This is a genomic window from Microvirga lupini, assembly GCF_014191055.1.
GTDB classification, from domain to species: domain Bacteria; phylum Pseudomonadota; class Alphaproteobacteria; order Rhizobiales; family Beijerinckiaceae; genus Microvirga; species Microvirga lupini_A.
This window is the reverse complement of sequence record NZ_JACHWB010000002.1, coordinates 674,478-787,531: the sequence shown is the minus strand read 5'-3', so window position 1 is coordinate 787,531 and position 113,054 is coordinate 674,478. Positions and strand designations below refer to the sequence as shown.

Genomic DNA, 113,054 nt, shown 5'->3' with positions numbered 1-113,054 from the left:
ACAGTGCCATCTCGACCCAGGAATACCGCGGGCGTGCCCCCTGCATCAACCTCGGGCATTGTGGATCGGGATGCGCTCAAGGGGCGAAGGCGAGTACGGATGTGACCTATTGGCCTGAGGCCGTCCGGTCACGGGTCGAACTGCGCACGCGCTGCCGTGTCAGTCGGATCGCGACCAACGCAGATCGCATGGCAACAGGCGCCTACTACTTCGATGCCGATGGTCAGGAGAGGTTCCAGCCTGCCGAGATGGTTATCATGGCCTGCAACGGGATTGGCACGCCACGCATTCTGCTGAACTCTGCCTCCGAGTATTTTCCGGATGGACTCGCCAATTCGAGCGGCCTCGTAGGCAAGAACTTGATGCTCCATCCCTATGCCCAGATCCGTGGTCACTTCGACATGTCCCTCGATGGATATCGCGGACCTCCGATCTGCGTGTGGAGCATGGAGTTCTATGAGACGAATCCGTCGCGTGGCTTCGTGCGAGGGTATTGCTATCAGTTCTCGCGGGGGCTGGGTCCGGTACGAACGGCGATCACCGGCCTTGCCGACAGCCTGATCCCCTGGGGAGAGGGGCATCACACCGCATTTTGCCAACTGTTCAATCACAGCGCTGGGATGGTTTCGGTTTGCGAGGACCTTCCTGAAGAGATCAACAGGGTGACGCTCGATCCGTATCTGAAGGACAAGCACGGAATTCCGGCGCCGAAGATCACCTACAGGATCGGCGAGAATACGCAGAGAATGCTCGACCACTCCGTTGCAAGAGGCGTTGAGATTCTGAAGGCCGCAGGTGCACATGACATCACTGTCAAGTCACCCCTGGGCTATGCCGGATGGCATCTCATGGGCACCGCTCGTATGGGAACCGACCCCAAGCGCTCCGTCGTAAGTGACTGGGGACGCAGCCATGACGTCAAGAACCTTTTCATTGTCGATGGAAGCGTTTTCGTGACATCGGGCGGCGTCAATCCGACCTCAACGATTCAGGCAGTTGCGCTTTATGTCGCTGACCAGATCAAGTCACGCATCCATGAACTGTTCGACTGAGCCGCGATGAGAGCCTCTCCACCGATGACAGCAGATGATGCACTCTCGACCAGTGAGCAGGAGACCCTGCTCTGTGTCGTCAAACACATGATCCCGCCGAGTCCGGCATATGACGTTCCGGGTGCGGCCGATCCGGACATCTTTGCTGATATTCTCAGGTCTGTAGGCCGGGATGCTCCAGCCTTGCGCCAGTCCCTTGCGGAGATCACGAGGCGGGCAGGGGGCCAACTAGCGATGCTGCCATCCGAGGAGCAAGCGAGGCTGCTGATGGAGTTTCGTACTGACAGGTCAGACCTGGCCGGCATCGTCGAAGCTGTGACGGTACGCTGCTACTATCGGGACGATCGCGTGATGCACTCCATCGGAATGGAGACGCGTCCGCCGTTCCCGATCGGGTTCGCCGTGCGACAAGGTGATTGGTCATTGCTCGATCCTGTCCGAGAAAGAGGCAAGATCTACCGAGATGCAGACTAGGACATGAACATGCACGCCACTGTCTCAGCAGCCCGAGGACAAAGCAAAAAACGGCAGGTGCGATGGGAGAGCTTCTTCGATCTGCTCACCCGGTGGTCGTTCCTAATGCCCACGATCCTGGTGTTGACCGTCACGCTTGCCTATCCGATCTTCTACACGATCGAGATCAGCTTTGCAGAGTTCGATATGTCGAGCTTCGGGGCGGGTGAGTGGGTAGGGTGGTCAAACTACCGGGAGGTGATCGGCGATTATCGCTTCTGGGAGTCGTTGAAGGTGACTCTCGTCTATCTCGCTATTGCACTGCCGCTTCAGATTACGCTCGGCTTCGCCATCGCCTTCTTGATCAACGCGGAGTGGTGGGGCCGGGGTATCACGCGAGCCTTGTTCATCATCCCCATGGTCGTCGCTCCCGTCGTTGCCGGAGGCATGTGGAGAATGATTCTCGACCCTCTTTGGGGACTCATGAATTATGCCTTGCAGAGCATAGGGATCGGCCCACTGGACTGGTTCGGTGATCCTGATCTCGCCATGGCGGCGATCATCATCATAGACACGTGGCGGTGGACACCGTTCATCGTTCTGATTGCGACGGCGGCACTGCTGGCTTTGCCCAAGGACATCTTCGATGCCGCAAAGATTGACGGTGCCGGGTGCTGGTCAACGCTCTGGTCAGTGGCATTGCCACTATTGGTCCCGATCATTACCGCCACTTTCGTCATCCGATGGTTGGGAGCCGTCAAGATGTTCGACATCGTCCTGGCGGCCACTTACGGGGGGCCGGGCAAGGCAACGAATGTCGTAAACCTTTTCATCTACGAGGAAGCCTTCAGGTCCCTGCGCTTTGCAGAATCCTCCGCGATGGCCGTCATTGTTCTCGTATTGACGATGGTTCTGACGGGGATCTTTCTCCGTGGAAGCCGAAAGCTGGAGGAACGGTTTTGACCTCGATTGCAAGTCCGATACTGAAGCGAAGGTCAGGCCGCTTAGGGCATAAAGTTCGCATTGCCGCTGGCGTCATCGTAAGCCTCATCTTCCTATTCCCGATCTATTGGATGGTCCTGACTTCGTTAAAGCAACCCGTCGACATCTTCACGACGCCGCCAACATTCTTCTTCGAGCCGACCATCGCCACGTATGTGGAATATTTCCGACGTGCGGACATCTCGCGGCGCCTGATCAACACGATCATCGTGGCTGCCGGCTCAGGAGTGTTATCAATCATCGTAGGGTCCATGGCTGGCTACGCGCTAGCCCGAGTCCGGATCCGTGGTGCGACCACCATGGGACTGTTGATCTTGTTGTCACGTGGTGTGCCGCCGATCGCATTGGCTGTGCCGATGTTCCTCGTCGCTCGCAAGCTCGGACTGACCGATAAACACATCACATTGATTCTGGCGTACTGCACATTTCTTATCCCTTACGTCATGTGGCTGATGCGCAGCTTCTTCATCTCGCTGCCACGCGAGCTTGAGGAGTCGGCCATGATCGACGGATGCTCCCGGTATGGCGCTTTCCTGAAGATCATCGTCCCAATCTCGCTGCCTGGCTTGCTGTCGACATTGATCTTCAGCATGATCCTCGCCTGGGAGGAATTGCTCTTCGCTCTGGTCCTGACCAACCGGTATGCATCGACTATACCGGTCGCCATTGCCGGGATCGCTGGGGATACGATCAATGGTGCAAACTGGGGCGCATTGACAGCCGTGGGAACGATCACTGTCGTGCCTGTCGTGATCTTCGCGCTCTTGGTTCAGAAGTGGCTCATCCGAGGCTTGGCGGATGGGGCTACAAAGGGCTAAGTAGCCAGTAATAGAGTTACTGACTGAAATTGGAAAAACTCATGGAACAATCAACCACCTATGTCACCAAGTCCGAGATGGCGCGACGCCACATCCAGAGCATGGTTCTGTCGGGGGTTGTGCAGCCTGGCGACCGCATCACGACACGCGATGTGTCCACCGCTCTTGGCATCAGCGAAACGCCGATCCGGGAGGCAATCCGAAGCCTTGAATCCGAAGGATGGTTGGAGGTCCAGAGCCATGTTGGCGCCATCGTCAGAGGCCTGCGCGTCGATCAGATCAGGGAAATCAGTGCCCTTCGCGGGTTGATCAGCGCTCTCGCGATCGAACTCGGTGCCCCGAACTTCGACGAAGCCCGCCTCAAGAGAATCGACGAGAACATCAGTTCCTCGGCCAAGGCTCTCAAGGCCGGCGATTTCCGGCTCTTTGCGGAAAAGAACTATGAGTTTCATGAACTCCTGATCGACAATCCGGAGTCGCCTTGGTGCCACAGGTTGATGGGCAGCATGCTTGGCCTCATGTCGAGCCAAAGGCACGGCATCCCGCCGCAACGGGAGAGACTGGAGCAGGCACAGATGGAGCATGGCCAGATACGGGATCTGCTCCGGGCCGGCGACTTCAAGGGGGCTGCAGATATGGCAAAGCAGCACGAGAAGAACACGGCCGAGTTTCTTATCAGGGTCATTGGTGAGATGTCGGGTGCAGGCCGAGGCGCGAGCTGACCGACGCCCCGAGGATTCATGACATCGTATTAAATATAATAAGCCGGAGGGACGTCAGATGAGCACCTTAGACATTCACAATGTTTATAAGGCATATGGAAGTGTTGAGGTTCTGCATGGCGTCTCGCTCAATATCAAGGACGGCGAGTTCGTCGCGCTGGTAGGTCCATCGGGCTGCGGGAAATCGACCTTGCTGCGAATGATCGCCGGGTTGGAGGACATCACCGCCGGCGACATCGTGATCGGCGACAGGATAGTGAACGACGTCGCCCCGAAGAATCGTAATGTCGCCATGGTTTTTCAAAACTATGCCCTCTATCCGCACATGAACGTGCGCGACAACATGGGATTTCCCCTGCGCCAGCGGCGAATGCCTAAGGCGGAAATCGAAAGGCGCGTGAATGACGCCGCTCGCATTCTTGGTCTTGAGCCCCTGCTGGAGCGCAAGCCGCGAGCTTTGTCGGGAGGCCAGCGGCAACGGGTCGCCATGGGCAGAGCGATTGTGCGAGAGCCCAACGTTTTCCTCTTCGATGAGCCGCTGTCGAACCTCGATGCAAAGTTGAGGGTTCAGATGCGCTCCGAAATCAAGGAGCTTCACCAGCGCCTAGGCATCACAACCGTTTACGTTACCCATGATCAGATCGAGGCAATGACTTTGGCAGACCGGGTTGTGGTGATGAATGGGGGGATCATCGAGCAAGAGGGGCCACCACTCGAATTGTACGACAAACCAGCCAGCCGTTTCGTCGCTGCCTTTATCGGTTCGCCACCGATGAACTTTCTTGAGGGTGAGATCGCCGACGGGGCTGTTCTGGTTCTTGCGGATGGGACGAGGCTCCAATTGCCTGCGGGCCGCCAGTATAGGCGGGCGCATGTTACGGTGGGCGTCCGGCCCGAGCACTTCGAGCTTCACGAAACGGGATGGCCAGCAACAGTATCTGTAATCGAGCCTACTGGGTCGGAGACGCAGATCACGGCCCGAATGGCAGGGCAAATCGTAAGAATCCTCGTGCGTGGCCGCACGCTGGTCATGCCTGGAGAGGTGATCCATCTCCAGGTTCGCAGCGAGTTGCTTCATATTTTTGAGGACGAGGTGGCGCGAGGATCAAGGGTATTGCATCTGCAGGAGAAGCAGTATGCCTAAGATTGATCGCTTCTACATCGATGGTCGGTGGGTTCCGGCAGATTCTTCAGCCGAGCACGAGATGATCGATCCGTCGACGGAGCAGGTTACGGGCACCGTCGCTCTCGGTCGTGCGCAGGACATCAATGCTGCCGTCATGGCTGCGAAGAGGGCTCTGCCGCTGTGGGCGGAGACCAATCCTGCCGAACGGATCGCTCTCATCGAGAGGGTGCAAACGATCTATGCCGCGCGAAGCGAGGATATGGCGAAGGCTATCTCGGAGGAGATGGGCGCCCCTATCGATCTTGCGCGGACACGCCAGGCACCTGCTGCGCTGCGCCACATGACGAACTTTCTTGAGGCAATGAAAACCTTTGAGTTCGTGCGGCCGCTGGGGCCGCACGCGCCGAATGACCGCATTCTTGTGGAGCCGATCGGGGTTGTCGGTCTCATCACGCCTTGGAACTGGCCGATGAGCCAAGTGGCGCTAAAAGTCATTCCCGCGCTGCTGACGGGCTGCGCGATGATTCTCAAGCCTTCAGAATATGCGGCGCTGTCCTCTACGCTTCTGGCGGAGATTATCCATGAAGCAGGGGCACCTGAAGGAGTGTTCAATCTCGTTCACGGCACCGGCGAAGAGGCGGGAACTGCCTTAGTCACCCATCCCGATGTCAGCATGATCAGCTTCACAGGCTCCACCGGAGCGGGTCGTGCCGTTCTTAGAGGAGCGGCCGAAACGTTCAAGCGAGTGGCCTTAGAGCTCGGTGGTAAAGGCGCCAACCTGATCTTCGCGGATTCCGACGATCAGGCCGTCGAGCGAGGCGTCCGGCAGTGCTTCTCGAACAGCGGACAGAGCTGCAATGCACCGACAAGGATGCTCGTTGAGAGGTCACTCTATGAAGATGCTGTCGAGACGGCGCGACGTGTTGCCGAATCCATCGAGGTCGGAGCTTCCAATCTGCCTGGTTCGCATCTCGGGCCTGTCGTTTCGGCTCGTCAGTATGATCGAGTTCAAAGCCTGATTGAGGCCGGAATAAGTGAGGGAGCACGGTTGGTGGCCGGTGGTCTAGGCCGGCCGGCCGGGCTCAACAGGGGATGTTTCGTCAAGCCTACCGTGTTTGCGGACGTCGGGCCCCAAATGACCATTGCTCAACAGGAGATCTTTGGTCCGGTCCTGTCGATTACTCCATTCGACTCGGAGGAGGAGGCCATTGCGATTGCCAATGACACACCTTATGGGCTCACCCATTACGTGCAGAGCCAGGATACCGAGCGTCGTAAGCGGGTAGCTCGCCGGCTGCAATCTGGAATGGTCGAGATGAACGGCCAATTCCGAGGTGCAGGGGCGCCCTTCGGCGGCGTGAAGCATTCCGGCCTTGCGCGAGAAGGAGGGATCTGGGGATTGGAGGAGTTCACAACCGTAAAATCCGTATCAGGTTGGGGCTGAACTTCAGGCTCTGGCACCAAGCGGAAGTAGGCCGATTGTCCGCGTTCGTAGGGTAAGCCGACCTTCATAAGCCGACGCCCAACGGCTCAGTTTGACCAAGCTGGACCTACAGTGCCCTCGTGACCGCCACCAATCCCCGATAAGGTTTTGTTCCGCCGGCATTGTCCTGCGCCACACCTAAGCTTTGAGTGTGCCTACATATGTCGAACGCCCGGCATGCAGTCAGTCGCCGAGCAGGCTGCGTCACATCCGACAATCGTTTGCGTAGGCCTATCAAGAGGCACGCGGTGGAGCGCCTGCAGACTGGACTGAGAGCCCTCCCGCTTCGATCCCAGCCGTCAAGCTTTTTCCAAGGTCCGAAGTGTCGAGCCAGGAGTGCAGAAAGCCGGCATTGAAGGCATCTCCCGCTCCTGTCGTGTCGACCACATTCACACGAATGGCTTCGGCAGGAACACAGGTCGACTCGCAGTGGATCATGGCACCCTGCTCGCCCCGCTTCAGCACCGCCAAGGAAAACCGCTCACGCAGGCTTCGCAGAATGGCCTCGTCCGTGTTTTCTCCTGTCAGAGCCTTTCCCTCTTCGACGTTCGGAAGCAGCAGGTCGATACCTGCGCAGATCTCGAAGCAGTCCGAGTTGCGGCGGATCAGTTCATCGTCCCAACTCGGGTCAAGAGAGATCATCAGGCCGAAGCGGCCAGCCAAAGCGATCACCTCCGGAGTGTCCTTCAGGGTGGCAAATTCTGCGATGTGCAGATGGGCGACATCAGGGGCAGAGAGCCACTTATGCGGTGAGCCGCTCGAATTGTTCAGCAGGCGAGAGGTTTGAGTTGTGGACGTACTTCGTCTGTCCTTTTCGCATCATATGAACCATCTCAATGCCGTCCAGGATCACGCCAGCGCTCGCCGTGGCCCTGAAGCCCAGCATCGAGCGAACCCGACGCTTGATCGCGCGGTGATCCTGCTCAATGCGATTATTGAGATATTGACTCTGCCGGATGCGGATAGGCTTGAGCTTTTGACGTGTCCCGTTCTGAAGCCGGTCTGTCGTATCACAGGACAGGATTGCCTCACGGTTCATCTGGCTGCCGTCGATCACGATCCTCTCGGGCCGGCCGTGGCGTTTCAATGCCTTGCGCAGAAAGCGCTTTGCGGCCGCGAGATTGCGTCGTTCGCTGAACCAGAATTCGATGGTGTCGCCGTCGCTGTCGATGGCGCGATAGATATACCGCCATTGCCCTCGGACCTTGATGTACGTTTCGTCGATGTGCCACCGGCCGATGACCGGGCGCTTACGCCGATTGAACTGCTCTAGCAGGAGCGGAGCATAGTGGATGGTTCAGCGGTGAACGGCCGTGTGATCCACGGAGATGCCGCGCTCCGCCATCGTCTCCTAGAGATTTCTTAAGCTCAGGTTATAGGCCAAGTACCAGCGGACGCACAGGAGGATCACCGAGCGGTCGAAATGACGGCCTTTGAACATCTTGCATCTCCGAAGTCTGACGGAGGCGTAGACCGAACTTAGTTACCGAAGCGTTTGCAACAGATCCCACCCATAGGCACCTCCATGAACAGAGGCGGAACCTATTCCCCGAAAATTCCACGACTCCACGCGGCATGTTCGCGTCACGTTCTGTCGCGAGTTGCCGGACTCAGGTAGTGCAGATTTGAGGGGATTAGAACCTGTAACCCTTGTGGAATAAGGGTTTGTGGCTGGTGCTGCCAGAGAGGATCGAACTCTCGACCTCTCCCTTACCAAGGGAGTGCTCTACCACTGAGCTACGGCAGCGCGCCAACGGGGAGGGCCGCTTACTGCCACAGGGCTGCCCTCCATGCAAGCTTGAAAATGATCTTTATTCGGCGGCCTGGACTTTCGGCTCCAGAGGAAGCTTGAGTGCGGTCCAGACCTCGACCAGGGCGGCGGCCAGGGCATCGATATGGGCGTTAGAGTGGAACGGCCCTGGGGTGATGCGCAGGCGCTCGGTGCCACGGGGCACGGTGGGATAGTTGATCGGCTGGATATAGATGCCGTGTTTCGCCAGCAGCCGGTCGCAGGCCGCCTTGCAGGCTTCCGCATCGCCGACCATCACCGGCACGATATGCGTGGGCGTGTCGAGGACCGGCAGACCGGCGCTGCTCAGCACCGCCTTGGTGCGGGCGGCTTGGCGCTGCTGCTGCTGGCGCTCGGTGGAGGAAGCCTTGAGATGCCGGATCGAAGCCATGGCGGCGGCGGCGACGGCCGGGGGGAGGGCGGTGCTGAAGATGAAACCTGGAGCGAAGCTGCGGATGGCGTCCATCACCGCCTTGGTGCCGGTGAGATAACCGCCCATGACTCCGAAGGCCTTGGCCATGGTGCCCTCAATCACGTCGATCCGGTGCATGGCGCCTTCACGCTCGGCGATGCCGCCGCCGCGGGGGCCGTACATGCCCACCGCATGGACCTCGTCGATATAGGTCATGGCGCCATAACGCTCGGCCAGATCGCAGATGGCATGGATCGGAGAGATGTCGCCGTCCATGGAGTAGACGCTCTCGAACACGATCAGCTTGGGCCGGTCGCCGGCTGCCTGGAGCAGCTCTTCGAGGTGTTCGAGGTCGTTGTGGCGGAAGATCGCCTTGTCGCAGCCGGACTGGCGTACACCCTCGATCATGGAATTGTGGTTGAGCGCATCCGACAGGATGAGGCAGTTCGGGATCAGCCTAGCCAGCGTCGAGATGCCGGCCTGGTTCGACACATAGCCCGAGGTGAAGACGAGCGCCGCCTCCTTGCCGTGCAGGTCGGCCAGCTCGGCTTCCAGCTCGACGATCGGGTGGCTGTTGCCCGAGATGTTGCGCGTGCCGCCGGCCCCTGTTCCGAGGCGCCAAGCCGTCTCGACCATGGCGCGGGTCACGTCCCGGTTCTGGCCCATGCCGAGATAATCGTTGGAGCACCAGACCGTAATGGGCCGTGGACCCTCTGGAGAGTGCCAGATCGCCTGAGGATATCGGCCGGCCAGACGCTCGATGTCGGCGAAGACGCGGTAGCGCCGCTCAGCCTGGAGGCGGTCGAGGGCTGATGTGAAGAAGTTCTGATAATCCATCATCTCACCGGGTGGGCAATGCTATGCCCGGGGATACTGATCCCATTATGCCAGATCGCATTGATCCGGGTCAAAGTTCTGAACTGTGATATTGCGGTTGAGGGCCGCGTGCGAAGCCTCTATTGGGTAAAGGCGACGATGGGTCGCGTGAACCATGACTGACGTGAAATCGCAAGAGAAAGCCGACCGCCTCAAGGCGGCTCTGAAGGAAAACCTCAAGCGGCGCAAGGCACAGGCACGTGGGCGGCAGGCCGTCAAGGTGACCGGAAACGAAACCGGCAGCTTGAGCGTTTCGGCAGAGCGCGACAAGCCGTCCGACTAGCTTAGACAGTCCAAGGCGCGCATAGCGCATGGCTGATTGAACATTTTCGCAAGGGGATACTGATGGATCGCATTCGCATCCGGGGCGGCGCGCCCCTCCACGGCCTGATTCCGATCTCAGGCGCCAAGAATGCGGCCTTGCCCCTCATGATCGCGAGCCTGCTCACGGAGGATACGCTCGAGCTCGGCAATGTGCCGCGGCTGGCCGATATCTCCTCCCTGCTGCGGATCATGAGCAATTTCGGTGTGGATCATTCCATCGCCGGCCGCCGCCCCGGCCAGTCCACGGAAACAGGGCAGACCATCCGCCTGACGGCCAGGAACGTCATCGACACCACGGCGCCTTACGAGCTGGTCTCGACCATGCGGGCGAGCTTCTGGGTCATCGCCCCCCTGGTGGCCCGGTTCGGCCATGCCAAGGTCTCCATGCCCGGCGGCTGCGCCATCGGCACCCGGCCGGTGGACCTGCTCATCATGGCGCTGGCCAAGCTGGGCGCTGCCATCGAGATCGAGGCGGGCTATGTGGTGGCGACGGCCCCAAAGGGTCTGCGCGGCGCCGAGATCGATTTCCCGAAGGTGACCGTCGGCGGCACGCACGTGGCTCTGATGGCCGCGACCCTTGCCCAAGGCACCACCGTGATCCGCAACGCCGCCCGCGAGCCTGAGGTGGTGGATCTGGCCGAATGCCTCATCAAGATGGGGGCCAAGATCCAGGGTGCCGGCAGCTCCGAGATCGTGGTCGAAGGCGTGACCAGCCTGCACGGCGCCTCCCATGACGTGATGCCGGACCGGATCGAGACCGGCACTTACGCCATGGCCGTGGCCATGACCGGGGGCGATCTCGTGCTCGACAACACCCGGGCCGACTACCTCCAAGCTGCTCTCGACGTGCTGGGCCAGGCCGGGGCTGAGGTGACCTCGACCCATGGGGGCATCCGTATCCGCCGCAACGGCAACGGCCTAATGCCGGTCGACGTGACCACCGATCCGTTCCCGGGCTTTCCCACGGACCTTCAGGCCCAGTTCATGGCCCTGATGACCCGGGCGAACGGCACTTCCCGTATCCGGGAGACGATCTTCGAGAACCGCTTCATGCACGTGCAGGAGCTGGCCCGCCTTGGCGCCCAGATCCGCCTCGACGGCGACAGTGCCTATGTGGACGGCGTCCCGGGCCTGAAAGGCGCTCCGGTGATGGCCACCGACCTGCGCGCTTCCGTGTCCCTGGTGATCGCCGGCCTCGTGGCGGATGGCGAGACCACTATCAACCGGGTCTATCACCTGGATCGCGGCTTCGAGGCGCTGGAAGCCAAGCTCGCCCGATGCGGCGCTCTGATCGAGCGTGTCAGAGGCTAAAGACCAGAAGGCCGGCACCATCGCCGGCCTTTTTCTTTTCAGGGACCGGAAGGCGGGCTTGGGCGAAAGGTTGCGCCGGGGCAGGGGGCTCTCTACCTAAAGATCAAAGTTCAACAACAGGTTGGTGGGCCATGGACCTCCTGAGACTCGTCGCGTTCGACCCTGAAGACCTTTCCGTCATCTCCGCTCACCTGCAGGATTCTCTTCTGCAGGTCGGGGATATCGCCTATCTGCCCAAGGAGCGGCGGTTCGCCATCCAGGTGCGCCGCTACGACTGGGAGGCAGCAACGCCCCAGCGGCGGTTGACCTGCATGCATTTCGAGAACGTCACGGGCGTGCGCGTCCGCGGCATCGACAGGAGCAACAAGGACGCGGTTCTTAACCTTCTCGCGATTGCGTTTGAGGAAGGGGATGCCCCTTCGGGCACTGCCACCTTGATCTTTGCCGAGGGCGGAGCCATCCAGGTGGACCTGGAGTGCATCGAAATGCAGATGAAAGATACCGGCCCGGTCTGGGCTGCTGAAAGCCGCCCCTCCCACGAGGACCAACTGCAAACGGCGGAGCGCCCGTAAATGGCGCAGAGGCTCGATGCGCGGGACGCTTCCTTCCCGCAGGCCTTCGCCGCTCTGCTCTCCGCCAAGCGTGAGGTCTCGGAGGATGTGGATCAGGCGGTGCGCGCCATCATCGAAGATGTGGTGGTGCGTGGCGATGAGGCGCTGATCGACTTCACCTATCGTTTCGATGGGCTGGCGCTTCAGCCCGAGACCCTGCGCGTCTCCGATGCTGAGGTCGATGCGGCCGAGGCCCAGTGCTCCAAGGAGGCCTTGGAGGCTCTGGCGCTTGCCAAGGAGCGCATCGAAACCTATCACCTGGAGCAGCGTCCGAAGGACTTCAAGACCACGGATCCTGTCGGGGTGACCATGGGTTGGCGGTGGACGGCACTCGAGTCCGTGGGCCTCTATGTTCCCGGCGGTCTTGCCAGTTATCCGTCCTCCGTCCTGATGAACGCCGTGCCGGCGAAGGTGGCGGGAGTTCCCCGCATCGCCATGGTAGTGCCGACCCCACGCGGCGAGACGAACCCGCTCGTGCTGGCGGCGGCGCGGCTTGCCGGCGTCGACGAGGTATTCCGCATCGGCGGCGCCCAGGCCGTGGCAGCTCTGGCCTATGGCACCGAGAGCGTAAAGCCCGTCGCCAAGATCGTCGGTCCTGGCAACGCCTATGTGGCCGCCGCCAAGCGCCGCGTCTTCGGTCAGGTCGGCATCGACATGATCGCGGGGCCGTCCGAAGTGCTCATCCTGGCCGATGCCGACGGCAATCCGGACTGGATCGCCGCCGATCTCCTGGCTCAGGCCGAGCACGATACGGCTGCGCAATCGATTCTCATCACGGACAGCCCGGCGCTGGCCGATGGGGTGGAAAAAGCTGTCGAGCGCCAACTCCAGACCTTGCCGAAAGCGAATATTGCAGGCGCGAGCTGGCGGGATTACGGAGCGATCATCCTGATCGACCGGCTGGAGAATGCTATTCCTCTCGTGGATCGGCTGGCACCCGAGCATCTCGAAATCGAGACGGAGAATGCGGAGGAACTCGCGGCCAAAGTCCGCAATGCGGGCTCGATCTTCCTTGGCAGCCATACGCCGGAGGCGATCGGCGATTATGTGGGCGGCCCCAACCACGTTCTGCCCACAGCCCGTTCGGCCCGGTTCTCTTCGGGTCTCGGCGTGCTTGACTTCATGAAGCGAACCTCGATCCTGAAATGTGATGCGGACGCTCTGCGGACGCTCGGCCCGGCGGCCATTGCGCTTGGGCGGTCGGAGGGTCTGGAGGGGCATGCGCGGTCGGTCGCGATCCGCCTGAATCTCTAGCGCATCGTGCGAAAAAGTGGTTCCGGTTTTTCGTATTCAGCGATGCGCTCTTTTATAAAGTGGAGCACCGGATCAGCCGCAAAAGTGTAAATCCACTTTTGGGGCCGATGCTCTAAGGCAGTGGAGGCGGGATGGCGAGCGAAGCGAAGGAGCGGACCCGGCTGGTCGCCGTCACCCTCGACGAGACCTCGATCGGCCGCGGCAATCCCGATCAGGAGCATGAGCGGGCCATTGCCATCTACGACATCCTCGAAGAGAACACGTTTGCGCTGCCGAACTATGACGGCGGGCCTTATGCTTTGCGCATCTCTCTCATCGACAAGAAGCTCTGCTTCGAGGTGACCACGCAGGACGGGGGACATCTCATCTCGCATCACCTGTCACTGACGCCGTTCCGCAAGGCCATCCGCGATTACGAGATGATTTGCGACAGCTATTATCAGGCGATCCGTTCCGCCTCGCCGGCGCAGATCGAGGCCATCGACATGGGGCGGCGCGGCCTGCACAACGAGGCGGCCGAACTGCTGATGAAGCGGCTCGAGGGCAAGCTCACCCTCGATTTCGGCACGGCGCGGCGCATCTTCACGCTCATCTTCGCACTTCACTGGAAGGGCTGACGCTTGGAGGAGCGCCTGGACGAGCCTCTGGACGAGCCCCGCGCGAAACGGATCCATTCGGTGCTGTTCGTCTGCGCGATGAATGCAGTGCGTTCGCCCATGGCGGAGGCCATTGCGCGCCATTATTTCGGTAAGTCGATCTATGTGCAGTCCGCCGGCGTGCGCAAAGGCGAACCGGACGGCTTCGTGGCCTCGATCCTGTCCGAGATCGGCATCGACGCCTCCAAGCACAAGCCGCGCACCCTCGACGAGTTGGAGGAATGGGAGGGGCTCAACTTCGATCTCATCATTTCCCTGTCGCCGGAGGCGCATCACGCGGCGCTCGAACTCACGCGTACCCTCGCGGCGGAGGTGGAATACTGGCCGACACCTGATCCGACGATCACGCAGGGATCGCGCGATCAGGTGCTCGATGCCTATCGCAACATCCGCGACGGCTTGATGTACCGCATCCGCCTGCGACTCAAGCAGACCTCACCCAAGAGCCCGAATGACGGCGAGGGTGCCTAGACCGGCCACCAGACCAACGATGTCGACTCGCGTCACCGCCATGGCGATGATGGCGGCGGCAAGCGCGATCATGGCAGGCCAGCCGTTGTCGATGACCACAGGCAGGATCGTCGCCAGGATGATGGAGCCGGGCAGGGCGCGCAGGCCCCGCTCGATGCGCGGCGTGATGCGTACGCGACTCATGACCACGACGCCCGCGATTCGGCACAGGAACGTCACCAGCGTCATGGCCGCGATGGCGAGAACCGAGCCCCAAGGGCTCGCGATGAAGCTGCCGAAACCGCTCATTCGATCAGCATCCCGACGACGACACCTGCCAGCGCACCGGCGATGATGAAGAGATAGCCCGGCACCAGCGCGTGAACGATGAGCGAGACGAGGCCTGCCACGAGCCAGGGCAGGGCAGGCCTGGCGCCTTTCCACAGGGGCACGAGCATGACGCCGAAGAAGATCGGCATCACGAGATCAAGGCCGAAGCGCTGAGGCTCCGGCACAAGCGCGCCTGCAAAGAAGCCTGCGAAAGTCGCCACCAGCCAGACCAGCCAGAGAATGAGTCCACAGCCCAAAAGGACGCCCACATCCCGGCCGCCTTGCGTGTGATATCGCGTGCCGATGAGCCAGCCGGCTTCGGTGATGAGAAAGAGGTTGAGCGCGGTGCGGGCGAGAGGCTCGTCCTTGAGCCAGGGCTGGAGGGTTGCTCCGAGCAGGATCATGCGCGCGTTCACCACCGCGGTGACGGTCATGATCGTGAGGATCGTTGCGGGCGTCCAGACCTGCTGCCAGATCTCAAGCCCCACCATCTGCGAGGCGCCGGCATAGACGAAAGCGGAGAGGCCCAGGGTCTCGCCGAGGGATAACCCCTTCTGGGCCGCTGCCGTGCCGAAGGCCAGGGCAAACATGATGAAGCCCGGAAAGGCCGGGAGGGCGGCGCGGGCGCCGTGGCGCAGGCCTTGAGCAGAAAAATGAGGGCGGAGAGCGGGGGGCATGAGCGTCATGCTCTGTGCCCTCCCGCATCCCCGCCGTCAATTGGAGATTGGCAATCTCGGATCGATGTTCTGGATTAGCTGACGGCGCCGTTCACGAAGGGCGCCACCTCGAGCCAGCCTTCGTAGATCATCTTGAGCGCCACGTAGAGGATGATCGCCAAGCCCAGATAGGCGATCCAGCGGTAGCGCTGGAGCAGGCGGGCGATGTATGAGGCCGCAATGCCCATAAGGGCGATCGAGAGAAGGAGGCCGAAGGCCAGGATGTAGGGATGCTCGCGCGCCGCACCCGCCACCGCGAGCACGTTGTCGAGAGACATGGAGACGTCGGCGATGATGATCTGCCAGGCAGCCTGGGCGAAGGTCTTGCGCGGCACGCCTCCGGCAATGGTGCCATCCTGGTTGAGGTCCCGCCCCTCCAGAGCCTCCTCGGCCGCATGCTGCTCTGCCTCATGGCCCGTGCGCAGCTCGCGCCACATCTTCCAACACACCCACAGAAGCAGGATGCCACCGGCGAGGAGAAGGCCCACGATTGCGAGAAGCTGGGTCGTGACCAGGGCGAAAACGATACGCAGGACCGTGGCGGCGAGAACGCCGAGGAGGATAGCCTTGTTGCGCTGCTCCTTGGGGAGACCGGCTGCGGCCAGGCCGATGACGATGGCGTTGTCGCCGGCGAGCGCCAGATCGATGCCAACCACCATCAGGAAGGCGACGACCTCGGGTCCGAAAAACTGCGAGAGATCAAACATGCAGTGCCTCATATGTCGGTTTGCGGGCAGCGCATGCGAAACGTTCAAAGAGACGCATTTGGCATCGTCCTGCCACAGATTTTTCGCGGAAGGAGCCGAAATGCAGGCAAAACCGTCTGTTTGAACGAACCCAGGCCGCCCTGGTTTTCATCCAGTCCGACATCGCCGCTCTTATAGGGAGCGACCAGAGGGGCCCGGCCTGGCTAGAGGGTCCATCTAGACAACCTGGCTTCAGGGATCAAGTCACCTCTCATGGAAGGCCGCTTCGATCCTAAGGATGATAGGCACTCTCCCTGTGTCCTCTAGTTCCCAAGACGTATTGTTAAGAAGACCGGCTTCAGGGAAACAGAAGCTTGATCCGGGTTGGTGCCTCAGGCCATATCGGGCTGAAAGAACATTGGACGCTCAAGGCGTCTGGCGGGAGGTTGTTCATGTCCACTCTTCACGAAGGCTCGGGGCCGGCGGAGCCCGGCGGGCCGGTCCGCGCTCCCCAGAACGTGGCAGGGGGGGTGGTTTTGATGGCACTGGCGGCCTTGGCGCTTTGGCTCACCCGGGATCTCGACCAGGGCACCCTCAACTCCATGGGGCCGGCGATGCTGCCCCGGTGGCTGGCCATCGCGGTCGGTCTGTCGGGCTTGGCCCTGCTGGCCTTCGCCTTCATCAAGCATGGTGAGGCTTTGGAACGCTGGAATCTGCGCGGGCCGGTCTTCGTGATCGGCGGCATTCTGGCTTTTGCGCTGACCATTCGCCCCTTTTCGATGGGAGGCTTGACAACCCCCGGCCTGGGGATGCTCTTCGCCGGTCCGCTCGCCATCATCATCGGCGGCTATGCCACGCCCGAGGCGCGTTTGCGCGATCTGGTCATCCTCAGCTTGAGCCTGACGCCGTTCTGCATGATCCTGTTCGGCGACCTGCTCAACCTGCCGATTCCGGTCTTTCCGCAGGCGCTCACAGGCCTGTTTCCATCCAATTGGTCGCAGAAGGAAGTGCTGCGGGCGACAGCAGCCATTATGGCTGTAGCAGCCGTGATCGTCTTTCTCGCAACCCGTGGCCGCCGCGGTCCGGTTGACGTGACCGATCACAGCGGGAGGATCTGATGGGTGACTTCTTCTCCAATCTGAGCCTCGGCTTCGGGGTCGCCCTGACCCTGCAGAACCTTGGCTTGGCTTTCCTGGGCTGTTTGGTGGGTACGCTCATTGGCGTGCTGCCGGGCGTCGGACCGATTGCCACTATCGCCATGTTGCTGCCGATCACCTTCGGGCTCGACCCCACCGGTGCGCTCATCATGCTCGCCGGCATCTATTACGGCGCTCAATACGGCGGCTCGACCACCGCGATCCTCGTCAACATTCCCGGCGAGGCGACCTCCGTAGTGACGGCGCTCGACGGTCACCAGATGGCCCGCCAGGGCCGCGCTGGCGTGGCCCTCGGCATCGCGGCCATCGGCTCCTTCTTTGCTGGCACCGTGGCAACCCTGGTCATCGCTGCGCTGGGGGCTCCGCTCACCAAGCTGGCGCTGATCTTCGGGCCGACCGAGTACTTCTCCCTGATGGTCATGGGCCTCGTCTTCGCGGTCGTGCTGGCGCGCGGCTCGATCCTCAAGGCCATCGCCATGATCCTGGTGGGCGTGCTGCTCTCCACCGTCGGCACGGACCTCGAGACGGGTGAGGAGCGCATGACCTTCGGCCTGCCGTTCCTGGCCGACGGCATCGACTTCGCGGTGCTGGCCATGGGCATCTTCGGCATCGCCGAAATCATGCGCAATCTCGACCATACCGAGACCCGCGACGTGGTGCGCCAGGCCATCGGGCGCCTGCTGCCGAACAGGGACGACTTCAAGCAATCCTACAAGCCGGTCCTGCGCGGCACCTTCATCGGGGCGATCCTCGGCATCCTGCCCGGCAACGGCGCGGTGCTGGGGCCGTTCGCCTCCTATACGCTCGAGAAGAAGATCGCCAAGGATCCGCGCCGGTTCGGCCGGGGAGCCATCGAGGGCGTTGCCGGCCCTGAGAGCGCCAACAATGCCGGCGCGCAGACATCCTTCATTCCGCTGCTGACACTCGGAATTCCGCCGAATGCCGTGATGGCCCTCATGGTCGGCGCCATGACCATCCATGGCATCATCCCCGGCCCGCAGGTCATGACCAAGAACCCGACCCTGTTCTGGGGCATGATCGCCTCCATGTGGGTGGGCAACCTGATGCTGCTTGTCATCAACCTGCCGCTGGTGGGCATGTGGGTGCGGCTTCTCAAGGTGCCGTACCGGCTGCTGTTCCCGGCGATCCTGATGTTCTGCTGCATCGGCATCTACTCGATCAACTCGCTGCCCACCGACGTGATGTTCATCGCCTTCTTCGGGCTCGTCGGCTACATGCTGATCAAGTTCGGCTTCGAGCCCGCTCCGATGCTGCTCGGATTCGTGCTCGGCCGGCTGATGGAGGAAAACCTCAGGCGCGCGCTGATCATCTCGCGCGGCTCGCTGGAGACCTTCATCGAGCGTCCGGTGAGCGCCGGCTTGCTTGCGGTGGCCGCTATCCTCCTTGTGATCGCCCTCCTGCCCTCCATCCGGAAGGGAAGGGACGAGGTCTTCACCGAGTAGCTTGCCTTCAATCCCGTCTTGCCCACATGGTAGGTCATAACTTTTCCAAGGGAGGAAAATTGATGAAGAAGGTTGTACTGGCTCTGGCCGCAGTCGCCGGCTTGGCCGCAACGGGCGCCAAGGCCCAAGGCTATCCCACCCGTCCGATCACCATGATCGTTCCGTTCGCGGCCGGTGGCCCGACGGACGTGGTGGCCCGCATCGTGACCGACAACATGAGCCGCACGCTCGGCCAGCAGATCGTGATCGAGAACGTGGCTGGCGCCGGCGGCACCACCGGCATCACCCGTGCCGCCCAGTCCCAGCCCGACGGCTACACCATCATGATGGGCCATATGGGCACGCACGGCGCCGCGCCGGCCCTTTACCCGAACCTGAAATACGATCCGACCAAGGACTTCGCCCCCATTGGTCTCGCTGCCGGCACACCGATCGTGATCGTGGCCAAGAAGGACTTCCCGGCCAACGACCTGAAGGGCTTCCTCGATTATCTGTCGAAGAACGCCGACAAGGTGAACATGGCTCATGCGGGCGTGGGCTCCGTCTCCCACTCCACGGGCATCTTCTTCAATTCCGTGGTCAAGGCGAAGCCCACCATGGTGGCCTATCGCGGCACGGGCCCGGCTCTCAACGACCTGATGGCCAATACGGTCGACTTCATGACCGACCAGATCGTCAACGTGGCGCCGCAGATCCAGGGCGGCAACATCAAAGCCTTCGCCATCGCAACCCCCGAGCGCTCGCCCGTGCTGCCGAACGTTCCGACTACGAAGGAAGCAGGCCTCCAGGGCTACGAGGTCAGCGCCTGGAACGCCGTCTTCGCGCCCAAGGGCACCCCGGCGGATGTGGTCAAGAAGCTCAGCGACGCTCTCATGAAGTCCCTGGACGACGAGAACACCAAGAAGCGCCTGCTTGAACTGGGCGGCGTGATCCCGAGCAACGCGGAGCGGACCCCGGAAGCCCTGCAGAAGCTCGTCGAGAGCGAGGTTGCCCGCTGGACCCCGGTCCTCAAGGCTGCCGGCGCGACGGCGGAATAATTGTTTCCAAGCTTAAGCATGCAATGCGGCGGGCCTTGAGCCCGCCGCAGTCTTTTCCAGAGCATCCAGCCTCAATCAGGTCTTGAAATTGCTCGTCCGGGCGATTACACCCTGCCTCACGTGCAGCCGTAGCTCAGTTGGTTAGAGCACCAGATTGTGGATCTGGGGGTCCCCCGTTCGAGCCGGGGCGGCTGTACCACTTCAAGATCGAAGATTTAGACCTCGCAGGTTCGAGGCAGAGCTTTCCAAAAACTCGTGCATCATGAGCCTTCCAAGGACTTGGCGGGTCACTGTGCCTTGCTCTTACGCGGAGCTCGTCCTGCTCGCGGCTAGACCGGTTCCGGGGTTTCGAATACGACCCAAGTGGTATCGGCGCAGGCTCCTACGCTGACTTTGTCCAACAGGTTGATCTAAATGGCATTGGAATCTGAGGCCTCCGAGGCGCGTCGGTCGCGGGCTGGCGTTCTCTATGCGCTGGCAGCGTTCTTCATGTGGGGCTTGGCGGTGCCGCTGCACTTCAAGCTCCTGTCGTCTCTGCCTCCACTTCAGATCCTTGCTCACCGCATTGTATGGGCGAGTCTGTTTGCCCTTGGGTTGATCTTTGCCTTCCGTCAATGGGGAAAGCTCGTCGAGGCTGTCTTCTCCGGACGGCACCTGCTTCTGCTCGGCGTCTCAGCAGGTCTGATTGCAATCAATTGGCTGATCTACATCTGGGCCGTGAATTCCGGGCATCTGGTCCAGACAAGCCTCGGCTATTTCATCAATCCGCTCTTGAACGTGGTGCTGGGGGTGCTCTTCCTGCGGGAGCGGCTTCGTCCTGCCCAGGTGGCAGCCTGCCTCCTTGCCGCAACGGGTGTTCTTGTCCTTGCCGTCTCCTCCGGCGAGATGCCGTGGGTTGCGCTGGCTCTCGCATGCAGCTTCGGCTTCTATGGTCTCGTGCGAAAGCTTGTCCTGGTGCCCCCGCTCGTCGGCTTCTGCATCGAATCTCTTCTGCTCACCCCTCTGGCGCTGGGCTATCTGGCAGTGACTTTCGCCGATGGAAGCGCTGCAGCCTTCCGAGGAAATCTCGGTCTCGACCTGCTTCTCGTGCTCACAGGATTCAGCACGGCGGCGCCGCTGATCTGGTTTGCCGCCGCGGCACATCGGCTGAAGCTTTCCACGATCGGCCTCCTGCAGTACTTGGCGCCGTCTGGACAATTGGCACTCGGCGTCCTCGTCTATGGGGAAGCCTTCGGGTGGGTTGACGCCATTGCTTTCGGCCTGATCTGGACAGCCTTGGCAATCTATACCGCAAGTGCGTTGAGATCTGCGCCAGGCCAGTGACGGCCGCGGAAGGCTGCTCCCCTGATACCACGCTGTCCAATCACGCCGAAGTAGGATGTGGCACAGGGCGTAAAGAAAAGCGGCCCCGGTTGCCCAGAGCCGCTTTGTGACTGATGGAATGGGCGCCTTTTAGATGACGAGGAAGTCGGCTGCGGTAAGCTTGGCGTGGTTCTCGATCACGGCGAACTTGACCGCCGCGCCTGAGCCCGAGCCGTCCGCATCGTAGGACAGGGCGCCGGTGTTGCTGTCGTAGATGATGCGGTCGTTGGAATCCGAGGCCTTGGTGCCGACCACGAAGCTGCCGGCCGACAGCTTGCCATAGCTGAGCTTGGTGAACGCCGTGTCGTTGAGGCGGATTGTGTCGTCAGCCACGTTGAAGTCGACGATCACGTCCACGTTCTTGCTGCTCGGCGTGGTGTCGAAGGTGAAGGTATCCTTGCCCGCGCCACCGATCAGCACGTCGCTGCCGTTCTTCGCCCAGATCTTGTCGTCGCCACCCTTGCCGTCGATCAGATCGTTGCCGGACGTGCCTGTCAGGCTGTTCGAGCTGCTCGTGCCCGAAATCGTCTTTGTCGTGATCGGCCGCGACGCGGTCGGCGTCGTTGGGGTGCTCGTCTCCGCCACATCGGCGACGGCAAGAGTCACGGTACCGGTGTCGGTGTCGCCATCCACGTCCTTCGCGGTGTAGCTGAAGCTGTCCGTGCCGAAAAAATTGGCCTTCGGGGTGTAGACGAAGGATCCATCGGCGCTGATTTTCACGCTGCCGCCCTGGACGGTCGCGAATCTGCCGGCAACTGCCACCTTGCCGCCATCGGCGGCAGTGTCGTTGACCAGAACGCCCTGTGCCGCGCTGACCGTCAGAACCTTGTTCTCGACTGCCGCGTAGCGATCGTCGGCTGCCGTAACGGCATTGCCGGTCGATTCCGGGATCGGGGTAGGAGACGGGGCCGGCTGCGTCGGCGCCGGGGTCGTCACCGTACCGTTGTGATTGAAGCTCAGAGCGTAGAAGGAGGTCTGGCCGTAGCCCGTGCCGTTGGTCTCATTTGCGCCGAGATAGGCGCCGGCCTTGAAGTAGAAGGTATCCGATTGCCACTGGCTGTTGATCGTGCTGACCGACTTGTAGATCTGTCCATCGGCAAAGATCGTCACTTCAAGCGTGCTGCCCTTGGCATTGATCGTATAGGAGAAACGCTCGTCCAACGACACGTCCGGTTGCTGACCGGACGCATTCACGAAGTAGAACTTCGTCTCTGCGTTGCTGGAACCGGCGTGATCGTTAGCAAAGTAGAGCTTGCCGTTCTCCCAATAGAGGCGAACCAGCTCGTCGTCCTGACCATGGATCTGACCGACGATGATGCGGCCGCCCATGCCGTCGCGGATCGGAGCGGCGTCAACCTCAAGAGTCGCGCTCATGAAGCCGCCGGTGCTGAGATTCCAAGCCGCATTGGCGGTGCCGTTCATCTCGCGCAGCTCAGAGCGGGCATAGGAGGAACCGCTGGTGGTGGCACCATCGACTGGAGCCACAAATGTCATGGCGCCATCGGCAGCGGTGTAGAAGTACTTCGAGTGCTGATAGGTGGAGAGGCTCTTCACCTCCATGGCCGAGCCGCTGAAGCCGCCGCTTGAGTCCACAGGAAGCGTGATCTTCCAATTGGACAAGTCAAAGTTGCCGCCGGGGGCGACCGAAGGATTCAAAGTCATATTTATCTGCCCCAAAATTATGCGAGCCTCTTTTGAAGGCTTCTAAATAATAATTATGCAGTTCTATGTGGAACTTGCTGAGATTTCGCAGAAGAGAAAACGCCAGACAACTTTAGATACGAAAGGGAGCTTATGCTCTTGCTCAAAATACTCCGGATTTCAGAATCAATATTCTGTTGTCCGCTGCGAGTGTTCTGATGGCTGAATAAGGCAACATCGTGGCAAGGAATTTATTTTTGTTCTTTCCTGCCGAGGCGTAACAGTATGGGAATACTAAAAGACAGAAGCATATTTAAAGAATGCAGGTTCTCCAGCTGAAGAGGGCACTTCATGGATCGAACCATAGTTCCACAACCGGCGGATTCTCGCTCCTGACAAGTGGCCAAAGAAAGAGCGCCTTCTTGATGGCGCTCTAGGAGGGTCGCGCGAGCGACCAGGAGGGAGGACCGTGCCAGTCAGGCACCTCCGAAGGCTGCGCCTGAAAGGTAAATGGAAGGTTACGTAAGGGAATTATGGGCGCCCAATCCTTCGAATCGTCTGCCGGTCAGGACACACTTTCGTGCTCCGCGTCGATTGAGCACGGCTGACCTCCGCTGCTTCAGTGGAGAACAAGCAGCCAGCTCACCAGAACCAGAGGGGCGACTATGCCAAGGACGAATGAAACAGCACCGTGAGCCATAATGGCCTCCTGCCGATTTACCTAATGTAAGCCTGGGCTCATCAGGTGGCAGTGCGCTGCAGCACGTCGAGCAATTGCCCTATCGGCGCTCAGTTCTTCTTATCGACAGGTTGGGTCGTTGACTGCGGAGGGGCGCTTGCTTGCGACAGGGCGTCCGCTGCATCGCTTTGCGCTTTGCGCTTTCGTCCGAGCCATTTGTAGAGCATCCACCCCAGCCCCGAACTGACGGCGGCAATCACGACCAAACCGGAACTCGGGTAATCCCGGAAATTGACGCGGCTGGCGGTATCGAGATCTTCCAGTTCCTCGTCAGTCTGCTTGTCGGTCTCAGGCATGGATGCGTCTCGTCAGGAATGCTCCACATATAGGCCGCGCAGGCTGACTGTCCATCAATGGGCCTCGCCGACGCCGATTGGAACAGCTCTCTGATGCCTCCAAAAGCGGGCAGGAGCGGCACCGGCCCCATGGCCGGTGCCGCTCCTGCCCGAGTATTCACTTAACCAAAACCCAGAGGAGAAATCGTTCATGCTGAATGTCGGAGAGATGCCCCCGTTCTGGCGCTGCCGTACCATGTCGCCTTTTCTGCAAACCGCACAGTGAGGTCAGCCAGACGGAAGCTGTTGTGGAGGGTCAGCTCAAGATTGTCCTGCATGAGCGAGACCTGAGCCTGGGTGAGGTCCTGCAACGATCGGCATTGGACGAGCTTATTCCATCCATCGAGGTTCGTCTGAAGCCGCTTCTGGCTCATGCGCAGGCACTCCTGCGAGAGATCCTGCATGCTGGTGGCCACATTATGCGCGCTATCTGTTCCCATGCGAACGACATTGTCGACGCCATCCAGGCTGCTCCGGACCGCAGGGCTCATGCCTGCAGGAGCACGGACTTCGACCTGCTTCGCGTCGCTGAGATTGGCCAGTTCGTCCTCAACCTTTTCTGCGACCGCTTGAGCCTCCTCATCGCTAAGCACCTCGAGAACGGCCGGGAGAAGCTGTTTCCGATCATCCCGAATATGCCGCTGGAACGCCTTGCGCAGCTCGGCGACCTTGCCGAGAAACTCGCTGCTGCTCTTCTGCATGCGCTCGAGTTCGCCCAGCAATGAGGCTGTCTCCTCGTTATCGTTGATGGAGGCGCTGAGCAGGTCTTCCATCCCATGCCTTTGAAGGATGGGGAAAAGATGCTGTTCCTGCAGGCCGGCGAGAAGCTCCAGTTCGTCCTTCAGGTCTGCGAAGATGCGCTCACGTGTTTTGGTCGCGCTGTCGGAAGTGGCAAGGATTTTGTCGAAAAGCTCATTGGCCCTATCGGGCGGCGTTTGGCTGAAATGTTTTGCTGGCATCGTCTTTCCTCGTGATTGTGTAAAATGAACAAACTCGAACGCGCTCGGCTCATGCGCCACAGCCGGAATCATCAAGCCCACGCCAAGTTCCCGGACTCAATGGCGCACTATGCAATTCCTTCGCTACTCGATGCGACTTCACCAGCAAACCATGACCTGAATACGACAGGCTTCATGAGGAGGTCGCAATCTTTGGCGAACTGCAACTGGGGGAACCGCAGTTATGGAAGATTGGTGTGCCGATCTGCAATTCCGGCTGCACCCCATGTCCGCCGCACATCAGGACGAGGTCGGGCTGCTGACATGAACGTGCGGAGCATGTGAGTTTTATCTCAGGCGCAGCGCTCCTGAAGCAGTGGCGATAACAGTTCTGATCAGCGCGCGGCGGTCATTCCGGCTGCTTCCGGAACAGGGCTCTTGGTGAGGGTGATCTTGCTGGCGCTCCGATCGCACGAAACGGTGACGAAACCATCTGAGGCCTGGATGCGAGCTGTCACGACATCGTTCGTGTTAACGAGCTTGACAGGTTGTTCATCCATCTCTTGCGCAGCTTCGCTGATGATTGAGAGGCATTCACCGAAAGGCATGGAGGCGATGCGGGTGTCGGCAGACTGGGCCTGAGCGCCACCCATTGCTATCGCACTGAAGGTGCCAGCCAAGATCATCATCAGAAGGGAGCGCATCAGTCTATTCTCCAACGCACGGAAGATCATCACGCCCGAGGTTTGCCCGCTGTGCTCTATCGCACAGGGAAAGAACGTGTCGCAGCACGGGGCCGTTCCTCGCCTCAATGTCGCAGGGAAGTATCCGCCGGTTGTGATAGATCCTACCTTTCGTGCGTTAGCAGAAATTGAATCCTGGCGCTGAAAAGCTAAGTTGCTTCTTCTTCGGCCATATTTCAGCCGCTCGATTCCTTCTGATTGCCAAGAATCTGGCGCCCACGCCGTTCGGCCTGTTCCAAAGCCTCGGCCAGGAGACGCCGGCCCTGTAACAGGGCCTGCTCGTCAGGCGTGGTTAGGCTCAAAGCAGAGAGAATCTTGTCCGCTTCCGTTTCATGGCGAGTGTCTGGCATAGGCATTCCCTTTCCAAGCTCTGCCGGTGGAACTGCCGAACTTCACCTCAGGTTCCTGGCTGAAGTCGAATGCTCTGCTCGCTGTCAGAATCTTAGCCTCAAAAGCGCCTACCTTGGCCTTTAGATCCCCCAATGCACTGACTGGGACCTACCAGCCTCCAGAGTTTGTAAGATACTTACATTCATCAAGCAGAGATCTCATGATTGCCGATGCGCGAGCCTCATTCCGGGGCTGTGACAATTAGTGTTTTGCGTATGGCCCTGCCTGCCGGCTTGTTCGTGGTAGGGCTACCCAATCGGCGTTCATTCTATTGCGCGTTCAGAGATGATTCATCGCAACATTGACAGTCATGACCCCATGACAGGCGAACCAGATCCCTTGAAGGATGCTCTCGATCTTCAGAACCGGGTGAGGTCCTTGAGGGCATTGCTCGAATTGCAGCGCTGGCAGATCGAAGTGCTCAATGACAGGCTCTACCCAGCCGATCCGGGTGGGATCGCGGCGAGGCGGCTGCTTGCCCTTAAGCGCAGTGATGCTGAGAAGCTCCAGGCCCCTCAGGCCGTTAACGACCCCTGATGCACTTGCCCAGCCAAAGACACAATGAAAAGGCCCGGTGACATCGCCGGGCCTTTTTGTTTCGGAGAACGTCGGGCGATCAGTTGAACTTGTAGTTCACGCCTGCGCGCAGCACGCCGAACTCCGCATCGCGGTCGATATTGACGCGACCGCCGCGGTCGTAATTGTCCTTCGTGTCGATATCCACATAGAGGCCTTCAACCTTGGCGGTGAAGTTGTTGGTCACCGCGTATTCGACGCCGGCGCCGATGGTCCAGCCCCAATTGACTTCATCGCCGGAATGATGGCCGAGGACCGGGTCTGTGCCCCGGTTGCCGCCGACATCGCCGTAAGCAAAGCCCGCGGTGCCATAGACCAAGGCGCGGTCGAAGGCTACGCCGGCGCGAGCGCGGATGGTGCCGAAGAAACCGTCGGAATCACCCGGGTAGTAGGTCGTGCCGTAGGAGGCGCCCTTGTTGCCGACGGCGGCATACTGGAGATCCGTCTCCACGCCTGCGACGAACATGCCGAACTGATAATTGTAGCCGACCTGACCGCCGCCCACGAATCCGCCGTGCCGTCGGCCGGGAATGCTGCCGAAGGTCGGATCATAGAAGCGGCTGTCGCCCACGTTCCAGCCATAGCCGGCATTCAGGCCCGCATAGAAGCCTGTCCACGTGAAGACGGGGAGCGCATTGTAGGATGCAGCAGGGGAGTAGCGGGATGGAAGATCGGCCGCCTGGGCGTTCGAAGCCGCGAGGCCGAGAGCCGCTGTGGCAGCGAGCAGTCCAAGAGCAGATTTGCGCATGATCGTATTCCGTACCTATGAGCTAGAAATCGCTAGGCATTAATTGCCTGTCGCCGAGTTCATAGAAGAATATGAGAGATTGTTGCAATATGTTTGGGTGTAACCACTCAAAACATGATTGATGCTTTATGAATGTTTACTGTTCATCAACCATGATACGGGGGTACGGGTTGAGGTCGACCGGCGATTATGGGCAAATCGCAACGTGACGTTAGGCCTTCCAGCCTCAAGTTCAGAGACAACAACTTGGCCTCATCCTTGTGCGGATGAGGCCTTTTTCTCCAGGACAGAGGTTGTCGGTTCGACAGGTGGAGAACCCTTCAGGGCGCGTTCGACGCGAGGACCTGAGCACGTCGGGCAATCGCATCGACATCGGCGCTCATGGCAAGCCTGTCGTGGTCAAGGTCAATCACCGGAAACCAGTCGGCCTCGAGCGCGTCATCGCCTGCAACAGGCTCTCCCGAAATCCAGCGGCAGCGGACGGCGATCAGGATGTAATGCTGCTGAACTGCTCCGGAAGGATCAGGGACCAGGATGTCGAGCGTGGTGATGATGTCCTGAGCTTCCGCATGGACGCCCGTTTCCTCCAGGAGTTCCCGGATGGCTGCGGCCAGGACCGTCTCGCCGAACTCGATTTTCCCGCCGGGGAACCCCCATAGGCCGGCATCGGGCGGATTGGCCCGCCGGACCAGCAGAGCCCGATCCTCATGGATGACGACGGCAATGACGGCTGGAACGGGTGATGGAGACATGAAAAAGGCTCGGCCGATGTGGCCGAGCCTTAGCGCATGATTCGGCAACCGGATAGCGTGATTAGCGCCCCGGCCGCTGGATAGCCGAGTGCAGGGGCTCCAGGCTCTTGGTGAACCAGAGCGCCGTCGACTCCGCAATGTCCTTCCACTGGGCGGAAGCCACCTCGTAGGCCTGACGCGTCGCTTGGCTGTGCGCCTTGAGGGCCTCGGGGAGGGGGGCAGGGCTGATCGCCGACCGCCAGAGGTCGAGAGCTGCGCTGCTCTGGACGTTCAGGGCATCGATGATCTTGCCATTGACCTCCAGGGCGCCCTTGGCCGACGCAGTCACGGCCTCGCCGACGGCTTGGCGGAAGACGTCGCTCTGCTTCTTCGCCGAGGAGAAGAGAGCCTCCGTTGCAACGGGCTCTACCTCAAGTGCCTTAGGCTGCGTCGCGGGCTTTGCAGCCGTGACCGCCTCCAGGGCCATGGTGGCTGGAGCAGCCGCCAGCTCGATGAGATCGGCTTTCAGCTCAGGGCTGGCGGCCTTCGTTGCACTCTTGGCTCGTGGCTTCTTCGCTTCCGCCATCGTAAGGTCCTCGCGGGGCTGTTGGAGAGTGTCTTACTTCTTGGAGCTCGGCTGCTTCATGGCCGACTGCGCCATGGAGCCGAATTCCTTCATCTGGGCCTGCATCGCCTCGAACTGGCTGCGCACGAACTCAGCCTGGATCTGCATCGCCTCCTGCATGTCCTTGGCGCGAACCATCCTCTGGGCGAGGTCGAAGGCCGCGTTCAGGTTCTGCTCTGTATAGGTAAAGGTCTTGCGGGCGGCATCGCGGGCGCTGGTCTGAACCGTGGCGGCCGAACCTTCGAATGTGTCGGCCGTCTTCTGTGCCGCGCTCATGAAGCCGTCGATGGCCTTGCGGGCCTGCTCGACGCTCTTCTCTGCGAAGTCGCGCATCTCCGGGGGAATTTCGTAACCTTGGGGCTGGTTCGTGGCCATAACATGCTCCTTGTTTAAGGCATTTGTGCAGTGCAATATCACATTGTGCGCTGCAAAATCAACTCCTTTGTGCCTCGCGCTATTAAGGTTACCTCAAAGTAAACGGATTCAAGGGTTCTGCCTTGCATGCTTGACCGCAGATATTAGTCTAGAAGCCTAATCAGAAGAGTTTCTGCAGCAGTCGTGGCAAGGACCGTTGATGACGGGTGGCCCCAATCCCTTTGAAGCATTGATCGCGCGGCTTGCCGCCGAGCCGGACCTGGGTCTGCTCGCTGCGCCGGGCGCGGTCGTGTTCGTCTGGGATCGCACAGGGGAGAGGCTGCTCTGGGCGTCGCCTGGCGCCGAAGGATTGAGGAGCGCTGCCGCTGGCGGCTTCGAGCGGGTGACTCGCGATGCTCGCACCCGTGAACGCATCAAGGCCCTCGCCAGCGGCCTTGCCCGTCACGAGGGCGTTCGGGTAGAGCGCCTGAGGCTCGATCCCGCTCGTCCTTGGCTTCCGGTTGCCTGCGCCTGCCGTTTGGCGGCATTGGACACCGGGGAGGCCGTGCTGGTGACGGCGTTGACCGGATCAGCGAACAGGGCCGGGCGCCCTCGCGCTCTTCAAGCCGCGGACGAGAATACACCGGCTCAGAAACAGGTCTCTGACGTTTCTGACAATTCCGCTCCTCGAGCAGACCGGCCCCGCGGCACAATCCGCTTTGTCTGGCACGCGGACGCGCAGACCCACTTCACGGACGTCTCGCCGGAGCTTGCCCAGGCTGTCGGACCTGTTGCGGCCGATATTGTCGGGAAAACCTGGGACGAGGTGGGCCGCTCGGTTGTCGAAGATTCCGATGGTGCCGTTGCAGACCTGTTTGCCCGCCGGGATACCTGGAGCGGACAGACTGTCTTCTGGAATATCGACAACACATCTCTACAGGTGCCTGTCGATTGGGCCGGCATGCCTGTCTTCAACGCGGACCGGGAACTGACCGGCTTCCGGGGCTTCGGCCTGCTGCGCATGGACGCTGCGCGCGAGCGGAAAGCCATTGGGGGACCAATCGAGGGGGCGGGGAGCAGCCAGGACGATCTGATCGCCCAAAGCCTTGTTCCTGATGACACCTTCCCGTTCCGTCCACCGGAGGAAATGCCCTCGCGAGAGCCAGAGGCCGAGAGTGAGGCGCCCGATGAGGACAACTGGTTCACCAATCTTCGGGAGCAGGTCGCGGAAGCTCTTTCCAGCACCGCCCCCCCGGAACCTGCGCCGCAACGCAAGCTCGTTGACAGGCAGCCTCCAGGATCGACTCTTTCCGACGCCGAGCGAAACGCCTTTCGGGAAATTGCTCGCGCGCTCGGCGCCCGCCTGGAGGATGGGTCAACTCAGGACGAGGCATCGGATCAGCTTGGTGGTCGCAAGGAAGCCCCGCCGGCTGCTGAGAGAGATGTTCCCCCTGTGCCGGCAGCCCCTCCGGCCAGCGGCGACCCCATCCTCGACCGGCTACCGATCGGCATCCTGGTCCATCGCGGAGAGCGCATTCTCTTCGCCAACCGTTTTCTGCTCGACCTCACCGGCTATGGGAGCATCGAGCAGATCCGGGCTGATGGCGGCCTCGTGCATCTGTTTCGCGGCTCACCCGCGCTCGGAGGTTCGGGCGAGGAAGACTCGGCTCTCGCGCTGACCACCCGCAGCGGTGAGAACATCGCCGTCGCCTTGCGTGCCTCGTCGGCCGAATGGGACGGTAGAGAGGCGGACCTTCTGGTGATCCGCAAGGCTTCCAAGATCGATCTTCCTGCGCCTTCGTCCCAGGACAGCCGGATCCACGAGCTGGAGGCGATCCTCGATACGGCGACCGACGGCGTGATCGTGCTCAACGAGACCGGGCGCATTCTCTCCCTCAATCGATCCGCCGAGGCGCTCTTCGGCTATGATGAGCGGGCGGTTGCGGGCGATGCCATCACGGTGCTGCTGGCGCCGGAGAGCCACATCGTCGCCCTCGATTATCTGGAGCGCCTGCGCTCGCCGGGCGTCGGCAGTCTGCTCAACGATGGGCGCGAAGTGCTCGGCCGGGAGCGCCAGGGTGGATCCATTCCGCTCTTCATGACCATGGGACGCCTGGGCGATGGCCCGGAGCGCCGCTTCTGCGCGGTTCTGCGCGACATCACCGCTTTCAAGAAGACCGAAGGCGAGCTGATCGGCGCCAAGCATGCGGCCGAGGAGGCCAGCGCTCAGAAATCCGATCTTCTGGCCAAGATCAGCCATGAGATCCGCACACCCTTGAATGCCATCCTCGGCTTTGCGGAGGTCATGCTCGAGGAGCGTTTCGGCCCGGTCGGCAACGATCGTTACAAGGAATATCTCAAGGACGTTCACGCCTCCGGCTCCCATGTGATCAGCCTCGTGAACGACCTCCTGGATCTCGCCAAGATCGAGGCGGGGCGCCTGGAGCTCTCGTTCACAGGAGTCGGTCTGAACGACCTTGTTTCCAGCTGCGTTTCCCTGCTCCAGCCGCAGGCCGCCCGCGACCGCATCGTCATGCGCATGAGCTTTGCCCCAAAGCTGCCGCCGGTGGTGGCCGACGAGCGCTCCATGCGCCAGATCGTGCTCAACCTCGTGTCCAACGCCATCAAGTTTACCGATGCGGGCGGACAGGTGATCGTATCCACAGCCATGACGGATCGGGGCGAGGTGGCGTTTAGGGTGCGCGACACCGGCATCGGCATGACGTCGGAGGAAGTCGAGGCCGCTCTCGAGCCCTTCCGCCAGCTCGCGACCTCGCGCAAGCGCGGCGGCACAGGGCTCGGGCTTCCGCTCACCAAAGCGCTCGTCGAGGCAAACCGGGGGGCAATGCAGATTTCCAGCCAGCCGAGCGAGGGCACCCTGGTCGAGGTGATCTTCCCGCCGACGCGGGTTTGGGCACAATAGTGCCCGGTTTCGTTCTGCGAAACGCCATGCGTACAGATATGGAGGCGGTCGCCCGGTTGCACCGCCACGTGCGCAGAACCTGTCTGCCTTATCTGCCGGAGCTCCACACGCCGGAGGAGGATCTGGCTTTCTTCGAGCGGCATGTTTTTCCACCCTCCACGATCTGGCTTGCCGAGGACGAGGGTCGGTTGATCGGGTTTGCCGCCGTGAAGCAGGATTGGCTCGATCATCTCTACGTCGACCCGGTGTGGCATGGCCGCGGGGTTGGGCGCGCCCTTTTGATGGCCGCCCAGAAGGATGCGGAGGAGCTGAGCCTCTGGACCTTCCAGGCAAATGTGCAGGCGCGCCGTTTCTATGAACGCCACGGTTTCAGACTTGTCGAGCTGACCGATGGCTCCGGGAACGAGGAGTGCACCCCGGATGCGCACTATCGGTGGACGCGCCTTCCGGCCGGGGAGGGCGAAGATCATCGCGTTCATGAGACTGACACTCGCTCGTGATCGTGTGCGTGGGATCAAAGCAGCCGGGGTGACTTGCGCTTGTAGCCGGCCGCAATAGGTTGTGTTGGGCTCACCCTCCCCGGAATGTCCACGAGACGAAGGATTCTCATGTCTACCTATCGCCTCGACAAGCTCCTTGCTCCGCGCTCGATTGCGGTCGTCGGCGCGAGCCCGCGTCCCGGCTCCCTCGGCCTGACCTTCCTGCGCAATCTCATTGCCGGTGGTTTCGAGGGCGATATCGTGTCTGTCAATCCCCACCATGTGGAGATCGAGGGGAGGGCGTGCTTCCCGTCCTTGGCAGAGCTTCCGGAGGTTCCCGATCTCATCGTCGTCGCGGTGCCGCCGGAGAGGGTGCCCAGCGTCATCGAGGAGGCCGGGCGTGCAGGCGTGAGCGTTGCCATCGTGGCAACCGCCGGCATGGGTTATGGCGAGGGCTCCTTGAGCGAACAGGTCAGGCTCGCGGCGCGCGCCCACGGGCTGCGCGTGGTCGGGCCCAACTGCATCGGCGTGCTCGCCCCCCGGGCCAAGATGAATGCGAGCTTTGCGGCTCACAGCGCCAAGCCGGGCGATCTGGCGCTCGTTTCCCAATCGGGTGCCATCGCGGCAGGTCTTGTCGAATGGGCCGCGCAGCGGAATGTCGGCTTCTCGGCCATTGTCTCGCTTGGCGACAAGGTCGATGTCGATTTCAGCGACTGCCTCGACTTCTTCTCCGCCGACAGCGGCACGCGGGCGATCCTGCTTTACATCGAATCCATCGACAACGCGAAGAAGTTCATGTCTGCGGCCCGCGCTGCTGCCCGCGTGAAGCCCGTGGTGGTGATCAAGGCCGGTCGGCATGCGCAAGGCGCGAAGGCCGCCGCCACGCATACGGGGGCGCTGGCAGGCTCCGACGCAGTCTATGATGCGGCCTTCCGCCGGGCCGGCTTGTTGCGCGTGCTCGACCTCGACCAGCTCTTCGCCGCGGCGGAGACCCTGGGGCGGCAGAAGCCGTTCCCTGGCAGCCGATTGGCAGTTCTTACCAATGGCGGTGGTATCGGAGTTCTCGCCGTCGACCGGCTGGTAGATCTCGGCGGAACGTTGGCCACCATCTCGGAGACGACCCGCAATTCGCTCGACGCCATCCTGCCGCCGACCTGGTCGAAGGCGAACCCCATCGACATTATCGGCGATGCGAACCCTGAGCGTTATGCTGGTGCCTTGGAGGCACTGCTTGCCGATCCGGAGAACGATGCCGTTCTCATCCTCAATGTGCCCACGGCCGTGGCCGGAGCTTCCGAGGTGGCCTCCACCATCGTGAGTGTCGTGAAGAAGGACCGGGCGAGGGGCTATCGCCAGAAGCCCGTCTTCGCCGCCTGGATCGGTGAGGATCCGGAATCGGCCCGGGTGTTCGAGGAGGCGCGGATTCCGCACTTCGCCACGGAGGCCGATGCCGTGCGCGGGTTCATGCAGCTCGTGCGCTACCGTGAGGCCCAGAACCAGCTGATGGAAACCCCGGACGACCTTCCGGATGATTTCCAACCGGATACGGAAGCCGCTCGCGTCATCATCGATCACGTGGTTTCGCAGAACCGCCGCTGGCTCGATCCCCTCGAGGTCAATGCGCTGCTGAGGGCCTATGACATTCCCACCGCGCCGGTCCTGCTCGCGACGACGCCGGACGAGGCCGCGGAAGCCGCGCGGCCGATCCTTGCCGAGGGCGGAACGGTGGCGGTCAAAGTTCTCTCGCCGGACATCGTGCACAAATCCGATATCGGAGGGGTGAAGCTCGATCTCACCACCGAGGAGGCGGTGAGCAGGGCTGCCGCCGACATCTTCGAGCGGGCGGCGCGCCTGAAGCCGGGGGCGCATGTCACCGGCGTCACGGTGCAGCCGATGGTGCGCCGGACCAAGGCTCGCGAGCTGATCATGGGTATCGCCGACGATCCGTCCTTCGGCCCTGTGGTGCTCTTCGGGCGCGGCGGCACGGCCGTGGAGGTGATCAATGACAAGGCACTCGCCCTGCCGCCCCTCGACCTGAAGCTCGCCCACGATCTCATCGCACGGACCCGCGTGTCGCGCCGCCTCAAGGCCTATCGCGACGTTCCGGCGGCCGACGAGGGGGCGATTGCCCTGACGCTCGTGAAGCTTGCCCAGATGGCGGCCGACCTGCCCGAAATCCGCGAGCTCGACATCAACCCGCTGCTCGCCGACCAGACGGGCGTGATCGCGGTCGATGCCCGCGTGGCGGTGGCGCCCGAGACCCGCAAGGGCAGCGGACATCCGCGCTTTGCGGTGCGGCCCTACCCGAAGGAATGGGAGCGCAATATTGGGCTGCGCAACGGCAGGAACGCGTTCGTGCGGCCCGTGCGAGCGGAGGACGAGGACGAGTTCAGGCGCTTCTTCGAGAAGATCACCCCGGAGGACCTTCGCCTGCGCTTCTTCGCGCCGGTGCGGGACTTCAGCCATACCTTCCTGGCGCGCCTGACCCAGCTCGACTACGCCCGCGCCATCGCCTTCGTGGCCTTCGACGGGGAGACGGGCGAGATGATGGGGGCGGTCCGCCTCCACGCGGATGCGAACCACGAGACTGGGGAATACGGCATCCTGCTCCGTTCCGATCTCAAGGGCCTCGGCCTCGGCTGGGAGCTGATGCGCCTCATGATCGAATGGGCGAAGGTTGAAGGCCTGCGCGAGGTCGAGGGCCAGGTGCTGCGCGAGAACTCCACCATGCTCGACATGTGCCGCAGCCTCGGTTTTTCGATCCGGATCGATCCGGACGATCCGGAACTGCGCCTCGTGACCCTGCCGATCGCCTCGATCGAGGAGCCCGGCAAGCTGGCCAAGTCGACCTAAAATGAAAAAGCCCGCCGTGTGGCGGGCCTCAAATTTCTACAGGAGCCTCATCCTGAGGAGGATTGCGTGAGCAATCCGTCTCGAAGGGTGGGGCGCCTCCAGTGCTCTCTGAAACCTCCTTCGAGACGCCTGCCGCGCAGGCTCCTCAGGATGAGGTTGGTTCCATAGAGCGCAAAGGCTCAGTGCCCATCGTCGAGTCCGCCGATATGCTTCTGGGCATAGAGTTCGACGCCGATCTGCTCGACGAGGTTGATCTGGGTCTCGAGGAAGTCGATATGGCCTTCCTCGTCGGCCATCAGCTCCTCGAACAGGTTTTTGGACACCCGGTCGCCGATGCTGTCGCAATAGGCGGCTGCTTCGCCGTAGAGGTTGCGGGCTTCGTATTCCGCCGCCAGGTCGGATTCGAGGATTTCCTGGATGTTCTGGCCGATCCGCAAAGGATCGAGAACCTGCAGGTTGGCAAAGCCCTCAAGGAAGATGATGCGCTCGATGAAACGATCCGCGTGGTGCATCTCCTCGATGGATTCCTTGCGCCAGGTCTTTGCAAGCTCCTTGTAGCCCCAATCGTCCAGGAGCCGGTAGTGCAGCCAGTACTGGTTGACCGCCGTCAGCTCGCTGCGCAGGCCGCGATTGAGATACTCGATTACCTTGGGATCGCCCTTCATCCTACCCTCTCGTCCAAACGGCGCCGATGCGCCGGACCATTCCTTAGCGCATCGTGTGGAAAAGTGGAGACGGTTTTCCGCTAGAACGATGCGCAAGTTTAAAACATGAGCATCGGATCGATCCCAAAAGTACAAATCCACCTTTGGGTCCGATGCTCTGGAGGATTTGTGAACTAGGGTAAAAGCCCCTTTGTTCAAAGGGTGGGCTCGGCCGCCGCCTTTTCCAGGGTCGTCGGGCAACAGCCGCGGTTACAGGCCGCGATCGGCTCCACGCCCGCTGCGGTCAGGGCCTGGTCCATGATGGCGCGGATCGTCCGGGCGCAGCGCCCGCAATTGGGGCTGCAGCCGAGACAGCGATAGACCTGCGCCGGAGTGCGGGGGCATTCCGGACCCGGCTTGAGGCAGGCTTTGACATCGCCGTCGGAGAGGATGTTGCAGGAGCAGACGATCATTTGTTGTTCTAGTTTAGAATTACTAAAAAGTACCTTTGATTTCAAAGACTTATACGAAAAAGAAGCCGGGCGCCAGCGCCAACTCCTGTGCCCAGATGTCACGGTAGGGAAAGAGGGTTCAGCCCAGGCGCCTGAACAAGCCCGGGTAGTCGAGCACGAAGCCGTCTTGGTCCACGGGCAGATCGGCGGTGAATCCGTCCTCCAGGTTCTCGAAGCGGTAGAGCGAGCCTGCATCGAGCGCCGTATAGCGCTGGTTCGAGGGAAAGACAGTCAGATCGGGCAATGTGATGTAGCAGAGGCGGATCTCCGTACTCTCGCCGGATTCGAGATCAAGCCGCCGGATGGGCAGGGTGTTCGTGATCGGAGACGCCTGGATATCGACGTCGATGCAGCCTTGGAGGTCCGGTCGAACCTTGCCGTTCTCCTGCCAATGCCCTTGGCTGTCGCTGGCGAGATGCAGCACATGCCCGGCAGTCGTCCTGAGGACGGCCTCCCTGGTGCGCCACAGGGCATCGAGCCTGAGGCGATAGGAGAGGCCGAACTGGGCCTCACTCTCTCGGGCGATCACCACGCCGGAAATATCGAGCCCGCCATCGGCCGGCCGTATATCCACATGCTCCAACCCCGCCTCACAGCCGTCCCAGGCCGACCAGCGGATGGTGCGGAAGATGAGTGTCGGGATGGACATGCCGGGGCTCCAAGCTGTGCAGGACCATTATGTGCCAGCTTGAAGCCTTGTCGACTCAGGGCCTTGTCTACTCCCTCACCTCCACATGCAGCCGCCGGGGACCGTGGGCGCCCAGCAGCAAGGGCTGCTAATGCTGTCCGGCTCCTTGCCGGCTTGCCCATGACGAGCTTTGCAGCTGAAGGGCTGGGACGCTATCATGCGTCGGCGTCGCTGGAGGGACGCCTTCGGCGCGACAAGCATCCTATCCTTGTTGGATGGCGGAACCCGCGGGAGGACGTGTCGATGACCTCCGATATTGATTGCCTCGACGCCGCCGTCGTTGGTGGCGGATGGGCCGGACTCGGCGTGAGCTATTACCTGGCGCAAGCTGGACTGCGTCATTGCGTGCTGGAGCGCAGCCGGATCGGCGAGACCTGGCGCACGCAACGCTGGGATAGCTTTCGCCTGAACACCCCCAATTGGGCCTCGATGATGCCCGGTGACCGATACGACGGCCCCGATCCGGACGGCTTCATGACGCGCGACGCATTCGTTGCGCTCCTCGAGGACTTTGCCGCGCGAAACCACCTGCCGGTGGAAACGCGGACCCCTGTAGCGGCTCTCGCCTTCGATGGCGAGCAGGACAGGTTTCGTCTCGAAACCAGCCGAGGCGCGCGATGGGCGCGCAATGTGGTGATTGCGAGCGGCAGCTTGAACCGTCCGCGTCGCCCGAAGCTGGCCGCCGGCCTGTCCACCAGCCTCCTGCAGCTCGACGCGTCGGAGTATCGAAACCCCGCATCGCTTCCGGCAGGCGCCGTCTTGGTCGTCGGCAGCGCACAATGCGGCGGCCAGATCGCCGAGGACCTGGTGCAGGCCGGTCGCAGGGTCTTCCTCGCCACGGGTCGGGTCGGGCGTGGGGCGCGTCGCTACCGGGGCCATGACATCGTGTTCTGGTTTACGCGCGGCGGCCTCTTCGATGTCCCACGAAAGGACTTCGTCGATGCTTCGGGCTACATCATGGGACGGCCGCTGCTCGGCGCCGGCCGCACCCTCAGCCTGCAATCGCTCAGTGCACAAGGGGTGGTTCTTCTCGGTCGCCTGGTTGGGGTCGAGGATGGATGCCTGACCTTCGCGGGCGACCTTGAGGCGAATGTCCGCTTCGGGGACGAGGTGTCGACAAGGGTGAAACGTTCCATCGACGACTATATCGCAGCTAAGGGCATCGATGCACCCCCGGCGGACGACGATCCCGCCGAGACGATCACCCCACGCCTGCCCGATCCGCCCATCCTCTCGCTCGATCCGTCTGAGGATGGCATTGCGGCGCTGATCTGGTGCACCGGGTTCGAGGGGGACTTCGGATGGGTCCGGGTGCCGGGTGTGCTCAATGCCCTCGGCGAGCCGGTGCACGAGGAGGGCGTCACGGCACAGCCCGGTCTCTATTTTGCAGGTCTGGATTTCGGCTCCACCCGGAATTCCGGTACCCTCCTGTCGCTCGCCAAAGAGAGCCAACAATTGGTCAGCCATCTCCTGGCGCGCCATGCGCCGGCTCATTGAGGCGACTGTAACTCTTTGTGAGCCCTGGACACAGCGATAGCCCCCTCTCCCACCCGGGAGAGGGGGCTATCGCTCATTGTTCAAGCTTGCTTTCAATCCCGCACCACCACCACATGCAGCCGCCGGGGACCGTGGGCGCCGAGCAGCAGGGTCTGCTCGATATCGCCGGAGCGGGACGGGCCGGTGATCCAGTTCACCGTGCGCGGCATGCTGCCCTTGCCATAGGCGAAGCGCACCCGGTTCCAGACGGATTCATAGTCGCCAGCGATGTCCTTGGCCGAAACCACGATGATGTGGTTGTCGGGCAGGAAGTTGAGGGTGGAGGGGTTGTCCGCGCTCGAGACCATGGCGAGCGTGCCGGATTCGGCGATGCCCCCGAAGGCGTGGCTCACCGCGTTGAGATCGCGGCCCTCGCTCGGCCCGTGGGCGATCTCGAGCGCCGTGTCCGACCAGGGCATGGCGTTCAGGCGCGGATCGTCGCCCATGCGCAGGGTTGCCGGCAGATTGTGGTTGCGCAGGAAGAGCGCGATGGATTGCGGCACCTCCGCGGCGGAGGAAACCTCCGTCACTGTGGCCAGCGAGGTCTCGACCATAGTCTTGAAGAGCGCAATCCGCTCCTCGCCCGAAACCTGCCCGCGCTTGGGGATCACACCCTTGGGCGAGCGCTCCAGGCGGTCCGCCACGATCTGGTGACGGATCTTCTCAGTGCCGTTGACGCCGAGCGAGCGGCGGATATTGGCGAAGATGTCGTCACGGGCGCTCATGCCGCCCTCCCGCTGCGTTCGCGCTTCCAGCGCTGCTGGAACGTCTCGCCCTGCGGGGCCGGGAAGTCGCGGTATTTCGTCCAGCCTTTCGCCATCGGCAGCCAGGTGAAGCGGCCGCGCTGGCGGCCAGCGAAGCTCAAGGCACCCATCGCCGCGCGGGTCGCGAACCGGTAGAGGCCCGGACGCTTGGCGAAGAAGCCCCAGAGCTGGAGGCCGGAGCGCACTGTGGCGGGCGTCAGGTGCCGCTCGAATTCCCGCTCGCGCCAATGGCGCATGAGCTTGGGCAGCGGAATGCGCACCGGGCACACGCTCTCGCAGCGGCCGCAGAACGTGGAAGCATTGGGCAGGTGGCCTGCCTTGTCGACGCCGATCAGCGATGGCGTGAGCACCGCGCCCATGGGGCCGGGATAGACCCAGCCGTAAGCGTGCCCGCCGACCGCGTGATAGACCGGGCAATGGTTCATGCAGGCGCCGCAGCGGATGCAGCGCAGCATCTCCTCGAAGGCCGTGCCGAGCATGGAGGAGCGCCCGTTGTCGATGAGAACCACGTGGTAGTTCTCCGGCCCGTCCGCATCCGTGCTGCGGCGGGGGCCGGTGGAGAAGGTGGTGTAGACCGACATCTCCTGGCCGGTCGCCGAGCGGGCGAGCACGCGCAGGAGCTGGCTCACGTCTTCGAGCGTCGGCACGAGCTTCTCGATGGACGCCAGAACGATATGGGTCTTCGGCAGGATCTGGGTGAGATCGCCGTTGCCCTCATTGGTGACGATGATCGACGTGCCGGTCTCGGCCACGAGGAAGTTGGCGCCGGTGACCCCGACATCCGCCGCGAGAAAGCGCTCGCGCAGCACGGCGCGGGCTTCGGTGAGCAGCTGCACAGGCTCGGAGAGATCGCGCTTGGCGTCGAGATGGGTGTGAACGCGCCGGAAATCCTCCTCCACTTGAGTGGCGTTGAGGTGGACGGCGGGTGCGATGATGTGGCTCGGCAGCTCGTTGCGCAGCTGGATGATGTATTCGCCGAGATCGGTCTCGACAGGCGTGATGCCGTTCGCTTCCAGGTGGTGGTTGATCCCGATCTCCTCCGAGATCATGGACTTGCCCTTCGTGACCGTTTTGGCGTTGGTCTCGCGGCAAATTCCCAGGATGATCTCGCGCGCCTCCGCCGCGTCGCGGGCGAAATGCACATGCCCGCCGGACGCCTTCACCTTCTCCTCGTAAGACTCGAGGTAGAGGTCGAGGTGCTCAAGCGTGTGGTTCTTGATGTCGCGAGCCGCATCCCGCAGCGCCTCGAATTCCGGCAGCTTGTCGGCGGCCATCTGGCGCTTGTCGATGAAGCCCTGCTTCACGTTGCCGAGCGCCTTCTGCAGCTGATGGTCGTTCAGCGCCCGCGCGGCATTCTGCTTGAACTGAGGGGAGGTGGAATGAACGGTCATGAATGATGTCTACTTGATCGCTTTGGCTTTTGCAGCACCGATCGGCGGCTCGTCGGTCATGCCGGCCAGAACCTCGGCCACGTGGCGCACTTGGATCGACCTGCCGTCACGGCTGAGCTTGCCGGCCATGTTCATGAGGCAGCCGAGATCGCCCGCGAGCACGGTCGGGGCCTGAGTCTCCTCGATGTTCTTGGCCTTGGCTTCCACGATAGCGCCGGAGATGTCGCTGTACTTCACCGCGAAGGTGCCGCCGAAGCCGCAGCAGACATCGCTGTCCTTCATCTCGACCAGGGTAAGGCCTTCGACGCTGGCAAGCAGCTTGCGCGGCTGGCGCTTCACGCCGAGCTCCCGGAGCCCTGAGCAGGAATCGTGGTAGGTGACAGCACCGTCAAAGGCAGCGCCGACCTTCGTGACGCCTAGAACGTCGACCAGGAAGCTGATGAGCTCATAGGTCTTGCCTGCCAGGGCATCGGCCTTGGCGCGCCAGTTCGGGTCCTCCTCGAAGAGTTCCGGGTAATGTGCCTTGATCATGCCGGCGCAGGAGCCCGAGGGGGCGACCACGTAATCGTATCCCTGGAACGCCTCGATCAGCCGCATGGCGAGATCGCGCGTGGTGCCCCGGTCTCCCGAGTTGTAGGCGGGCTGGCCGCAGCAGGTCTGGACGGGCGCATCGACGACGCAGCCGGCATCCTCCAGGAGCTTCACGGCCGCGAAGCCCACGGACGGGCGCATCAGGTCGACCAGGCAGGTGACGAAGAGGCCCACCCGGGGGTGAGCCGGGCGGGCTGACGACGGCGTGGCGCTCATTGGGTGGCCTTCTGGCCCTGAGCGTTAAACTGCTTCAGATAGGCCACGAGGTCGTTGATGCGCTGCTCATCCTTGAGGCCGGCATAGACCATCTTGGTGCCGGGGATCTTGGCCCGCGGGTTCTGGATGTACTCCCGGAACGTGGGCTCATCCCAGGTAATGCCGGAATTCTTGTTGGCAGGGGAGTAGTTGTAGCCCTCGACCGATCCCGAGTGGCGGCCGAAGAGCCCGTTCAGCACGGGGCCCACCGCGTTCTTGGCGTTCTCGCCTACCTGATGGCAGGCGCGGCATTGGGCAAAGACCTTCTCGCCGGCGGCGGCATCCTGAGCCTGTGCGGAGCCGAGCCCGGCGAGAAGCAGGGCAGCGGAAAGAACGAAGGAACGCATCAATAACTCCTTTGCTGGACACCTGTCCCATCCTAGAGCATCAGACCCAAAAGTGGACCCCACTTTTGGGACCCATCCGATGCCAAATTCTTTAAAGAGTGCATCGTTTAGGCAGAAAACCGGATCCACTTTTCCGCACGATGCGCTAGAGAGATTCTACATTATTGGAAAAGGCTCACAGGGAAAGCCGCCTTATTGTTAAGGTAGCCATTCCTCGAGCGCAGGCGATGATCCTCAAAGGAGGGTTCCATGACCATTGCATTTCCCAAGCCGGACCAGGCAGTTCTGGCGCGTCGGCGGGAGATCATCGAGGGGCTGGGGCGCCTTGTCGCGTCGGAGGCCCTGATCGTCTCCGAGGATGAGCGCCGGGCCTTCGAGACCGATGGCCTGACCGCCTATCGGCAGATGCCGCTCGCGGTTGTGCTGCCCTCCACCACGGAAGAGGTCTCGGCCGTCATGCGCTTCTGCCACGAGAATGGCGTGAAGGTAGTGCCGCGCGGGGCAGGCACGTCCCTCTGCGGCGGGGCGATCCCGCAGGAAGACGCCATCGTGCTTGGCGTCGCCAAGATGAACCGGGTGATCGACGTCAGTTTCGAGGGACGCACCGCGCGGGTCCAGGCCGGCATCACCAATCTCGGCATCAGTCAGGCCGTGGCCAATGAGGGCTTTTTCTACGCCCCCGACCCGTCGAGCCAGCTCGCCTGCACCATTGCCGGCAATATCGCGATGAATTCCGGCGGCGCCCATTGCCTGAAATACGGCGTGACCACCAACAACCTCTTGGGCGTCACCCTGGTGATGCTCGACGGCACGGTGGTGGAGATCGGCGGCGAGCATCTGGATGCGGCCGGCTACGACATCCTCGGCCTCGTCTGCGGCTCGGAGGGGCAGCTCGGCGTCGTTACGGAAGCCGTGGTGCGCATCCTGCGCGCAGCGGAAGGCGCACGGCCTGCGCTCTTCGGCTTCGAGCGGGTGGAGGATGCGGGCGCCTGCGTGGCGGCGATCATCGGGGCCGGCATCATTCCGGTGGCGCTCGAATACATGGACAAGCCTGCGATCCAGATCTGCGAAGCCTTCGCCCATGCAGGTTATCCGCTCGATGTGGAGGCCATGCTGATCGTCGAAGTCGAGGGCTCGGACCAGGAAATCGACGACATGCTCCGCCGCATCGTCGCGATCGCCGAACCGTTCCGGCCGAAGACCATGAAGGTCTCGCAATCGGAGGCTGAGAGCGCGGCGATCTGGAAGGGCCGCAAGTCGGCCTTCGGCGCCACGGGGCGCGTCGCCGACTACATCTGCATGGACGGCACGATTCCGACCGGGCAGCTGCCGTACGTGCTCAACCGCATCGACGAGATCGTGAAATCCTACGGGCTCGGCGTCGCCAACGTGTTCCATGCGGGCGACGGCAACCTGCATCCGCTTGTCATGTTCAACACCAATGTGCCGGGCGAGATGGAGAAGGCCGAGAAGGCCGGCGAGGACATCCTGAGGCTCTGCGTCGAGGTCGGCGGCTGCCTCACGGGCGAGCACGGGGTCGGTATCGAGAAGCGCGATCTGATGACCCACCAGTTCAACCCTGTCGATCTTGAGCAGCAGATGCGCGTGCGCGGCGTGTTCGACCCGCGCTGGCTCCTCAATCCGGCCAAAGTGTTTCCGCTCGAAGGAAGGTTCGCCGCGTGACCACTCACACTCCCCGCGACGAGCAGGACGCCTCCATCATCATCCGCGACGCGGCCGACAAGGGTACGCTTTTGAACGTTGCCGGCAACGGCACCAAGGCCCCGATGGGGCGCCCGAACCAGACCGACGCCTCGATCTCGTCCGCCGCCCTGTCGGGCATCACCCTCTACGAGCCGGCCGAGCTTGTGATCTCGGCCCGCAGCGGCACGCCCGTGCCGGAGGTCATGCGCGTTCTCGCGGCAAAAGGCCAGGAGCTTCCCTTCGAGCTCATGGATTACCGCTGGCTCCTCGGCACAAAAGGCGAGCCCACCATCGGGGCCGTTGCTGCCATGAACATCTCCGGTCCGCGCCGGATCATGGCGGGGGCGGCGCGGGACAGCCTCATCGGCGTGCGTTTCGTCAACGGGCGCGGCGAGGTGGTGAAGTCCGGCGGGCGCGTGATGAAGAACGTCACCGGGCTCGACCTCGTGAAGCTCATGGCGGGGTCCTGGGGCACGCTCGGCTTTCTCACCGAGGTGACCTTCAAGGTGCTGCCCAAGCAGGAGCGCATGGCCACCCTGGTCATCCGGGACCTCGACGACAGGCAGGCCATCGAGGCCCTGTCGCAGGCTCTCGGCTCGCCCTTCGATGTGACCGGCGCGGCGCATATCCCGGCGCGCAACCGGAGCGGCGGCAGCACGCTGATCCGGCTCGAAGGGTTCCGGGTCTCCGTCGATTACCGCATGAACGAACTGAAGCGCCTCCTGAAGCGCTTCCGGTTCATGGACATTCTCGAAGGTGTCGGAGCCGAGGCGCTCTGGCAGTCGGTGCGCGATGCGACGCTACTGACGGATCAGGGCAATCGGGCCATCTGGCGGATCTCCACCGCGCCGACCAAGGGGACCGACCTGGTTGCCCAGGTGGCGCAATCTCTCGATGCGCAATGGTTCTACGATTGGGGCGGCGGCCTCGTCTGGATCTCGACGCCCGTCGAGGGCGATGCCGGTGCTTCGGTGCTGCGCGAAGCGACCAGATCCTATGGTGGACACGCGACTCTCGTCCGTGCGCCCGCTGAAGTGCGCTCTACCCTCGATGTGTTCGAACCGCAGACCGACGCGCTGATGACGCTGACCCGCGGCATCAAGGCTTCCTTCGACCCGGCTGGGATCCTCAATCCCGGGCGGATGTATGCAGGGGTGTAGTCAATGCGTGGAATGAGCGTAATCTGAAAGCGGCATTTGGCAGAAAGTAATTTTTGATCCGTCATGCAAACGAATTTCACGCCCGATCAGTTAAAAGATCCCGCCATGGCAGCGTCGGAGAAGATCCTCCGCACCTGCGTTCATTGCGGCTTCTGCACCGCCACCTGCCCGACCTACCTGCTGCTCGGGGACGAACTCGATTCCCCACGCGGGCGCATCTACCTGATGAAGGACATGCTGGAGAGCGGCAAGCCCGCGTCTCCCGAGGTGGTCAAGCACATCGACCGCTGCCTCTCCTGCCTCTCCTGCATGACCACCTGTCCGTCAGGCGTGCATTACATGCATCTGGTCGACCATGCCCGCGCCTATATCGAGGCGACGTATACGCGGCCGTGGCATGACCGGCTCCTGCGCTGGATTCTCGCCACCGTCCTGCCTTATCCGAACCGCTTCCGTTTCGCGCTTGGCGCCGCCATGCTGGCCAAGCCCCTCAAGGGATTTATCGGTGCGCTGCCGCTCCTGGGCAATCGCCTCCAGGCCATGATCGAACTGGCGCCCGTGCGGGTGCCGCCCCGCACGCCCTTCGATCAGCCCGGCACCTATCAGGCCCATGGGGAGCGCCGGGGCCGCGTCGCCATCCTGTCGGGCTGCGCCCAGCCGGTGCTCAAGCCGGGCTTCAACGAGGCTGCCATCCGCCTCCTCAACCGCCACGGGGTCGACGTGGTCCAGCCGAAGGGGGAGGGGTGCTGCGGGGCTCTCGTCCATCACATAGGCCGGGACGAGCAAAGCCACGCCTTCGCCAAGCGCAATATCGACGCCTGGATCGCCGAGATGGACGGGGAAGGGCTCGATGCCATCATCATCACGGCTTCCGGCTGCGGCACCACGATCAAGGATTACGGCTTCATGTTCCGGGAGGACCCCAACTATGCCGAGAAGGCAGCCCGGGTGTCCACTATTGCCAAGGACATTACCGAATACGTCACATCCCTGACGCTGATGGAGCCGGTGCGGGAGACGGATCTCGTGGTGGCCTATCATTCGGCTTGCTCCATGCAGCACGGGCAGGCCATCCGCACCGAGCCGAAGACCCTGCTGAAGAAGGCGGGCTTTACCGTGAAAGACGTTCCGGAAGGTCATATCTGCTGCGGCTCGGCCGGCACCTACAACCTGCTCCAGCCCGAGATCGCCGCCCAGCTCCGGGCCCGCAAGGTGGCCAATATCGAGCGCATCAAGCCCGACCTCATCGCCACCGGCAATATCGGCTGCATGACCCAGATCGGGAAGGGCACCGGGATCCCCATCGTCCATACGGTCGAGCTTCTCGACTGGGCCACCGGCGGTCCCATGCCGGAAACTCTTGAGGAGGCGGGCCTCGGGAAGCCATCCGGCCAGCCGTTAACCATGGCGGCAGAGTGAGGCTGCTACACTCTTACGCAACGAAATTTTATTTCCAAACGACGCCCGTCTGGGTTAAAAGTTAGGAAAGTATGAATTTCAGGGCGTAAGGGCCGGCACCATGTCTTCGGGATGGACGTCTTTCAGGAATCGGTTTGGCAAGAAGCAGGATGAGGCTGAGCCTGACCTGCTATCGCAACAGGGCGGCGAAGGGGCCACAGCCCCGGCGTTACCAGTCGTCGCTCCGGCGGAAAAGGCCGAGCCGATCATCGTGCGCCCCAACGGCATGCTCGATTCCGTCGGCCAGAAGAACGAGCTGATCCGCGTTCGTTTCGCCAACATGATAGACAGGCTGGAGGAGCTTCGGAGCCTGAAGGAGGACTTCGCCCTCCTGAACGAGCCAGTGACTGAGCTCATTCGCAGCTATCCGCAGCTCCAGTCGCGGCTGCTTGAGACCGAGGCGGTGCTCAAGCAGGAAACCGAAACCGCGCAGAGCCTGCGTCGGGAGCTGGGGGATCTCGGCAGCCTCCATGCCCGGACGGTGGACGATCTCAATGCTGCCGTTTCGCAGCTGCGCAAGGCCGAGGCCAGAATCCGCGAGCAGGACAGCTTCGTCGAGGACCTGCGCCTGAACGTGAAGGACAAGGAGGCGATCGTCGCCGACTTGGAGAACCAGCTCGCCATCGAGACTGAGCGCGCCCGCAACATCACGGAAGAGAACCAGGCCCTGCGCCTGGAAGCCCAGGAAGCCGACCAGACCGTGGCCCGGGCCGAGCGGGAGCTGATCGAAACCCGCGAGCGCAACGGGCTGCTCGATCATGAGGTCAAGCGGCTGCAGAAGGTGGCCGAGGAGCAGAACTACCGTCTCTCCAGCCTCGGCAACCGCTATGGGGAGCTGGAGACGCAGCTCGAATCCACCCGCCAGCGCGCCTCCGAGCTCGAGACCAAGCTCATGGCCGAGCAGGTGCTGCGCCAGCGCCTCGAAACGCAGATCGACTCCGAGCGTTCGGCCCACCAGACCGATCTTTCCTCGCTCGACATGAAGATCGAGGGCCTGACCTCGCGTCTGTCGGCCACCGACAAGATCCTGGCCCATACCCGCGACCAGCTGCGCGACAAGAACGAGGCGCTGCGCGGCGTCGAGCGCAATCTGAAAGAGACCACCATCGAGAAGAACACCCTCGACCGTCGCCTGGAGGCAACCCAGCAGGAGGTCGAGCGTCAGGTGGCCATGGTCAACGAGCTTCAGCGCTCGCGCATCGAGCTGCAGGAGCGCGTGGAGATGCTGGGCAAGGCCATCGCGGCCAAGGACTTCCAGATCGAAAGCTCCGACAACAAGGTGGCAAGCCTCACCGAGCGCATCGACCAGCTCACCAAGCGCTTCGAGCAGGAGCGCAGCACGCTGGAAGCCGCCAACCGCCGTCTCACGGAAGAGCTGCAGAATGAGAAGGCCGAGCGCTCCCTCGTGCAGGGTGCCCTGGAGATCGCCCGCGAGAGCCGCACCAAGATCCAGAAGAAATACGTGGCCCTGCGCAAGAAGACGCGCCTCGACACCCAGGAGGAGGATCCGACCCTCTTCGACGAGGACGAGACCAATGTCCGGCATCTGAAATCTCCAGACGCGGAGTAATCAAGTTACCTCCGAAGCCCCGCAGCGATGCGGGGCTTTCTTTTTTTCCAGCGCATGTCTGACCGCGACCGCATGCCATCCATGTGGAGAACGCCTTGGCGAATGACCTAGGGTGCGCCAGTTTGGGGCCATCATGAAATCTCATCGGCTCCGAAGCCGAAACGAAGGATCGCAATGATGGCCCGGCATCCAGCAATCACCCCCAACCGCGTTGCCGTCATCACCGGAGCTGCCAGCGGCATCGGCTTGGCCGCCGCTAAGCGCTTCGCGGAAATCGGCATGAAAGTGTGCTTGGCCGATCTCCCAGGCGAGGCTCTCCAGCGCAGCGCCGAGGAAGTGGCCGGTGTCTCCGGGTCAGCAGAGAACGTTCTGGCCATCGCAACCGACGTGAGCCGGCGCGAGGACGTCGAGCGCTTGAAGGATAAGGTCCTTGCAGCTTTCGGCGAAGTCGCCGTGCTGATGAACAACGCCGGCACGGAAGGCGGTGGGCAGATCTTCGGTGATCCGCAGCGCTGGCAAGCCATTCTGGACACGAATCTCTGGGGTGTGATCAATGGCGTGCAGGCCTTCGCCCCTGCAATGATCGAGCAGGGAAGCCCATGCGCCATCATCAACACCGGCTCGAAGCAGGGCATCACCACGCCGCCCGGCGACACGGCCTACAACATCTCGAAGGCCGGGGTGAAGGTGCTGACCGAGGCGCTGGCGCACGAGTTGCGCAACACGCCCGTTTGTCAGGTGACGGTGCATCTGCTCATCCCAGGCTTCGTCTATACGGGCTTCACCAAAGCCAGAGGCGTCAGCGAGAAGCCAGCTGGCGCCTGGGAGCCCGAGCAGGTCATCGACTTCCTGCTGCCGGCGCTGGAGCGTGGCGACTTCTACGTGCTCTGCCCTGACAACGAGACCACGCGGGAGATGGATGAGAAGCGCATCCGCTGGGCCGCCGAGGACATGATCGAGAACCGTCCGCCCCTGTCGCGCTGGCATCCCGAATACAAGGATGCCTTCGCGAAAGTGATGAAGTGCTAAACCACAGTGGATTTCTCATCCGTGACCTTCGAGCCTGCCAGCTTCCGAAGGAATGTTCTCTCGCTCCTCAATGACTACGCGATCGCATTCGACGTGACTGAGGAAAGGCATGCTCTCCTGCGCAGGCAGATTGCGAACGGGGATGACATTCATTCCCGCCGCACCTTTCCCGGCCATGTCACCACATCGGCCTTCATCCTTGATGGTGCTGGAGAAAGGATCCTGCTGATCCATCATCGCTCTCTCGATCGTTGGCTGCAGCCTGGCGGGCATTATGAGGCACCGGAGGATCTGGAGACTTCGGCCCTGCGCGAGGCAGTGGAAGAGACCGGCATGGAAGGGCTCATGATCGATCCCTGGCATCGCACGTCCGGTCTTCCCATCGACATCGACAGCCACCGCATTCCCGCTCGCCCAGACCGAGGCGAGCCCGAGCATTGGCATCATGACATCCGCTATGTAGTGAGGGCAGGGGAGCGGATCGCCATCCGCCCCGATCTGCGGGAGGTGCATGGGGCCGAGTGGCGTGGGCTTCAGGAGCTGGAGGACATCGCTCCGCAGGCTTTGAGGAATATGCGCAGGCTCGGCCTCGCTCACCCCTAACAAACCCGATGGCCATGCTTACATCTGTCTCCAACATCCCTTGAAGGAGGCTTGCCATGAACGATCAGGAACGCCAGGTCATCAGCGACATCTTCCAACGGCTCGAACAGGTGGCGAACCAGCCGCGCGACCCTGAGGCGGAGCGCTTCATTGCCGAGAGGCTGCGGCAGCAGCCCTATGCCCCCTACGCGATGGCACAAGCGGTCTATGTGCAGGAGCAGGCGCTCGCCAATCTTCAGGCCGAGAACGAGCATCTTCGCGCCGAACTCGATCAGGCCAGCCGGCGGCCGCAACAGGGCGGCTTCCTCTCCAGCATCTTCGGCGGCGGCTCCCGTCCGCCCGGACCGGCCTACAACACCCCGCCGGCCCGTCAGGCCTCCCCCTGGGGACAGTCTCAGCAACATCCGCAGCACCATTATGGTGCGCCTCAGGGCGGCATGATGGGCGGCGCGCCTGGCCCGTGGGGCGGTGGCATGATGCAGCGCGGCGGCGGAGGTTCCTTCCTGGGGACAGCGCTCTCGACTGCGGCCGGCGTTGCCGGCGGCATGATGATCGCCAATGCCCTGACCCATGCGTTCAGCGGCGACAACAATCCGCTCGGCGATGTGGCGTCTGCGGCGGGCCTCGGCGGCACCGAACAGGCACCTGACGCCGGCAATGCGGGCATCACGGATTCGCTCTACCAGGATGCGAGCAACCAGGATTCCGGCCAGGATTTCTCCGACTTCGGCGGCGATGGCGGAGACGAGGGCGACTGGGCCTGATCGGCTTCGAAACGACATGCGCGCACGCGCTTTCCGATGGCGTGCAAGCCTTATTAGCAAACGGCCGGGCAAGCCCGGCCGTTGTCATGAAGGGATGATGTCGCCTTCGTGCGATCAGATCACGATCACGCTCGTGCCGACCTTCACGCGGTTGTAGAGATCGACCACGTCATCGTTGAGCATGCGGATGCAGCCTGAGGAAACGGCCTGTCCGATGGTGTGCGGCTCGTTGGTGCCGTGGATGCGGTAGAGCGAGGAGCCGAGGTAAAGGGCGCGGGCGCCGAGCGGATTGTCCGGGCCGCCTTCCATGAAACGGGGAAGGTCGGGGCGGCGGCGCAGCATGTCGGCCGGCGGACGCCAGGACGGCCATTCGCGCTTCATGGAAACGGTCTGGCGCCCGCTCCACTCGAAGCCTTCTCGGCCGACGCCGATGCCGTAGCGGATGGCGCGGCCGCCGTCCTGCACGAGATAGAGGAACTTGTTGTTGGTATCGACCACGATCGTGCCGGGACGTTCCCGGCCGCCGTAGGACACGATCTGACGCTGGAATTCCGGCGAGATCGCATAATCGATGCTGTTGTCGTAGCCCGTACCGGTGCCGTAATCCTGCGGCAGGGAAGCGACGACGCTACCGGTCGAGCTCACGTCGTAAGAATACCCGGCCGTACGCTGGCCGCGATAGACCTGCGTCCGGGAGGATGGGCGCGTGACGAGCGGATAGCCCTCAGGGTACCCGTCCTGAGTCTGTGCGTACGGGTAATATCGGCCTTCCGTCGGGATGTAGGTGTTGCCGTAGAACTGAGCCGAGGCGGGGGCGGGCAGGAGGGAGGCCAGAAGCATTGCAGAGCAAGGGATCCAAGCGCGCATCGAAATGTCCTTGATGGTTGCGTTTTGCTGAAATAACGGCAAGCGCGGCTTTTGTTTCCGCCAAGCTCGCATGAATTTAAGCGGCGCGATGAGGAGAGCTTTCCTGTCGATGCTGCAAGAAGAGTGATGAAGCTTTAGGCAAAGTGCTGTAAGAGCCTCTTCCTTCAACGGCGCTCATCCTGACTGCCGGCTCTCACATCGTCGTGACATCATGAAATTCGGTCCCGCCCTGCGGGCGGCCTCAGGCATCGCGGTTCTCTCCATCATGGATGCGGTCATCAAGGGAATGGCCGCCTTTTACCCGATCTTCCAGGTGGCCTTCCTGCGCTTCGCCTGCGGCTCTCTCATCGTGGCGGCCGTCGTGTCCATCATGCGGCCCGGCTGGCCGAGCCGTGAGACGGTGATCGCCAATGCGTTCCGGTCCGTCATCGCCGTTGTGACCGCCGTCAGCTTCTTCTACGCGCTGGGCCAGCTGCCCCTGGCCGAAACGCTCGTCCTGTCGTTCCTGTCGCCCATGTTCATCGCCCTTTTCGGGCTCCTGATGCTGAAGGAGAAGGTCGATGTCCGGATTATCGGGGCCATCGCCATCGGCTTCGCCGGGACGCTCGTCGTCGTTCTGGGGCAGACCGAGGAGGCGAATGCCGTGCGGTCCTGGGCCGGTGTCGCTGCGGCGCTGACATCGGCCGTCACCTATGCGCTCAGCCTCGTGCTGCTGCGCCAGCGCGCCCAGCGCGACAAGTTCCTGCACATCGTGGTCTTTCAGAATGTCGGCCCGGCGGTTCTCGTGGCGCCTTTCGCGCTCTTCGTCTGGCAGCCGCTCGACCTGATGCATATGGGCTGGTTCATGCTCATGGGGCTCTTAGGCTTCATGGGCCACATGCTCATGGTCACGGCCTATGCCAAGGCCGAGGCGGCGCGGCTGGCTCCCCTCGAATACACCGCCCTGATCTGGGCGGTGCTGATCGGCTACGGAGTCTTCAGCGAAATCCCCACCTGGGCGACGCTGGGTGGCGGTCTTCTCATCGTTGGCGCGGCCATGATGACGTCGAAGCGTTAGGCAGCTTTGCTGGCCGCCGCGTTGAAGATCATGCAGGTTTCGGTGCCGTGGGCCAGAAGTCTCCCCTTAGCGTCGAAGAGCTTGCCCTCGGAGGTGGCGAGCGTTCCGCCCCGGTGGACGAGAGTGCCCTCGCAGGTAACCTTGCCCATGTTCGGCAGGATCGGGCGGACGAAGTTGAGCTTCATTTCGACGGTCGTATAGCCCTGGCCCGCGGCGAGCGTGGTGTGGACGGCGCAAGCCATGGCGCTGTCGAGGATGGCCGAGGTCCAACCGCCATGGATCGTCCCGAGCGGGTTGAAGAAGCCTTCCGTCGGCTCGCCCTCAAAGGTTACCCGGCCTTCCTCCACATGGGTCATGTACACGTTGGTGGATCGGGAGAAGGGGGGAGCCGGATAGCGGCCCTCCAGCATGCCACGCAGAAAGGCGAGGCCGGGCTCCGCCGTCAGCACATCCCGCGATACGATTCCATGAACCCGCTCAAGCATCGACTTCTCCCATCTGTGTAGATGCACACTATGGGAGGGAGCGAGATTCTGCAACGGTCCTTAAGGAGGATAGGAGGCTTTCCTGAGAGCCCGCATAGCCCTGCGCGCTTCGTCCCCTTCCACATCCATAAGCCGATTCTCCAGCTGGGATTGTGCCTGCTGCCAGAGGGGGATGGCAGCCTCAAGCAGGGCTTGGCCCGCGGGGGTCAGCCTGTGCCGGAGACCGCGTCCCTTGTCGGAGATCGGCTCGATCCAGCCGTTCTGGGTCAGGACCTTCAGGTTGCGCACAAGGGTGGTGCGCTCCAGCCCCAGGCGTTCGGCCAGGACGGTCTCTGACGCCGTCGTTCCATGCCCGATTGCGCCCAGGATGCCAAACTGGGGTAGCTTGAGGCCTAGGGGACGCAGAGCCGCCTCATAGGTCCGGCTCAGGAGCCGGGCCGTCATACGGGCGTGGAGAGCAAAACAGGTTTTGCCGATCGCTTCCAAGTCGGTCATGAAACGATCATGAGGCACCCTTATAGGGCGTCAAGACCTCTTTCTGGGCCTGACCTTGAGGGAGGTGCCTTGACTCCCTGCGCGCCTATGACTATCTCGCCGCCAGCGTTAGCACTCGTCAACGGACAGTGCTAACAGCCGCAAGACCAGGGCAGGGCCAGAGGGGCCGTGCCAACAGTCAAAGGGGAAGTTCCATGAAGTTCCGTCCGCTGCACGACCGCGTTGTCGTCCGCCGCATCGAAGCCGAAGAGAAGACGGCCGGCGGCATCATCATCCCGGACACTGCCAAGGAGAAGCCGCAAGAGGGCGAAGTCGTCGCCGTTGGCCCGGGCGCCCGCGATGAGAACGGCAAGGTTGCTGCTCTCGATGTGAAGGCCGGCGACCGCGTCCTGTTCGGCAAGTGGTCCGGCACCGAGGTGCGTATCGACGGTCAGGATCTCCTGATCATGAAGGAATCCGACATCATGGGCATCGTCGGCTAATCAAGCCGCGAACCCATCACAAATTTTCCAATTTAACTGGAGGCTAAGCCCATGGCTGCCAAAGACGTTAAGTTTTCTTCCGATGCTCGCGACAAGATGCTGCGCGGCGTCGATATTCTCGCCGACGCGGTGAAGGTCACGCTGGGTCCCAAGGGCCGCAACGTGGTGATCGAGAAGAGCTTCGGCGCGCCGCGCATCACCAAGGACGGCGTCACCGTCGCCAAGGAGATCGAACTCTCCGACAAATTCGAGAACATGGGCGCCCAGATGGTGCGCGAAGTAGCCTCGAAGACCAACGACATTGCCGGTGACGGCACCACCACCGCGACCGTTCTGGCCCAGGCCATCGTCCGCGAGGGCGCCAAGGCTGTGGCCGCCGGTATGAACCCCATGGACCTCAAGCGCGGCATCGATCTTGCCACCGCCGAGGCCGTGAAGGACATCCAGTCCCGCGCCAAGAAGGTAAAGTCCTCCGACGAGGTCGCCCAGGTCGGCACGATTTCGGCCAACGGCGACAAGGATATCGGCGAGATGATCGCCCATGCCATGCAGAAGGTCGGCAACGAGGGTGTCATCACCGTCGAGGAAGCCAAGACCGCTGAGACCGAGCTCGATGTGGTCGAAGGCATGCAGTTCGACCGCGGCTATCTCTCGCCGTACTTCATCACCAACGCCGAGAAGATGGTGGCCGAGCTCGAGGATCCCTACATCCTCATCCACGAGAAGAAGCTCTCCTCGCTGCAGCCCATGCTGCCGATCCTCGAGGCTGTCGTTCAGACCGGCAAGCCGCTCCTCATCATCGCTGAGGACGTGGAAGGCGAGGCTCTGGCCACCCTCGTGGTCAACAAGCTGCGTGGCGGCCTGAAGATCGCTGCTGTCAAGGCTCCGGGCTTCGGCGATCGCCGCAAGGCCATGCTCGAGGACATCGCCGTCCTGACCGCCGGCCAGACGATCTCGGAAGACCTCGGCATCAAGCTCGAAACCGTGCAGCTCCCGATGCTCGGCCGCGCCAAGCGCGTTCGCATCGAAAAGGAGAACACCACGATTATCGACGGCGCCGGCCAGAAGGCCGACATCGAGGCCCGCGTTTCGCAGATCAAGGCGCAGATCGAGGAGACCACCTCGGATTACGACCGTGAGAAGCTCCAGGAGCGTCTGGCCAAGCTCGCAGGCGGCGTCGCGGTGATCCGCGTCGGCGGCGCGACCGAGGTCGAGGTGAAGGAGAAGAAGGACCGCGTTGACGACGCTCTGAACGCCACCCGCGCTGCGGTGGAAGAAGGCATCGTTCCCGGCGGCGGCACGGCTCTGCTGCGCGCCAAGGCTGCGGTTGCGAAGCTCCAGAGCGACAATGCCGACGTGAATGCCGGCATCAAGATCGTGCTGCGCGCTCTCGAGGCTCCGATCCGCCAGATCGCCGAGAACGCCGGTGTCGAAGGCTCCATCGTTGTCGGCAAGATCGGCGACAATGCGAAGTCCGACACCTTCGGCTTCAACGCTCAGACGGAAGAGTTCGTGGACATGCTCCAGGCCGGTATCGTCGATCCGGCAAAGGTGGTCCGTACGGCTCTGCAGGACGCGGCTTCCGTGGCCGGCCTGCTCGTCACCACCGAGGCCATGGTTGCCGAGGCTCCCAAGCGTGAATCCGCTCCGGCGATGCCGGGCGGCGGCATGGGCGGCATGGGCGGCATGGACTTCTAAGAAGTCCAGGCACCATAGCCTGACAATGAAGAAGCCCCGGATTCCTCCGGGGCTTTTTTGTTGCTTGGATCCGCTCAGATCAGCCTTACGCAGCCTTCTTCACCAGACCTTCGGCTTCCAGAGCCTGCTGCACGCTCGGGCGGGAGGTAACCCGGGCCTGGAAGGCCTGCAGGTTCGGGAAGGACGAAATGTCGATGCCGTGGAAGTTCGTCCAGTTCACGACCGTGAAAAGGTAGGCGTCGGCGATCGTGAACGTGTCGCCCATCAGGAACGGCTGCTTGGCCAAGGCTTCGTCGAGATAGGCGAAGCGGCTGGCGAGGCGCCCCTTCGTGGCGGCCTTCACGGCATCCGGGGTTGCCGGGTTCCAGAGAGGTCCAAAGCCCTTGTGAATTTCGGTGCTGATGAAGCCGAGCCACTCCAGCAGGCGGTAGCGCTCCATGGTGCCGTGGGCGGGAACAAGGTCTGCGCTAGGCTGGCTGTCCGCCAAGTACTGAATGATGGCGCTGGCTTCCGTGAGCACGGAATTATCCTGGAGGCCGAGAGCCGGAACGTAGCCCTTCGGATTGACGGCAAGATAGTTTGCTCCAGCCTCAGTGGTGCGGTTGGCGAGATCCACCTTCTCAAGGGTGAGTGCAATGCCGGCTTCACGGGCCACGATGTGAGGCGCGAGCGAGCAGGCGCCCGGATAATAATAGAGCTTCATGATGATCCTCTGAGATTAAAGTTAAGCGGCGGCCTTGAGCTATGCCGGGGCAGGGGAGAGGGATAGCGAGCGGGAGGGCTTCAAAGCGTAAGCTCCATCACCCAGCAGGGCTTGGGCAACGGAGAGCACGATCAGGTAGACCGGGTATTCCCAGCCGCCGCCTTGGCCTGAAAAGACCCAGCCATTGCCGATGTGAACCCAGGCTGCACCGAAGAGAACCGGCAGCAGTCCGAGCGCGACCCAGCGGCTTTGAACGCCGAGCACGAGCAGGATGCCGCCGATGAGTTCGGCCCAGAAGGTTGCATAGGCGAGGAAGCCGGGAAGGCCGAGGGACTCGAAATACTGCGCCGTGCCGGCGAGGGTGAAGGTCATCCATTTCAGGATGAGGCTGTGGGCGATGAACATAATGCCCAGCGACACCCTGAGAAGCAGGGCGGCGTAGTCGGAGCTGGTCGGTTGAGCGTGTGACATTGCAAATCTCCATGCAAGTGCATATGATTTGATGCAGATGCATGGAACTGTCAATCTCAATGCAATTGCATTAAAAACAGAGAAGCTTTGCTGCGATGCAAGAACCACCTTCCGAGCCATCTGCCTCTGTCATCAGGGCCTGGGGTCGCCTGATCCGGGCAGAGCGCACCGTCGTGGGGCGGATCGAGGCGGAGTTGAAGAGCGCCGGCTTCCCGTCCCTACACTGGTACGACGTGCTGCTCGAACTGAAGCGGGGACCCGAAGGTCGGCTCACCCCGCGCGAGATCGAGGAGGCGGTGCTCTTCGAGCAGTACAATCTCTCCAGACTGCTCGACCGTATGGAAAAGGAAGGGCTGGTGCGCCGCATTCCCTTTCCGGGCGACAAGCGGCGCCAGCTGATCGAGATCACGGAGGAGGGCAAGGCCCTTCAATGGCGCATGTGGAGCGTCTATGCCGCGGCGATCAACCGCTTCATCAGCGCGAAGCTCACCGACAATGAAGCCGGACAATTGTCGGCTCTGATGCTCAAGCTCATCCAGGAGTGACCTGACTGCATAGCTAACCCGCCCCCAAACGATCTGCCGCGCTGCGCGTTCATGTGTATACGGCTAAGCGATAGCTGGCTAAAGCATCGGACCCAAAAGTGGAATTGCACCTTTTGGGGTCGGATCCGATGTTTCCTTATTGGATGAGAGCATCGTTGATGCGGAAAACCGGATCCACTTTTCCGCACGATGCTCTAAGCGAGGATCAAGACGTGAGCGCAGGACAATCCATTCTTTCGAGGAGCCGGCAGGTTCTCCTTGCGGCGCAGCTGATCATTGCCTGTCTGGGGCTGTCGGCCCTCACGCAAGCGGCAGCCGACACAGAGCCCCGTCCAAGCTCGGCGTCGATCCGCACGCCGGATTTCGACGAGAGCGTCCGCTGGTATCAGGACAAGCTGGGTTTCCGGCTGCTCGACAGCGAGAGCCTCGTCCAGGGGCGTAAGGCCGTGCTGGAGAAAAGCGGGTTCCTGCTGGAGGTTTCCGAGGCCGATCACATCCTGCCCCAGGAACCCGACTCGACGGCCTCCGTCCAGGTGACGCCCGTCCCCGTCATCAGTCTGCTCGTGCCCGATGTCGATCGTGAGGTGAGGCGCCTCGATACGGCTGGCGTCGACATCCTGCAGTCGCCGCAGGACGATCTGGACGGAACCTACCGGACGGCGCAGATCCGGGACAACGGCCGCCACCGGATCGAGCTGCGTGAGCCTCTCGGCGATCCATCGCGTTTGCACTTCACGGGCCGCTGAGACACCGAGAATATCGTCAAGCTTCCGGGAATAAGAGGCGCTGGCCCGTGTCTTAGAGGTTGTGGTCGCACCTGACCTCGGAGGACACCCATGAAACAGATTCTGCGCCCTGCCATCCTGGCCGGAGCCCTCATTGCCGCATCCGCCGCTCTTGCCCAGACTGCCACACCGGCGAAAGTCGCGGATACGAGCAAGGGCAAGGCCCTCGTCGATGCCAAGGGCATGACGCTCTACACCTTTGATCGCGACACGGCCGGCAAGTCGGCCTGCAACGGCCAATGCGCCCAGAACTGGCCCCCGCTCATGGCCGCCGCGAATGCATCCGCGTCCGGCGACTGGAGCGTGGTCACCCGTGACGACGGCTCCAAGCAATGGGCCTACAAGGGCAAGCCGCTCTATCTCTGGGTGAAGGACACGAAGCCCGGCGAGGTCACGGGCGATGGGGTCAACAATGTCTGGCACATTGCGATGCCATGAGACTTGCCGCGATCGGCGGTTCATCCTTGAATGACGCCGTACTTTAAGAGCTGACCTTGGACGAGATCGCCTCGCTTCTTGAACCGCAGATTCCGGCCCTGAGGCGTTACGCCTGGGCCCTGCTGCGCGATCGCGAGGCTGCGGACGATCTCGTTCAGGACACCCTGGAGCGGGCCATCAGCCGTTGGGGCCAGCGCCGCCATGAGGGAGACCTGAGAGCCTGGCTCTTCACCATCCAGCGCAACCTCTTCCTCAATGGCGTAAGGCAGCGCAGGACGCGTGGGCTTCAGGTGGGAGAGGAGGCTCTGAACGACGTTCAGGCGCCTGGTGCGAGCCCCGAAAGCCACGTTGGCCTGCGCGACGTTCTCGCAGGGCTTGATGCCCTGTCCGAGGAGCAGCGCTCGCTCCTGCTGCTGGTCGGTGTCGAGGACCTGTCCTACGAGCAGGCCGCAAAGGTGCTGGGGATCCCGCTCGGCACGGTCATGTCGCGCTTGAGTCGGGCACGGGCGCGATTGCGGGAATTCATGGAGAACGGGCGCAGCACCGCCTTGAGGAGAGTAAAGTGACGGGCGAGCGACCCATCGGAGAAGACGATCTGCAGGCCTTTGTGGATGGCAGGCTCGCATCGGCGCGGGGCGAGTCGGTGAGGGCCTATCTGGAGGACCATCCCGCTCTGGCCGATCAGGTGAGCCAGGAAATCGCCCTGCGAGAAGCCCTGCGCACGCGACTGGCCTTTAAGGCCGCCGAGCCCATTCCGTCGCGTCTCCGGGTCGCCAATCTCATGGCCGCGCAACGCCGTCCGTCAAAAAGCGGTCGTGCTGCCGTCGCCGCCGCTCTGGCGTGGCTCCTCATCGGCGGTGTCCTGGGAGCCGCCGGCGGAGCCTGGTGGGTTCGTGGGCTGCAAACGTCACAGGAGGCCGAGCGCGTTGCGGAAAATGCCATCGCGGCGCACCGCATCTATGTGAGCGAGCGCCTGCATCCGGTCGAAGTGCCAGCCGACCAGGAAGCGCATCTCGTGCAATGGCTGTCTCGTCGCGTCGGCAAGTCGCTGATCGCGCCGAATCTCACGCCCCAGGGCTACCGGCTCATCGGCGGAAGGCTTCTGCCGGACAGCGGCATGGCGGCCGCTCTCTTCATGTATGAGAATGCGGGCGGCAACCGTTTGACGCTTTACGCGCGGTCCGGCGGAACCGAAGCGCAGACGTCGTTCCGCTTCGAGTCCCAGGACGATGTGTCCGCCTTCTCGTGGATCGACAACGGCCTGTCCTATGTGGTCACGGCAAAAGTGGAGCGCGCGCAACTCCTGCCCATCGCAGAGGCGATCTACCGGCAATTCGAGGCGACAGGCGAGCCGGCGAAGGGACGCCTGTAGCTCCTACTCCTGACGATCAGGCGAAAACCGCCGGGTCGGGTCCGACACGGCCGGAAGCGGCGTCGAGGCGCTCAATCCTGCGCATGTCGTCCGCATCGAGCTTGAAGTCGAACACGTCGATATTATCGCGGATGCGCGACGGCGTCACGGATTTCGGAATGACCACGAAGCCGTTGTCGAGGTGCCAGCGCAGGATGACCTGAGCGGGGGTCTTGCCGTATTTGCGTCCAATCGTGGCGAAGGTCTCGTCGGACAGGATCGTACCCTGGCCGAGCGGTCCCCAGCATTCCGTGACGATGCCGTTCGCCTTGTGGAAGGCGCTCAACTCCTTCTGCTGGAGGCGAGGATGCAGTTCGATCTGGTTGACGGCAGGCGTTACGCCGGTCTCATCGATAATGCGCTGCAGGTGCGGCACCATGAAGTTCGAGACGCCGATGGATTTCGTGCGTCCGTCCTGCTGCAGCTTGATCAACGCCCGCCACGTGTCGCGATAGGCCTCGCTGCCCACCATCGGCCAGTGGATGAGGTAAAGGTCCACGTATTCGAGCTTGAGGCGCTCCAGGCTCTCGTCAAAGGCCCGCAGGGTGCTATCGTATCCCTGACGGTCGTTCCAGACTTTGGTGGTGATGAACAGCTCTTCGCGCGCGACGGGTGTGGAGCGAATGGCCTCTCCCACGCCCTCCTCGTTGCCGTAGATGGAAGCGGTGTCGACCGAGCGGTAGCCTGCCTCAATGGCCCCTGCGACCGCCCTCCTGGCGTCGTCGTTGGAGACCCGCCAGACGCCGAAGCCCACCTGTGGCATCGCGCTTCCATCGTTCAGGCGGATCGTGGGTTTGGTCGACATCAGCTGCTCCGTGGGTCGTGCGGCAGGGAGTTAGGGCTTAAAACCGGTAAGCAAAGTGTGATGGTTCGAGATGCGAGCCATGCTGGAACCGGCATTGATACTCGGCGTTCCAAGCTTGGCAACCACGCCGCGACCCAGGAGCTGCGCCTTGTCCACTCCAGAAGCACGGAAGGGCACGCCCGATCCGACCCTCGACGAAGGTGAGTTCCGCAGGAGATTTCTCCAGCAGTTCCAGGACCCGGCTTTCGAGCCGCTTTCGAGCGAATTGCAGCGGATCACCGATGCGGCCTGGGATGCCTACAGCCATCACCGCAAGAGCCCGAAGACCCGCAAGGCCGGCCCGGGCTTCGCCGATCCGGACTACGATCTCGCCGTCGACTGGATTGCCGCAAGGGACGCCATCGACGTGGCGCAGAAGCGGCATGAGGACCCGAACGGTCCCGCCCGCTTCCTCCTGGTCTCGGCTTCCTCCCGCAGCGAGCACACATGCCCGGGCGAAATGTCCAAGAGCTATCGTCTCGTGGAGATTGCCCGTCAGGTTCTCGCCAGCGCGGAGAACACGGAAGTCGAGGTGCTGGAACTCAGCCGGCTCACCTCGGAATACGGGCGCCACATCCACCCCTGCAAAGCCTGCTTCTCGACGGCGGCGGCTTTGTGCCACTGGCCGTGCTCCTGCTACCCCAACTACTCGCTGGGGCAGACGCACGACTGGATGAACGAGATTTATCCGAAATGGGTCGCAGCGCACGGGGTGATGATCGTCACCCCAGTCAACTGGTATCAGGTCTCATCGCCCCTGAAGCTGATGATGGATCGCCTCGTCTGCGCCGACGGCGGCAACCCCGACCCGACCTCGACCCAGGGTAAGAAGACCGACATCGCGAAGGGCCTGGAGCTCAAAGGTTGGGATTATCCCAAGCACCTTGAAGGCAGGCTGTTCTCCGTCATTGTTCATGGCGACACGGAGGGTGCGGGCGGTGTTCGCCGCAGCCTGTCCGACTGGCTGCGCGCCATGGATCTCATCCCGGCCGGCGGTGCTGCGGAGCTTGATCGCTACATCGGCTACTGGAAACCCTATGCCACGAGCCATGACGAACTCGATCGGGACGAGGCGGTGCAGGACGAGGTGCGTAACGCCGCCTGGACGCTGCTCGAAGCCGTGAAGGCCAAGAGAGCAGGGAGCCTCGTGACGGCCGGAGAAAACCTGAAGGAGCCGCGGCAGAAGTGATAGTGCAACGAAAAAGGCCGGGCTCTTCACCCGGCCTTCGCGCGAAACATCAGCTTATCGAGCCTATCTCGGCGCCGACTTGACCTCTGCGTCCCACTTCTTGAGCAGGCGCGTGCGCTCGGCGACCGAGCCGTACTTGGCGGTGTCATAGTTGATCAGCTTCATCTCGGAGAGCTTCGGCGCATCCGGCGAGACAGGTGCGTTCTTGTTTGACGCAATGGAGTAGATCTTCATGTCGGCGCCGACGAGCTTCTGCGCTTCCGCCGAGAGCGCCCAATCCACGAACTTCTGCGCCGTCTCCAGGTTCTTGCCGCCCTTCACGAGCGAAATCGAACCTGTCTCGTAACCTGTGCCTTCGCAGGGCGCGAGGGTTTTGACGGGCGCGCCGTCAGCAATCATCGTCACCATGTCGTGCATGAACGCGATGGCGATGCCGGTCTCTCCCAGGGCCACGGCCTTCACGGGCGCGGCGCCTGACTTGGTGTATTGATTGACGTTCTTGTGCAGGCCCTTCATGTAATCGAAGGCCTTGTCCTCACCCATGAGCTGCACGAGGGACGCCAGGAACACATAGGCCGTGCCGGAGGAGTTCGGGTCGGACACCTGCACCTCGTCGCGGTACTTCGGATCGAGCAAATCGGCCCAGCATTTCGGCTCCGGCAGGCCGCGGCTTGCGAGCACCTTGGTGTTGTAGCCGATGCCGAGAGCGCCGAGATAGGTGCCGGTCGCACGATACTTCGCCTGCTCGGCAAAGCGCTGGGCCCAATCGTGCAGTTCGGAAATCTTCGGCGACTTGTACTCGACCGTCAGCCCTTCCTCGGCTGCCTGGATATGGGAATCGCCGGGTCCGCCCCACCACACGTCGGCACGCGGGTTCGACGCCTCGGCCCGAATCTGCGCCAGGGTCTCGCCGGTACTCTTGCGCACCATTGTGGCCTTGGCGCCGGTTGCCTTCTCGAAGGCCGCAACACCGACGCGGCACTGCTCCTCCAGGATCGAGCAATAGATCGTAATAGGCGCCTGAGCCTGTGCGGTCAGCGGTACAGCACACAGGGCCGATGTGAAGGCCAGGCCGATCAATGAAAGTCGCATGCAATTCCTCCCGAAGCATCGGCCTTCCTGGGCCGAGCCATCTTATGAAGACCATGCGATTGGGAAGCTTAGCCGACTTCTTTGTCAAGATGACAGTGCGTGGCTATTACAAACGAAAAGGCCGGGCACATGGCCCGGCCTTGGAAAGACAGGAGGCCAACGGCGCTTACCAGGAGGTCAGAACCGAGCCCTTGAACTTCTCTTCGATGAACGCCTTCACCTCAGGGGTGTGATAGGATTCGATGAGCGCCTTCACCCAAGGCTTGTTCTTGTCCTCGCTGCGCACCGCGATGATGTTCACGTACGGACCCTTGGGGTTCTCGCGGGCGATCGGGTCCTTCACCGGATCGAGGCCGCCCGATGTCGCGTAGTTGGTGTTGATGACCGCTGCATCCACGTCGGCGAGCACGCGCGGGCCCTGGGCCGCTTCGATCTCGACGAACTTGATCTTCTTCGGATTGTCGGTCACGTCGAGAGGCGTCGGCTTGTAGCCCGTGCCTTCCTTCAGCTTGATGAGGCCCTTGTCCTGCAGGAGGATGAGGGCGCGGCCGCCATTGGTCGGATCGTTCGGGATCGAGATCGTCGCGCCGTTCGGCAGGGCGTCGAGGCTCTTGTGCTTCTTCGAGTAGATGCCGATCGGGAAGTTCACGGTGAGCGCCACGCTCTCGATCTTGTAGCCGCGGTCGGCCACTTGGTTGTCGAGATAGGGCTGGTTCTGGAACGAGTTCGCCTCGATGTCGCCGCCGGCGAGCGCCGTGTTCGGTACCACGTAGTCGGAGAACTCGACGATCTTGATATCGAGTCCCTTCTTGGCGGCGATCGGCTTCACGGCTTCGAGGATCTGCGCGTGCGGCCCGGGCGTGGCGCCGATGCGCACGGTCTGCGTCTGCGCAAGCGCCGGCAGGGCGGCGAGAGACAGGATGGCGGCGAGGCCGAGTTTTTTCAGAGACATCTTCGGTACTCCTTGTGCGAACTTTTCGAAAGGTCAGGCGTGGCGGATGCGCTTGTTCAGGCGGCGGGCGAGGCGGTCGCCGATGCTCTGCACCGCCTGGACGAGGACGATGAGCACGACCACGACGGCGAGCATCATCTCGGGCATGAAGCGCTGGTAGCCGTAGCGGATGCCAAGATCGCCCAGGCCCCCGCCGCCGACCGCGCCCACCATGGCCGAGAAGCCGAGCAGAGACACGATGGCGAGCGTCAGGCCGAGCACGATGCCGGGGAGAGCCTCCGGAATCAGCACCTTCAGCACGATCTGGAGCGGGGTCGCACCGAAGGCGCGGGCCGCCTCGATGAGGCCCTGATCCACCTCGCGGATCGCACCTTCGATGAGGCGCGCGATGAACGGCGTTGCGGCAATGGTGAGCGGCACGATGGCCGCGTTGGTGCCGATGGAGGTGCCGGCGATCAGGCGCGTGAACGGAATGATCGCCACCACGAGGATAATGAAGGGCGTGGAGCGCGTCGCGTTGACGACCACCCCGAGCACGCGGTTGACCCAGGGAGCGGCGAACAGCTCACCCTTTCCGGACGTGGCGAGAAACACGCCGAGCGGCAGCCCGAAGAGGGTTGCGATCAAGGCCGAGACCGCAACCATGTAGAGGGTTTCGCCCGTGGAGGCGGCGATGAGGTTGATCATCTCAGGCGACATAGCCGAGGACCTCCGTGTCGAGACCGTGCTTGTTCAGGAAATCGAGAGTGGTGGAGACCGATGCTTCCGGCACGCCGACGACCAGGGTGCCGAAGGGCCGTCCGGCGATCTCGTCGACCGAGCCCGACAGGATGTTCGCTTCGATGGCGAGATCGCGGGCGAGCCGCGCGAGAACCGGATCGGTGGCATGGGGACCGCGGAAGCCGATGCGGATGACTGCCTGACTTCCTGGTGTCGCCTCGGGCGTGAGCCTGCTCTGCACATAGGGCGGCAGCGCGCGGCCGGATTCATCGGCGAGGAACGATCGGGTGACCTCGTGCTGCGGCCGGGTGAAGACCTCGAACACGTCGCCCTGCTCGACGATGCGGCCGCCCTCGATCACCGCAACCTCGCGGGCAATGTTGCGGATCACCGCCATCTCGTGAGTGATGAGCAGGATGGTGAGGCCAAGCTCGTCGTTGATGCGCGCGAGCAGGTCGAGAATGGACCGGGTGGTTTCCGGGTCAAGGGCCGAGGTCGCCTCGTCGGACAGAAGAACCTTGGGCTTGGTGGCCAGCGCACGGGCGATGCCGACACGCTGCTTCTGGCCGCCAGAAAGCTCGGACGGATAACGGTTGCGCTTGTCGGAGAGGCCGACGAGGGCGAGAAGCTCCTCGACCCGCGCCCGGATCTCCGCCTTGTCGTAGCCTGCCACTTCGAGCGGCAAGGCGATGTTCTGGGCGGCCGTGCGCGAGGAGAGCAGGTTGAAGTGCTGGAAGATCATGCCGATGGAGCGCCGCGCGTGGCGCAGGGCCGCCTCGGGCAGGGCCGCGATGTCGGCGCCGTCCACGATCACCTTGCCGGACGAGGGCTTCTCCAGGCCGTTGACCAGACGGATCAGGGTGGATTTGCCGGCGCCGGAGCGGCCGATCACGCCAAGGATGGAGCCCTGCGGCACGGCGAGGTCGATCTCACGCAAGGCGGTGACGGGCTGGCCGTCTCGGCCGGGAAAGGTCTTGGAGACCTTCTCCAGACGCACGATGGGCTCTACGGGGATCAGGCGCTGAGATGGCTTGTCACCGATATAGCCAAGGGGGGCGTTCATAGGTTCGCCTTCAGAAACTTTCGTCGAATGCTGATGCGACACATGAGACATCTCGTTCTCCATGTCAACGATTTCGTTCTTTAAACAGGACAATTTGTTTTGAAGAACGACTTAGCAGTGGGTCAGGCCTGTCGCTGTTGTCACAAGGCTGCTATCGCTTGTCGTAAGAGGAAGTTCCTCCTTTCTTTCGCCACAAGAGCGATTGATCCGGCTGCCGTGAGTTTCTAAGAGCCGGGGCAGGGATCCTGGCAGGAGATGCGTATGATCAAGGCGAGCATTGTGCTGGCACTCGTAGGTTTGGGGGTTCTTGCGGCTTCCGTGTCTGGAACGGTTGCTGTCCCGTTCTATCTGCCTCTCTCCACCCTGGTTCTGGCCGGGATCATGTACATCGGGCGGAGCATCCCGAAGTTCCTGCGCATCTTCCTTGTGATGCTCTCCGCCACGCATCTCGTGCTCGTGGCTCTCATTCTCGGGTCACGGGTAGGTCTCATTACCGGCGACTATACGGGCTATGTGCCGCCGCCCTCGGCTGCGCTGGGTGCGACGGCGTTCGGCGCCCTCATCTTCGGGCTCGCCTTTGTGCCCGTGGTGCGTACCATCTGCCGCATCGCCGACCGCTATCTCGAATCCCAGGCCGACAGTGTCATCCGCATACCGTTCATCGGCCTCGTGCGGGCACGGGAGGGCACCATCGGCACATGGATGATCGGGATCCTTATCGCGATGAATCTCGCTCAGGTGGCTCTCGCTGTCCGCTTCAATTTCTACTTTCGCGATCTGTTCAACGCGCTTGAGAACAAGGACGCGACAGCTTTCTGGTATCAACTCTTTATCATCTTCGCGCCGCTTGCAGCGGTGCATGTGGTAATCGCGCTTACTGAGGTGCTGCTGCAGAATGTGCTTCTCATTCGTTGGCGCGCCTATCTTAACACCTATTATGTCGGCGAGTGGCTCGGGAACGGCGCGCATTACCGGATGCAGCTTCTCGGCCGCGGTGCGGACAACCCGGACCAACGGATCTCGGAAGACCTGCGCAAGTTCGTCGAGAGCACCTATTCCCTCTCCGTCGGCCTCATGAACCAGGCCGCCACGCTGGTGTCCTTCGTGGCGATCCTGTGGACCATCTCGGCCGGTTTCACGTTCCCGGGAACCAACGTGGAGGTGCCGGGCCTGCTCGTGTGGGTCTGCGCCGGCTATGCGATCCTCGGCACCTGGCTGACGCACCTGATCGGCCGGCCGCTCATCGGTCTCAACTTCGAGCAGGAGCGGGTGGAGGCGAACTACCGCTTCTCCCTGGCGCGCCTGCGCGAATACACCGAGCAGGTCGCGCTTCTGTCCGGCGAACCGGCTGAGCGCGAAGGGCTTGCTCACCGATTCAGCCAGATCGTCGACAACTACATGCGGATTATCATCCGCCTCATCAAGCTGAACACCTTCACGCTCAGCTATTCCCAGGCCAACGTGGTCGTGCCTTATATCCTCACGGCGCCATACTACTTCATCGGCAAGATCTCGCTGGGCCAGATGCAGCAGGTGGTCGGCGCCTTCTCGCGGGTGGAATCCGCTCTCACGTATTTCATCACGATCTACACCACGCTTGCCGATTACAAAGCCGTACTCGACCGTCTCACCACGTTTGAGGGCGCCATCGCGTCGGCCCAGCGGGTCGGCGGCGAGAGTAAGCTCGCCATCACGGAAGCAGCCGGTCGCGAGCTGCGCCTGAAGAATCTCGACGTGCGCCTGCCCGATGGCAGCGCCCTGCTGCACACGGACGCGCTGACCTTCCGGCCGGGCGAGCGCACGCTCATGACGGGCCCGTCGGGTTCGGGCAAGTCCACCTTGTTCCGCGCCATTGCGGGCATCTGGCCGTTCGGCGAGGGCGAAGTGCTGGTGCCTGAGGGGCAGACCATGATGCTCCTGCCGCAGCGGCCCTACATTCCCATCGGTACCTTGCGCGATGCGGTAACCTATCCGGGCAAGGCTGAGACCTACACCGATGCCCAGATCGCGGAGGCGCTCCGGGCCGCCAAGCTGCCGCAGATCGCAGAGCGCCTCGACGAGGAGCGGGCCTGGGCTCAGACCCTGTCGCTCGGCGAGCAGCAGCGCCTCGCGGTGGCCCGCGCGCTCCTGGCCAAGCCCGACTGGCTGTTCCTGGACGAGGCGACGGCTGCCCTCGACGAGCCCACCGAGGCGGAGATCTACCGGATCATCAAGGAACAGCTGCCGCAGACGACGGTGGTCTCCATCGGCCACCGCTCGACGCTCGCAGCCTATCACGATAGGCGCATCGACATGAAGAAGACCGAGAGCGGCCTGTCCACGCCCGTCGACCTGCGTCAGGCCGTGCCTGCGGAGTAACATGGGGTAGTATCAACAAACAAAAGGCCGGCGTAAGCCGGCCTTTTGCATTGAGATCGGATTGATGCGGCTTAGAGCGCGCGCTCCAGGACCAACTGGCCGCCGTTCTGGGTCTTGATGATCAGGTTGCGGCCCTGAATGTCCCATTTGCCCGAGGCACGGAGCGCCACGAGGAAGGACTGCTCGATGGCCATGGCGGACTTGTCACAGCTCTTCTTCGTCAATGCGAAGGGGCCGACGGCCAGGGCCTGCTCGCGCAGGGGATAGGCCGCGGTCGCATAGGTGTTGCAACCGGCAAAGCCGGTGGCGCGCATCTGGTCGTCGAGCCTGAAGCTCGGGCGCTCGCCGGTAAAGGGCTTGCCGTTCAGGCTGACGGCCACCCAGGAGGAGTTCAGCGGGAAGATCTTGCCGGTCTCGCCGGGCTGCGGAACCTTGTTGTCCACCTGACGGGTCGGACCGGCCGGGCGACCAAGCGTTGCGGCTGGTGACTGGGCATGAGCTCCCGAGACGGCGGCCAAGGCCACCAAAAATGTCGCAAGTCGAAGCGCGTTCATCGGAACCTCTACAACGGAAAAACGCCCGGACCATAAGGGTCCTTGGGCGCTGAGGCAACGCCCAAGGTGCTCCAGCGGCAATGTTGTCCTATCCTCGCGTGAGGAATCGCACCTAGCCAATGCGACGCAGCAGCCGCTCCGTGAGAGCGTTGGTGGGGCGGAACAGATAATCGAAGGCGCGGACGGAGATGTCCTGGGCGCCAAGATTCTGCAGAGCCGTCACGAGGTCGAACACGGTCGCGGTGCGGCAATGGAGCACGATCTCGCGTCCCAGGGCATGGCCGAAGGGCAGGGTTGCCCCGTGCTCCTTGGCCAGCGGTGCCAGGCCCGAGGCTTTCGCCGGATCGAGGGAGGCCCGAACCTCGCGGCTGGTGCGCGCTTCTTCTTCTGCGGCAATGCGCGTCAGCACGGCGGTGGCGGCAGCCTTGGCCCGGTCCGTCCAGGGCGCCCGGGCGGAGGCCACGAGATTGGCCTCGGAGCGCAGCATCACGCCGTCGTCCAAGATCTTCAGGGCGTTTGCCGCAAGCGTTGCACCGGTGGTGGTGATATCCACGATCAGTTCCGCCGAGCCTGCGCCCGGCGCGCCTTCCGTGGCGCCCAGGCTCTCGACGATCCGGTAGTCGGACACGCCCTTCTCGGCGAGGAACCGGCGGGTGAGGTTCACGTATTTCGTCGCGACCCGCATCTTGGTGCCGTGGCGGGCACGGATGTCGGCCGCCACCTCGTCGAGGTCGGCCATGTTGCGCACGTCGATCCAGGCCTGCGGCACGGCCACGACCACATTGGCATGGCCGAAGCCCAACGGCGTCAGCAGCTCGACGGCCGCATCCGCATCCGGGATCTGCTCCCGGATCAGGTCCTCGCCGGTGATGCCGAGATGGGCCGTGCCGGAGGCGAGCTGGCTGACGATCTCGGAGGCCGACAGGAAGGCGACCTCCACATCGGGCACCCCTTTGAGCGTGCCGCGATAATCGCGGGCCCCGCGGGATTGGGTGAAGACCAGCCCGGCGCGGGCGAAGAACGCGGCCGCGTTCTCCTGCAGGCGCCCCTTGGAGGGTACGGCCAGGATCAGGGGAGTATCGGTCATCAGGGCGTCCCCACGATGCGGTCGAGCCAGAAGGAGCAGCCGACCGCCGGGATCGGCGCCTCGGCGCCCAGATGCTCCAGGAGGCGGTCATAGCGCCCGCCGCCGACGACCGGTTTGCCGTCGCTGCGGCGCGGGTCCTGCACCTCGAAGATGAAGCCCGTGTAGTAGTCGAGATTACGGGCGAAGGTGGCGGCGAACGAGAAGCTGCGGACGTCGAGGCCCCGCGCGGCCATGAAGCCGGTGCGCTCCTCGAACAGGGTCAGGGCCGGACCGATATCGAGGTCCGCGTCCTTCGCCAGAGCCCGGACCGCGTGGGCCGCCTGATCGGGATCGCCCACGATGGCGAGATAGCGCTCCAGCACCTGCCTGGCCTCATCAGGGAGGCCGGTGCGGTTGGCCGCGCGGGCCAGGAAGCGCTCGGCGATCTCGCCCGCGCTGCGCCCGCCGACACTGGCGATGCCCGCAATCGATAGGATGTCCTCGACGAAGGCCTTGGCGGCCTGGGGAGCCTGTCCTTCGATGGCGGCGAGAAGTCCGGCGTGCTCCTGGGTGCCCGAGCCCTCAGGCTCGGCAAGACTCGCCAGCCCATGGCCCGACACGATGGCGCGGATCACGCGCCGCTTGGCAGCCGGCGCGACGCCCAGCGTATCGATCAGCGCATGGAGCAGGCCCATGTCGCCGAGTTTTACGACAGGCGAGGGGCCGCCGAGCCGGGCATGGCCCTCCAGGGCAAGGGCCAGGATTTCCGCATCGACTGCCGACACGTCCGTGCGGCCGATGGATTCGAGCCCCGCCTGCAGGAACTCGCCGCTCTCGGCAGGGCGCATGCGGAAGACCGGGCCGCCATAGGAATAGCCCAGGGGCTCGGCGCCGCGCTGGGCGAGATGCTGGAGGCAGACGGGAATGGTGTATTCCGGCCGCAGGCACAGCTCCGCGCCGGCCGCGTCCTGCGTCACGAACATGCGCCGCCGGATATCCTCGCCCGACAGGTCGATGAACACGTCCGCAGGCTGGAGCACCGGCGGCTCGACACGCGCATAGCCCTCGCGCTCGAACAGCGCGATCAGCGCAACAATGGCATCCGTCTCCGTCACTGGCTTGGCTCAATCCCTTATGCTGGAATGCTCTCTAGCAATGCCCGGGCACGAAGGCGATTGTTTTTGGCAGGAAGGGTGAACGGGGGCGTAGAAGGCGACTTGTCAAACAGCCAGCGCCTTCGGGCCCGCAGCGGGTGGGCTGCGAGCCGTCAGGTCAGTCGAGGGAGGCGTGCTGGGCAGCCCGGCTCGATTGTGTGGTGAGAAGTGAAGAGCCGGATCTGCTCGTCACGCGCGGTTTGTTTCAGCGGACCTGGATCTGCGCCAGGATCGGCCACCCGCGATCACAGGCGTGCGAGACCTGCGGCGGGACCGCGCCTCGTCCCGCATCTGCGACGCCTCGCGAGCGCGCCCCTCTGTGGACGAGGATGAACCATGATATAGCCCAGCTTAGGACCAAAGTCAAGAACAAAATGAGAACAAGACGTAGCCTCACACCCGCAGCCCTCATCCCGAGGAGGTCGCCTAGGCGACCGTCTCGAAGGAGGCTCCAGAGGGCACTGGACGCTCCTTCGAGACGCCGCTTGCAGCGGCTCCTCAGGATGAGGCTGGAGAGGTGGACAGCAGAGACGGGAATCCCCGGATCAAGTCCGGGGATGGCCATGACGGTGGAGAGAGTTGAGTCTGCGAGACTCAGCGCTTCTCGGTCGTTTCGCTCTTGGCCTTAGCCGTCTTGCGCTTGCTGTGATCGCTCGAGCGGTTCACGTATTTAACCTTCTTGGGCTCCGCCTTACCGCCCTCTTCGCCCACGAGGCTCGGGGGCAGGAAATGGCGGGCGGCTTCCGTCACCACGCCGGCGACGGCGCCTGCGGCCGTCTGCGTCAGGTCGGCGGTCTGGGAGCCGGCATCGGCAACCGCCGCGCCGGCCTTCTTCGCCGTGCGCGTCCGGGTGAGGACGGTCGCGGCCGCGCCGGCTGCGGCGATGAGGGCATCCGCCAGAATCTCGCGACCGAGATCAGAGTTGATCAGGTCCATGAAGCCCGACTTCTTCGCGGTCTTCGCCAGCTTCGCGCCGGTGCTCTTGCCAGAGGCTTTCTTCGCTTTACTGCCGCTCTTCTTGTCCTTCGCCATGTTCATCTCCTGATGGTCAAGCTTCCGAGACAACCCCAAGGTTAGCATCGGGGTTCCCAAGCGGCCAAGCTCAGCCGAAATGCCGGGCCAGCACCTCGCGGACGGCATCGACCAGCTTGGTCTCGGAAACCGAGAACTGCGCCGGGCGGGCGGCCTTCCACTCCTCGTTGGACGCGATGGCCTGAGCGGCCTTGGCGCCTTCGATCAGATCCTTGATCTCGACCTCGCCGCGCTCGCGCTCGTTGGAGCCCTGGATGACCACGCAGGGGCTCTGCCGCCGGTCGGCGTATTTCATCTGCGCCTTCATGCCGGATGATCCGAGATAGAGCTCGGCGCGGATGCCGGCCTGGCGCAGGGTCGAGACCATGCGCTGGTAGGCGGCGATCTGGTCCTTGTCCATGACGAGCACCACCACGGGCCCGGGTGTCTGGGCGCCCGACACGATGGGGCTTTTGACCATCTGCAGGGCCGAAAGCAGGCGCGAGACGCCGATGGAGAAGCCGGTCGCCGGAACGGGCTCGGAGCGGAAGCGGCCGACAAGGCCGTCATAGCGCCCGCCGCCGCCCACCGAGCCGAAGCGAACGGGCCGCCCATCCTCGTCCTGCACCTGGAAGGTGAGCTCCGCCTCGTAGACCGGGCCGGTATAGTATTCGAGGCCGCGCACGACGGAGGGGTCGATGGTGACGCGGTCCTCGTAGCCGGAGGAGGCGACGAGGGAGGCAATCTCGGCGAGTTCGTCCGCACCTTCGAGACCCCTTGCGGAGGAGCCGACGACCCTGCGCAGGTTCTCGACTGTCGCGGCATTGTCCGTGCCCTTGGCAGCCGTGAAGGCGAGCACGCGTTCGATGGCGGAAGGCTCAAGGCCTGCGCCTTTCGTAAAGTCGCCGCTCTCGTCCTTGCGGCCGGCGCCGAGAAGCTGGCTCACGCCCTCAGGCCCGAGCCGGTCGAGCTTGTCGATGGCGCGCAGCACCGTGAGGCGCTGACCCGCCTTGTCCTCGCCGCCGATGCCGATAGCTTCGAGCACACCATCCAAAACCTTGCGGTTGTTGATCTTGATGATGAAGTCGCCGCGCTTGAGGCCGAGCCGCTCCATCGTGTCGGCGGCCATCATGCAGATTTCCGCGTCCGCCGCGACGGAGGCCGCGCCCACCGTGTCGGCGTCGAACTGCATGAACTGGCGGAAGCGGCCGGGGCCGGGCTTCTCGTTGCGGAACACCCAGCCGACCCGGTAGCTGCGATAGGGCTTGGGCAGGGCATCGAAGTTCTCGGCGACAAAGCGGGCGAGCGGCGCGGTCAGGTCGTAGCGCAGCGACAGCCACTGCTCGTCATCGTCCTGGAACGAGAACACGCCCTCGTTCGGGCGGTCCTGGTCGGGCAGGAACTTGCCGAGGGAATCCGTATACTCGACGAAGGGCGTCTCGACGCCCTCGAAGCCGTAGAGCTCATAGGATTCGCGGATGGCCGCGAGCATGCGCTCGGTGGCGGCGAGGTCGGCGGGGGTACGGTCGGCAAAGCCGCGCGGGGCGCGGGCCTTGATCTTGTCGGCCTTGGACATGGTTTTTAACGGCAGCCGTTTGTTGGAAAAAACGTGCTGCGGTCCTACTCCCTGCGGCCGGGAGGGGCAAGGCTTATGCGGCAGCCGGAGCCGCAAGGCCCGCGAGAAGATCCGCTGTCGCGCGAATGCGGGCCACACGCGGCAGGATCTTCTCAATGGAGAAGCGGTGCATGTCGGCGTCGATGCTGGAGGAGGCGTCCTCCGCGACAATCACGGAATAGCTGTGCTGCCAGGCATCCCGGGCGGTGGACTCGACGCCGAAATTGGTCATCACGCCACCCAGGATCACAGTCGAGATGCCCCTGCGCCGAAGCTGCAGATCGAGTTCGGTACCATGGAAGGCGCTCCACTGGCGCTTGGTGATCACGGCATCGGGCTCGACATCGAAGGCTTGGGACAACGCCACCGCCTCGCGGGGCAGGCCGCCCTCAGGGAGGGGCAGGGGTATGTCCACCGGCTGGCGGAGGGCATCGGCATAGCCCGGCGAGAAATCGGCCCGGGTCAGAATGATCGTGCCGCCGGAGGCTTTCAGGCCGCGCGCCAGACGGGAGGCATTGCCCATCACGGTTGAGGCCGGGTGAGGGGCAAGCGGCATGCCGAGGGTCCAGTTCTGCAAATCGATCAAAACAAGGGCGGTGCGGCGTGGATCGAGTGCGTTCGACATGGCATGGTCCTGATAGAGGAGGGCGCGCCAGGCGCTTTCCCTAAAGCCTAATCTGATTATATGAGGGTATCCTCATAAAAGTAGGTTATATGAGCTCACCCTCACAAAATGCAAGTGCAACGTCAGAGCCTGCCCCGCGCATTCCCCAACGAAAGCGTGGGCGCGAGCGGGTGGCCACACTCCTGAATGCGGGAGCGGAAGTCTTCTCGGAAAAGGGGTACGAAGCCGCCACGATGACCGAGATTGCCGCCCGAGCAGGCGCTTCCATCGGGTCGCTCTATCAGTTCTTCCCCACCAAGGAGCTTTTGGCGAAAGCCCTGCACGAGGCCTATCTCGCGGATCTGGCGGCGATGCTTGAAGGGTTGGCTAAAGAGGCCGCCGGCCAGAATCCCGCCGCGATGGCGGACGGGCTTTTCGACGGGCTGCTGGATTTCCTGGCCGTGCGCCCCGCCTTCGGGGCGCTCGCGGAGCGGCGGGATATCGACAAGGATCAGAAGCGCAGGACAGGCGAAGCAATGCGGGGCCAGCTTGCCGGACTGCTCGCCTCAGCCCGGCCGCCATTTCCGGAGCCGCGCCGGGAGGCCATGGCGGCTGTTGTCCTCCAGATCATGAAGGCGGCCGTGGCCCTCAATGCGCAAGAGGATGAACACCTGAGGCGCGCTATCCATTTGGAGTTGCGGCAGATGCTGAAAAGCCACCTGAACGCCGTTCAGGTGGCTTGAGCTTTGAGAGGCCTCAGGCGACCGCCTTGATCACCCGGGTGAGCTTGTCGACGATCTCGCCGATCTGTTCCTCGGTGACAATCAGCGGGGGCGACAGCGCAATGGTGTCGCCGGTGATGCGCATCATGATGCCGTGCTCCTGGAAGCCGCGGTCCATGGCCTCGAAGGCGCGGGCGCCGACCGCATCGGGGCGCGACGCGAGATCGATGGCGCCCACTAGGCCGATAGTGCGGATGTCGAGCACGTTCGGCAGGCTCTTCAGCCCATGAATCGCATCGGCCCAGACCGGTTCCAGGGTTTTTGCCCGTTCGAACAGCTTCTCGTCCCGGTAGATGTCCTGGGCGGCAAGCGCTGCCGCGCAGGCCAAGGGGTGGCCGGAATAGGTGTAGCCGTGGAACAGCTCGATCATGTGCTCCGGACCCTTCATGAAGGTGTCGTAGAGCCCCTGGCGCACCAGCACGCCGCCCATGGGCACGGCACCGGAATTCACCCCCTTGGCGAAGGTGATCATGTCCGGGATGACGCCGTAGCGCTCGGCGGCAAAGGCCGTGCCGAGGCGGCCGAAGCCCGTGATGACCTCGTCGAAGATCAGCAGGATGCCGTGCTTGTCGCAGATCTCGCGCAGGCGCTTGAGATAGCCTTTGGGGGCCGCCAGCACGCCGGTGGAGCCGGCCATGGGCTCGACGATCACGGCCGCGATGGTGGAGGCGTCGTGCAGCGCCACGATGCGCTCCAGCTCGTCCGCCAGATGCGCGCCCCATTCGGGCTCGCCGCGGGAGAAGGCCTGCTGCTCGCGGTTATAGGTGTGGGGCAGGTGGTCGACGCCCGCCAGCAGCGAGCCGAAGAACTGGCGGTTCTTGACGATCCCGCCCACGGAGATGCCGCCGAAGCCGACGCCATGATAGCCGCGCTCGCGGCCGATCAGGCGCGTCTTGCTGCCCTGGCCCCTGGCGTTCCAATAGGCGAGAGCCACCTTCAGGGCCGTGTCCACGGCCTCGGAGCCCGAGTTGCAGAAGAACACGTGGTTGAGATCGCCGGGCGCGAGCTGGGCGAGGCGGGAGGCCAGGGCGAAACCGCCCGCATGGCCGAACTGGAAGGCGGGAGAATAGTCGAGCTCCTCGGCCTGGGCCTGAATGGCCCGGGTGATCTCGTCCCGGTTGTGGCCCGCATTGCAGCACCAGAGGCCGGCCGCGCCGTCGATCACCTCACGGCCCTCGGGCGTGTAGTAGTACATGCCCTTGGCGCGGGCGATCATGCGCGGGCGCTGCTTGAAGGAGCGGTTCGCCGTGAAGGGAAGCCACCAGGCCTCGAGGTCGTTGGGTGCGAGCGAGTCGTTGGCGGCTCTGGAAATCTGGGCGGTCATGGCTAATCCCCGGAAATGACTGGCCGGGAGCCTAGCAGCCGTTCCTTGAGGCAGCAAAAGGAACTTTGTGCCAAGCCATGAGCGGGGCGCAGAGCTTGACCTTACATTGTCATGCCTGTCGCCTCATAGCCTGCGGCATTGAGTGCCTGGGTCACCTCGAGGGCCTGCGCCTTGGTGACCACGTGGACGCGCCCATGGTCCAGATCCACATCGACCCTGGCACCGGGATCCAGCCGCTGGATCGCCTTGGTGACCGAGTTGACGCAGCCCTGGCAGGTCATTCCCTCGACCTGCATGAGCAGATCCTTGCGCGGCTCTTCCATCGATGCACCCTTTCCAAACTGGCTGACCGGTACTGAGCGAGCAACGCGCGGTTGCGCAAAAATGTCCATTGCGGGAATGCGAAACTTGCCTCGCGATTCGCCGTGATTCACATTCGGTTAAGACACTGATTCGGGCATCAGCCCCGAGCCAGGGGAGCGGGGGCACCCATGGTCATAACGAAAACAATCACTCTGGTCCTGAAGGACCGGAAGGCGGCTCTGCTTGCCTTCACGCCGGCCATTCTGATGGCATCCGCTTCGGCCTATGTGCCGATGGAAGCGGGCCTCGTCATGCCGGTTTTCGCCTGCCTGATCGCAATGGTGGTCGGCGGTCTCGTCATTCTTTGGCGGCAGGCTGAGATGGTCCGCCATTCCGCATCCGCCGCTCCGCTCGTGCCGAGGTCGGCCAGAATTGCCGGGCAGGGTCCGGCGGGTCTTCTGCGTGACCTCGCCAAAGCTGCGGATGCGTCGGAGAGCGCCGGGCAGGCAGTCGCGGCGCTGCGCGTCAAGCCTGCCCTGACGCTCGTGGCAGGCTCTGGGGCCAGCTCTGGGAGCTTTCCCGAACCGTCGCTGCTGCCGTCCATCCGCAGGCTCTCGGCCGACGAGACGAGCCGGATCAGACTTGTCACTCAAGCCTTCGAGGCCGACCGGATCGAGCTGCACCTGCAACCCATCGTGTCGCTGCCGCACGGCAGGATCCGTTTCTACGAAGCCCTGGCGCGGCTTCGTTTGGCGGACGGGTCCCTGCTGGCGCCAGTGGAGTTCATGCCGATCCTGGAATGCGCCGGGCGCGCCGCCGATTTCGACCGGCGCATCCTGATCCGCGCCATGGCTGTTGCCCGCCATCTCATGGCCCGCGGCAGCGAGGCCATCATTGGGGTGAACCTGTCGGCTCATGCCGTGGTCGAGCCGGGCTTCCTGTGGTCGCTGGCCGGCCTCATGGATTCCTCACCCGAGATCCTCGGCAGGATTGTCCTGGAACTCCCCCAGCACAGCTGGCGCCATCTCGACGGCGACCTCAAGGCCGCGCTGGCTGCCCTGCGCGAGCGCGGCGTGCCGTTCTCCCTCGATCGCGCGGCGGATCTGCGGTTCGATACGAAAGCGCTGGCCGATCTCGGCCTGCGCTTCATGAAGCTGCCGGCCCACCTGATGATCCAAGCCGCCGAGCAGCAGGACGGACGTTATGCCGGGCCGGAGCCCGATGTGCGGGACTTCGCCTCCGCGCTGCGCCGCCAGGGCATTCGGCTGATCGCCGAGCGGGTCGATCAGGACGATATGGTGCCGGTTCTCAGCGATCTTGGCGTTCCGCTCGCGCAGGGCTTCGCCTTCGCGGCACCGCGTCCGGTCAAGCCGGAGATCACCGACGAGCAGGATCTCCCGCGGCCCTTCGGCCTGGAGGATGCGCCAACCCGCCTGCGGCGCGCCGGTTGACTTGAGCAGCGCAAGGGCCTACCCGCCCGGTTTCATCACAAGTGAGAACCCATGACCGCGCTGTCCCGCCCCGCTCACATCGAGGGCCTGCAATCTCTCGCCGGGAATTACGACCTCATCCTCTGCGATGTCTGGGGCGTGCTGCACAACGGCGTCAAAGCCTATGAGGCCGCAAGCGACGCGCTCACGCGCTTCCGTGCCAAGGGCGGACAGGTGGTTCTCGTCTCCAACGCGCCGCGCCCCGGCGCATCGGTCGGGACGCAGCTCGACGGGTTCCAGGTTCCGCGCACGGCTTATGATTCCATCGTGACCTCGGGCGATCTGACCCGGTTCGCCATCCAGGAGCGCATCGACAGGATCGTCCACCACATCGGCCCGCCGCGCGACATGCCGATCTACAACGGAATCGACGTGCGTTTCGGCTCCATCGACGAGGCGGATTACGTTGTCTGCTCAGGCTTCGACAACGACGAGGAGGAGACGGTCGAGGATTACCGCTCGCAGCTCGAGGCCATGCGCCGGCGCAACTTGCTGATGGTCTGCGCCAATCCCGATCTCGTGGTCGAGCGCGGCCACATGATCCTGCCCTGCGCGGGCACCATCGCGCTCGCCTATGAGGAGATGGGCGGCGAGGTCTTCTATGCGGGAAAGCCCCATCGTCCGGTCTACGAGCGGGCTCTCACTGTCGCGTCCGATCTCGTCGGACACTCGATCCCGAAGGAGAGGGTGCTGGCCGTGGGCGACGCGATCCGCACCGATATCGCCGGTGCCGTGGGCTTCGGCATCGACGCCCTGATGATCGCCCGCGGCATCCATGCGGAGGAGCTTGGCCTCCACAAGGGCGATCTCGTCTCGGATCACGTGCAGGACTGGGTGGACCGGCAGCCGGTTCAGCCCACCGCCTTCACGGAAGTGTTGTCCTGGTGAGGCCACCTTCCGCCTTGTCATCCCCGGCGGCCGTAAGGCCGGGAATGACACCGGAGGCCAGCGTCGCATCTCCCTTGACCCGCCGCATGCTTTTCGACAGGGTCGCGCGGCATTGATCCGACCCAGATGAGTTCCGAGGTTCTCCCCTGATGCCCAACTCCTTCGCGATCTGCCGCGATGGCGAGCCTGTGCCCGAGAGCCTTAAAGGGGCCGTGGCGGCCATCGGCAATTTCGACGGCGTTCACCGCGGGCATCAGCATCTTCTTCGGATGAGCCTGGATTCCGGAAGGCCCGCGGCGGTCGTCACCTTCGAGCCGCATCCGCGCACCTTCTTTCAGCCCGACAAACCGCTGTTCCGCATCACGCCCGAGCCCGTGAAGCTGGCGATCTTCGCGCGCCTCGGCCTCGCAGGCGTCTTTCAGAGAGAGTTCAATGCAGCGCTCGCCGCACTGACCGCCGCAGGCTTCGTGGACCTTCTGGCTAAGGACCTGGAACTGTCGGGCGTCGTGATCGGCCACGACTTTCACTTCGGCCGCGGCCGCGAGGGCAACCCGGCGCGCATGATGGAGCTGTGCCGGGAGCGGGGACTCGACTGCCTCGTGGCTCCGGCCATCGTCGAAGGCACGGAACCGGTCTCCTCCAGCGCCATCCGGGCTGCTCTTGAGGCGGGAGACATCGCCACGGCCAACCGACTGCTCGGCTATCGCTGGTTCGTGCAGGCGGAAGTCCGCCACGGCGACAAGCGCGGACGGGTCCTGGGCTATCCGACGGCCAATATGCGATTGCCTGACGAGTGCCGCCTACGGCACGGCATCTATGCGGTGCGGGCGTCTGTCGGTGGCAGGCTGATTGACGGCGTCGCCAGCTTCGGCCGCCGCCCGACCTTCGACAACGGAGCGCCGCTCCTCGAGGTGCATCTCTTCGACTTCGCCGGCGATCTCTATGGGCAGATCCTGGACGTGGAGTTCATCGGCTGGATCCGCGGCGAGGAGCGGTTCGACGGCATCGAGGCGCTGATCGCCCAGATGGACCGGGACTCGCTCGAGGCGAAGCGGATGCTGACCGAGGATAAGACAGTTTCGATGATTGGCTGATCCTAAAGCGTCGTCCCGGGGCTGCGGAGCAGAACCCGGGATCGTAGAACAGGTGTGGCACTGGCTCGCCTCTCCCTGAGGGAGAGGGGGCAGCGTTTTATCCTACACGCGATCCCGGATCGGCTTGCGCCGTCCGGGATGACGATGCTTCAGGCGGGAGGCTTCAGAGCCTGCGCGGCCATGGCGTAGCCGCCCATGGCGCCATCGACGAAATGGATGTGGTCGGCTCGCGTGGGCGAGGGGACGAAGCAGGTCATGAGGGCCGCCTCCTGCCGGTGCAGGCCATGACGGGCGATACCCTTTTTCTCCGCGTCGGACAGCAATGACTCCAGACGGTCGGCAAGGGCGGGTGTACAGTCGAGCGTCATCCGCAGGCCGTCGTCGAACTTTCGGAAGTCCGTGTTCTCAACGAGTTGACGACGGTACCGGGCTGGATCGAAGCCGCCGACGGTGTGGCCGGTCCGGAGGATCAGGAACGTGATCAGGCGTCGTGCCGTCAGCTTGGCCAGGGGCCAGAGTTGAAATCCCTTCGTTCCAGTGGTCTTTGCATCGATCCCGAACCCCTTGAACGGGGACGCGAGCGGAGGTCCCGTGTCCGGGAGCGGGCGCCCAGCTTCCTGCCCCTCTGCCAGGGTGAGAACTTGGTCAATGAGGGTGTTGAAAGCCTCCTGCGCGGCTTTGGCGGCGGGCAGGATGATCAGGGAAAGAATGACCCCGCGTTCCGGGGTGATCTCGTCGAAGCGGCAGCTCAGGCCGGTCAGGTCGGGCAGGGTGCCGGACGGGGCTGGCGGAATGGCGAAGGCGCCGTTCTTCATCTGCCGCTCGGCATAGGCCAGGCCGCCTCCCGCGAACATGGCATAGGATACGTCCGGCGAGGCCGAGAACCGGGCGATGCGCACATCATGCCCCTGGGCCCTGATGTCCGAGACCTGCACGAGGGCGATGCGGAGCTCAAAGCCGAAGGCATCCCGCACCCAGGCCGCGACGGCGCTCAGGGCGTCCCGCGCAAGATCGGACTGGGAGGACGGCAGGGCGAAGCTCGCGCCATCGCCGCCGAACACGAAGGGGAATTCGCTCGTGCCGAGCTTGTTGGCGACCGCCGCGATGACGGCGGCGGCGGCCGTGTTGACCTCCTTGTAGCGTCCTGCCCGGATCGCCGAGGTGGAGCGGACGATGTCGCTGAGGCCGAGCACCCAATCGCCCGGAACGGGCATGTAGCGCTTAGGGTCCGTCAGATCGGAGAAGTGGTCGAAAATCGGCAGGCGGGCGTAGAAATCTGCACCCGCCCAATCATCCGTTTCTTTCCGGCCTGCCTCCATGGGGAGGCCTTAGCCCGCCGCCTTGCCCTCCGGTGCTCCGCGCCCCAGTTCGTCGGGCAGCGGATCGCCTTCGGCCACGAAACGCATGGAGACCGAGTTCATGCAATATCGTTCTCCGGTCGGGGGTGGGCCGTCGTTGAAGACGTGTCCAAGATGCCCTTCGCAGCGGGCGCAACGGATCTCGGTGCGGACCATGCCGTAGCTGGTGTCGCGCACGAAGGCGATGTGCGAGCGGTCGATGGGATCGAAGAAGCTCGGCCAGCCGGTGCCGGATTCGAACTTGGTGCCGGCATGGAAGAGCGGAAGCCCGCACAGGCGGCAGCAATAGGTGCCCTTGTCCTTGGCCTCGTTGAAGATGCCGCAGAAAGGCCGCTCCGTGCCGTGCTCCAGGAGCACGCGGCGCTCCTCGTCGTCGAGGTTGTTCACCAGTGCGCGGAACTGCTCAGGGCTGGGTGGCGAGAGGTCGAAACCAGCTGTCGAGCGCCGCTTGTCGTCCACAGGGGAGTGGGCCATGAGTCTTCCTCTTTGATATTAGGAGAAGCCTCTACGCCGGAATTGAATCCAGCGTCTTCGGCTCCTCGACCGGGTGTCCGTAATGGGCGGCTCGGAACGCGGCGGAGGCCTCATAAGCCCTCCGGCGCAGACGCATGATGACCCCCAGGGGCTGATGCGCGGCAAGGCCATGCCAGGGACTGAAGGACAGGCCCTCGTCGATGGCAGCCACCTTGCTTTCGCTCCAGGCCTCCTGCGGCGCAACCGTGATGCGACCAACGGGAATATAGGGACTCCGGTCCTCCGGCCACAAGATCGAGGCATCCTCCACCGGCATGGTTTCAAGGTCGGTGCAGAGCTGGACCCGGATTTCCCATTCGCCGCTATGCCGGTTGAAGAAATCGACCACAGCCTCTCGCAGGCCATCGGGCTTGCCATTGAGATCGACAGGGGTGTCCTTGAGCGCCGTCAGCTCCGGACTGACCGGCGCGACCGAGATCTTGGCGATGTAGTCGCCGTAGCGGATCGGCGCCTGCGAGAAGAAGGTCTCGCCCAGGATATGGGTCTCGGGATGCCCGCCGAGGGATTTCAGCGCGACGCTCTGGCCGCCGAAGGCCTCGATCAGGCTCTCCAGGCCGCGCGAGACCGCCGACACGATCTTCTTGGTGCGATCAAGCCGGTCGGTGGTTTTCTCGAGGAGCTTGAGGTTCTGGGCGAAGAGTTTGGGTTTGGCCTGAAAGGCCGGCCCGTTCACCAGCACGAAATCCTGGGTCGTGCCTCCCTCCGATCCCGGCAGGCGCTCACCCTCGACCTTCGCCACCTTGATCGCAAGGCCGCGCGGGGTGGAGACGCTGTCGTCGAGGATGTCCCCAGGGGTGGTCGAGAGCCTTAAGGCCACCGGATAGGTACCGGCCCTGGCGAAAAGGCCTTGGGCCAGAACCGCCGGCAGGCCGGGGAGCACATGCAGCTCTCCTTTCAGGACGCCATGGCTCTTGGCATGCACGCTGCGGACCGGACGGCCGTAATCCTCCAGGGTTGTCTCTCTGATATTCTGCATCGATTCCAGGATGCTGGCGCCGATTTCCGCCTCGTCCGGATGCGGCGTCTCGACGGAAGGGCTGTAGGGCACGGGAGAGGAGGGTGGGTTCAGGCCAGCTTGCGACACGGGAGGGCTCCGTCCTCGGGAGAGGGCCGTCCGGCCCGATGGGAGCAAGTCGGAATCGTGGCAATGGTTCCGGCCTGCCGTCATCCAGGATTCCCACGCGTCTGCGCTTTATTATCCGCCCCGGCGCTGCTAAAAGGCTCCCCATGCCCATGGTTTCTCAAGTGCTGCCGGCGGCCCGGATAGGCGCGGCGCGAATTATCGGCCCGGCTTTCGCATAGCCTTGCGGAGGTCCGGGATCCTAGCCGTTCGCCCCTTGAAGAGAAGCCTGATGAGCCCGCCTGTCCCCGGGCCACACGAGACCTGATTGACCGTCATGACCGATAAGCCTGTAAGCGCCGCCCGCGACTATTCCGAAACCCTGTTCCTGCCCCAGACCGAGTTCCCCATGCGGGCCGGCCTGCCGCAGCGGGAGCCGCTGCTCCTGCAGCGCTGGAACGAGAAGAAGCTCTATGAACGCCTGCGCGAGGTCCAGAAGGGCCGTCCGCGCTTCGTGCTGCATGACGGGCCTCCCTATGCCAACGGCAACATCCATATCGGCCACGCCCTCAACAAGATCCTGAAGGATCTCGTGGTCCGCTCGCAGGGCATGCTGGGCTTCGATTCCAACTACGTGCCCGGCTGGGACTGCCACGGCCTGCCGATCGAGTGGAAGATCGAGGAGGAATACCGCGCCAAGGGCAAGAACAAGGACGATGTGGACATCGTCGAGTTCCGCCGCGAGTGCCGGGCCTTCGCCGAGAAGTGGATCGACGTGCAGCGCGAGGAGTTCAAGCGTCTCGGCGTCGAGGGCGACTGGACGAACCCGTACCAGACCATGAGCTTCGACGCGGAAGCGCAGATCGCCCGCGAGATCATCAAGTTCGCGGTGAGCGACCAGCTCTATCGTGGCTCGAAGCCGGTGATGTGGTCTTCCGTTGAGAAGACGGCGCTCGCCGAGGCCGAGGTCGAGTATCACGAGAAGACCTCCACGACGATCTGGGTGAAGTTCAAGATCACCAACACGCTGGACGGAGACCTCGACGGCGCCTCTGTGGTGATCTGGACGACGACTCCCTGGACGATCCCGGCCAACCGCGCCATCGCCTATGGCGAGAACATCGCCTACGGCCTCTACAAGGTCACGGAAGCGGCCGAGGACAACTGGGCCAAGGTGGGCGACCGCCTCGTGATCGCCGACAAGCTCGCAGGCGACGTGTTCGCCGCTGCGCGCGTGGCCGGATACGAGCGCGTCAAGGACGTGCTGCCGGTGATGCTCGAGCGCTGCGCGCATCCGTTCCGTGGCCTTGAGGGCGCGAACGGCTACTGGGATTTCGGCGTGCCGGTGCTGCCGGCCGACTATGTCACCGACGACGCAGGCACGGGCTTCGTGCACACGGCTCCAGGCCACGGTGCGGACGACTACAATACTTACGTGAAGCATCGCGACGTGTTCGCCGCCTGCGGCACGAAAGAGGTGCCGCATACGGTATCGCCCGACTCGTCCTACTTCCCCGATGTGCCGTTCTTCGCCGGCGAGCGCATCTACGACGACAAGGGCAAGGATGCGGGCGCCAACGAGGCGGTGATCAAGAAGCTCGTCGAGGTCGGCGCCCTGATCGCGCGCGGACGCCTCAAGCACCAGTACCCTCATTCCTGGCGCTCGAAAGGCCCGCTGATCTTCCGCAACACGCCGCAATGGTTCATCTCCATGGACAAGCCGCTCGATGACAAGGGCGACACCCTGCGTCAGCGCGCGCTCCATGGCATCAAGTCCGTCGAGTGGGTGCCGGAATCTGGTGAGAACCGCATCAACGGCATGATCGAGAACCGCCCCGACTGGGTGGTGTCGCGCCAGCGCGCCTGGGGCGTGCCGATCGCGGTCTTCGTGAAGAAGGGCACCAACGAGATCCTCAAGGATGAGCGTGTGAACAACGCCATCGCCGAAGCCTTCGAGCAGGAGGGGGCCGATGCGTGGTACGCGGATGACGGTTCGCGCTTCCTGAGGGCCGGCGGCTACGACCTGAACGACTTCGACAAGATCAACGACATCCTCGACGTGTGGTTCGACTCCGGTTGTACGCACGCTTTCGCGCTGGAGAAGCGCGACGACCTGAAGGTGACGCGCAAGGTCGATGGCGGCCCCGATCAGGTCATGTATCTCGAAGGCTCGGACCAGCATCGCGGCTGGTTCCATTCGTCGCTGCTCGAGAGCTGCGGCACGCGCGGCCGCGCGCCGTACGACATCGTCGTCACCCACGGCTTCACGCTCGACGAGCAGGGCCGCAAGATGTCGAAGTCGCTCGGCAACACGGTCGCTCCGCAGACCATCATCAAGGATTACGGCGCAGACATCCTGCGTCTGTGGACGGCATCGGTGGATTACTGGGACGATCAGCGCATCGGCCCGGAGATCATCAAGACGACGGCCGAAACCTATCGCAAGCTGCGCAACACGATCCGCTGGATGCTGGGCTCGCTGGCGCATTTCCGCGAGGCCGACAAGGTCGCCTTCAAGGACATGCCGGAGCTGGAGCGCTTCGTGCTCCACCGTCTGGTGGAACTCGGCGGCGAGGTGCGCGAGGCGTACAGCAACTACGACTACAAGCGCGTCGTCGCATTGCTGACCTCGTTCATGACCACGGACCTGTCGGCCTTCTATTTCGACATCCGCAAGGACGCGCTCTACTGCGATCCGATCTCCGGCAAGGTGCGCAAGAGCGCGCTCACCGTGATCGACGAGACCTTCCGCTGCGTGGCGACCTGGATTGCCCCGATCCTGGCCTTCACGGCCGAGGAGGCCTGGCTCGAGCGCTATCCGGAAGCCGAGTCAGTGCATCTCGAGACCTTCCCCGATGTGCCGGCGGAGTGGCGCGACGAGGCGCTTGCCGAGCGCTGGTCGAGGGTGCGCCGCGTGCGCCGCGTCGTCACGGGCGCGCTGGAGATCGAGCGTGCGCAGAAGCGGATCGGTGCAAGCCTCGAGGCCGCGCCCATCGTGCACATTGCCGATGAGAGCCTGTTCAAGGCCGTGCAGGGCCTCGACCTCGCCGAGATCTGCATCACGTCCGGCATCCAGGTGGTGCAGGGCGAAGGGCCGGCCGAGGCGTTCCGTCTCGAGGACGTGAAGGGCGTGGCCGTCGTGCCGGCCCTTGCCGAGGGCCGCAAATGCGCTCGCTCGTGGAAGGTCACGCCGGAGGTGGGCACCGATCCGGACTACCCGGACGTGACGCCCCGCGATGCGGCGGCCCTGCGGGAATGGGACCAGCTGAAGGCGGCCGCGGAATGAGCAAGGCGAGCGAGACGGGCGCACCGCTTCCGGAGGCGGGGGCCAGCGCGCAGCGCCCCGGCGCTGCGACGCGTCCGCGCAGCCCGCGAGGTTCCGGCAAGAGCCGTACGGTTCGCAAAGGTCTCTCGGCCGCCGCGATCCTCGGCTTCTCCGCCGCCCTGGTCACACTCGTCCTCGACCAGGCGACCAAGCTCTACACCCTGTTCGTCTTCGACCTGCCGGTGAAGGAGCCGGTGGAGTTCGCCCCGTTCATCAACCTCATCGTGGTGTGGAACCGGGGCATCTCCTACGGGCTGTTCCAGCAGAACTCTGAATTCGGCCGCTGGGCGCTTATCGTTGTCTCGATCCTGGCCGCCATCGGTCTGTCCGTCTGGATCCGCCGCACATCGGCCAAGCTCCTGGCAACGTCCCTCGGCCTCATCGTCGGGGGCGCCATCGGCAATGTCATCGACCGGCTGGCCTATGGGGCCGTGTTCGATTTCATCCAGTTCCACATCGGGTCATGGTCCTGGTACGTGTTCAATGTGGCTGACGCGGCCATCGTTGCGGGGGTGGTCGGTTTGCTTTATGACTCCTTCGTGCTTGAAGGGCGCCGGGCAAAGAAATGATATTGCGCAGCGCCCGGCTGCCATATGTTCGCCAGAATGAGCGATCAGGCCTTCCGGCCACAACGAGAAACCAATGGTGGGTGCCATGAAGGGAATGAAAATTGCAGGGTGCGCGGGGGCTCTGATGCTTCTGGTCGCCGCTACCGGCGCTTCGGCGCAGGAGGGCGAGGGCATGAAGAGCATTCTTGGCGCCATCGGCATCATTCCCAAGGAGAAGGACCCCATCGTCTATAACGAGCGGGCGCCTCTCGTGCTTCCGCCGAAGATGGACTTGCCCGCTCCCATGCCGGGCGGCGGTGCCGAGGCGCGCAACGGCAACTGGCCCAAGGATCCCGACGTGGCAGCGCGCCGCAAGGCCGCCGCCGAGGCTCGTACGCCCTGGACCAGCACCGAAGCCTACAAGCTCAATGAGGGAAAGCGCCTCTCCGTTGAAGAGATGCGCGCCGGACGCAATCCGAACAACATCGCCACGGCTGCGCCCGCCCGCTCGGGCTCGCAGGCCGATCTGAGCCGCATGACCCCGGACGAGTTGCGCTCCTTCTCGACGAAGGACGACGACGTGAAGCTTCAGGGCGATGGCCTGGAGCGCCGTTACCTCAGCGATCCTCCGGGAACGCTCCTCAAGGCACAGGGCGGCGGAAAGCTCAAGGCATCCGCCGATCCCGTGATCAACGGTGATCCCGAGGGGCCCCAGGCCTTCATCCGCCAGCAGCAAGAGCGCCGCCGGCAGTAGCCACCAGCTCTTCTCTCTTTTTCAGGCGAACGGGTTCCCCCCGCTTCGCCTGAAAACGTTATGGGGGTCCTGAAAGGCCAAGTTCGGTTCACTTCCTCTCGCGAACCGTCTCCCCACCGAAAAGTTTCCCGGCCTCGCTTGCGTACCCCCCCAATTTGACTATTCCCGTAGGTCTATCCTGCGAAACGATTTGATGTCGCCAAGGTTGAAACGTCATGCACACTGCCTCTAAGCCCATCCTCCGCGCGGACGCCGCTTCCTTCGGGCGAACGGAAGGCAGTGGCCCGAACCTGTCCTCCTTTACCCTGGACAACGGCCTCGACGTGGTGGTCATTCCCGATCATCGCGTTCCCGTAGTCACGCACATGATCTGGTACCGCAACGGTTCGGCGGACGATCCGATCGGTCAGTCGGGCATCGCGCATTTCCTCGAGCACCTGATGTTCAAGGGCACCGAGCGGCACCCGGCCGGCGAGTTCTCCAAGGTCGTGTCGGGCCTCGGTGGCCAGGAGAACGCCTTCACGTCCTTCGACTACACGGCTTACTTTCAGCGCGTCGCGCGCGAGAACCTCAAGACCATGATGGAGTTCGAGGCCGACCGCATGACGAACCTCCTCCTGGAGGAATCCGTCATCGCTCCCGAGCGGGACGTGGTGCTGGAAGAGCGCCGCATGCGGGTCGAGACCGATCCCTCGGCGCAGCTCTCCGAGGCGATGGCGGCCTCGCTCTTCGTACATCACCCCTACGGCATTCCGATCATCGGCTGGATGCACGAGATCGAGACCCTCAACCGCGATCACGCGCTCGATTATTACCGCCGCTTCTACACGCCTGAGAACGGCATCCTCGTTGTGGCCGGCGACGTGACCGAGGATGAGGTGCGGCGCCTCGCCGACTCGACCTATGGCCGCGTTGCGCCGCAGGGCATGCGGCCGATCCGTGTGCGTCCGCGCGAGCCCGAGCCGGTGGCGGCCCGCCACATCACCGTGGCGGATCCCAAGGTCGAGCAGCCCACCCTGCAGCGGCTCTATCTCGTGCCGTCCTGCCGCACGGCCTCGCAGCGCGACTGCTATTCGCTCGAGCTTCTCGCCGAGGTCATCGGTGGCGGCCCGACCTCGTATCTCTACCGCAAGCTCGTCATGGAACGCGGCATCGCGGTGAATGCGGGCGCCTGGTACATGTCGTCCGCCATGGAGGACACACGGTTCTGCGTCTACGCGGTTCCGGCCGAAGGCGTGTCTCTGCAGGCGCTGGAGGAGGCCGTGGATCAGGTGCTGAAGACAATTCCGTCCGAGGCGCTGGATGCCGATTCCATCGAGCGCGCCAAGACGCGTCTCGTGGCCGAGACGATCTATTCCACCGACAGCCAATCCTCGCTTGCCCGCATCTACGGCTCGGCGCTCGCCATCGGCGAGACCATCGAGGAGGTGCGCCGCTGGCCGGTGGAGATCGAGACCGTTCTCAAGGACGATCTGGCCTCCGCGGCCGAGCGCTATCTCACTCCCCGCCGTTCCGTGACGGGCTACCTGCAGAAGTCGGCTGCTTAAGCGGCCCGCCCCAGAATTTGAGGTCACAATGACAGCTTCTGTCGAAACCCTGTCCTCGTCTCCGACCCAGGTGAAGGTGCTGACCTCGCCGGGTGGAGTCGAGGCCTGGCACGTTGAGTCCGACGTGGTGCCGCTCATCGCCGTCTCGTTCATCTTCGAGGGCGGCTCGGCGCATGATCCTGAGACTAAGCCGGGCGTGGCGCAGATGCTCGCGCGCCTTCTCGACGAGGGCGCCGGCGAATACGATTCCGACGCCTTCCAGGAGCGTCTGGCGGCGCGTGCCATCGAGCTGTCCTTCAACGCCGGCAACGACGCGCTCGGCGGATCCCTGAAGACGCTGGTCAAGCATGCGGATGAAGCCTTCGAACTGCTGCGCCTGGCGCTCGCCGAACCGCGCTTCGATCAGGATGCCATCGAGCGTGTGCGCGCCCAGACGATTGCCGGCCTGAAGTACCAGCAGAACGATCCCGGCGTCATGGCGACCCGCCGCTTCTTCGAAGAGGGTTTTGCCGGCCACCCCTATGGTCGTCCGACCTCCGGCACCCCTGAGAGCGTCGCGGCGATCACGCGGGACGATCTCGTGGCCATGCATCGGGCGATCATCGCCCGCGGTCGCGTCAAGGTCGCGGTCGTCGGTGCCATCGGCTCCGACAACCTGTCAGCGCTGCTCGACAGGGTGTTCGGTTCTCTGCCCGAAGCGAAGCCTCTTGGGATCATCGAGCCTGCGCAGCTGCAGAAGATCGGCTCGCGCATCGTGGTCGATCTCGACGTGCCGCAATCGGTCATCCGCTTCGGCATGAACGGCATCGCCTGGCGCGATCCCGGCTTCATCCCGGCCTATGTACTCAATCATATCCTGGGCGGCGGCGCCTTCACGTCGCGCCTGTTCCAGGAAGTGCGCGAGAAGCGTGGTCTTGCCTATAGCGTCGGCACGTCCCTGGTGAGCTACCGCTCCGCCGCCATGACCTGGGGCTATACGGCCACCAAGAACGAGCGCGTGGTCGAGGCTCTCGATGTCATCACCGACGAGATGGCCAAACTCACGAGCGAAGGACCGAGCGACGAGGAACTGCAGAAGGCCAAAGATTATCTCATAGGCTCATATGCGCTGGGCTTCGACACCTCGACCAAGATCGCCCACACCCTGGCTCAGATCGCCTTCGAGGGCCTCGGAATCGATTACATCGCCCGCCGCAACGCGCTCGTCGGTGCCGTGACCCAGGCCGACATCCGCAAGGCCGCCGAGCGCATCTTCGGCGACGGCAGGATGTTGACGGTGATCGCGGGTCGGCCGACCGGCGTGTGAGACCCTCTGAGCCGGTCATCGGCTCAGGACAACCTGTGAAGGAGCGGGCGGGGTGCCCCTTGTGCAGAGGGCATTCCGGCTTGACCCTAGCCGCGCCGGGCTCTCTGCCCTAATCTTGCGCTCCAACTTGCAACGAGTCGGAGTACGCCTATGCCCCTGCAGCAATCGATCGATCTCGCCCTGGATGCCAACATCGGGGAGGGCGGTCTGCCGCAGGCGGCGCTGGACGAAGCGCTTGGGCTCGTAGGCCAGGCCATGAAGCGGCTAGCAGAGGACGATGCCTCGGGACGGCTGCCGCTGCTCCACATGCCTCGCACCACGGATGACCTGGCCAGTATCCGCGAGGCGGCGGCCTTCCTGCGCGACGATGCCACCGACGTGGTGTTCCTCGGCACGGGCGGATCGAGCCTCGGCGGCCAGACCCTGGCCCAGCTCAGGGATTATGCGGTGCCGGGGGCCGGGCGGTTCACCGAGAGCCCGCGCATCCACTTCCTCGACAATCTCGATCCCGTCACCTTCGACCGCATCCTCCACAAGCTGCCGCTTTCCTCGACCAAGTTCGTGTCGATCTCGAAATCCGGTGGCACCGGCGAGACCCTGATGCAGACGATCGCCGTGCTCACGGCCTTGGAGAAGGCAGGCTTGAGCGCCCATCCCAAGGACGTGTTCCTCGGCCTCTCGGAGCCGCGCAAGGACGGCGGCAGAAATGCGCTGCGCGATCTGCTGGAGCCCGAGGGCGTGCGCTTTCTCGAGCATCACACCGGCATCGGCGGGCGCTATTCGGTGCTCACCAATGTGGGCCTGCTGCCGGCCGCCGTGCTCGGCCTCGACATCGCGGCGATCCGCCAGGGGGCGGCTGACGCCTACGAGCCCTTCCTCAGCGGCGCTGCGGCCAAGGACGCGCCGGCGGCGCTCGGCGCTGCCCTCAACGTTGCCATGGCCCGAGACGGCAAGGGCATCACGGTGGCCATGGCCTATGCGGACCGGCTCGAGCGCTTCACCCGTTGGTGGGTGCAGCTTTGGGCCGAGAGCATCGGCAAGGAGGGTCACGGCACCCAGCCGGTGGCGGCCATCGGGCCGGTGGATCAGCACAGCCAGTTGCAGCTCTATCTCGCGGGCCCGAACGACAAGCTTTTCACGGTCATGACCACGGGCGTTGCCGGCAAGGGGCCGCTCATGGACGAGAAGCTGGCCAAGCGGGCCGGCGAGCCGGGCTTCGGCGGCAAGCACATCGGCGATCTCGTGGCCGCGCAGGGGCGCGCCACCGCCGATACGCTCGCCCGCAACGGCCGTCCGACCCGCCAGATCCATGTCGAGGCTCTCGACGAGCGCGCCGTGGGCGAACTCCTCATGCACTTCATGCTGGAGACGATCCTCGCCGGCTATGCGATGGGTGTCGATCCATTCGACCAGCCAGCCGTGGAAGAGGGCAAGATTCTCGCCAAGCAGTATCTCGCGCAAGGATAGGCGTCTGAAAACAGGAACAGCTTGCGATCTGATCATCGCAAGCCGCCTTGAAACGTTTCATGTTTTGCGGGCGGAGCATTCGGTGCTCCGCCCGCTGATCGTTTAAGCCGCGAACTGGTTCATGGTGTTGTGTGCGCCGCCGGCCTTCAGGGCGGCCTCGCCGGCGAAGTATTCCTTGTGGTCGTCGCCGATATCGGAGCCGGCCATGTTCTGGTGCTTCACGCAGGCGATGCCTTGACGGATCTCCTGGCGCTGCACGTTGCGCACGTAGCCAAGCATGCCCTGATCACCGAAATATTCCTTCGCCAGATTATCGGTGGAGAGCGCAGCCGTGTGGTAGGTGGGCAGGGTGATGAGGTGGTGGAAGATGCCGGCGCGCTTGGCTCCGTCCGCCTGGAAGGTGCGAATGCGCTCGTCGGCCTCCTTGGCGAGTTCGGTGCTGTCGTAATCCACGCTCATCAGCTTGGCGCGGTCGTATTGCGACACGTCCCTGCCGGCCTTCGCCCACGCATCGTAGACCTGCTGGCGGAAGTTGATGGTCCAGTTGAAGGACGGCGAGTTGTTGTAGACGAGCTTCGCGTTCGGGATCACTTCGCGGATGCGGTCGACCATACCTGCAATCTGCTCCACATGCGGCTTCTCAGTCTCGATCCAGAGCAGATCGGCACCGTGCTGCAGGGCCGTGATGCAGTCGAGCACGCAACGGTCCTCTCCCGTGCCGGGGCGGAACTGGAACAGGTTGCTCGCCAGCCGCTTCGGACGCATGAGCTTGCCGCCCCGGTTGATCACCACATCACCGTTGGCGCAGGTCTCTGGCGTGATTTCCTCGCAATCGAGGAAGCCGTTGTAGAGATCGCCGATATCGCCCGGCTCGCGGCTGAAGGCGATCTGCTTGGTGAGCCCTGCGCCGAGCGAGTCGGTGCGTGCAACGATGAGGCCGTCATCGACGCCGAGTTCCAGAAAGGCGTAGCGGATGGCGCGGATCTTGGCGAGGAAGTCCTCGTGCGGGACGGTGACCTTGCCGTCCTGGTGGCCGCACTGCTTCTCGTCCGAAACCTGGTTCTCGATCTGGAGGCAGCAGGCGCCGGCCTCGATCATCTTCTTGGCGAGCAGATAGGTCGCCTCGGCATTGCCGAAGCCCGCATCGATGTCGGCGATGATCGGCACGATATGCGTCTGGTAATTGTCGATCGCGTTCAGGATCTCCCGTTCCTTGACCATGTTGCTGCTCTTGCGCGCCGCATCGAGATCGCGGAACAGGAGCCCAAGTTCGCGGGCATCGGCCTGGCGCAGGAAGGTGTAGAGCTCTTCGATCAACGCGGGAACGCTGGTCTTCTCGTGCATCGACTGGTCGGGCAGGGGGCCGAACTCCGAGCGCAGGGCCGCGACCATCCAGCCCGACAGGTAGAGGTAGCGGCGCTTGGTGGAGCCGAAATGCTTCTTGATCGAGATCATCTTCTGCTGGCCGATGAAGCCGTGCCAGCAGCCCAGCGACTGGGTGTAGAGCGACGGGTCGGCATCGTAGGCCGCCATGTCCTCGCGCATGATCCTGGCCGTGTAGCGCGCGATGTCGAGGCCTGTCCTGAACTGGTTCTGTAGCCTCATGCGGGCGACGGATTCGGGGGCGATGCCGTTCCAGGTGCTCTGGCTTTCGATAAGGATTTGAGCCTGTGTGATCTGATCTTGGTAAGCCACGGTTGTGTTCCTCGTTTCGTGAAGGTTGAACGAGGAAGTACCGGGTGCGTTCAGGGGCGGGAAGACGAGTTAAGGTTCAGGTGTGAAGCTTTACAAGAGAGGTGGAGTCAACCTGTAAATTATTGACAATCTATGCCGTATTGGCAAGTTAAGCCAAGCCATTGATATTTCTTGCGGACCGCCATCGGGATGCCAAGTGAGATGCTAATATTCTGATCTGCAAGGGAGATCGCTCATCCTAAAGATGGATATATCTCAAACGGGGAGGGTCGGTGCAAAGCCTCATCTCTCGTGACAGGACGAATGTCACCGTCTTTACAATCCTGCCGTCAGTCCGGAGGGTTGATAGGCCACGGGTGACCTTGGATGGAACCCGCTCTGCGGCCCTGTGGCGTTCAAACAGGCAGGGGAATACCGTCGCCCGTTCTGGTTTCCGGCGCTTAGAGCGCCTATCTTCCTGCTATCCGAATCCTTGAGACCCCCAATCCTCATGCATGTCCGCCGCCTCGATCCCATCCTCGTCGACCGCATCGCTGCGGGCGAGGTCGTCGAGCGTCCGGCCGCCGCCGTGAAGGAGCTGGTCGAGAACGCCGTCGATGCGGGCGCGACCTCCGTCGAGATCACCGTGGAGGCGGGCGGCCGGCGCCTGATCCGCATCGTCGATGACGGCCGGGGCATGACGCCCGAAGACCTGGAGTTGGCGGTCGAGCGGCACGCCACGTCCAAGCTGCCGGATGGCGACCTGTTCGCCATCAACACCCTCGGGTTTCGCGGCGAGGCCCTGCCCTCCATCGGCGCGGTCGCGCGGCTCTCCATCGTCTCTCGTACAGCGGAGGCCGAGACCGGCAGCGCCATCGTGGTGGAAGCAGGTGTGAAAAGCCCCGTGCGGCCCGCGCCCGCGCCGAAGGGCACCCGTGTCGAGGTCACGGACCTGTTTTCCGCCACGCCTGCGCGCCTGAAATTCCTGAAGAGCGACCGCTCCGAGGCGCAGGCCGTGGCGGAGATCGTCAAGCGGCTCGCCATCGCGCACCCGACGATCCGCTTCACCCTGTCGGGCGAGCATATCACCGCCTTCACCTATCCGCCGGAGGAGCCAGGCGAGCATGGTTTCCTGCGCCGTCTCTCGCGGGTGCTGGGAGCGGAGTTTCACGAGAACGCCATGTCCATCGGCGTCGAGCGCGAGGGCGTGCGGCTCACCGGGTTTGCGAGCCTGCCGACCTATCATCGCGGCACCGGAACGGCGATCCATTTCGTGGTCAACGGACGGCCCGTGCGCGACAAGCTGCTGCTCGGCGCCGTGCGCGGCGCCTATGCGGATGTGATGGCCTCGGACCGGCATCCGGTGCTCGCCGTCATGATCGAACTCGATCCGCGCAGCGTCGACGTGAACGTGCATCCGGCGAAAACCGAGGTGCGCTTCCGCGATCCGGCCTTCGTGCGCGGCTTCGTGGTGGCGGCTCTGAAAGAAGCAATTACCCGGCACGCCTTCCGGGCCTCCTCGACCGGCGGCACGCGCACGCTCGAGAGCCTGCGCCCGCAAGGCGCGCTCCCCATGCGCCCGGCCTATCCGCATCGGACGCACGCTATTCGCCCCACGAGCGCCTTTGCGAACTGGCAGGCGCCGCTCGATGCGCCGGAGCAACCCTATACATCGGCTCCGGGCCTTGCCGAGAGGCAGGCGAGCCTGCCCGATCTCGCCGTGCCTTCCGCCGACAGCCGCGCGACCCTTGCGGAAGTGGAGCCCCAGGCCGAGGAATCGCCGCTCGGCGCAGCCCGCGCGCAGCTGCATGGCACCTACATCGTGACGCAGACGCAGGACGGCATCGTCATCGTCGATCAGCACGCGGCGCATGAACGCCTGGTCTATGAGCGCCTGAAGCGCGAGCGCGCCTCGTCCGGCATCGCGCGGCAATTGCTGCTGATCCCGGAGGTCGTCGATCTCGATCCGGTCGATGCGGACCGGGTGCTGGCGGAGGCCGCCGCGCTGGAGGGGCTTGGGCTCGTGGTCGAGCCATTCGGTCACGGCGCGCTGCTCGTGCGCGAGGTGCCCTCGGCTCTGGCCGGTGGACGTATCAAGGCCCTGGTGCAGGATGTGGCCGATGCGCTCGCCGAATGGGGGCAGGGCGCCTCAAGCCCGCTGGAAGAGCGGCTCGACGCGGTGCTCTCGCGCATGTCCTGCCACGGCTCGATCCGCGCTGGGCGCCGCCTGCGGCCTGAGGAGATGAACGCGCTCCTGCGCGAGATGGAAGCGACGCCGATGTCGGGCCAGTGCAATCACGGCCGGCCGACCTATGTGGAGCTCAAGCTCACGGATATCGAGCGCCTGTTCGGACGGCGGTGAGGGAGCCCTGTGCAAGCGCTCCGCATTGTGGAAGCGCTTGAATGAAGATCAGATGCTGGTCTGCCAGAGCTTGAGGTTCTTGCGGGCCGGTTTGGCCGCAAGATGGGCCGGCATGGCGGCCTGATCGAGGCAATCTTCGAAAGAGAGCGTGCGAGGCGCGTCGACATTCATGGCAGCATCCGACTCGTCGGCGCTGAATGCCACCCCGGCGAAAGCGCCCTTGCGCCAGCACACCCGCGCCCGGCGAACCTGCAGGTCGTGGGCTGCGATGAACAGCTCGAAGGTCTCAGGCAGATCCATCTGCGGCTTCAGGGCGATCCTGGCGCCACCGGTCGAGATGTCCCGCACCGTGCAGGATATCATCGCATCCGGCCCCAGCAGGATCTGCGCCGGGTGATGGGTCGGAAAGCGCCTGGCGTGCCGGCGGTTGTCGGTGGCAGGGACCATGGAGGAGACCTGGAACAATTGGCCAATGAAGCTTTGCATTAACCACTTGTTAACCAGCTTCTCAAGTCCCCCGAAAGGGGTATCCCCGAAGGGACTGGGGATTATGCCTGTCTTAGCGTGACGGACCCTTCCGCTCCGCCGAGGCCGCCCAGATGTTCAGATTGCCCTCGCCGGCATAACGGTCGATCTCCGCCAACTGGTCTGCCGTGAATGATAGGTTCTTGAGCGCGCCCACGCAGTCGACCACCTGCTCGGGACGGCTCGCGCCGATGAGCGCCGAGGTCACGCGACCGCCGCGCAACACCCAGGCGAGCGCCATCTGGGCCAGGGTCTGGCCGCGCTGCTCGGCAATGCCGTTGAGGCCCCGGATCCGTGCAAGGTTGTCTTCGCTTAAGAAAGTCGTGCGCAGGGACTTGCCCTGAGCGGCGCGGCTCTCCTCGGGAATTCCATTCAGGTACTTCGTGGTCAGCATGCCCTGCGCCAGCGGCGAGAACACGATCGAGCCCATGCCGACATCATCGAGCGTGTCGAGCAGGCCATCCTCCTCGATCCAGCGGTTGAGCATGGAATAGCTCGGCTGGTGGATGATGCAGGGCGTCTTCAATTCGCGCAGGATCGCGACGGCCTCGCGGGTGCGCTGGCTGTTGTAGGACGAGAGGCCGACATAGAGCGCCTTGCCCTGCCGCACGGCGGAGTCCAGCGCCAGCATGGTCTCTTCCAGCGGCGTGTTCGGGTCGAAGCGATGGGAATAGAAGATGTCGACATAATCGAGCCCCATACGCTTGAGGCTCTGGTCGAGGCTGGAGAGGAGATACTTGCGGCTGCCCCACTCGCCGTAGGGACCGGGCCACATGCGGTAGCCCGCCTTGGTGGAGATCACCAACTCGTCGCGCAGGCTGTGGAAGTCATGGCGCAGGATCTCGCCGAACAGGGTTTCGGCCGAGCCTGGGGGAGGGCCGTAATTGTTGGCAAGGTCGAAATGCGTAATGCCGAGATCGAAGGCCGTACGGCAGATCTCCCGCGCGGTCGCAGCCGACTTGTCCTCGCCGAAATTGTGCCAGAGCCCGAGCGAGATCGCCGGCAGCATCAGCCCGCTGCGGCCGCACCGGTTGTAGGTCATCGAATCGTAACGGTTTTCAGCGGGCAGGTAGGCCATCGAATTCTCCAGCGCGGCCGGCAAGGCCGAAGACTTACATAGCGCGCCTGACGCGCGTTCAACAATGCGAGCTTGGCGCTCCTGCGTCTAGAAGCGCGTGACGACGCTGATGCCGAGGCCTTCGAAGCGGTCCATGGCCATAAGGGCTTCGGGTGCTTCCTCCAGGCTCAGATGCTTGCCGACGAGCTTTTGCGGCGCAAGCTTGCCGGTGCGGATCATGGCCATCATGTCCTGGTAGCGAAAAGCCTGCATGCCGTGGCTGCCATAGATCTCCAGCTCATGGGCGATGATCTGCGCCATCGGCACCTGTGCGCGGGCATGATCGCCCACCATCAGCCCGACCTGCACGTGACGCCCACGGCGGCGCAGGTTGGCGATCGAGTTGTAGCAGGTGGCCGGGCTGCCCAGAGCGTCGATGGACACATGCGCGCCGCTCCTGGTGATCTCCTTCACGGTACCGATGACATCCGCGCTCTCGCGCGCGTTCACCGTCGCCACCGCGCCCATCTCACGCGCGAAGGCAAGCTTCTCGTCGGTGAGATCGATGGCGATCACGTTCGCCCCCATGGCGCTTGCGATCATGATCGCGGAGAGCCCGACGCCGCCGCAGCCATGAACCGCCACCCACTCGCCGGGCTTGACGCGGCCCTGGTCGACGATGGCGCGGAATGACGTGACAAAGCGGCAGCCGAGACTTGCCGCTGTGACGAAATCCAGCTCCTCGGGCAGCGCCACGAGGTTCGTGTCGGCGCAATCCACCGCCACATATTCCGCGAAGGAGCCCCAGGCGGTGAAGCCCGGCTGGAACTGCTGCTCGCAGACCTGATGGTTGCCGGAGTTGCACTCGTGGCAATGCCCGCAGCCGCCGACGAACGGCACCGTGACGCGGTCACCCTTCTTCCAGCGCGTGACCTGCTTGCCGGTGGCGAGCACCGTGCCGGCGAGCTCATGCCCCGGCACATGCGGCAGCACCACGTCGGGATCATGCCCCATCCAGCCGTGCCAGTCGCTGCGGCAGAGCCCCGTCGCCTCCACCTTGATCACGACGCCTTCCGCGGAGGGCGTCGGATCCGGCACGTTCTGCACGCGCGGCGGCTGGCCGAACTGCTCGAAGAGAACCGCTTTCATGACGCGCCTTGCCTCCGCTATCGGTGATAAAGACGCGGTATAGCGGCTGGACGAGAGCGGGGCAAATGCTGTGCCATCGTTCCAGCAGATCCGGCGCTCCGCTGTCATCCTCGCGAAGGCGGGGATGTGGGAGGTGCCCCTCAGATCACTAAGAAGTCGTGGTAGTACAGTTTCGTCTTGTTGCTGATGGAGGCGATCTTCACCTGGGCCTTCGCGCCGGTGCCGTCCTGATCGTAGTACACCGCGCCCGTCTTCCTGTCGTAGACGATCCGGTCCTCCGCATCCTGTGCCCTCTTGCCCTCCACGAACATGTCCGACTTGAACTTCTTCGGCTTGGAGGCTGTGCCTGAACCGAGCTTCGTAAAGACTTTGTTGTCGAGCCAGATGCTGTCGTCCTTGGACTTGAAGTCGTAGACCCGGTCCACGTTCGTGCTCTTGTTCGGCCGCGTGTCGAACACGAAGATGTCGCGTCCGCTCTGGCCCCACAGGCTGTCATTGCCGAGGCCGCCATAGATCTTGTCGTTGCCGGATCCCGCCTTGATCGTGGTCCGCCCTGCATGCCCGACGATCTCGTTGGCGGTGCCCGAGCCCGTCAGGCTGGCAGACGAGCGCGCGGAGATGCCGGTGAGTTTCAGCACCTCGATCTCGGCCGCGACTTGGAGCGCATAGGAGGTGGAGACGAGAACGGTATCTCTGCCTTGGCCGACGGCCTCCACGACCGCGTCGCCTGCGCGCACCCGATAGGTGTCATTGCCGCCGGCTCCGCGCAGTTCGGCGGTGCCATTGCCGATGAGGGTGTCGGCGAAGCCTGAGCCGATGATCCCCTCGATGGCGATGAAGCTGTCCCCGTCGCCACCAGACAGGCTTGCGGTCACCCCGTACGAGGACGAGGCAAAGGAGGCGAAGTCGAAGCCGTCGCCTCCATCGAGCATGTCGGCTCCCGCGCCACCGTCGAGCGTATTGTCGCCCGCATTGCCGGTGATCGTGTTCGCCAGCGCGTTGCCCGTGAGGGCAATGGAGGCGGAGCCCGTGGCGATAAGGTGCTCGACATGGGCGCTCAGGGCGTAGCTGACGCTCGTCTCGATGGTGTCGACGCCCTCGTTGGCCTTCTCGATCACCCGGTCACCGGCATTGTCCACCTTATAAGTGTCGTTGCCGCCTGCACCTTCGAGCCTGTCCGCTCCCGCGCTGCTCTCGAACGTGTCGTTGAAGGCCGTGCCGATGTAGTGGTCGTTCTGCGCAGTGCCCTTGAGGGAGATCGCCTTGTCGCGCGGATCGACGATCTGCATGCCTTGCGAGTGGCGAACGAGGATGCGCCCGTCACCCATGAGGTGAAGTTCGTGCAGATCAATAGACCCGGTCGCTGCGTGGCTGACGCGAACATCGTCGCTCTGACGTGTGCCGTTTTTGTCGAAGAGTGCGAGATGGATTTCATAACCAAGCTCGCCGCTGGCATCGTACCCTGTTGCCTTCTCGTAAGCGACGGCAAATCCGCCGCTTGGCAATGAAAGCACATCGGAATGACCGGCTGAGAGAAGCTCCGGATATGAGAGGGATGAAACGGGCTTTATAGCGGACACGGCGCTGCCTTCGGAGCCGTAGACTCTGAAGAAGGTATTGAAATCCGGTGTCCCTGCTGAACCTTGCTCCATCCATGTCACAACGAAGCCACCATCTTTGAGAGCTGTGATTTTGACACCTTCTTTGATGGGCGATGAGGTGGTTGATATCTCAAAGGACATCGGAGCCGAACCGCTAGCCTCAGACGGCGTGAGCACATACCCTTTGAGGGACGAGGTGCCCTCGCGAACCACCACGGCGACATTGCCGTTGGACAGCGCAGTGACATCGGTGAGAACAGTTCCCGGCGCTGAACTACTGGCCGAGCCGAGATCGATTGCAGCTGAGCGTGTCTCGTTCGGGCTGAACATGCGCAAGTATGCGTGGCCGTCTTTTTCGTTGCGGGCGCTGATGACCAGCGTTCCATCATCAAGGGCGATGATGGACTCCGCATAGTCCCTCGCGCCGGAGATCGGATCAAAAACCGGCTTCGTTGTGCCGATTGGTCTTAGATCGGCAGTGTAGATGGACATCCAAGGGGCCACATAGGTGTTTCCCGAACTCGGCGTATTCACAGTCCAGGTGATTGCAATCCGACCGTCCGGCAGTTCCACCGCCATCGGATCGATGGCAGGGAGTTCCAAGTCTCCGTAAACACCCGGTACCTCGTGCTTCGGAACATCGAGGTCCTGCCTGGCCTTCAGGGATCCATCCGCATTGTAGATCCAAGCTGTGAGCGTGAAAGCGGGAAACGTCCCGGTTTTGCCCACGACCAGAAAGGTGCCATTGCTGAGCGCTGTCATTCGCGGAAACTGGACCCCGGATGGAAGCGAAAACACATCCCCCCAGAGAAACGGTTCGGCCATAACGATCCCTCATCGCAGTCACAACATGGCGCCCTTCGGCACAGTGACGCAATGTTATGCAGAATCTGCTATAGGACAACCGTCTTGTAAGAAGTGATGCGGCGAGACGAAGCGATCAGCCGAGAAACCGCCCGAACACCACCTTCGTTTCCCCGTAGTCCCGCCGCTCGATCTCCTCGAAGCGCTCCGGCAGCGTGACCTCGACGCCTTGCGCCTCCTCCACGATCACGAGGGCATCCGGCACGAGCCAGCCGCCCTCCGCGCAGGAGCGCAGGGCTTTCGGGGCCAAGTCCTTGCTGTAGGGCGGATCGCAGAAGACGATGGAGAACGGCGCGTTGGGCGCTGCCTCGCCCATGCGGGTGGCGTCGCGGCGGAAGAGGCGGGTTGCGCCGCCGGCGCCTAAAGCTTCCACGTTCTCGCGGATGATGCCGCGGGATTGCGCGCCGTCGTCGACGAAGAGCGCGAAGGCAGCGCCGCGCGACAGCGCCTCCAGTCCCAGAGCGCCGGTGCCGGCGAAGAGGTCGAGCACGCGCGCACCCTCGATGGGGTCGTCATAGGAATGCTGGAGGATGTTGAAGAGCGTCTCGCGCAGGCGGTCGGAGGTCGGGCGGATGGCGTCCGAACTCGGCCCCTTGAGCGAGCGGCCGCGCCAGCGCCCGCCCACGATTCTCATGGCTTAATTCCCCATCAGCGGCGGCCGCGCGGGCCACCCTTGGAACCGCCCTTGAAGCCACCCTTCGAAGCGCCGCCCTTTGAAGCTCCGCCTCTGGGGCCACCCTTGAAGCCTCCGCCGGCGCCGCCTCTCGGCCCGCCGCGGGATGGACCGTCGCCGCGCGGAGGACCACGGCGGGGACGATCATCATCGCCGCGGGCGCGGAACGGACGCTCGCCTTGGCGAGCGCGCGGACGGTCGTCGCCACCCTCGGTGCGGGCCCGGAAGGGCCTGTCGCCGGCCGACCGGCGCGGGCGTTCGTCATCCCCGCGTGAGGGACGGGCTCCTCCGGCACGATCGCGACGCGGCGGAGCGGCGTCGCGGTCATCCCGGCGGCGCGGACGGTCCTCGCCTCCGGCAGCAGCCCGGCCCCTGCGCGGAGCGGGCGCCTCCTCCTCTTGCGGTTGGCGCACGAGGCGCTCCACCCGGACCTTGCGGCCTTCCTTGGAAGTAATCGCGCCGACGCGTTCGCGCTCGCGCTCCCCGGCGGCGGCACGGGCTTCTCGCGGATCGGCGCCACGGCGGGGCATCTTCTTGCGCGGAGCATCCTCGTCGGTCTCGCCGGCGCGCCACACGCTGCGCTTCGGGTCGAGACGGGAGGGGCGCTTTGCGGGCTCTTCATCGTCGCGGCCGCGACGTTCGCCGTCCCGGGCGCGGAACGGCCGTTCGTCATCGTCGCGACGGCGGCGCGGGCGCTCGTCATCGCGGCCACGAGCTGACCGGGCAGGGCGCTCGTCACGCTCCTTCTTCGACGAGCCGAAGGGCGCGATGGGTTCGCGCACGGGACTTTCGAAATCCACGCCCGCCTCAGCGGCAAGCGCCGCGCCAAGCTGATCCTTCAGGATCTTGGTGCGCACTTCCTCGACCAGTCCGACCTCGAGATCGCCGAGCTGGAACGGCCCGAAGGACATGCGGATCAGGCGGTTCACCTGCATGCCGAGATGCTCGAGGATGCGCTTGATCTCGCGGTTCTTGCCCTCGCGCAGGCCCATCGTGATCCATGCGTTGTCGCCCTGCACCCGGTCGAGGCGGGCCTCGATGGGGCCGTAATCGATACCGTCGATGGAGATGCCGTCGCGCAGCCTGTCGAGATCAGCCTGGTTGATCTCGCCATGGGCGCGCACCTTGTAGCGGCGCAGCCAGCCGGTGTCCGGATGGGCGATGACGCGGGCGAGGCCCCCGTCGTTGGTGAGCAGCAGCAGGCCTTCGGTGTTGATGTCGAGCCGGCCCACCGCCACCACGCGGGGCAGATCCTCGGGCAGGTTGTCGAACACGGTGGGGCGTCCCTCCGGGTCCTTGGCCGTGGTCACGAGGCCGCGCGGCTTGTGGAAGAGCCACAGGCGGGTGCGCTCCTTGGCGGGCAGGGGCTCGCCGTCCACGGTGATCGTATCAGTTGCGGTCACGTTGACGGCGGGGCTCTCCAGCACCTTGCCGTTGAGGGTCACGCGGCCCTCCGCGATCAGAACCTCAGCATCCCGGCGCGACGCGACGCCGGCGCGGGCGATGACCTTGGCAATGCGGTCCTCGGCCGGCTCCTGCGGTTCGGCCCGGACCTCGGGGCTCTCCTCGCGGGCGCGGCGCGGCCGATCCTCGCTCGCACGGTCGAAGCGGCGGGGGCGCTCGTCGCTGCCACGGCCGCGGAAGGGGCGGTCCCCGTCCTCGCGGCGCGGACGGAAGGGCTTGTCGCCGCCCTCGGGGCGGGGGCGGAACGGCTTGTCACCGGCGCTGCGGGCGCGAAATGGTTTGTCTCCGCCTTCGGAACGACGCGGACGGTCGTCGTTGTCACGGTTGCGGAAAGGCCTGTCGCCGCCTTCGGCCCGCGGGCGGAAGGGCTTGTCCCCATCGCGGCTGCGGAAAGGCTTATCTCCGGCGGCACGGGGCTTGCGCGGGCGGTCGTCGTCGCCACGGGCGCGGAAGGGTCGGTCGCCGCCTTCGCGGGGTTTGCGGGGCCTGTCACCGGAGGTGCGGCTGCGGTCGGAGCGTCCCGGCGGACGGCCCCTGCGATTATCGTCGTTGCTGTCGGTCATAGGAGCCTGATAGCAGAGGAGTGGTAGAGAAGCGAGGGCTATAGCATCGGACCCAAAAGTGGATCTGCACTTTTGGGACCCACCCGATGCACAGGGGAACACGTGCTTGACGGATAACGCCGGATCAACCCCATTCGATCCTGAAGCCAGGGATCCCATGAGCGTAGCCTTCGACGAGGCCCGCGCCGCAGCGGCGCGCGGGGAGGTGCCGGTGGGGGCCGTCATCGTCAGGGACGGGCGCATCGTCGCCTCGGCCGGGAATCGCCCGCGGGAGCTGCGCGACCCTTCCGCCCATGCCGAGATGCTCGCCATCCGCCGGGCCTGCGAGGCCCTTGACGACGAGCGGCTCCCCGGCTGCGATCTCTACGTGACGCTCGAGCCCTGCACCATGTGCGCCGGGGCGATCTCGTTTGCCCGCATCCGGCGGGTCTATTACGCCGCCCATGATCCGAAGGGTGGGGCGGTGGACAGCGGCGTGCGCTTCTTCGACCAGCCGACCTGCCACCACGCCCCGGAGGTCTATGGCGGCATCCGCGAGAGCGAGGCGGCGGCCTTGCTGCGGGAGTTCTTCGAGGGGCGGCGTTAACACGCCGTCCGGATCCGAGGGCCGCGTCAGCGAAAAGCCAGTCCAGATTCAAGAGTCTGAGCAGCGGACTCAGATGAGAAATGCCCCTTCGTGTCCGCTGCTCCGGGATATCTCACCAGGAGATCTCAGATGACGAAGAAATCCTTGTGGGTCATTACAAGCTTCTTCGAGAGGCTAGCGAACTCCACCGCCTTGCCTTTGCCCGAGCCGTCGGCGTCGTAATAGAGCTTGCCTTTGGACTTGTCGTAGATGACGTAGTCGTTCTTGTCCTTGGCCTTTGACCCGATGGTGAAGAAGTCCTTCTTCAGCTGCACGGGCTTCTTCTCCGAGCCGGCTTTACCGAGTTTCGCAAAGACCTTGTTGTCGAGCCAGATCGTATCGTCCTTCGCCTTAAAGTCTGCGATCATGTCCTTGTTGGTCTTCGTATTGGCTCTGGTATCGAAGACAAAGATGTCGAGACCGTCGCCGCCCTTCAGGCTGTCATTGCCCAGACCGCCCCAGAGCTTGTCGTCGCCGGCGGCACCGTCGATGATGTCCCTGCCGCCCCAACCTTTAAGCGTTTCGGAGGCAGATGTTCCGGTATAAGCATCGTTGCCGCTCGTGCCGTTCCATGCGGTGCTTTGCGTCGGATTGTTTGGGTCGTTCGGGTTGTTGGGATTTGTATTGGGGTTGGGGATCGTCGGTGTTGTGACCGGTGTTCCGGCGACGCCGATGACCTCGACGATATATTGCGGTCCGCCAGCCTCGCCATTGCTTTGCCAGCTTACCGCATAGGTATGGCCTGACAATGGAATCAAGGAAGGATCCCACTGATCTCCCGCGGTATTGGTCCCGACTGGCATCGTGTTGGCGATGATGGTGCCGTTTGCTGTTGCCGCTGCTGTATACAGGTTCTCATCGCCGTTCGTTTCAACGACGAATGCAATCGCGAACCCGCCACCTTCCAGTTGCTGGATGACGGGCGTGCCTTCCAGAGTTCCGTTCGGCTTCGTGAAATTGGCGGTTCCGATGATATTCCCTTCAACGTCGACGATCTGGGCTCGGATGATGCGGCCTGCTCCCTCCACATCCTCCCAGGCGACCACGAAAGTGTTGGTGCCGATTGGGCTGATCGCGGGATTGATGCCGCTCGTGACATTGGGAACCCTGTCGATTCCAAGACCGGTCCAGTCATCTCCGTTTCTGATGTAGACGTTGATCTGCGTCTCGCCGCCTTCAGGCTCGGCAAGAACAGCAACATGCGTCCCATTGCGCAGGACCACTGTTGCGTTGCTCGGATCATTCGGCTCCGCATGAAGCGGCGCCTGCTCAGTGGTGACCCAGGCCCCGTTCTCCACCATCAGAGAATGAGTCCACAGACCGCTGACGGATTCTCCGCTTTGATCGACCACAGGTCCTCTGAAGAGAACGTTGAATCCTCCATTCTGGAGAGCATGGACCTGAGGGGTATCAGGCGAAGTGACGCCCTGACTGAGTTGCAGCAATCCACTGGACAGGCTGAAATCTGCGCCGAGCACCTTGCCGACGACGCTCCTGGTGCCGTCACTCTTGATCCAGGCGACCACCGCGCGACCGTTGCTCAAGGTGGTGGCCGTAATTTCCGAGTAGCTCGCACTCGCTGAAGAAGGTGCATGATCGATCAGAAACGCATCCCGCAAGGTCGTGCCGTCCGCCTTGAAGGCCTTGCCGTAGACGTAAGCATCTCCGTTTCGCGAGAATTCCGTCCAGACGGTTAGGAAGCTGCCATCGGCGTATCGGGTCAGGTGACCGCTCGTCCCTAAGGACCGGAAGTTGATGTAGCTCGGAACCGATGATGCCATTTGCCCTAACCCTGTTTGAACTTACCGATGTGTAATCAAGTTTCACAGGGGATGGAATAAGCCTTTGTCCGAAGACCCGGCATGTGATGGCGCACGGAGGCGCTTTCCCATGGATCCGTACTGACCCAGGGTCGAAAATATGGTGTGGGGGATTCTTTGCTTCGCGCTTAAGCCGCCAGGAAAGCCTGCAACGCTTCCAGGGTCGCACCCGGGTTCTCTTCCGCTACGAAATGTCCCGAGGTGACGCCGATGCCGTTCGCCTTGGGGGCGAAGCTCCGGCGCCAGATCTCGACCGGCTTCTGCGCGTGTCCCATGGGGCCGCTCACGAGATAGAAGTCGCTCCAGATCACGTAGGTCGGGCAGGAGATCGTCTTGCCGGCTGCAAGGTCCGCCTCATCGGCTTCGACATCCCGCGTGGCGCCGGCCCGGTAATCCTCGCAGAAGGCGTGAATGCGGGTGGGTTCGTTGCAGCTCTGCCAGTAGGCTTCCACGGCCCGGTGATCGAAGGCGCTGAGGTCACCTGCGGCAGACCATTGTCGCATCAGCCCTTCGAAATAGGGAATCGGATCGCGTCCGATCTCCTCCTCCGGCTGTGGATAGGCTTGAGAGAGATAGCCCCAATGCGCTTCGGGAATCGTGCCGGCCCGCATTCGCTCCCACACATGATAGGTCGGAAGGATGTCGAGCAGGGCGAGGCGCTCGACGCGGCCTGGATGGTCCAGCGCGAGACGGTAGCCGACGCGCGCGCCGCGGTCATGCCCGATGACAGTGAAGTGCACATGGCCCAAGGCTTCCATGACCTCGATGACATCCCGGCCCATGGCGCGCTTGGAATAAGTCTCGTGCTTGGCATCCCCTTGAGGCGCCGTGGACCAGCCATAGCCGCGCAGATCCATGCAGACGACCCTGTGGGTTTCGGCGAGGGTCGGCGCCAGGTGATGCCACATGGCATGCGTCTGGGGAAAGCCGTGCAGCAGGACCAGCGGCTTTCCATTGCCCTTGCTGCGCGCGAAGATCCGTCCGACTTCGGTGTCGATCCAGTGGCTCTCGAAACCGGGAAAGAGATCATCGCTCATGGGGCAGCCGCTCGTGTGTTGTGAAATGGCCTCGACAATAAACTAGAGCGCCGGCCCCCAAAGTTGATGAGACGGCGCTGGAAAATGAGGCGCAACTCGGACGAGAGAAAACTTACCTAACGTCATCAGTCAAGAGAGGTAGGGGCGTTCTCAACCCTGCTCACGCTCCACGGCTCGCCAGCCGATGTCACGGCGGCAGAAGCCCTCGGGCCAGTCGATCCGATTCACGGCCTCATAGGCCTTCCTCTGAGCCTCGGTGATGGTGGCGCCCAAGGCGGTCACGTTGAGCACCCGTCCGCCATTGGCTGTGATCCGGTCGCCGTCCTGCTGCGTGCCGGCATGGAAGACGATGACGTCGTTGAGTTCCTCGGCCCGGTCGATGCCTCTGATCTGGGAGCCTTTCTCGACCGTACCCGGATAGCCCTTGGCGGCCATCACGACCGTGAGCGCGGCCGCATCCGACCATTGCAGTGCGATGCTGTTTAGCAGGCCGTCGCAGGCGGCGAGCAGGGCGGTCACGAGGTCCGACCTCAGGCGCGGCAGCAGCACCTGGGTCTCCGGATCGCCGAGGCGCGCATTGTATTCGATGAGCTGCGGCCCGTCTTTCGTCAGCATGAGCCCGGCATAGAGAATGCCCGTATAGGGCGTGCCCCGCGCCTTCATGCCCGCAAGGGTCGGCTCGATGATCTCCCGCATGACCCGCGCCTGCAGGTCCGGCGTCAGCACGGCGGCGGGAGAATAGGCGCCCATGCCGCCGGTATTCGGGCCTTGGTCCCCGTCGAACACACGCTTGTGATCCTGGGCCGTGCCGAAGGGAATGGCGTGAGTGCCGTCGCAGAGCGCGAAGAAGCTCGCCTCCTCGCCATCGAGAAAGGCTTCGATCACCACCTCTGCCCCGGCAGCCCCCAGGCCACCGCCGATCATCATGTCGATGGCCGCTTCCGCCTCCTCGAAGGAGGTGGCGACCACCACGCCCTTGCCGGCGGCCAATCCATCCGCCTTGACGACGATCGGCACGCCATAGCTGCGCACGTAGGCTTTTGCCGTCTCCGCATCGGTGAAGCGCCGGTAGGCAGCCGTGGGAATGCCGAACTCGGCGCAGAGATCCTTGGTGAAGGCCTTCGAGCCCTCGAGCTGGGCGGCGGCCTTGCTCGGCCCGAAGGCCTTGATGCCGACAGCCTGCAGATCGTCCACGAGACCGGCCACGAGAGGCGCCTCCGGCCCGACCACGACGAAATCGACCTTCATGACCCGGCAGAAATCGATCACGGCGGGATGGTCCGTCACGTCCAGCACCACATTGGTGCCGTGCTGGGCCGTGCCCGGATTGCCGGGGGCAATCAGGAGCCTGTCGCACAGGGCGCTCGCCGAGAGGCTGCGGGCCAGAGCATGCTCCCGTCCGCCGGAACCGATGAGAAGAATATTCATGGCAAGGCCTCCCAGATGAGGCCTTGGCTCTTAGCGGCTCAAGGGGCTTTTGCCTACCCTGACAAGTCGAAAGCCGAGCTTCGCTGGGAAACCCGGCCCGACACGGTCAATCCCGCAGGTTGTCAGACGACGAAGAAATCCTTTTCGGTGAGCCTGAGGTTCTTGGACAGGGTGGCGATCTCCTTTGCATTGGACCTGGAGCCGGAACCGTCAGCATCGTAGAGCAGCATTCCCCTGGCTTTGTCGTAGATGATATAGTCATCCCGATCCTTGGCCTCGGAACCGACAACAAAGTAGTTCTTCTTCATCTGGGCCGGGATAGCCTCGGAGCCTACCGCGCCGAGCTTGGTGAACACCTTGTTGTCAAGCCAGATCGAGTCATCCGTCACCTTGAAGTCGACAATCTTGTCCTTGTTGGTGTTCTTGTTAGGCTTGCTGTTGAAGACGAAGGTGTCCCGGCCTTGATCCCCTTTGAGGCTGTCCTTGCCGGTGCCGCCATACAGGGTATCGCCGCCGTCGCCGCCATACAGCTTGTCGTCCCCGGCCAACCCCTTGAGAATGTCGGCCCCGTACTGGCCTCTGAGAGTGTCTTTCCCGCGTGTGCCAGTCCAAACATCAACAACATCCGTCACGTTCAGGCTGTAAGTTGCTTGGTTCGTTTCAACACCGTTTGTCACCGAAACAGTGAGGCTGCGATGGGCGGGGTTCTCGTAGTCGAGAGCAATGCCGTTCTTGATGACGATCCTGTATCCGCCGGCAGGATCCGCTTCCAATCGGAACAGATCGGTGCTGGTTCCGACCAACGTGTATGTCAGTGCCTTGCCTGCTGGGTCTGTGGCCAAGATCCTGCCGACGACTGTACTTCCGCCAGCGCCCTCGCTTACCGTATCAGGGGAGAAGCTTAGCGTTGGACGTTCATCCACTCCTTGCAGATCAAGGTTGAATGTCTTTTCGAGAGTGTTCCCGGAACCATCGGAGACCGACAGGGTGAAGCTGCGATGCGCTGGGTTTTCATAATCCAGAGTCACGCCGCTTTTGATGACAACCGTGTAAACACCCTTGTTATAGCTCCGAAGCTCAAAGAATTCCTCACTGCCGGCGCTCAGGATGCAATCGAAGTCTTCGCTGTCCTCTGGATCAAAGGCCAGAACCGTGCCAACGACTGTGTTCCCCCCTGCGCCTTCAATCACAGAGACCGGGTCAAACGCTGCAACGGGTGCCTCGTCCAGGTCTGCAAGATCGAGGCTGAAAGTTCTTTGATCCACGCCGAACCTGTCTCTGATCGTAACTTCGAAGCTGCGATGAGAAAGGGTTTCATAGTTCAGAATAACGCCTTGCCTGACCACGACGTTGTAGCCGCCCTCGGAAGCCGGAACTAGCTCGAACAGGTCTGCGCTGCCTCCAGTCAGTGTGTATGCGAGATCATTTCCGTGTGGGTCCTCGGCCGCCAGCGTGCCGACTACCGTCCCGGCTCCCATGCCTTCCGAAACTGTGGTTGCTGACCATTCCCAGGGGTTGACGATGACACTCGCCGACGTGCTCCGGCCGCCCACGTCATTGATTCTGATTTCTATCTCGCGGCGACTGTCAACTGGCCCGTTGGTATTCGTATAGGTCAGTGCGCGGAGAAGTACATGAACCAGCTCAGGCGTGGCATTCTCATTCAGTTGAATAGAAAGGCCAGTAGTTTTGGTAAAAATGTTGAAAGCGCCGACTTCGATGCCGTCGACACTGATCCGACTGAAGTTTTGATACCCATCCGAGATCGTGATGCGGCCACCTTCTGGTGTGTCGAACCTGAGGAGATCACCTTCACCGACACCGTTCGTGATCAGTACCCCGAGAAAATCCAGAATTCTGTCATCGCTTGACACCACCGCGTTGCGACCGACGTCGAGAAAAACGGTTTCGTTCGTACTTATCTTGACTTGGTCTCCATCGAGGGAAGTCACCTCAGGAGCGCCATGGGTCGTCGTAACACCATCTTCCTGCGTGATGATCGTGTCGATTCCCTGGCGGTGAATCGCAAGCCGCTCGGCGTCTGTCAGCGTACCGTTGGTTATGATAACGGTCTCGCCTTGTGCACTGTATCCTGAAATCAGCTTTGCGATTTCCACATTGCCGAGCGTGATCGTAGCTCCATCGTCGAATAACGAGATCTCCTCAAACTCTATGACATCGATCGATGTGAGATCGATCTCCGTTCCTGTGATCTGGAGACGGTCTTGTCCTTCAAATCCACTGATTTCGAGAATGCCGCTTAGTTGATCTGCACGGATCCGGATATCATCGTTACCTCTCGTCCCATCAATGAACTCGATGTTCGTGAACATGTTCATTGTCGAAATATCGACATTGCAGCCTTTCTGAGTGCTGTTGTCGGGAATGTAGAGGGCAAATGTATCGTCGCCTTCACCGCCGTCGATCTCGTCCTCAAAGCCGGCTGCTCCAAGAGTGCTGTAAAAGGAGTCGTTGCCGTCGGTTCCTTGGAATATGTCAGCGCCGCTGGTCAGAATGAACTCGTCTTCGGGGGCGTTTGCAGTGGTCGTCATCACGCTGACGAGAAAGTCTTCTTCTCGCCCTTGCGAGTTTTTGGTGAGGATCTGAAGATTGCTCACGTTAATGAGGGCGTTTTCGGAAGTATTCGTATAGGTCAGTGAGCGGACGAGGTGCTGGATAAGGAAGGGTGTTGCATTCTGGTTGAAGTCGATCCAGAGCAATCTCTGATCGGAGGCACTGTTGATAGAGCCGATAATGGTGCCATCGACACTGATAGTGCTCCCGGGGTTCGTTCCGTCCGATAGCACAATCCGGCCGTCTGAGGTATCGATGCCGATATGCTCGAAGCGGTTGGAATAATTAGGCTCAAGGGGGTTGATGCTGAGCTGCAATCGCACCAAGGGAGGACCGTCGTTGACGACCGCATCCCGGCCTAGATCGAGATATGATGTCTCCCCGAAGACGGCCCGAACGGAATCGCCGTTTAATCCTGAAATGGCGCTCGGCTTTGCAAATTGCCCTGTCTGCGACGTGGTCATGATGTTTCCCTTTGCTACATTTTCTGGTCCCCAAATGTAATTTTGTTTTTATTATAAGAAACGTTATAATATAAAATATCAGATATACAAGTTTCCTCAGTTCTCTGCCGGCTGGGACGTCTCAGCCAGCCGCGGCGAAATGCACAGGGGATAGCGGTCCGTTGTCGCCGTCTGTTGCGCCCGCGCCCTTGGCAGCGCCCTGCGGCGCGGGGTAGGTTCACGGCATGTTCGCAGACAAAGCCCCCTCGAATGCCCACGAATGGTCGGTGTCCGATCTCGCGGGCGCCCTCAAGCGCACCCTGGAGGATGCGTTCGGCCATGTGCGCCTGCGGGGTGAGGTATCGGGTTATCGGGGGCCCCATTCGTCGGGCCACGCCTATTTCTGCATCAAGGACCAGAATGCCCGCATCGATGCGGTGATTTGGAAGGGGGCCTTCTCTAAGCTGAGGATCAGGCCTGAGGAGGGCATGGAGGTCATCGCCACCGGGCGCATCACCACCTTCCCTGGCTCGTCGAAGTACCAGATCGTCGTCGAGAGCCTAGAGCCCGCCGGCATCGGTGCCCTCATGGCGCTTCTGGAAGAGCGCCGCCGCAAGCTCAATGCGGAGGGGCTGTTCGCCCCCGAGCGCAAGCGGCGCCTGCCGTTCCTGCCCCAGGTGGTGGGCGTCGTCACCTCGCCGACGGGCGCCGTGATCCGCGACATCCTCCACCGGCTTGAGGACCGCTTCCCGCGCCGGGTGCTGGTGTGGCCCGTGCGCGTGCAGGGCGAGACCTGCGCGGCGGAAGTTGCAGCCGCCATCCGCGGCTTCAACGCGCTGGAACCTGGCGGCAGGATCCCGCGCCCCGATGTGCTGATCGTCGCCCGCGGCGGCGGCTCCATCGAGGACCTGTGGGGCTTCAACGAGGAAATCGTCGTCCGCGCCACCGCCGAGAGCGCCATCCCGCTCGTCTCGGCGGTCGGCCACGAGACCGACACCACGCTGATCGACCATGCTGCCGACGTGCGTGCGCCGACGCCCACGGGTGCCGCCGAAATCGTGGTGCCGGTGCGCGTCGAGCTCATGGCCGCCGTCAACGACCTCTCCCGCCGCCATGTGGAGGCCGCGCTGCGGCACGTCGAGCGCCGTCGCTCGGACCTGCGCGCCACCACCCGGGCTATGCCCAGCGCCGAGATGCTGTTCTCGCCCAAGCGCCAGCGGCTGGATCTCGCCGCCACCAAGCTCTACCCGGCGCTCTCCCGCAATGCCCGCGGCCACGAGGAGCGGCTGCTCAAGCTGGCGCGCCAGCTCGCCCATGTGTCGCCTGTGGCGAACGTGGCCCGCATGCGCGCCCGCCTCGATGCGGTGGGACCGCGCCCCTACAATGCGGTCTGCCGCTCTGTCGTGCTGAAGAAGGAGACCTTGAAGCAGGTCGGCGAGAGGCTCGTGGTGTCCCGCGAGACGCTTCTGCGCGCCGAGCGGACGCGGATCGCCCAGGGACATGAACTCATCCGGCGTGTTGCCGAGCGCCTGACGCCGGCGCTGGAGGGGCAGCTTGCCCGCAAGGCCGACAAAC

Annotated in this window: 105 protein-coding genes, 2 tRNA genes and 1 pseudogene (2 of these 108 cut by a window edge); 53 read left to right on the top strand and 55 right to left on the bottom strand. The window is 63.2% G+C overall.

Features of this window, described 5'->3' with window-relative positions; translation table 11 throughout:
* The 7 genes in view from FHR70_RS10850 to FHR70_RS10820 are tightly spaced (at most 58 nt apart) and all read left to right on the top strand, a layout consistent with a single transcriptional unit that may run on beyond the window.
* On the top strand, positions 1–1,052 hold the 3' portion of the coding sequence (locus FHR70_RS10850) for a GMC family oxidoreductase (RefSeq protein WP_183449914.1). The gene continues 562 nt to the left of window position 1, outside the view; the window shows 1,052 of its 1,614 coding nt (coding positions 563–1,614); the start codon falls outside the window, past its left edge; the stop codon is at positions 1,050–1,052.
* Between the two features lie 24 nt (positions 1,053–1,076).
* The gene (locus tag FHR70_RS10845; protein ID WP_246408006.1) at positions 1,077–1,526 is read left to right on the top strand and encodes a hypothetical protein; all 450 of its coding nucleotides are present in this window, start codon (positions 1,077–1,079) and stop codon (positions 1,524–1,526) included.
* 3 nt (positions 1,527–1,529) lie between these two features.
* Positions 1,530–2,468: a carbohydrate ABC transporter permease gene (locus tag FHR70_RS10840; RefSeq protein ID WP_183449910.1), complete on the top strand. Its 939-nt coding sequence runs from the start codon at positions 1,530–1,532 to the stop codon at positions 2,466–2,468.
* On the top strand, positions 2,465–3,325 hold the full coding sequence (locus FHR70_RS10835) for a carbohydrate ABC transporter permease (RefSeq protein ID WP_183449908.1): 861 nt from the start codon (positions 2,465–2,467) through the stop codon (positions 3,323–3,325). Before FHR70_RS10840 ends, FHR70_RS10835 begins: the two co-directional genes overlap by 4 nt.
* 41 nt (positions 3,326–3,366) lie before the next feature.
* Positions 3,367–4,047, top strand: coding sequence for a GntR family transcriptional regulator (locus FHR70_RS10830; RefSeq protein WP_183449906.1), 681 nt, complete (start codon positions 3,367–3,369; stop codon positions 4,045–4,047).
* Positions 4,048–4,105: 58 nt separating this feature from the next.
* Positions 4,106–5,191 carry an ABC transporter ATP-binding protein gene (locus FHR70_RS10825; RefSeq protein ID WP_183449904.1) on the top strand — a complete coding sequence of 362 codons (1,086 nt, stop codon included), beginning with the start codon at positions 4,106–4,108 and terminating at the stop codon, positions 5,189–5,191.
* Positions 5,184–6,617: an aldehyde dehydrogenase family protein gene (locus FHR70_RS10820; protein WP_183450246.1), complete on the top strand. Its 1,434-nt coding sequence runs from the start codon at positions 5,184–5,186 to the stop codon at positions 6,615–6,617. Before FHR70_RS10825 ends, FHR70_RS10820 begins: the two co-directional genes overlap by 8 nt.
* Before the next feature lie 273 nt (positions 6,618–6,890).
* On the opposite strand, the gene FHR70_RS10815 is transcribed toward FHR70_RS10820, so the two are convergent.
* The 4 genes and pseudogenes from FHR70_RS10815 to hemA form a co-directional block, all read right to left on the bottom strand.
* A complete protein-coding gene (locus FHR70_RS10815) occupies positions 6,891–7,427 on the bottom strand; it encodes a carbohydrate kinase family protein (RefSeq protein ID WP_425487861.1) in 537 nt (178 codons plus the stop codon).
* Positions 7,399–8,097: pseudogene (locus FHR70_RS10810) on the bottom strand (IS6 family transposase). Before FHR70_RS10810 ends, FHR70_RS10815 begins: the two are co-directional and overlap by 29 nt.
* Positions 8,098–8,328: 231 nt before the next feature.
* Positions 8,329–8,403: transfer RNA gene (locus FHR70_RS10805), tRNA-Thr, on the bottom strand.
* Between the two features lie 64 nt (positions 8,404–8,467).
* Positions 8,468–9,694 carry a 5-aminolevulinate synthase gene (gene hemA / locus FHR70_RS10800; RefSeq protein WP_183450242.1) on the bottom strand — a complete coding sequence of 409 codons (1,227 nt, stop codon included), beginning with the start codon at positions 9,692–9,694 and terminating at the stop codon, positions 8,468–8,470.
* 154 nt (positions 9,695–9,848) lie between these two features.
* Between hemA and FHR70_RS10795 the strand changes: the two genes are divergently transcribed.
* From FHR70_RS10795 to FHR70_RS10770, 6 genes are all read left to right on the top strand, one after another.
* Complete coding sequence (locus tag FHR70_RS10795) at positions 9,849–10,016, top strand: hypothetical protein (RefSeq protein WP_183449902.1); 168 nt, start codon at positions 9,849–9,851, stop codon at positions 10,014–10,016.
* A 62-nt stretch (positions 10,017–10,078) separates the two neighbouring features.
* Complete coding sequence (gene murA, locus FHR70_RS10790; protein WP_183449900.1) at positions 10,079–11,368, top strand: UDP-N-acetylglucosamine 1-carboxyvinyltransferase; 1,290 nt, start codon at positions 10,079–10,081, stop codon at positions 11,366–11,368.
* Positions 11,369–11,499: 131 nt separating this feature from the next.
* Complete coding sequence (locus FHR70_RS10785) at positions 11,500–11,940, top strand: DUF2948 family protein (protein ID WP_183449898.1); 441 nt, start codon at positions 11,500–11,502, stop codon at positions 11,938–11,940.
* Positions 11,941–13,233 carry a histidinol dehydrogenase gene (gene hisD, locus FHR70_RS10780; protein ID WP_183449896.1) on the top strand — a complete coding sequence of 431 codons (1,293 nt, stop codon included), beginning with the start codon at positions 11,941–11,943 and terminating at the stop codon, positions 13,231–13,233.
* 131 nt (positions 13,234–13,364) lie between these two features.
* Positions 13,365–13,850 (top strand): UPF0262 family protein, encoded by a 486-nt coding sequence (locus FHR70_RS10775; RefSeq protein ID WP_183449894.1) that lies wholly within the window; start codon positions 13,365–13,367, stop codon positions 13,848–13,850.
* A 78-nt stretch (positions 13,851–13,928) separates the two neighbouring features.
* On the top strand, positions 13,929–14,360 hold the full coding sequence (locus FHR70_RS10770) for an arsenate-mycothiol transferase ArsC (RefSeq protein WP_246408081.1): 432 nt from the start codon (positions 13,929–13,931) through the stop codon (positions 14,358–14,360).
* On the opposite strand, the gene FHR70_RS10765 is transcribed toward FHR70_RS10770, so the two are convergent.
* The 3 genes from FHR70_RS10765 to FHR70_RS10755 all read right to left on the bottom strand — a co-directional run bounded on the left by FHR70_RS10765 (position 14,325) and on the right by FHR70_RS10755 (position 16,092).
* Complete coding sequence (locus FHR70_RS10765; RefSeq protein ID WP_183449892.1) at positions 14,325–14,648, bottom strand: AzlD family protein; 324 nt, start codon at positions 14,646–14,648, stop codon at positions 14,325–14,327. The genes FHR70_RS10770 and FHR70_RS10765 overlap by 36 nt on opposite strands.
* On the bottom strand, positions 14,645–15,355 hold the full coding sequence (locus tag FHR70_RS10760; protein ID WP_246408004.1) for an AzlC family ABC transporter permease: 711 nt from the start codon (positions 15,353–15,355) through the stop codon (positions 14,645–14,647). Before FHR70_RS10760 ends, FHR70_RS10765 begins: the two co-directional genes overlap by 4 nt.
* A gap of 65 nt (positions 15,356–15,420) precedes the next feature.
* Entirely contained in the window at positions 15,421–16,092 is a 672-nt protein-coding gene (locus tag FHR70_RS10755; protein ID WP_183449890.1) for a TerC family protein, read from the bottom strand.
* 431 nt (positions 16,093–16,523) lie between these two features.
* On the opposite strand from FHR70_RS10755, the gene FHR70_RS10750 reads away from it, so the two are divergent.
* The 5 genes from FHR70_RS10750 (at position 16,524) to rarD (ending at position 21,051) form a co-directional block, all read left to right on the top strand.
* Positions 16,524–17,189, top strand: a complete 666-nt coding sequence (locus FHR70_RS10750) for a tripartite tricarboxylate transporter TctB family protein (protein ID WP_183449888.1) — start codon at positions 16,524–16,526, stop codon at positions 17,187–17,189.
* On the top strand, positions 17,189–18,691 hold the full coding sequence (locus tag FHR70_RS10745; RefSeq protein ID WP_183449886.1) for a tripartite tricarboxylate transporter permease: 1,503 nt from the start codon (positions 17,189–17,191) through the stop codon (positions 18,689–18,691). The genes FHR70_RS10750 and FHR70_RS10745 overlap by 1 nt, the downstream gene beginning before the upstream one ends.
* Positions 18,692–18,753: 62 nt before the next feature.
* Complete coding sequence (locus FHR70_RS10740) at positions 18,754–19,728, top strand: tripartite tricarboxylate transporter substrate-binding protein (protein WP_183449883.1); 975 nt, start codon at positions 18,754–18,756, stop codon at positions 19,726–19,728.
* A gap of 122 nt (positions 19,729–19,850) precedes the next feature.
* Positions 19,851–19,927 (top strand) — tRNA-His (locus FHR70_RS10735).
* Between the two features lie 215 nt (positions 19,928–20,142).
* Positions 20,143–21,051, top strand: a complete 909-nt coding sequence (rarD, locus tag FHR70_RS10730; RefSeq protein ID WP_183449881.1) for an EamA family transporter RarD — start codon at positions 20,143–20,145, stop codon at positions 21,049–21,051.
* 129 nt (positions 21,052–21,180) lie between these two features.
* Here the strand turns inward: rarD and FHR70_RS10725 are convergent, their stop codons facing one another.
* The 5 genes from FHR70_RS10725 to FHR70_RS10705 all read right to left on the bottom strand — a co-directional run bounded on the left by FHR70_RS10725 (position 21,181) and on the right by FHR70_RS10705 (position 25,836).
* On the bottom strand, positions 21,181–22,752 hold the full coding sequence (locus FHR70_RS10725; protein ID WP_183449879.1) for a polysaccharide lyase family 7 protein: 1,572 nt from the start codon (positions 22,750–22,752) through the stop codon (positions 21,181–21,183).
* 768 nt (positions 22,753–23,520) lie between these two features.
* On the bottom strand, positions 23,521–23,766 hold the full coding sequence (locus tag FHR70_RS10720) for a hypothetical protein (RefSeq protein ID WP_183449877.1): 246 nt from the start codon (positions 23,764–23,766) through the stop codon (positions 23,521–23,523).
* A 188-nt stretch (positions 23,767–23,954) separates the two neighbouring features.
* The gene (locus FHR70_RS10715) at positions 23,955–24,836 is read right to left on the bottom strand and encodes a phasin family protein (protein WP_210277561.1); all 882 of its coding nucleotides are present in this window, start codon (positions 24,834–24,836) and stop codon (positions 23,955–23,957) included.
* 302 nt (positions 24,837–25,138) lie between these two features.
* Complete coding sequence (locus FHR70_RS10710; RefSeq protein WP_183449873.1) at positions 25,139–25,447, bottom strand: hypothetical protein; 309 nt, start codon at positions 25,445–25,447, stop codon at positions 25,139–25,141.
* Positions 25,448–25,662: 215 nt separating this feature from the next.
* Positions 25,663–25,836 (bottom strand): hypothetical protein, encoded by a 174-nt coding sequence (locus FHR70_RS10705; protein ID WP_183449871.1) that lies wholly within the window; start codon positions 25,834–25,836, stop codon positions 25,663–25,665.
* 358 nt (positions 25,837–26,194) lie between these two features.
* On the opposite strand from FHR70_RS10705, the gene FHR70_RS10700 reads away from it, so the two are divergent.
* A complete protein-coding gene (locus tag FHR70_RS10700) occupies positions 26,195–26,413 on the top strand; it encodes a hypothetical protein (protein ID WP_183449869.1) in 219 nt (72 codons plus the stop codon).
* 79 nt (positions 26,414–26,492) lie between these two features.
* On the opposite strand, the gene FHR70_RS10695 is transcribed toward FHR70_RS10700, so the two are convergent.
* The 4 genes from FHR70_RS10695 to FHR70_RS10680 form a co-directional block, all read right to left on the bottom strand.
* Positions 26,493–27,200 carry an outer membrane protein gene (locus FHR70_RS10695; protein WP_183449867.1) on the bottom strand — a complete coding sequence of 236 codons (708 nt, stop codon included), beginning with the start codon at positions 27,198–27,200 and terminating at the stop codon, positions 26,493–26,495.
* A 320-nt stretch (positions 27,201–27,520) separates the two neighbouring features.
* Positions 27,521–27,952, bottom strand: a complete 432-nt coding sequence (locus FHR70_RS10690; RefSeq protein ID WP_183449865.1) for an NUDIX hydrolase — start codon at positions 27,950–27,952, stop codon at positions 27,521–27,523.
* A gap of 61 nt (positions 27,953–28,013) precedes the next feature.
* On the bottom strand, positions 28,014–28,517 hold the full coding sequence (locus FHR70_RS10685) for a hypothetical protein (protein WP_183449863.1): 504 nt from the start codon (positions 28,515–28,517) through the stop codon (positions 28,014–28,016).
* A 33-nt stretch (positions 28,518–28,550) separates the two neighbouring features.
* On the bottom strand, positions 28,551–28,931 hold the full coding sequence (locus FHR70_RS10680) for a phasin (protein ID WP_183449861.1): 381 nt from the start codon (positions 28,929–28,931) through the stop codon (positions 28,551–28,553).
* 199 nt (positions 28,932–29,130) lie between these two features.
* Between FHR70_RS10680 and FHR70_RS10675 the strand changes: the two genes are divergently transcribed.
* From FHR70_RS10675 to FHR70_RS10665, 3 genes are all read left to right on the top strand, one after another.
* Positions 29,131–31,833 (top strand): PAS domain-containing sensor histidine kinase, encoded by a 2,703-nt coding sequence (locus tag FHR70_RS10675; protein ID WP_183449859.1) that lies wholly within the window; start codon positions 29,131–29,133, stop codon positions 31,831–31,833.
* Positions 31,834–31,859: 26 nt separating this feature from the next.
* Positions 31,860–32,333, top strand: coding sequence for a GNAT family N-acetyltransferase (locus tag FHR70_RS10670; protein WP_183449857.1), 474 nt, complete (start codon positions 31,860–31,862; stop codon positions 32,331–32,333).
* A gap of 108 nt (positions 32,334–32,441) precedes the next feature.
* Entirely contained in the window at positions 32,442–35,165 is a 2,724-nt protein-coding gene (locus FHR70_RS10665) for a bifunctional acetate--CoA ligase family protein/GNAT family N-acetyltransferase (RefSeq protein WP_183449855.1), read from the top strand.
* Positions 35,166–35,344: 179 nt separating this feature from the next.
* Here the strand turns inward: FHR70_RS10665 and bfr are convergent, their stop codons facing one another.
* The 3 genes from bfr to FHR70_RS10650 form a co-directional block, all read right to left on the bottom strand.
* Positions 35,345–35,830: a bacterioferritin gene (bfr, locus tag FHR70_RS10660; protein ID WP_183449853.1), complete on the bottom strand. Its 486-nt coding sequence runs from the start codon at positions 35,828–35,830 to the stop codon at positions 35,345–35,347.
* 194 nt (positions 35,831–36,024) lie between these two features.
* Positions 36,025–36,282 carry a (2Fe-2S)-binding protein gene (locus FHR70_RS10655; RefSeq protein ID WP_183449851.1) on the bottom strand — a complete coding sequence of 86 codons (258 nt, stop codon included), beginning with the start codon at positions 36,280–36,282 and terminating at the stop codon, positions 36,025–36,027.
* A 118-nt stretch (positions 36,283–36,400) separates the two neighbouring features.
* Complete coding sequence (locus FHR70_RS10650) at positions 36,401–36,970, bottom strand: putative glycolipid-binding domain-containing protein (protein WP_183449849.1); 570 nt, start codon at positions 36,968–36,970, stop codon at positions 36,401–36,403.
* A 282-nt stretch (positions 36,971–37,252) separates the two neighbouring features.
* On the opposite strand from FHR70_RS10650, the gene FHR70_RS10645 reads away from it, so the two are divergent.
* Positions 37,253–38,506 (top strand): NAD(P)-binding domain-containing protein, encoded by a 1,254-nt coding sequence (locus FHR70_RS10645; protein ID WP_183449847.1) that lies wholly within the window; start codon positions 37,253–37,255, stop codon positions 38,504–38,506.
* Between the two features lie 92 nt (positions 38,507–38,598).
* Here the strand turns inward: FHR70_RS10645 and FHR70_RS10640 are convergent, their stop codons facing one another.
* Genes FHR70_RS10640 through FHR70_RS10625 form a run of 4 tightly spaced genes read right to left on the bottom strand, consistent with a single transcriptional unit; the run spans position 38,599 to position 41,893 of the window.
* Positions 38,599–39,270 (bottom strand): LutC/YkgG family protein, encoded by a 672-nt coding sequence (locus FHR70_RS10640; protein WP_183449845.1) that lies wholly within the window; start codon positions 39,268–39,270, stop codon positions 38,599–38,601.
* Positions 39,267–40,700 (bottom strand): LutB/LldF family L-lactate oxidation iron-sulfur protein, encoded by a 1,434-nt coding sequence (locus FHR70_RS10635; RefSeq protein WP_183449843.1) that lies wholly within the window; start codon positions 40,698–40,700, stop codon positions 39,267–39,269. Before FHR70_RS10635 ends, FHR70_RS10640 begins: the two co-directional genes overlap by 4 nt.
* 9 nt (positions 40,701–40,709) lie before the next feature.
* Entirely contained in the window at positions 40,710–41,507 is a 798-nt protein-coding gene (locus FHR70_RS10630; RefSeq protein ID WP_183449841.1) for a (Fe-S)-binding protein, read from the bottom strand.
* A complete protein-coding gene (locus tag FHR70_RS10625; RefSeq protein ID WP_183449839.1) occupies positions 41,504–41,893 on the bottom strand; it encodes a c-type cytochrome in 390 nt (129 codons plus the stop codon). Before FHR70_RS10625 ends, FHR70_RS10630 begins: the two co-directional genes overlap by 4 nt.
* Positions 41,894–42,142: 249 nt before the next feature.
* Between FHR70_RS10625 and FHR70_RS10620 the strand changes: the two genes are divergently transcribed.
* The 7 genes from FHR70_RS10620 (at position 42,143) to FHR70_RS10590 (ending at position 50,181) form a co-directional block, all read left to right on the top strand.
* The gene (locus FHR70_RS10620; RefSeq protein WP_183449837.1) at positions 42,143–43,576 is read left to right on the top strand and encodes an FAD-linked oxidase C-terminal domain-containing protein; all 1,434 of its coding nucleotides are present in this window, start codon (positions 42,143–42,145) and stop codon (positions 43,574–43,576) included.
* Entirely contained in the window at positions 43,573–44,757 is a 1,185-nt protein-coding gene (locus FHR70_RS10615) for an FAD-binding protein (protein WP_183449835.1), read from the top strand. Before FHR70_RS10620 ends, FHR70_RS10615 begins: the two co-directional genes overlap by 4 nt.
* A gap of 63 nt (positions 44,758–44,820) precedes the next feature.
* The gene (gene glcF, locus FHR70_RS10610; protein ID WP_183449833.1) at positions 44,821–46,176 is read left to right on the top strand and encodes a glycolate oxidase subunit GlcF; all 1,356 of its coding nucleotides are present in this window, start codon (positions 44,821–44,823) and stop codon (positions 46,174–46,176) included.
* 100 nt (positions 46,177–46,276) lie between these two features.
* Positions 46,277–47,785, top strand: coding sequence for a chromosome partitioning protein ParA (locus tag FHR70_RS10605; protein WP_183449831.1), 1,509 nt, complete (start codon positions 46,277–46,279; stop codon positions 47,783–47,785).
* Between the two features lie 177 nt (positions 47,786–47,962).
* Positions 47,963–48,814, top strand: a complete 852-nt coding sequence (locus FHR70_RS10600) for an SDR family NAD(P)-dependent oxidoreductase (RefSeq protein ID WP_183449829.1) — start codon at positions 47,963–47,965, stop codon at positions 48,812–48,814.
* 21 nt (positions 48,815–48,835) lie between these two features.
* Positions 48,836–49,417 carry an NUDIX domain-containing protein gene (locus FHR70_RS23975; protein ID WP_210277560.1) on the top strand — a complete coding sequence of 194 codons (582 nt, stop codon included), beginning with the start codon at positions 48,836–48,838 and terminating at the stop codon, positions 49,415–49,417.
* Positions 49,418–49,473: 56 nt separating this feature from the next.
* Entirely contained in the window at positions 49,474–50,181 is a 708-nt protein-coding gene (locus FHR70_RS10590) for a DUF2076 domain-containing protein (RefSeq protein WP_183449827.1), read from the top strand.
* Positions 50,182–50,295: 114 nt separating this feature from the next.
* Here FHR70_RS10590 and FHR70_RS10585 read toward each other — a convergent pair whose 3' ends face one another.
* Complete coding sequence (locus FHR70_RS10585; RefSeq protein ID WP_183449825.1) at positions 50,296–51,021, bottom strand: L,D-transpeptidase; 726 nt, start codon at positions 51,019–51,021, stop codon at positions 50,296–50,298.
* 238 nt (positions 51,022–51,259) lie between these two features.
* Between FHR70_RS10585 and FHR70_RS10580 the strand changes: the two genes are divergently transcribed.
* Positions 51,260–52,105: a DMT family transporter gene (locus FHR70_RS10580; RefSeq protein ID WP_183449823.1), complete on the top strand. Its 846-nt coding sequence runs from the start codon at positions 51,260–51,262 to the stop codon at positions 52,103–52,105.
* On the opposite strand, the gene FHR70_RS10575 is transcribed toward FHR70_RS10580, so the two are convergent.
* Together FHR70_RS10575 and FHR70_RS10570 are read right to left on the bottom strand one after the other, a co-directional pair.
* Positions 52,102–52,590 (bottom strand): PaaI family thioesterase, encoded by a 489-nt coding sequence (locus tag FHR70_RS10575; protein WP_183449821.1) that lies wholly within the window; start codon positions 52,588–52,590, stop codon positions 52,102–52,104. The two genes, FHR70_RS10580 and FHR70_RS10575, sit on opposite strands and share 4 nt — an antisense overlap.
* A 60-nt stretch (positions 52,591–52,650) precedes the next feature.
* Positions 52,651–53,085 carry a MarR family winged helix-turn-helix transcriptional regulator gene (locus tag FHR70_RS10570; RefSeq protein ID WP_183449819.1) on the bottom strand — a complete coding sequence of 145 codons (435 nt, stop codon included), beginning with the start codon at positions 53,083–53,085 and terminating at the stop codon, positions 52,651–52,653.
* 194 nt (positions 53,086–53,279) lie between these two features.
* Between FHR70_RS10570 and groES the strand changes: the two genes are divergently transcribed.
* Together groES and groL are read left to right on the top strand one after the other, a co-directional pair.
* The gene (groES, locus tag FHR70_RS10565) at positions 53,280–53,567 is read left to right on the top strand and encodes a co-chaperone GroES (RefSeq protein WP_114945189.1); all 288 of its coding nucleotides are present in this window, start codon (positions 53,280–53,282) and stop codon (positions 53,565–53,567) included.
* Positions 53,568–53,618: 51 nt separating this feature from the next.
* Positions 53,619–55,265: a chaperonin GroEL gene (gene groL, locus FHR70_RS10560; protein WP_183449817.1), complete on the top strand. Its 1,647-nt coding sequence runs from the start codon at positions 53,619–53,621 to the stop codon at positions 55,263–55,265.
* Between the two features lie 85 nt (positions 55,266–55,350).
* Here groL and gstA read toward each other — a convergent pair whose 3' ends face one another.
* Together gstA and FHR70_RS10550 are read right to left on the bottom strand one after the other, a co-directional pair.
* Positions 55,351–55,968, bottom strand: a complete 618-nt coding sequence (gene gstA, locus FHR70_RS10555) for a glutathione transferase GstA (protein ID WP_183449815.1) — start codon at positions 55,966–55,968, stop codon at positions 55,351–55,353.
* 39 nt (positions 55,969–56,007) lie between these two features.
* Entirely contained in the window at positions 56,008–56,439 is a 432-nt protein-coding gene (locus tag FHR70_RS10550) for a DoxX family protein (protein ID WP_183449813.1), read from the bottom strand.
* A 95-nt stretch (positions 56,440–56,534) separates the two neighbouring features.
* On the opposite strand from FHR70_RS10550, the gene FHR70_RS10545 reads away from it, so the two are divergent.
* From FHR70_RS10545 to FHR70_RS10525, 5 genes are all read left to right on the top strand, one after another.
* Positions 56,535–56,984 carry a MarR family winged helix-turn-helix transcriptional regulator gene (locus tag FHR70_RS10545; RefSeq protein WP_183449811.1) on the top strand — a complete coding sequence of 150 codons (450 nt, stop codon included), beginning with the start codon at positions 56,535–56,537 and terminating at the stop codon, positions 56,982–56,984.
* Between the two features lie 212 nt (positions 56,985–57,196).
* Positions 57,197–57,730 carry a VOC family protein gene (locus FHR70_RS10540; RefSeq protein WP_183449809.1) on the top strand — a complete coding sequence of 178 codons (534 nt, stop codon included), beginning with the start codon at positions 57,197–57,199 and terminating at the stop codon, positions 57,728–57,730.
* A 90-nt stretch (positions 57,731–57,820) separates the two neighbouring features.
* Positions 57,821–58,207 carry a COG4315 family predicted lipoprotein gene (locus tag FHR70_RS10535; RefSeq protein ID WP_183449807.1) on the top strand — a complete coding sequence of 129 codons (387 nt, stop codon included), beginning with the start codon at positions 57,821–57,823 and terminating at the stop codon, positions 58,205–58,207.
* A 56-nt stretch (positions 58,208–58,263) separates the two neighbouring features.
* A complete protein-coding gene (locus tag FHR70_RS10530; RefSeq protein WP_183449805.1) occupies positions 58,264–58,773 on the top strand; it encodes an RNA polymerase sigma factor in 510 nt (169 codons plus the stop codon).
* Positions 58,770–59,579: an anti-sigma factor gene (locus FHR70_RS10525; protein WP_183449803.1), complete on the top strand. Its 810-nt coding sequence runs from the start codon at positions 58,770–58,772 to the stop codon at positions 59,577–59,579. Before FHR70_RS10530 ends, FHR70_RS10525 begins: the two co-directional genes overlap by 4 nt.
* 16 nt (positions 59,580–59,595) lie before the next feature.
* Here the strand turns inward: FHR70_RS10525 and FHR70_RS10520 are convergent, their stop codons facing one another.
* Complete coding sequence (locus tag FHR70_RS10520) at positions 59,596–60,423, bottom strand: aldo/keto reductase (RefSeq protein ID WP_183449801.1); 828 nt, start codon at positions 60,421–60,423, stop codon at positions 59,596–59,598.
* Between the two features lie 148 nt (positions 60,424–60,571).
* Between FHR70_RS10520 and FHR70_RS10515 the strand changes: the two genes are divergently transcribed.
* Positions 60,572–61,651 (top strand): flavodoxin family protein, encoded by a 1,080-nt coding sequence (locus tag FHR70_RS10515; protein ID WP_183449799.1) that lies wholly within the window; start codon positions 60,572–60,574, stop codon positions 61,649–61,651.
* Between the two features lie 63 nt (positions 61,652–61,714).
* On the opposite strand, the gene FHR70_RS10510 is transcribed toward FHR70_RS10515, so the two are convergent.
* The 4 genes from FHR70_RS10510 to FHR70_RS10495 form a co-directional block, all read right to left on the bottom strand.
* Complete coding sequence (locus tag FHR70_RS10510) at positions 61,715–62,743, bottom strand: ABC transporter substrate-binding protein (RefSeq protein WP_183449797.1); 1,029 nt, start codon at positions 62,741–62,743, stop codon at positions 61,715–61,717.
* Positions 62,744–62,909: 166 nt separating this feature from the next.
* Entirely contained in the window at positions 62,910–63,695 is a 786-nt protein-coding gene (locus FHR70_RS10505; protein ID WP_183449795.1) for a MetQ/NlpA family ABC transporter substrate-binding protein, read from the bottom strand.
* Positions 63,696–63,728: 33 nt separating this feature from the next.
* On the bottom strand, positions 63,729–64,394 hold the full coding sequence (locus FHR70_RS10500) for a methionine ABC transporter permease (protein ID WP_183449793.1): 666 nt from the start codon (positions 64,392–64,394) through the stop codon (positions 63,729–63,731).
* Entirely contained in the window at positions 64,384–65,478 is a 1,095-nt protein-coding gene (locus FHR70_RS10495; protein WP_183449791.1) for a methionine ABC transporter ATP-binding protein, read from the bottom strand. Before FHR70_RS10495 ends, FHR70_RS10500 begins: the two co-directional genes overlap by 11 nt.
* A gap of 261 nt (positions 65,479–65,739) precedes the next feature.
* Between FHR70_RS10495 and FHR70_RS10490 the strand changes: the two genes are divergently transcribed.
* On the top strand, positions 65,740–67,836 hold the full coding sequence (locus tag FHR70_RS10490) for an ABC transporter ATP-binding protein/permease (RefSeq protein WP_183449789.1): 2,097 nt from the start codon (positions 65,740–65,742) through the stop codon (positions 67,834–67,836).
* 71 nt (positions 67,837–67,907) lie between these two features.
* Here FHR70_RS10490 and FHR70_RS10485 read toward each other — a convergent pair whose 3' ends face one another.
* The 6 genes from FHR70_RS10485 to FHR70_RS10460 form a co-directional block, all read right to left on the bottom strand.
* Positions 67,908–68,390 (bottom strand): META domain-containing protein, encoded by a 483-nt coding sequence (locus tag FHR70_RS10485; RefSeq protein ID WP_183449787.1) that lies wholly within the window; start codon positions 68,388–68,390, stop codon positions 67,908–67,910.
* Positions 68,391–68,502: 112 nt separating this feature from the next.
* Entirely contained in the window at positions 68,503–69,477 is a 975-nt protein-coding gene (gene hisG, locus FHR70_RS10480) for an ATP phosphoribosyltransferase (protein ID WP_183449785.1), read from the bottom strand.
* Positions 69,477–70,571, bottom strand: coding sequence for an ATP phosphoribosyltransferase regulatory subunit (locus FHR70_RS10475; protein ID WP_183449783.1), 1,095 nt, complete (start codon positions 70,569–70,571; stop codon positions 69,477–69,479). Before FHR70_RS10475 ends, hisG begins: the two co-directional genes overlap by 1 nt.
* A 633-nt stretch (positions 70,572–71,204) precedes the next feature.
* Complete coding sequence (locus FHR70_RS10470; RefSeq protein ID WP_183449781.1) at positions 71,205–71,642, bottom strand: hypothetical protein; 438 nt, start codon at positions 71,640–71,642, stop codon at positions 71,205–71,207.
* Positions 71,643–71,712: 70 nt separating this feature from the next.
* Positions 71,713–73,197 carry a histidine--tRNA ligase gene (hisS, locus tag FHR70_RS10465; protein WP_183449779.1) on the bottom strand — a complete coding sequence of 495 codons (1,485 nt, stop codon included), beginning with the start codon at positions 73,195–73,197 and terminating at the stop codon, positions 71,713–71,715.
* Between the two features lie 73 nt (positions 73,198–73,270).
* The gene (locus tag FHR70_RS10460) at positions 73,271–73,861 is read right to left on the bottom strand and encodes a hydrolase (RefSeq protein ID WP_183449777.1); all 591 of its coding nucleotides are present in this window, start codon (positions 73,859–73,861) and stop codon (positions 73,271–73,273) included.
* A 170-nt stretch (positions 73,862–74,031) separates the two neighbouring features.
* On the opposite strand from FHR70_RS10460, the gene FHR70_RS10455 reads away from it, so the two are divergent.
* The gene (locus FHR70_RS10455; RefSeq protein ID WP_183449775.1) at positions 74,032–74,583 is read left to right on the top strand and encodes a TetR family transcriptional regulator; all 552 of its coding nucleotides are present in this window, start codon (positions 74,032–74,034) and stop codon (positions 74,581–74,583) included.
* Between the two features lie 13 nt (positions 74,584–74,596).
* On the opposite strand, the gene aptA is transcribed toward FHR70_RS10455, so the two are convergent.
* Positions 74,597–75,946, bottom strand: a complete 1,350-nt coding sequence (gene aptA / locus FHR70_RS10450) for an omega-aminotransferase AptA (RefSeq protein WP_183449773.1) — start codon at positions 75,944–75,946, stop codon at positions 74,597–74,599.
* A gap of 101 nt (positions 75,947–76,047) precedes the next feature.
* On the bottom strand, positions 76,048–76,269 hold the full coding sequence (locus FHR70_RS10445; RefSeq protein ID WP_183449771.1) for a heavy-metal-associated domain-containing protein: 222 nt from the start codon (positions 76,267–76,269) through the stop codon (positions 76,048–76,050).
* A gap of 168 nt (positions 76,270–76,437) precedes the next feature.
* Between FHR70_RS10445 and FHR70_RS10440 the strand changes: the two genes are divergently transcribed.
* From FHR70_RS10440 to FHR70_RS10430, 3 genes are all read left to right on the top strand, one after another.
* Positions 76,438–77,700, top strand: coding sequence for an EAL domain-containing protein (locus FHR70_RS10440; RefSeq protein ID WP_183449769.1), 1,263 nt, complete (start codon positions 76,438–76,440; stop codon positions 77,698–77,700).
* 51 nt (positions 77,701–77,751) lie between these two features.
* Positions 77,752–78,627, top strand: coding sequence for a TIGR01459 family HAD-type hydrolase (locus tag FHR70_RS10435; RefSeq protein WP_183449767.1), 876 nt, complete (start codon positions 77,752–77,754; stop codon positions 78,625–78,627).
* Between the two features lie 149 nt (positions 78,628–78,776).
* On the top strand, positions 78,777–79,721 hold the full coding sequence (locus tag FHR70_RS10430; RefSeq protein WP_183449765.1) for a bifunctional riboflavin kinase/FAD synthetase: 945 nt from the start codon (positions 78,777–78,779) through the stop codon (positions 79,719–79,721).
* A gap of 149 nt (positions 79,722–79,870) precedes the next feature.
* On the opposite strand, the gene FHR70_RS10425 is transcribed toward FHR70_RS10430, so the two are convergent.
* From FHR70_RS10425 to FHR70_RS10415, 3 genes are read right to left on the bottom strand one after another with little or no spacing between them, the layout of a single operon-like run.
* Positions 79,871–81,040, bottom strand: coding sequence for a DUF3095 domain-containing protein (locus tag FHR70_RS10425; protein WP_183449763.1), 1,170 nt, complete (start codon positions 81,038–81,040; stop codon positions 79,871–79,873).
* Positions 81,041–81,049: 9 nt separating this feature from the next.
* Positions 81,050–81,553, bottom strand: coding sequence for a peptide-methionine (R)-S-oxide reductase MsrB (msrB, locus tag FHR70_RS10420; RefSeq protein ID WP_183449761.1), 504 nt, complete (start codon positions 81,551–81,553; stop codon positions 81,050–81,052).
* A 31-nt stretch (positions 81,554–81,584) separates the two neighbouring features.
* On the bottom strand, positions 81,585–82,697 hold the full coding sequence (locus FHR70_RS10415) for a catalase family protein (RefSeq protein WP_343058779.1): 1,113 nt from the start codon (positions 82,695–82,697) through the stop codon (positions 81,585–81,587).
* A 313-nt stretch (positions 82,698–83,010) separates the two neighbouring features.
* On the opposite strand from FHR70_RS10415, the gene ileS reads away from it, so the two are divergent.
* The 6 genes from ileS (at position 83,011) to FHR70_RS10385 (ending at position 91,620) form a co-directional block, all read left to right on the top strand.
* On the top strand, positions 83,011–85,959 hold the full coding sequence (gene ileS / locus FHR70_RS10410) for an isoleucine--tRNA ligase (RefSeq protein WP_183449759.1): 2,949 nt from the start codon (positions 83,011–83,013) through the stop codon (positions 85,957–85,959).
* A 137-nt stretch (positions 85,960–86,096) separates the two neighbouring features.
* Positions 86,097–86,567, top strand: a complete 471-nt coding sequence (lspA, locus tag FHR70_RS10405) for a signal peptidase II (protein ID WP_425487860.1) — start codon at positions 86,097–86,099, stop codon at positions 86,565–86,567.
* Positions 86,568–86,691: 124 nt separating this feature from the next.
* Positions 86,692–87,300, top strand: coding sequence for a hypothetical protein (locus FHR70_RS10400; RefSeq protein ID WP_210277558.1), 609 nt, complete (start codon positions 86,692–86,694; stop codon positions 87,298–87,300).
* A 215-nt stretch (positions 87,301–87,515) separates the two neighbouring features.
* A complete protein-coding gene (locus FHR70_RS10395) occupies positions 87,516–88,847 on the top strand; it encodes a M16 family metallopeptidase (RefSeq protein WP_183449753.1) in 1,332 nt (443 codons plus the stop codon).
* Positions 88,848–88,875: 28 nt separating this feature from the next.
* Positions 88,876–90,153: a M16 family metallopeptidase gene (locus tag FHR70_RS10390; RefSeq protein WP_183449751.1), complete on the top strand. Its 1,278-nt coding sequence runs from the start codon at positions 88,876–88,878 to the stop codon at positions 90,151–90,153.
* A 150-nt stretch (positions 90,154–90,303) separates the two neighbouring features.
* Positions 90,304–91,620 (top strand): glucose-6-phosphate isomerase, encoded by a 1,317-nt coding sequence (locus FHR70_RS10385; RefSeq protein WP_183449749.1) that lies wholly within the window; start codon positions 90,304–90,306, stop codon positions 91,618–91,620.
* 102 nt (positions 91,621–91,722) lie between these two features.
* Here the strand turns inward: FHR70_RS10385 and FHR70_RS10380 are convergent, their stop codons facing one another.
* The gene (locus tag FHR70_RS10380; RefSeq protein ID WP_183449747.1) at positions 91,723–93,315 is read right to left on the bottom strand and encodes an isocitrate lyase; all 1,593 of its coding nucleotides are present in this window, start codon (positions 93,313–93,315) and stop codon (positions 91,723–91,725) included.
* Positions 93,316–93,805: 490 nt separating this feature from the next.
* Here FHR70_RS10380 and mutL point away from each other — a divergent pair, with 490 nt between their 5' ends.
* Positions 93,806–95,656 carry a DNA mismatch repair endonuclease MutL gene (gene mutL, locus FHR70_RS10375; RefSeq protein ID WP_183449745.1) on the top strand — a complete coding sequence of 617 codons (1,851 nt, stop codon included), beginning with the start codon at positions 93,806–93,808 and terminating at the stop codon, positions 95,654–95,656.
* A gap of 48 nt (positions 95,657–95,704) precedes the next feature.
* On the opposite strand, the gene FHR70_RS10370 is transcribed toward mutL, so the two are convergent.
* From FHR70_RS10370 to FHR70_RS10345, 6 genes are all read right to left on the bottom strand, one after another.
* Entirely contained in the window at positions 95,705–96,142 is a 438-nt protein-coding gene (locus FHR70_RS10370; RefSeq protein WP_246408000.1) for a PilZ domain-containing protein, read from the bottom strand.
* Positions 96,143–96,215: 73 nt separating this feature from the next.
* The gene (gene mgrA / locus FHR70_RS10365; protein WP_183449743.1) at positions 96,216–97,259 is read right to left on the bottom strand and encodes an L-glyceraldehyde 3-phosphate reductase; all 1,044 of its coding nucleotides are present in this window, start codon (positions 97,257–97,259) and stop codon (positions 96,216–96,218) included.
* An 87-nt stretch (positions 97,260–97,346) separates the two neighbouring features.
* Complete coding sequence (locus FHR70_RS10360; RefSeq protein WP_183449741.1) at positions 97,347–98,387, bottom strand: zinc-dependent alcohol dehydrogenase family protein; 1,041 nt, start codon at positions 98,385–98,387, stop codon at positions 97,347–97,349.
* Positions 98,388–98,527: 140 nt separating this feature from the next.
* The gene (locus FHR70_RS10355; RefSeq protein WP_183449739.1) at positions 98,528–100,750 is read right to left on the bottom strand and encodes a calcium-binding protein; all 2,223 of its coding nucleotides are present in this window, start codon (positions 100,748–100,750) and stop codon (positions 98,528–98,530) included.
* Between the two features lie 178 nt (positions 100,751–100,928).
* Complete coding sequence (gene rsmD / locus FHR70_RS10350; protein WP_183449737.1) at positions 100,929–101,486, bottom strand: 16S rRNA (guanine(966)-N(2))-methyltransferase RsmD; 558 nt, start codon at positions 101,484–101,486, stop codon at positions 100,929–100,931.
* Between the two features lie 14 nt (positions 101,487–101,500).
* Entirely contained in the window at positions 101,501–103,552 is a 2,052-nt protein-coding gene (locus FHR70_RS10345; RefSeq protein ID WP_183449735.1) for a pseudouridine synthase, read from the bottom strand.
* A gap of 157 nt (positions 103,553–103,709) precedes the next feature.
* Here FHR70_RS10345 and FHR70_RS10340 point away from each other — a divergent pair, with 157 nt between their 5' ends.
* The gene (locus FHR70_RS10340; protein ID WP_183449733.1) at positions 103,710–104,138 is read left to right on the top strand and encodes a nucleoside deaminase; all 429 of its coding nucleotides are present in this window, start codon (positions 103,710–103,712) and stop codon (positions 104,136–104,138) included.
* 125 nt (positions 104,139–104,263) lie between these two features.
* Here the strand turns inward: FHR70_RS10340 and FHR70_RS10335 are convergent, their stop codons facing one another.
* From FHR70_RS10335 to FHR70_RS10320, 4 genes are all read right to left on the bottom strand, one after another.
* Positions 104,264–105,958 carry a calcium-binding protein gene (locus FHR70_RS10335; protein ID WP_183449731.1) on the bottom strand — a complete coding sequence of 565 codons (1,695 nt, stop codon included), beginning with the start codon at positions 105,956–105,958 and terminating at the stop codon, positions 104,264–104,266.
* A gap of 167 nt (positions 105,959–106,125) precedes the next feature.
* Positions 106,126–107,034, bottom strand: a complete 909-nt coding sequence (locus FHR70_RS10330) for an alpha/beta hydrolase (RefSeq protein WP_183449729.1) — start codon at positions 107,032–107,034, stop codon at positions 106,126–106,128.
* A gap of 150 nt (positions 107,035–107,184) precedes the next feature.
* The gene (purD, locus tag FHR70_RS10325) at positions 107,185–108,462 is read right to left on the bottom strand and encodes a phosphoribosylamine--glycine ligase (protein WP_183449727.1); all 1,278 of its coding nucleotides are present in this window, start codon (positions 108,460–108,462) and stop codon (positions 107,185–107,187) included.
* Between the two features lie 122 nt (positions 108,463–108,584).
* Positions 108,585–111,500, bottom strand: a complete 2,916-nt coding sequence (locus FHR70_RS10320; RefSeq protein ID WP_183449725.1) for a hypothetical protein — start codon at positions 111,498–111,500, stop codon at positions 108,585–108,587.
* Between the two features lie 224 nt (positions 111,501–111,724).
* Here FHR70_RS10320 and xseA point away from each other — a divergent pair, with 224 nt between their 5' ends.
* Positions 111,725–113,054: the 5' portion of an exodeoxyribonuclease VII large subunit gene (xseA, locus tag FHR70_RS10315; protein WP_183449723.1), read on the top strand. Its footprint extends 245 nt past the window's final position; the window shows 1,330 of its 1,575 coding nt (coding positions 1–1,330); its start codon is at positions 111,725–111,727; its stop codon lies beyond the right edge, outside the window.

Excerpts from the sequence above, each read along its gene's own strand:
- FHR70_RS10680 (WP_183449861.1), bottom strand. The coding sequence starts at position 28,931 with ATGGCCACGAACCAGCCCCAAGGTTACGAAATTCCCCCGGAGATGCGC.
- FHR70_RS10460 (WP_183449777.1), bottom strand. The coding sequence starts at position 73,861 with ATGTCGAACGCACTCGATCCACGCCGCACCGCCCTTGTTTTGATCGAT.
- bfr (WP_183449853.1), bottom strand. The coding sequence starts at position 35,830 with ATGAAGGGCGATCCCAAGGTAATCGAGTATCTCAATCGCGGCCTGCGC.
- hemA (WP_183450242.1), bottom strand. The coding sequence starts at position 9,694 with ATGGATTATCAGAACTTCTTCACATCAGCCCTCGACCGCCTCCAGGCT.
- purD (WP_183449727.1), bottom strand. The coding sequence starts at position 108,462 with ATGAATATTCTTCTCATCGGTTCCGGCGGACGGGAGCATGCTCTGGCC.
- FHR70_RS10760 (WP_246408004.1), bottom strand. The coding sequence starts at position 15,355 with ATGACGCTCATGCCCCCCGCTCTCCGCCCTCATTTTTCTGCTCAAGGC.
- FHR70_RS10600 (WP_183449829.1), top strand. The coding sequence starts at position 47,963 with ATGGCCCGGCATCCAGCAATCACCCCCAACCGCGTTGCCGTCATCACC.
- FHR70_RS10545 (WP_183449811.1), top strand. The coding sequence starts at position 56,535 with ATGCAAGAACCACCTTCCGAGCCATCTGCCTCTGTCATCAGGGCCTGG.
- FHR70_RS10355 (WP_183449739.1), bottom strand. The coding sequence starts at position 100,750 with ATGACAGCGCTCAGCAATGGCACCTTTCTGGTCGTGGGCAAAACCGGG.
- FHR70_RS10430 (WP_183449765.1), top strand. The coding sequence starts at position 78,777 with ATGCCCAACTCCTTCGCGATCTGCCGCGATGGCGAGCCTGTGCCCGAG.
- gstA (WP_183449815.1), bottom strand. The coding sequence starts at position 55,968 with ATGAAGCTCTATTATTATCCGGGCGCCTGCTCGCTCGCGCCTCACATC.
- FHR70_RS10445 (WP_183449771.1), bottom strand. The coding sequence starts at position 76,269 with ATGGAAGAGCCGCGCAAGGATCTGCTCATGCAGGTCGAGGGAATGACC.
- FHR70_RS10720 (WP_183449877.1), bottom strand. The coding sequence starts at position 23,766 with ATGCCTGAGACCGACAAGCAGACTGACGAGGAACTGGAAGATCTCGAT.
- FHR70_RS10645 (WP_183449847.1), top strand. The coding sequence starts at position 37,253 with ATGACCTCCGATATTGATTGCCTCGACGCCGCCGTCGTTGGTGGCGGA.
- FHR70_RS10425 (WP_183449763.1), bottom strand. The coding sequence starts at position 81,040 with ATGGAGGCAGGCCGGAAAGAAACGGATGATTGGGCGGGTGCAGATTTC.
- mutL (WP_183449745.1), top strand. The coding sequence starts at position 93,806 with ATGCATGTCCGCCGCCTCGATCCCATCCTCGTCGACCGCATCGCTGCG.
- FHR70_RS10750 (WP_183449888.1), top strand. The coding sequence starts at position 16,524 with ATGTCCACTCTTCACGAAGGCTCGGGGCCGGCGGAGCCCGGCGGGCCG.
- FHR70_RS10725 (WP_183449879.1), bottom strand. The coding sequence starts at position 22,752 with ATGACTTTGAATCCTTCGGTCGCCCCCGGCGGCAACTTTGACTTGTCC.
- FHR70_RS10485 (WP_183449787.1), bottom strand. The coding sequence starts at position 68,390 with ATGAACGCGCTTCGACTTGCGACATTTTTGGTGGCCTTGGCCGCCGTC.
- FHR70_RS10700 (WP_183449869.1), top strand. The coding sequence starts at position 26,195 with ATGACAGGCGAACCAGATCCCTTGAAGGATGCTCTCGATCTTCAGAAC.
- FHR70_RS10710 (WP_183449873.1), bottom strand. The coding sequence starts at position 25,447 with ATGCGCTCCCTTCTGATGATGATCTTGGCTGGCACCTTCAGTGCGATA.
- FHR70_RS10740 (WP_183449883.1), top strand. The coding sequence starts at position 18,754 with ATGAAGAAGGTTGTACTGGCTCTGGCCGCAGTCGCCGGCTTGGCCGCA.
- FHR70_RS10630 (WP_183449841.1), bottom strand. The coding sequence starts at position 41,507 with ATGAGCGCCACGCCGTCGTCAGCCCGCCCGGCTCACCCCCGGGTGGGC.
- FHR70_RS10470 (WP_183449781.1), bottom strand. The coding sequence starts at position 71,642 with ATGGCGAAGGACAAGAAGAGCGGCAGTAAAGCGAAGAAAGCCTCTGGC.
- FHR70_RS10370 (WP_246408000.1), bottom strand. The coding sequence starts at position 96,142 with ATGCAAAGCTTCATTGGCCAATTGTTCCAGGTCTCCTCCATGGTCCCT.
- FHR70_RS10585 (WP_183449825.1), bottom strand. The coding sequence starts at position 51,021 with ATGCTTCTGGCCTCCCTCCTGCCCGCCCCCGCCTCGGCTCAGTTCTAC.
- hisD (WP_183449896.1), top strand. The coding sequence starts at position 11,941 with ATGGCGCAGAGGCTCGATGCGCGGGACGCTTCCTTCCCGCAGGCCTTC.
- FHR70_RS10670 (WP_183449857.1), top strand. The coding sequence starts at position 31,860 with ATGCGTACAGATATGGAGGCGGTCGCCCGGTTGCACCGCCACGTGCGC.
- FHR70_RS10520 (WP_183449801.1), bottom strand. The coding sequence starts at position 60,423 with ATGTCGACCAAACCCACGATCCGCCTGAACGATGGAAGCGCGATGCCA.
- FHR70_RS10840 (WP_183449910.1), top strand. The coding sequence starts at position 1,530 with ATGAACATGCACGCCACTGTCTCAGCAGCCCGAGGACAAAGCAAAAAA.
- FHR70_RS10770 (WP_246408081.1), top strand. The coding sequence starts at position 13,929 with ATGAATGCAGTGCGTTCGCCCATGGCGGAGGCCATTGCGCGCCATTAT.
- FHR70_RS10400 (WP_210277558.1), top strand. The coding sequence starts at position 86,692 with ATGCTTCTGGTCGCCGCTACCGGCGCTTCGGCGCAGGAGGGCGAGGGC.
- FHR70_RS10605 (WP_183449831.1), top strand. The coding sequence starts at position 46,277 with ATGTCTTCGGGATGGACGTCTTTCAGGAATCGGTTTGGCAAGAAGCAG.
- FHR70_RS10385 (WP_183449749.1), top strand. The coding sequence starts at position 90,304 with ATGCCCCTGCAGCAATCGATCGATCTCGCCCTGGATGCCAACATCGGG.
- mgrA (WP_183449743.1), bottom strand. The coding sequence starts at position 97,259 with ATGGCCTACCTGCCCGCTGAAAACCGTTACGATTCGATGACCTACAAC.
- FHR70_RS10675 (WP_183449859.1), top strand. The coding sequence starts at position 29,131 with ATGACGGGTGGCCCCAATCCCTTTGAAGCATTGATCGCGCGGCTTGCC.
- FHR70_RS10765 (WP_183449892.1), bottom strand. The coding sequence starts at position 14,648 with ATGAGCGGTTTCGGCAGCTTCATCGCGAGCCCTTGGGGCTCGGTTCTC.
- aptA (WP_183449773.1), bottom strand. The coding sequence starts at position 75,946 with ATGACCGCCCAGATTTCCAGAGCCGCCAACGACTCGCTCGCACCCAAC.
- FHR70_RS10795 (WP_183449902.1), top strand. The coding sequence starts at position 9,849 with ATGACTGACGTGAAATCGCAAGAGAAAGCCGACCGCCTCAAGGCGGCT.
- FHR70_RS10360 (WP_183449741.1), bottom strand. The coding sequence starts at position 98,387 with ATGAAAGCGGTTCTCTTCGAGCAGTTCGGCCAGCCGCCGCGCGTGCAG.
- FHR70_RS10655 (WP_183449851.1), bottom strand. The coding sequence starts at position 36,282 with ATGATCGTCTGCTCCTGCAACATCCTCTCCGACGGCGATGTCAAAGCC.
- murA (WP_183449900.1), top strand. The coding sequence starts at position 10,079 with ATGGATCGCATTCGCATCCGGGGCGGCGCGCCCCTCCACGGCCTGATT.
- rarD (WP_183449881.1), top strand. The coding sequence starts at position 20,143 with ATGGCATTGGAATCTGAGGCCTCCGAGGCGCGTCGGTCGCGGGCTGGC.
- FHR70_RS10495 (WP_183449791.1), bottom strand. The coding sequence starts at position 65,478 with ATGAACGCCCCCCTTGGCTATATCGGTGACAAGCCATCTCAGCGCCTG.
- FHR70_RS10830 (WP_183449906.1), top strand. The coding sequence starts at position 3,367 with ATGGAACAATCAACCACCTATGTCACCAAGTCCGAGATGGCGCGACGC.
- FHR70_RS10590 (WP_183449827.1), top strand. The coding sequence starts at position 49,474 with ATGAACGATCAGGAACGCCAGGTCATCAGCGACATCTTCCAACGGCTC.
- FHR70_RS10745 (WP_183449886.1), top strand. The coding sequence starts at position 17,189 with ATGGGTGACTTCTTCTCCAATCTGAGCCTCGGCTTCGGGGTCGCCCTG.
- FHR70_RS10845 (WP_246408006.1), top strand. The coding sequence starts at position 1,077 with ATGACAGCAGATGATGCACTCTCGACCAGTGAGCAGGAGACCCTGCTC.
- msrB (WP_183449761.1), bottom strand. The coding sequence starts at position 81,553 with ATGGCCCACTCCCCTGTGGACGACAAGCGGCGCTCGACAGCTGGTTTC.
- glcF (WP_183449833.1), top strand. The coding sequence starts at position 44,821 with ATGCAAACGAATTTCACGCCCGATCAGTTAAAAGATCCCGCCATGGCA.
- FHR70_RS10395 (WP_183449753.1), top strand. The coding sequence starts at position 87,516 with ATGCACACTGCCTCTAAGCCCATCCTCCGCGCGGACGCCGCTTCCTTC.
- FHR70_RS10435 (WP_183449767.1), top strand. The coding sequence starts at position 77,752 with ATGACCGCGCTGTCCCGCCCCGCTCACATCGAGGGCCTGCAATCTCTC.
- FHR70_RS10620 (WP_183449837.1), top strand. The coding sequence starts at position 42,143 with ATGACCATTGCATTTCCCAAGCCGGACCAGGCAGTTCTGGCGCGTCGG.
- FHR70_RS10320 (WP_183449725.1), bottom strand. The coding sequence starts at position 111,500 with ATGACCACGTCGCAGACAGGGCAATTTGCAAAGCCGAGCGCCATTTCA.
- FHR70_RS10715 (WP_210277561.1), bottom strand. The coding sequence starts at position 24,836 with ATGATTCCGGCTGTGGCGCATGAGCCGAGCGCGTTCGAGTTTGTTCAT.
- FHR70_RS10500 (WP_183449793.1), bottom strand. The coding sequence starts at position 64,394 with ATGTCGCCTGAGATGATCAACCTCATCGCCGCCTCCACGGGCGAAACC.
- FHR70_RS10330 (WP_183449729.1), bottom strand. The coding sequence starts at position 107,034 with ATGAGCGATGATCTCTTTCCCGGTTTCGAGAGCCACTGGATCGACACC.
- FHR70_RS10440 (WP_183449769.1), top strand. The coding sequence starts at position 76,438 with ATGGTCATAACGAAAACAATCACTCTGGTCCTGAAGGACCGGAAGGCG.
- FHR70_RS10650 (WP_183449849.1), bottom strand. The coding sequence starts at position 36,970 with ATGTCCATCCCGACACTCATCTTCCGCACCATCCGCTGGTCGGCCTGG.
- FHR70_RS10535 (WP_183449807.1), top strand. The coding sequence starts at position 57,821 with ATGAAACAGATTCTGCGCCCTGCCATCCTGGCCGGAGCCCTCATTGCC.
- FHR70_RS10550 (WP_183449813.1), bottom strand. The coding sequence starts at position 56,439 with ATGTCACACGCTCAACCGACCAGCTCCGACTACGCCGCCCTGCTTCTC.
- FHR70_RS10820 (WP_183450246.1), top strand. The coding sequence starts at position 5,184 with ATGCCTAAGATTGATCGCTTCTACATCGATGGTCGGTGGGTTCCGGCA.
- FHR70_RS10335 (WP_183449731.1), bottom strand. The coding sequence starts at position 105,958 with ATGGCATCATCGGTTCCGAGCTACATCAACTTCCGGTCCTTAGGGACG.
- FHR70_RS10785 (WP_183449898.1), top strand. The coding sequence starts at position 11,500 with ATGGACCTCCTGAGACTCGTCGCGTTCGACCCTGAAGACCTTTCCGTC.
- groL (WP_183449817.1), top strand. The coding sequence starts at position 53,619 with ATGGCTGCCAAAGACGTTAAGTTTTCTTCCGATGCTCGCGACAAGATG.
- FHR70_RS10695 (WP_183449867.1), bottom strand. The coding sequence starts at position 27,200 with ATGCGCAAATCTGCTCTTGGACTGCTCGCTGCCACAGCGGCTCTCGGC.
- FHR70_RS10575 (WP_183449821.1), bottom strand. The coding sequence starts at position 52,590 with ATGCTTGAGCGGGTTCATGGAATCGTATCGCGGGATGTGCTGACGGCG.
- FHR70_RS10345 (WP_183449735.1), bottom strand. The coding sequence starts at position 103,552 with ATGACCGACAGCAACGACGATAATCGCAGGGGCCGTCCGCCGGGACGC.
- FHR70_RS10705 (WP_183449871.1), bottom strand. The coding sequence starts at position 25,836 with ATGCCAGACACTCGCCATGAAACGGAAGCGGACAAGATTCTCTCTGCT.
- FHR70_RS10775 (WP_183449894.1), top strand. The coding sequence starts at position 13,365 with ATGGCGAGCGAAGCGAAGGAGCGGACCCGGCTGGTCGCCGTCACCCTC.
- FHR70_RS10570 (WP_183449819.1), bottom strand. The coding sequence starts at position 53,085 with ATGACCGACTTGGAAGCGATCGGCAAAACCTGTTTTGCTCTCCACGCC.
- FHR70_RS10665 (WP_183449855.1), top strand. The coding sequence starts at position 32,442 with ATGTCTACCTATCGCCTCGACAAGCTCCTTGCTCCGCGCTCGATTGCG.
- hisG (WP_183449785.1), bottom strand. The coding sequence starts at position 69,477 with ATGACCGATACTCCCCTGATCCTGGCCGTACCCTCCAAGGGGCGCCTG.
- FHR70_RS10755 (WP_183449890.1), bottom strand. The coding sequence starts at position 16,092 with ATGTTTGATCTCTCGCAGTTTTTCGGACCCGAGGTCGTCGCCTTCCTG.
- hisS (WP_183449779.1), bottom strand. The coding sequence starts at position 73,197 with ATGTCCAAGGCCGACAAGATCAAGGCCCGCGCCCCGCGCGGCTTTGCC.
- FHR70_RS10825 (WP_183449904.1), top strand. The coding sequence starts at position 4,106 with ATGAGCACCTTAGACATTCACAATGTTTATAAGGCATATGGAAGTGTT.
- rsmD (WP_183449737.1), bottom strand. The coding sequence starts at position 101,486 with ATGAGAATCGTGGGCGGGCGCTGGCGCGGCCGCTCGCTCAAGGGGCCG.
- FHR70_RS10580 (WP_183449823.1), top strand. The coding sequence starts at position 51,260 with ATGAAATTCGGTCCCGCCCTGCGGGCGGCCTCAGGCATCGCGGTTCTC.
- FHR70_RS10625 (WP_183449839.1), bottom strand. The coding sequence starts at position 41,893 with ATGCGTTCCTTCGTTCTTTCCGCTGCCCTGCTTCTCGCCGGGCTCGGC.
- FHR70_RS10640 (WP_183449845.1), bottom strand. The coding sequence starts at position 39,270 with ATGAGCGCCCGTGACGACATCTTCGCCAATATCCGCCGCTCGCTCGGC.
- ileS (WP_183449759.1), top strand. The coding sequence starts at position 83,011 with ATGACCGATAAGCCTGTAAGCGCCGCCCGCGACTATTCCGAAACCCTG.
- FHR70_RS10505 (WP_183449795.1), bottom strand. The coding sequence starts at position 63,695 with ATGTCTCTGAAAAAACTCGGCCTCGCCGCCATCCTGTCTCTCGCCGCC.
- FHR70_RS10340 (WP_183449733.1), top strand. The coding sequence starts at position 103,710 with ATGAGCGTAGCCTTCGACGAGGCCCGCGCCGCAGCGGCGCGCGGGGAG.
- FHR70_RS10510 (WP_183449797.1), bottom strand. The coding sequence starts at position 62,743 with ATGCGACTTTCATTGATCGGCCTGGCCTTCACATCGGCCCTGTGTGCT.
- FHR70_RS10635 (WP_183449843.1), bottom strand. The coding sequence starts at position 40,700 with ATGACCGTTCATTCCACCTCCCCTCAGTTCAAGCAGAATGCCGCGCGG.
- groES (WP_114945189.1), top strand. The coding sequence starts at position 53,280 with ATGAAGTTCCGTCCGCTGCACGACCGCGTTGTCGTCCGCCGCATCGAA.
- FHR70_RS10690 (WP_183449865.1), bottom strand. The coding sequence starts at position 27,952 with ATGTCTCCATCACCCGTTCCAGCCGTCATTGCCGTCGTCATCCATGAG.
- FHR70_RS10685 (WP_183449863.1), bottom strand. The coding sequence starts at position 28,517 with ATGGCGGAAGCGAAGAAGCCACGAGCCAAGAGTGCAACGAAGGCCGCC.
- FHR70_RS10390 (WP_183449751.1), top strand. The coding sequence starts at position 88,876 with ATGACAGCTTCTGTCGAAACCCTGTCCTCGTCTCCGACCCAGGTGAAG.
- FHR70_RS10490 (WP_183449789.1), top strand. The coding sequence starts at position 65,740 with ATGATCAAGGCGAGCATTGTGCTGGCACTCGTAGGTTTGGGGGTTCTT.